A 115,343-nucleotide genomic window follows, 5' to 3' on the forward strand; every position below is an offset into this window, starting at 1 on the left:
CGCGCCAGCTGGCGGAACTTGTTGATGATGATGGTCCAACTCACGAGCGAGAAGATAAGCAACACCGCGATGGTGATCTTGCCTTCCAATGTCGCGTGGCTCAGCGCAAACGCCACGCCCCCTGAACTCATATCCATCTGCGGGACTCCTTTGGTTAGCTACCCTGCTTCACTTCCGGCTTCACATCGACCTGGATGACGACCCCGCGCTTGACACGAACCGACTTCGCCAACTGGCTCTTGCCATCTTTCTCGTCATTCTTCTTGGACGCCACCTGCTTAGCAGCGGCTTGTTGCGAGGAACTCTCATCGACTGATTCCTTGGCAGAGTCACTGGATTTTGCCGACGTACTGACTGCAGCCGATGTCGCCGAAACCGACGCGACGGCGCTACTGCCTGAGAAAGACGACACAGTCGCAGACTGTGCGGCAGAGGAGCCTGTCACAGTTCCGCTGATACTGACGTTTCCGCTGATAGCCGCTGAAGGGGGAACTTGGACATTGCCCGATATGGTTCCGCCCTGAAAATCAAGAAACGGCGAATTGAGCGTCACGATCCGTCCCCGGATCCCTGCTGGAGGGATAATGATGCGTCCCTGTTCTGCATTCAACGTGATATCCCCCAGCTTTAATGAATTAATGAAGGGGGTTTTGACCGTCTCATTGAATATCTGTTCTTTCTGAATGGTGAGTTGGTTGATTTGCGCGAGAAGCGCGGAGGCATCGCGTCCAAAAAATTGAAGCTTTTCCGCCTCGGCCTTCAGAGCATTGATTTGAGGATCGTTGAACACCGGAAAGATCAGTGGATTCGGATCATTCGGCGAGAACGTGAAGATTCCACTCCCGGGTACTGCGATCGGTGTTGTTTTGGTTACCGGATTGCCTGATGAGTCGAAAACAGGATTGCCAGCGCTATCCAGGACCGGAACCTGGAGAAGGACATTCGTCACGTTATTCGCCCCTCCGCTCCCAGCATTGATGTTGCCCTGGGTACTCGTCATGACAATATTGCCGCCGTTGAGCGTATCAACCCGCGCCTGATTGACGTCGATGTCACCGGTCGTCCTAATGCTAATCGCCGTGGGATCCCTCGCCACTGAGACCGTCACCGTTCCATCAGCATTCACCACAGCCGTCGTGGCCTTGACACCAACCGACCCTCCCTGCTGAACTTCAATTCCCGTGGTATCCTTCCCGATATCGGCTGCAGACGTCCCGCCACTGACCCCCACATTCAGCGTCCCGCCAAGCGGCGGCGGTGCATTCACCGGACTTTGCAGCGACGACGGCACGGACGACGGATGCAAGGCGCTGTTGTCGTATCCAAGCACGTATGAGGGACCGACGAGCCCGTGAATCGAAACTCCAGCTCCATCGTCGGTGTGAATTTGGGATTGCGCCATGAGCAGGTTGTTTCCCACGGCAACATCGAGCAACCCGCCTTTGTCCGCGGTCGCCCGAAGCATGTTGATTCCCTGACTGATGCCCAAATTGAGGTCGTGCCCCGCGATGATCTGGCCCGTTCCTGAACCGTAGAACTGGATCCCTACCGGCCCTGGTAACGCAGTGTTGTTCGGCGACCCCAAAACGATATCGTTGCCCGCCTTGATGATGGCCGCGACATTGGGCACGGGAACCTGCACCGTCACAGTCTCCACCGTCACGTCTTGCGCATTGACCGTTGCACCGTTCGCTGGAATGACTAAGAGGCCGGTGGTGGGATCACGGACGAACGGGATCTGCTCCACGACCGGTACGGTCTGCGTTCCCAGATTAGGCAACGAGATTGAGGCCTGGAATTGCGTAATGTCGTGTCCTGCCTCGATGGTTACTTGCTTGAGGAACGAGGGGCTGACTAGGTTAAAGCCCAGGTTCGTGATGTCCCCCGTGACCGCTTGAAAGCTCACGGGGGCCACCATGCCGGTCGGCGTGGTCGCGAATGAGGGAGACTGACCGAACAAAGAACTGAGGGACGCCAAGTTCGAGTTTCCCTCCAGCTGCTGGGGGTCCGCTTGGAGGAACTTGATCGTCTGGACATTATTGTTGACCAAAATCTGGGCCCCGGGAAAGCCGGTCATGGGTGCGGTTGGGCCTCCTTGAGGCGCCTGATTGGCGCTCAGCGGCAATGTACTGCTGAAAGGAACATTGCTAAGGAACGGCCACAGTTGAGGATTTTGCATGATCGTAGTCGTATTGATCGCTTCCCATTGGCCACCTAGAGGCCCTCCGTAGCCGACAAAGAGCCACTCATAGCTGGGGTTGTTCACCAAGTGCTGTGGTGACACTCCGACGATATTGTTTTGGGCAAAGAAATTCAGGCTGCCGGTCGGCGAGGGGAAAAATGTCAGATTGGAGTCTATATCGATCGACCCGTTCAGCGCCTTCGCGGTGAACGAAGCGGGCAGAACGCCCCGAAAAGGGGACAGCTGGGGAATGACAGGCGTTCCAACAGCATCGGACGCAGTGGTGTCTATCACGATATTTCCGTTCTGCGCCGTGAAGGACACGGAGCTGTGTTCCGCTCCGGCCAAAAATTGGGGGCCCAAAAAAGTTCCAGGGTTGCTCGGGTCTGTGTCGCAGGAGTTCGCGCTCCCGCACACCAATCCGGCGTCCTGAACACGCCTGAGATAGATGTTGCCGGCGGCGGTCATGGAGATGGACCCATTTGAGAGCGCCATATCCGCAAAACCCGCCGTTGTTCCCGGAAGGGTTTGTCCGACATCACCACCGACCGTCACGACCGCTTGTCCATTCCGCACCACGAACCCAGGTCCCGTCTGCACGCCGTTGGCCAATGCTCCGATGAAGTTACGCCCCGCGGTAATCGAGAGGGTCCCCGGTCCATCCAGCAAGATGCCTTGGATATAGGAGTCGAGGAACGTGAAGGTTTTGAAAAGGAATTGGTTTGCGACGGTGGCATCCTGCATATATCCGGTACTGGCGATGAGGTCCAGCCCGGCATTAAGCGTGATGTTGCCTCCGGCTTTTGTCCGAATGCTGGAGAGTGCCCCAGTCACAGGATCGATCAAGCTAAGACTCCCAGCCGTGGCGGTCAAGCTGATGTTCCCCCCAGCTCCCGCAACCAGCGTGGAATTGATCATGTTGATGTTATTGCCCGCAATCCCGACAAAATCCCACGGGCTTCCCTGGCCTGTGCTGAAGGCGTCGTTCGAAATGCTGGCGTTCTGGAACGTCAGATTTTGTCCGGCCTGAAACGTCAGGGTGCCTCGCTGCCCCGGCTGCAACACCCACCCCAAGGTGTAGAGCAAATCTTGATTCGCGGTGACCGTGAGATTGTTGGTCGCCTGAGCGATGATGTTGGTCATGCCTGACTGGACTTGGGGACTCAGCTGTGTCACAAAATAATTATCGTCCACGGTCAGGTTGGTCGGATCGATCAGGAGCGTACCGCCGCGAAAACCCGGCGCCGCGCGGCCTGAGATAGTTCCAAGCATGGAGACCTGCGCTCCGCTCAAGTCTACGTAGCCTGCGTTGCCCCCTTGAGGACCTCCCGATACGTCAATGGCCGCGCCCTGGTTCAAGGAGGTGGTTCCACTCGTTTTGCCAGCTTGAGCGATGATCGTTCCGCCGTCGGAGATCCCCTGCTGATCCCCTTTCGCGAGCGTTTTGCTTCCTGCCGCGAAGGTGATCGACTCGCTGGCATAAAGTTCGATCTTGCCGTTTTGCTGGCGCACGCTGTTCGCCTGAATCAGCCCCTGTTGATTGACGACACGCCCGGCCACGGTAATATCTCCTCCGTCAGCGATCAGATCCTTCAGATTGACTGCTTGCCCTGTCGGCGCCGTAATCTCAGCCAAAAACCCATGGCCATCGGGACGATTCGACAAATACGCTGTCGCTCCCGCACCTAGAACAATATTGCCTCCGGGGCTCGTGATGATGCCACTGTTCTCGACGTTTGGCGCTAGCAGGTAGACACCGGTCGCCCCTTGAATCGATCCTGCATTTTTCACCCAGCCTTCAGCACCCGTACCCTGGAACAGATAGTTCCCGCTCAGAAAATTCGCATTGGTCAGATTCAGCGAGGACGCGATCAGCCCTCCCACATTCACCTGGGCATTCGGACCAAACAGGATACCATTTGGATTCAACAAAATCACATTCCCGTTTGCTTGCAAGGACCCAAGAATCTGGCTGGGATTCTGATCGAAGATTCGATTCAATGCGACTGCACTGACGTTCGGCTGTATAAAGCGGGTGACTTCATTGGGCGCAATATTGAACTGTTGCCAATTGATGACGGCCTGCTGCGTCGCCTGATGGATCGTCACGGCAGACGTGCCGAGTCCGGAAATTTGGGCTTGTCCTGCCGCCACGGTGGGATTCGTTGGATTCGCCAACCCCAGCGACGCGATCGTCAGGGACGTCACAACACATCCGATACTCAGAACCATCTTGTGATGACGTATGATGACAGCCATGGCTTGCGACCCACCTGTTCAGTACGCGACTCCCACGGAGAAGTGAACAAACGTATCGCCTCGTTTTGTGGTGGGCGTATCGTGCAACGCCCATCCCTGGTCAACCTTGAGTATCCCTACGTCCTTCGGCAATGACACTCTTATGCCAAAGCCGGTCCCCTGTAAGTTGAAGTGATCGATCTGGCCTGGTTGAGGTTGTTCCACCCACAACTTGGCAATATCGTAAAACGCGAGCAGGCGCAATTTGAATGAATAGTCCGAACTGCGTTTGCGCTGCCAGATCCGATCGAGGGGAATCGTCAGCAATTCCGGCGTCAGCAGCTCGGCCCGCCCGCGCACCGCATTATCCCCCGCCGTTTCATAATTGATATATCCACGAACCGTATCCATGCCGCCCGCAAAATACTGCTCGGCCGGGACCAACGGCTGGGTGGCCCATTGGCCGTCGACATGCAGCGTCAGTAAAAATTCTTGGGGCAAGGATTGATACCGCTCCGCCCCGCCTTGAAGCACCGCAAACGTGCCGGTGGAACCGACGCGCACTGGAGGATTATTGGGGTCGTTTGGTGTTCCTTCAAAGTCTTGCTTGGTTCCGCCAGGAATCATACCGGCGATATAGCCTTTAACGGTCGCCGTGAGTCGGTTGACTCCAAACGTATCCGGAATCGACCCTGTATACGCCAACGACATGGGTGTGTACTGAATAGGCTTCACTACCGTGATCGTCCCAAGGCCGCCAGGAAAAGTTGCTTCTGTTCTATCCAAGTGCTTAAAATCCATCCCGATCGCCAATTGATGGGTATTCTGCCCTCCGGAAAATATTGGAAAATAATACCGGGTGCCTGCGATCGTGGCATTACCGGCGACACCCACATTCCCACCTCCGGTGGATATCGACCCGCCAGCCAGCGTCGAATTACTCTGAGAATGGGAGGCATACAGGGCGAAAAGATGATCGGGCCAGATGATCGGAGCAACAAAGCTCATGCTATAGCTCTGAACCGTTCCCCAATCCGTCGGAGTTTGCACGGTACTCGCGGTGAGTATTTCGTCCCCTCCCAAGAGATTCGTGTACTGAACCTCTGCGATCATGCGGTCTCTTGGTGTGGTGATGGGTCCTCGATTATCGGCTTCGAGCTTGGCATGGACCGGTAAACGGTCTTTGACCTTCAACTCCAGACTCACGGTTCCCGGTTCGCTTCCCGGCTTCAACACCGGAGCCACTTTCAGGTCTGGATTGGCATTCAGTGCGGCAAGCTCCTTCGCAAACGTCGGTTCATAGAGGACGGCTCCATATTGCACAGACGGTAATTTTTCGAGGATCTGATAGCGCTTGTAATATTGATTGCCTGTCACGGAAATTTCCACTAATGGTGCTTCAATGACCTGCAGCTTCACGACACCGCTTTCGACGGTTTGTTCTGGAAGATTGACGAGAACCGTTGGATAACCGGCATTATGATATGCGTTCTCGAGTTCCGCCCGTGCTTTCTCAAGGTTACTGAGCTGCATGTCGCTTCCCTTGTATTTGTCCAGGATTGCGTCGATCACGTTCTGCTTTAAAATCGTATTTCCGTCGACCACATAAGCCTTGACAGCGAAGCGAGTCGTCTGGGTTTCACCAGCTGGTGCGCTCTCTGCCTTTTCTGCTGAGTCGGTATCACGGGTCGGAGGGTCGCCGTTCGAATGGGACTTACCCGCCATAGGGTCCCGCTGTGCGCTCCCCGGTGAGTCTTGGAGTTGTGCCATCATCAGATCACCCTTCACAGCCCCGCGTGCTTCGCCCGCTCTACTTTCTTGACCAAGCGGAAAAACCAGACACCCCAATAATAGAATCCACGCTGCAGCCCGAGGAAATCTGCTCATGCGCCATCGCTTTCCTCGAGACATCTCCTTCCGGCTCTCGCGATAATCTCTTCATTCACATGCTTCACTTGGCTGTAAACGAACAAGACTAACCCCTCACCTCCACTGAGTCTCATAGCACCACAGGTACCGACAAGGTGTTACGGAATTGTTATCGAGGAATTGGTGCGCTGTTAATTTCGCGTGAGCCCCCTTCGCTCCTCTTGCGGACCGATTCGCGTGTCACTAGGATGCACGATATCGTTAGACGGGAGGAATGATCTCGCATGCTGAAGCGGTTTCTAACGCCCAAGCGCGTGATGATCGCTATATATCTGACATTGGGTGCGTTCCTGTTGGCCCACACGGTGAATGCTTTTGTCGCGGATGCCTTACGCCCTCCGCCTATGCCGGGTTCCGCCTTTGCTTCAATTATTCCATCGGAACCTCAAACCGAGACACCCATCGGGCTCGCAGACGCAATTAGGGCGAGAGGATTGTTTCCCCTTCCTCCAGATGCAGGTGATGCTCTTGACTCAGGTCAACAAAGCGGGCCGCCTGCTCCTCCGCTCAACGTCGGCAAGAAGATCGCGCTGCTCGGAACGGTGTTCGGACCCCAAGGAGGCATTATGGCCGTCTTCGAAGATCTGTCGACGAAAAAGCAGAGCATGTACCGCATGGGCGAGCAGGTCCCTTCGGTCGGTTTCTTGTCGGCAATTGAAAAAGACCGGGTCTTGTTCCGCGAGGGAAAACAGGAAGAATGGCTCGATCTCGCGCTCAGCCAATATCTGCGATCAAACGCACCTGGTGCAGCACTCCCCATACCGGTCTCACGACCCTCAGCTCCTCAGCGTCGCATCATGGACCGCCGTGAGATTGATGCCGCACTCGCAGATCCGACGCGCCTCCTTATGCAGGCTCAAGCTCTTCCTCATCTAGACAAAGGCAAACTGGATGGGTTTGTCCTCACGAGCGTGATGCCGTCTGGATTCTTCGAGAAGATTGGCCTCAAGACCAACGATGTGCTCCAGCGAATCAACGGCGTGGAGCTTCGCGATCCCGGCATGCTCTTTTCGGTCTTTCAACAACTCCGCAACGAACGGACTCTGCAAGTGGATCTTGTTCGGAGCGCTCAACCCCAGACTTTGGTTTACGAGATCCGTTAAGTCTCACCAGCGGCATGGATCACGCCGGGGAACACCCTCTCTACTCCACTCCTGAATCCCCAGGTATTCGCACATCTCCAGGCGCATGGCGTCCCGGTCAATTTAACGGGAACTTAATCTGAGCGTAATGGCGTCGTCATGACTTCAAGACTATTGTGCGCCGGCCTGTCTCACGGAGTAATTGATGCGCTCCTTTTCCAGCCAACACCGGTTCTGTGCGACGGCGACCAACACCGCTCTCGCGCTGTTGACGCTGTGCCTCGTCGTCTGCCCTGGCCCGGGGCTGGCCGAATGGTACCTCGCGGGTTATGGCGGGTATACGACACCTAGTTCGCTCTCAAACGTGACAATGGACAACTTCGGTGAACAATTAGGGCTACAACAGTTCCCGGGCGCAGCGTTTACATTTACACCTCCCCAAGGCACTCTCGCTCAAACATTCCATTCGTCAGACGTGAGCCTCAAGAACTCTCCTTTGTTTGGAGGCAAAGCCGGGTATTTTTTCAAGGATGAAGGATTCAGCTGGCTTGGGGTTGAGGTCGAGGCATTTACGTCGCAACCGACGATCAAGAGCCAAACCGTCACGACTACCCAAACTCTTACCTACGTACCATTTCACCCAAATAGCGTGAACAATCCTGCGGCCTGTGCGACGGCCCTGGCTGGCCCTCCACCGTTTCCTATTGATTGTCCCGCTCAGATCACGAAAAACGGCACGCTTCAGTTATCTGAGTCTTCGATGCGCCTCATCACGGTCGCCTTCAATGTCGTGGCGCGTTACCCGGGAAAAGTTCTCCAACCCTACGTCGGCGTCGGAGTGGGAGCGTTCTATTTCAACAGCTCAGACCAGATCAGCGGGCGACAGGTTGTGCCCGGACTCAACAGCCAGGTGGGACTCAAAGTATTGGCGACTGAGGAATGGGGATTCTTCATCGAAGGAAAATACAACTACGCCCAGATTACAACCCTTGACAATTTCTACGGATTGAGCGGCAATTACAGCGCGTTCAGCGCACTCGGCGGCATCGCCTACCACTTTTAACTCATCTTCTCTGAATCGCTCCCATCCTACTCCCTGGCAAACGATCGAACGTACAGTAACACGTGCCAGGCTTCCTCTTCGGTCAGGATGAGGGGAATGAAGGAGGCCATAGCCGTTCCGGGGCTGCCGTTTTTGAGGATCCAAAAGAGTTCCCCATCGGTCCGTGCCACCTGCCAACTCCCGTCGGTAAAGTTGCGGGGCAACTTTCCTCGAAGACCTTCGATACCGGTCAACCCTTTGCCGTCTCTTCCGTGGCAGGTCACACAGAAGGCTTTCCCGTGAAAGAGAGTCTTTCCTTTCTCAATATTGTCCGGAGTCGCTTCGAAGGGATTCTTCCAGGTCTTAGCCTCTTCGATCTGGTCTGGTGGCACGCGTTGTTTCAATACCTCGGCATCGGCCCCGAAAGTTGAGGCAACTCCCATCCACTGCAACGCGATCCACAGCACCGCTATGGCTCTCTGACAAGCCAAGGCTCCCTCCATCCTGTTAGCCTGTGAAGGGATCGGGACAAACCCCATGGGGTTTGTCCCGATCCAAATCATCCCTTGGCACGTAGGTGCCTTAATGTGTGACGTGTGCTGATGGCTGGGAATGTCCGGGGAATTCATGCCCCAGTGACTGAGGGAAACTGATCGAACCGTCGGGAAATTCCTGGCCCTTCTGCCAGAGATGATAAATCACTCCGTCCGTCTTCGATGCGGCTTCGGCAATCTCCTTCGCCTTATCGGCGGGCTCCAAGACCTGAACCCGGCCCGTGGCGATTTCGACTTTGTGGTCATGGAAGAAGCGATGCCAATGGATGGATGGAAGTTTGCTCGTCAGATCTTTCGCGACGAAATACTCAATTGCCACCAATGGTGCCTTCGGGTCCGTCGACTCAAACAGCAAGCACTGGAGAATCTTGTCTGAAATCCCCTTGCAGTAATGATGGAACGGCCCTCCCACCTCTCCATTCGGCATGAGGTGTGGTGCCTGCACATGGATGTCGTATCCCACGGCGGGCGATTTCGGTTCGCCGCTTAGCGCCTGTTGAGGGGCGAGTCCGGCACATCCAAAGACGGTTATCGCGACAACGGCGAATAGCTTTTTTCTTATCACAACAAACCTCCTGCGGTTAGAGTTTGGATGAATCGGTCCGGAGATCGAACTGGCGTGGACCGTGGCTCTTGTGTACATGAGAGCCACGGTCGCATCAAAGGATTCGGAGATGGATTTTCTGAAAACTTTCCCGTTCCGCCAATGGCCGTGTCACGCAGGCGACAGGCCCTTATTTCGGGAAAGAGGTCGGCGCCTTGACGTGCTGCCACCCTTCCCCATTGAGCGTGCGGAGGAACTCCACCAGGTCGTGCTTCTCCTGGTCCGTCAGCTCCAGCGGGATGATGAGATTGTCCTGGTGAGGATTCTTGACCCCTCCCTTGTTATAGAAATTCACGACTTCTTCGAGGGTCTTGAACCGTCCGTCATGCATATAGGGTGCACTGCGTGCGACCTCCCGGAGGGTCGGAGTCTTGAATGCACCGATCTCTTCAGCATTCCCGGTCACCATATACCGACCGAGGTCCACCCTGTTGTCGTCCCAGCCGATGCCGAGGTTATGAAATTTCTCGTCGGTGAAGTTGAACCCGGAATGGCACTTTGTGCAGCGGGCTTTCTCACGGAACAAGATAAGGCCGTTCTGCGCCGCCGGCGAAATCGCCTTCTCATCTTGTCCTTGATCAAACCGGTCCCCCGGGCTGTTGCCGGAGAGAATCGTACGCTGGAAACTGGCGATGGCTTTTCCGACATTGTTGATGGTGATGTCTGATCCGAACACCTCCTGGAACAGTTTTCGATAGCCGGGGATCTTCTTCATCTTGGCGATCATTTCGTCATGGTTCTTGAAGCCATGCTCGACAGGATTGATGAACGGCCCCACCGACTGGTCTTCCAGCGTCTCGGCCCGGCCGTCCCAGAACTGAGCCTTGCTGAATATGCGATTCAGCGACGCTGGGGCGCTGCGGCCTCCCTTGAGCCCATTGACACCCGTCGACACGGGATTTCCGTCCGTAAAGGCAAATTGCGGCAGATGGCAACTGGCACAGGCGATCGTGTTGTTTTTCGACAGTCGCTTGTCAAAGAACAGGAGGCGCCCGAGCTCCACCTTCTCCTTCGTCAGGGGATTGTCGGCAGGAATCACCACCGCGGTTTCTTCGAGGCCGAACGGAATCTTGAGTTTGTATTCCCCTTTCGCCGCGTCAGTTGGCTTGCCAGCCGTTGCTTGCTCTCCCCGCACCTCACTGAAAGGGAGTCCCGCGAGCAGCACGAACATCGTCACCGCGCACACAGACATCGACGCTCCCAACTTTCGTGTTTTCATCTTCATTTCCCCCCTTCTTTTAGGAATACACACGCCATTGTGCGTTAAATCCGTCGCCGACATCAATCTATTCTCGCTCCATTGATTAGTCTAATTGATTGTGTTATGCATGACGATTAAAAGAGCAAATCATTCAGTTCCTCCTCTTAACAGGCTGGCCATGACTCTGACCGAACTCCGCTACATCATAGCCGTGGCGCAGGAACGGCACTTCGGCCGCGCCTCCTCTCGTTGCTTCATTACGCAGCCGGCACTCAGTCTGGCCATTCAGAAGCTGGAGGACGAACTGGGAACGACGATTTTCGAACGTCGCAAAAACGACGTGGCGCTCACGCCGGCTGGAGCAAAGATCGTCGAACAGGCGCAGCGAGTGATAGAGGAAGCAGACCGCATCAAATTGATTGCGGCAGAGGGAAAGGATCAGCTCGTCGGCCCGCTGCGCTTAGGAGTCATCGCCACCGTCGGGCCCTATCTTCTGCCTGACTTAGTTCCTCTGTTGCATAAGCGGGCACCGGCCATGCCCTTGGAGATCGAAGAAAACCTGACGGCGAACCTCACCGCCATGCTGAAGAACGGAAAGCTGGATGCAATCATACTGGCTCTTCCATTCGATGAGCCTGGTATCGTCTCCCAACCGCTCTATGAGGAAGAATTTAAGCTCGTCGTCCCCGTCACCCATCCTTGGGCCCACCGGAAACTCATCGACTCTCGCGCCCTGGCTGGCGAGAAGGTGATTCTGCCACATGCAGGACACTGCTTCCGGCTTCAAGTGTTAGAAGCCTGTCCCGAACTCAGCCGATCGGATATGGACGTGATGCAAGGAAACTCGCTCGAAACGATTCGCCACATGGTGGCCTCGGGGCTCGGCATCACCGTGTTGCCTTCCAGTGCACTGACGCCCAAGTATCATAATAAGAGGCTCGCCGTCCTGCCCTTTGCGAAACCGGTCCCAGGAAGGCAGATCGGGTTGTCCTGGAGAAAAGGATTCGCTCGTCCTGATGCCTTGAAGGCGATCGCGGACTGCATCCGCACGTTGAAGATCCCCGGGCTGAAGATGCTACGACCCCTGGCTGAGAGCTGACAGCTGATAGCTGGATGCTGCCCGCCTTGATCTTTGCGTTCGCTTGTGTCCTGAATGTGACCAGGCGAATGACCGCGACGATAGCAACCATGTGGACCAGTCCGTCCGTCCCATATCTCGTCGTCATCGCTGGCAGTGCCGGAGCGCTGGCGGCCGGCAGCGCCATGCATGCCTGGTGGCCTGATTGGCGGTGGCACCATGAGGCGCTCCACTCGGCCATTGAGGCAGTGGGAGGCCTCGTCTCCATCGCGATGGCGATGGTGCTACTGCATACTCCTAGCGAGTCCGCTTCCAGAAAATACCGGGCGCTCGCCGCTGGATTCCTCGGCATGGGACTCCTCGAAGAGTTTCATGCGATCTCGCAACCGGGCAATGGCTTCGTGCTCTTTCGAAACCTGGCCAGCCTGGCGGGCGGCGTCGGCTTTCTGCTGGTGTGGAGGTCGCGTGTTCCCGATGGTGAATCGAGGCTGCGTCGAGTCCCCTTAATCGTCGCAACCGGAGCCTTGTCGTTGGGAACGTGGTTTCTGATCTTTCCCGAGCAGATTCCCGAGATGGTCCGAAATGGAGAATTTACGCCGACGGCGGTTGCGCCGCAAAGTCTGGCCTGCCTGTTTTTTCTGGCGGCGACGGCGCGCCTTCTGTGGGACTACCGGCGCTCTGGTCGATCCGAGGATGCGCTCTTCGCGAGCCTGGCTCTCCTGTTCGGTCTCGCTGAGTTCGTGTTCATGTACTCAATCCCCTGGGACAACCGCTGGTGGTTCTGGCATTCGCTACGTCTGATCGCCTCCCTCCTCGCATTGGGATACATTGGGCGCAATTATTTACAGGTCGCCTCCGACTTACAAACGTCTCTCGCGCGGACCATGGAAACCGAGGAGACTTTACGGCGGAGCGAGGGACAGCTCCGTCAGCTCCTCGATGAACGAGAGCGCATGGCCCAGGACCTGCACGACAGTACTATCCAGTCCCTCTTCGCCATCGGGCTCAATCTCGAACGATGCCAACGTCTCGCCTCAACAGTCCAACAGGGTCTCGGCGCACACTTGGGCGCGGCGGTAGCCGGCCTTAAGTCCGTCATACGAGACCTACGGGGGTATATTCTCGGCGTCGAGCCGACGATTTCGAACGGAAGGGCGCTCGAAGCGGCCCTGGGCTCACTGGTGCGCGAGTTCAACGATTCGCACCAACCTCAGTTTCGTATGGTGACGAGTTCCATCGCTGCGGACCGGTTGACCCCCGAACAGGCGACGCATCTGCTCGCCATCGCCCGAGAAGCCATGAGCAACAGCCGCCGGCACTCAGCGGCTCGCACAGGGACACTCTCACTCCAACTGGACGATGGATCGGTCCGTCTGACCGTGGAGGACGACGGAGTCGGGTTCGATGTCGGAACTGTCATGGGGCAGGGTCACGGGTTGATTAATATGGAGAGGCGTACCAGAAAGCTGGGAGGCCGGTTTGAGGTCGCGTCCGAGCCAGGTCACGGAACAAGGATTGTGTGCGACCTCCCTCAGGAGCGAACTGATGCCGCGACCTGAGACGAAACCGATCCGGCTCCTCTTGGTGGACGATCACGAGGTCCTCCGCATCGGTCTGCGAACATTGTTTGCCGAGGCCGGAGGATTTCAAGTCGTCGGCGAGGCCGGCACCATGGTCTCCGCCGTGGCAGACGCGTTAAGGCTCAAACCGAACGTCATATTGATGGACGTCCGGCTTCCGGATGGGAACGGGATCGAGGCCTGTCGCGCGATCCGTGCGACGCATCCTGAGACGAGGGTACTGTTCTTGACCTCCTTTGCGGACGATGACGCGGTGCTCGCCACCATCCTGGCCGGGGCCGATGGATTTCTCCTGAAGGAAGTGAGCAGCGAGCAGTTGATCGATGCGGTCAAGACGGTGGCATCGGGACAGTCGATCCTCGACCCTGCCGTCACGCAGCGCGTGCTCGCCAAAGTGAAATCTCTATCAGCGCCGGCGCAACAGGACAAACGTGAGCCCTTGTCGCCTCAGGAGGAACGGGTGCTGGCTTTGGTGGCGGAAGGGAAAACGAATAAAGAAATCGCCGTCTCGTTGAACCTGAGCGACAAAACCGTCGGCCACTACCTCGAAAATATTTTTCAGAAACTGCGCGTCACCCGCCGATCTCAGGCAGCTGTCTACTTCACCCAACAACATCCCAAACAGTAGTCCCCCTCCCATCCCTCCTCCATAATCTATGAGGGAGGACAAGGGTGGGGGCATTCCCCCCTATCGGATAGGGGAATAAATGTTCCTCTTTCGAAGCGATCTCCCCTACCGGCTCGCCGGCTCGGCACGTACGATGTGCGCATGAATTCCATTTCACTTCACGTTCACTACATCAAGGAGGATGCCATGATGAGCTTCGCGAGTCGCATGCAGGTGCTGTCCCTTGTTTTCGTAGTCGCGACCATGCTGGCGTGGCCTGTGAGTCAGGCTCAGGCGGCCGAAGGACAACAGAAAGTCAAGGTTCTCTATCACGTCGATGGAAAAGACCCGGAGGTGGCGAAATACGCGCTCGCCCTCATTAACAAGCACATCGATGCGGAAGGCGGGCCGGACAAGATCGATGTCGAGCTGGTCGTGCACGGACCAGCGCTTGAATTGTTCGAGAAGGACAAGATGGACCCGGAGATGACGAAGCGATTCGATCAGATCATCGAGAAAGGCGCCAAGGCGGAGATGTGTCAGGTGTCGATGAAGGCCTTCGGCAAGACCATCGACAATTTGGCGAAGGGATTTGTCGCCACGCTGCACCCGGTAGCTGTAAAGCGGATCGCGGATCTGCAGAAGGAAGGTTACCTCTATATTAAGCCATGAAACGGAGGGTCGTCATGCGTTGGTTCGGTACAAGCATTCTCGTATGCTTGATCGTTTTGTCTGGATCGCCGGAGCTGCTGGCGACACCGACCGGCTGGCCGGCGCCGGCGTTCGAGTTGGTCACGTTCACTGGCGAGTCCTACAGCAATGAATCGCTGAAGGGCCGGCCAACCTTGCTGGTCTTCTGGGCTCCCTGGTGCAAGGTCTGTCAGCGCGACCTGCCGCTCGTGGGAGAATTTTATCAGCGGGAAAGACCGGCGCAACTCCGGATCGTCTCGATCGGATTCGCAGACACCAGAACGAACGTCACACAATTCGTCAAAGAACGGTCCGGGACGTTCGTCTTCCCAACCGCCTATGACGAAGATCGCTGGGTCGCCCAGGCGTTCAAGGTCAACGCGACCCCGACGTACGTGTTGTTGGATGCTCAGGGAAGCATCGTGCTGGTCCATCGTGGAGGAGGCATCCTTCAGAACTTCCAGTTCCGGGAGTTTCTGTCCACACTGAAAGGATGATAATCGCAGGTAGGGAGAGGGTAACCGCCCTCTCCCCACTTTCGATTGCCGTCATAATTATGCTCGAATCTCTTCCACAGACTTCACTGATGGCCGCCTTTGTCGCTGGACTACTCTCGTTCATCTCTCCCTGTGTGTTGCCGCTGGTTCCTTCATATCTCATATACATCACCGGCCTCTCACTGGACCAACTATCCGATTCCGTCGAGCGGCGCCGTCAGCGCAAGACGATCCTGGTCAATGCACTCCTGTTCACTGTGGGCTTTTCACTTGTTTTCATCGGATTCGGAGCTTCGGCCAGTTTACTCGGTCAGTTCCTGACGGACCATCAGCAGCTCATCCGGAAAGTCGGCGGCGTCTGCATCATCCTGTTCGGGCTGTACCTCATGGGCATTTTGAAACTCACATTCCTCATGGCAGAGAGGCGCATTCATCTGCAAAACCGTCCGGCAGGCTATGCCGGTTCAGCACTGATCGGGGCAACCTTTGCCGCCGGCTGGACTCCCTGCGTGGGTCCGGTGCTCGGCACCATGCTGCTCTATGCGAGCACGACTGAGACCCTTATGGACGGGGTGATGCTGCTGACGTTCTATTCGGCCGGTTTGGGCTTACCGTTCTTTGGAGCAGCGCTGGGGATCGACCGATTCCTGGCTTCGTTCAAACGGGTCTGCGGGTACCTCGGCGTCGTTTCAGCGATGAGCGGGGTCTTGCTCGTCCTCTTCGGCTTCCTCGTCTACCATGATTCTCTGACAATGCTGACATCCGTCTTCGAACGATACGGCATCGGTATCTACCTGATAGCTGACGGCTGATAGCTGGAGGCTACTTTGAGACTGTTGCAAAATTACCGGTGCGCAAGACAAGCAAATCTTTCAGCCGGAGTGCGTGGGCGAAAATATCGTTCTCACTGAGAATGCTGAAAAAGCCTGCTCAGCAAGGCCGCAGCGAGCGAAAGGCTGAGGCGTACTCAGTTCTGTACGTCGAGGCCTTGAGCGAGGCGAGAACGCAGCTGGAAGGCTTTTACAACATTCTCACTTGATCGTGGACTTCATCAAACTATCGGCCTGTGGCGGGGAGAAACCTTGATAGCCGCGGTGCCGTTCGGCGAGTTCGAGCACCGAAAACGGCTGACCATCGACCATTTCAGGAGCAGTAAAGATTTGGCGTAATGGGCCGCCGCGCGCGCCCACGATCTGGCCTGCAAAGACGACGCCTTTCATCTTCAGCCGATCGATCGCCTTCTCGATATCGTCCACACGCGCAGCGACGTGATGGTAGACATGGTCTCCGAATTTTTTGACCCATCCGGGGATGATACTCGTTTTACCCCGTTCGTCAGGATAGGCCTGATCCACGAATAGTGCAGGATACCCGGCTTTTCGATAGACCTTGGCGTACCAATCGTCGTACTGCAACGTCTCACTGTAGGCGTAACCGAGCTTCGTGTATTCCTCGGCGCGCCGATCGACGTCCAGCGTCCGCAGGGTCAGATGGTCCGCCACCGGGTAGAAGCCGACGCCAGCCTCCTCCAGCAATTCCCGGAGGATTTTGGCCGCGTGGTTGCGCGCCACATACGCATCAATCATTCGGCTGATCAGCGCATCGAGTTGAGCCGCTTGGTCCATGGTGACGACTCCTTACCTCCCCTTGCCCCTCCTTAATAAGGAGGGGGTAGGGCAGGTCATTCCCCAAACTTGATTCCTTGAGCCAACGGTAACTCCGTGCCCCAGTTGATCGTATTCGTCTGGCGCCGCATGTAGGCTTTCCAGGCATCTGAGCCGGCTTCCCGCCCGCCACCGGTTTCCTTCTCTCCACCGAAGGCCCCGCCGATTTCCGCTCCGGAGGTGCCGATGTTCACGTTGGCAATCCCGCAATCGCTCCCGGCTGCCGACAGGAAGCGCTCGCTTCTGCGAATATCGGACGTAAAAATCGCGGAGGAAAGGCCCTGCGGGACATCGTTGTGTAGTGCGATGGCTTCCTCGATCGTATTGAACGTCATGATGTAGAGGATCGGCGCGAAGGTTTCTCGCTGAACGACGGGCCAGTGGTTCTGGGCCTGTACGAGCGTGGGCTCGACAAAATACCCCGACCGGTCCAAAACATGTCCGCCATACAAAATGGTACCGCCTTCTTTCGTGACTTCCTCGATGGCGGCACGGAAGGCCTCGACGGCGGCGTGATCGATCAGGGGCCCCATGAGCACGCCTGTCTCCAGCGGATTGCCAATGCGCACTTGCTTGTAGGCCGAAGCGAGTTTCGTCACCACCTCATCATATCGGGATTCATGGACCAACAGCCGCCTGGTCGTCGTGCAACGCTGGCCGGCCGTTCCCACCGCGCCGAAGACGATCGCGCGAATGGCTAGGTTCAAGTCGGCACTTTCGTCCACGATGATGGCATTGTTGGCGCTAAGTTCCAGCAATGTGCGGCCTAACCGTTGCCCCACGACCGAGGCAACCTTCCGACCGACGGGAACGGACCCGGTAAATGAGATCAGCGGCAGCCGGCGGTCGTGCACCATCGTCTCAGCGAGTGTGTTCTCCTCGGTGATCAAGAGCGAAAAGATGCCCCGGTAGCCCTGCTGCTCCATCACCTGGTTGCAGATGTGTTGGACCGCCACGGCACAGAGCGGCGCTTTCGGCGAGGGTTTCCAGACCACCGTATCGCCGGCAATCGCGGCGACGAAGGCATTCCAGGCCCAGACCGCCACAGGAAAATTGAACGCCGTGATCACCCCAATTGGTCCCAACGGATGCCACTGCTCATACATCCGATGCTGCGGCCGTTCCGATTGCATCGTCTGGCCATACAACATGCGGGCTTGTCCGACCGCGAAGTCCGCCATATCGATCATTTCCTGGACTTCGCCGTCGCCCTCCGCTTTGATCTTGCCGACTTCGAGGGAGACCAGCGACCCGAGCAGGTCCTTCTTATCGCGCAACGCGACCCCGATCTGCCGGACCAGCTCCCCGCGCTGCGGCGCCGGCACCAGTCGCCAGCGCTCGAACGACTCGATTGCTTGGCGAACGATGGACTCATAATCGTCGGACGAGCAGGGCTGCACCTGGGCAATCACGTCACCGGTCGCAGGATTCGCCGAGCCGAACGAGCGGCCGTCCCCCTTGGCCCACCACCCCACACCGGTGCTTCCGCCGGCGTTCACCGCACTCAAGCCCAATCCTTTCAGGATTTCCGACGTTCTATTCACCGGAAACAGGCTCCAAACCGGTTGGTCAGCACATCCTGCAGGGACAGCGATTCCTGGGTTACGAAGCCCTTGTAGCGCGACGGGGCGGCGAGCACGAGATCGACCACGGCACAGAGACTCGACGCGGTCGTCACTTGAATCGCCGACCAGAGCCTGCCCTTCAAACATTGCGGGTAGATCTTTTTGACATAGTTTTCTTCGAACAGGGCGCCTTCCCGCCTCCCGGCGACCGAGGCATAAATGAGGACCACGTCCTGCAACGTTTGGGGAACGGCATGTTCGAGAATTCGTTTGAGTGTCTCGCGATCCTCATTGAGCTTGAGGTCCTTCATGAGCAAGTGGATTTTTTCGCAATGACCCGGATACCGCAGAGTTTTATAGTTCATCGTCTGAACCTTCCCGGCATAGGTATCCGCCAACGTGCCGAGTCCTCCCGACGTATTGAAGGCTTCGTAGAGCAGCCCGTCCACTTCGATCGTCTCATATCCCTCAAGCGGTTGGAGCGGGACTTTTTCACCTTCCTCGATGCCGTAACAGACGTTGCCGTATTCGTTAATCAGTCCGTCCGTCGACCAGGTGAGCGAATACTTGAGTGCGTTGCTCGGATGAACCGGTAAGGCGCCGACGCGCATCTTCACCGTGTCGACGGTTTCGAAATGGGTCATCAGATCGTGCGTGACGATGCTGATGAAACCGGGAGCCAGACCGCATTGGGGCACGAACGCGTGAGACGAGCCGGCGCTCAGCACCTTGACTTGTTCGGTGACTTCAACATCTTCGGTGAGGTCGAAGTAGTGTAACTCATGTTTTAGGGCGAGTCCGGCAACCGTGGGATTGCAAAAATACGGGAGGCTTGAGAGAACCGCCTCAAACCGGTGGGCAGTCAGATAAGCGCTGACTGCGTCGGGATGCCGAACGTCGAGCAGGACCGGTGTGACGCGAGCGAGGCTCAGCTCTTCGATCAATCGCTTGGGGGCTTCAAGACTGACATCTCCGAGATGCACCTCATAGTCGCGGCTCTCATCCAGAAAGCACGCAGCCAGAGAACCGATTTTCCCAGCCCCAAGGACGAGAACCCGACGCATCGCTGACCTCGCTCAATCACTATTATACCCCTGCGTTCGGTTAGGCAAAGCATTGCGCTCACTTCCGTATAGAAGGGTCACTCCCCGATCCGCTCGGGCACTGTAGAATTCTGTCAGGAACACAACAGTCGCCTCTCACCACTCTGAGAGATCCCCCCACCACTTTTTCACGAGAGGGCCCTCAGAACGATGGTTGCAGTCGGATGCAGGAGAGCAAGTTCCACTTGTCCACCGCTTTCCAGAAAGGAAATTCTCCTCCTCGGGTCCCCACAGATTCCATGCGAATAAAACACATAAGCTGTTGATTCTTTAAGAGTATTTAGCTGTGAAGCGGAGCCGGCGTTTGTGTTAGGCTAACATCCAACGGAGTACTGATGGCGATGCGAATTCCCTCTCGAGTGGTTTTACCCTTCGGCTACCGGATCTCAGTCCGTCAACTGTCGGACACGGAGATGGATCGACGTGATTCAAACGCAGACGGCATCTGGGACGATGAGGCCAAAACGATCTATCTCCGCAAGCGTCTTCCCGTCACCAGACGCCGTTATCTCCTCGCCCACGAACTGGGCCACGCCTGGTTGGACTGGCAGCACAGCCATCTGTACAACGGGAAAGCCAAGACCTGAGTCAGACCGGGTGCCGACTTCGTGGCTGAGGCTCTCTCCTATAGCTCACATGGACCGGCAGGGTTATTCCTTCATTCACCAGCCAACTTGAGGATCACGGCCCACTCCGCCCCGGTCACGGGTTGAACTGACAGACGCGACCCCTTCTGCAAGAGCCCCATGCCTTTCAGTTTCGGTTCACGTTTCAATCGATCGAGCGAAACACCGGTTTTGAACGTTTGGCGATGCATGATGTCGACCATGTCCCAGCGCGGCTTGGCCGGATCGCTGCCCGGGTCAAAGTGACTACTTGATTTGTCGAATTGGGTATCATCCGGATAGGCCGCTCGTACGACTTCCGCGATTCCAACGACGGCAGGTGGATCAGCATTGCTATGGTAGAAGAGCACCTGGTCTCCTACGGCCATGGACCGCATAAAGTTTCTGGCCTGATAATTTCTGACTCCATCCCAACAGGTCGTCCGCTTCGGGGATTTCACGAGATCATCGATGGAAAACGCGTTTGGTTCGGATTTCATGAGCCAATACTGCCGGCCTTGTGCCATCGTGCGAACATGCCTCCTTGGTGACTCCGTGTATGTGATGTATCCTAGTGTTGCGTCCCATCTCCCCCTTTCCCCCCTTATTAAGGAGGGGTGAGGGGAGGTCGACTCTACCCCTCTCTGCCTCCCCTTACAAAGGGGAGGAAAATTTCGAGAGAGGCGGTGAGGGGGCGGGACGCCACACTGGCCGCTATTCCGCCACAAGCGATGAGGTACATTGATGGAACTTACGCCATTCTTGTTCGGCCTCTACAAATTCGTCAAGTACGGAGTGTACCCGCTCAGCTGGGTGGTCGTACTTCTGGGGGTAACCACGTTGTTGTCCCTCTTCCCTCCTCATCCCTCACGTCTCAAATGGATCCGGAGAAGCAGTGTGACTGCGTTCATGCTGCTCGTCACCGTCTCGAGCCCTTTGATTGCCAACCAGCTGATCGGCTCCTTGGAAACCTGGTACTCGCCGCCGGTGATCGGTTCTTCCGATCGCTATGACGCCGTCGTTGTGCTCGGGGGAGGGATCGATAAAAAAGGGACGCTACGTCCCACCGCTGAACTCACCTCTTATTCTCGCAATCGGACGACGTGTGGCGTGGATTTGTACATGAGAGGTTATGCTCCCAGGCTTGTCCTGACAGGAGGCGACGGATCAGTATTCGGATCAGGTCCGAAAGAGGCCCCGGAAATGAAACGGTGGGCGCATCGTCTCGGTGTTCCCGACGATGCGATCGTAACCGAAGAAGAGGCGAGAACCACGTATGAAAATGCCATCGGCACAAGACGGCTGCTGGGGCAAGCGTCGATTCTCCTCGTCAGCTCAGCCAGTCATCTTCCCCGCGCCACCGCCCTCTTTTCGAAGCAGGGATTCCGCGTCACTCCAGTACCCTGTACCTATGTCGCGCAGAACAAACCTCGAGATGACTGGAAGGATCTGAATCTGTTCGCCTTCCTTCCGAGCGATCGCGCGTTACAATACAGCCAGGATGCGATCGCAGAGGTGATCGGACTCGCGGTCTACTGGCTGACGGGAAAGATCTAATGACCTCCCCTCGCCCCTCCTTATTAAGGAGGGGTCAGGGATGATGACGAGCGGATTCATGACGTTTGGGAACGGGCGTGGATCAGTTCGATCAAAGTCTGATACGTCAATTCTCTCGTGCGGGCTTTCGAGGCAGGCTGATCACTGCTGTTTGTTTCCAACCAGACCTGCTCTCGTACTGTCGTTTGGACCTCGTTACACAAGGTCCACATCTCGTGGAGGAATCCTTCCGGCAGGCCGACCTGAACACTTCTGATTCGATGCGGTCATCGAGCAGTGCCAGTAAGTCCGAGAGGGCTTGATCTGCCCGATAGGGAGCGGAAGAAAACCCAAACGACGCATGGGCGACCGCTTCCTGCTCGGCCTGCGTCACCAGATCGCGCATGTACTCTTTGAGCAACCCAACCACATGGCCGGAGAGCGCCATAGCTGACTCCCTGAGCGCATTATGCGGCTTTACATATGGGGGGAGCAAGAACCGGTCAGCACGATCGGCGCCAGGCCATGTGGTTGACCCGTTGATCGATCGTTCTCTATGATGCCGATCGATGGCGGGCACGAAGTGCGAGGCGAGAGGCAAACCACGTCCCCTAGCCCCTCCTTAATAAGGAGGGGGAAGGGGAGGTCACGCACCCCTCGCCAAACCTTCTATGGCAGAACGGTTCGACATTGTGCTCAACACCCCGGCTGGACAGCTCTCGTCGGCACTCGACGTCCCGACCGGCTTCGTGCCGATCACGGCGATCGTTCCTGCCATGCGTCGGCTGGGAGAAGAAGCCGAGCGGCTCGAAGAGCACCGCGCCGCCGAGGCAGGCAAGGCCATTTCCTGTCGAATGGGATGCGCCGCCTGCTGCCGCATGCTGGTCCCTCTCTCGCCTCCTGAAGCGTTTGCGTTGAAGGAGTACGTCGACAATCTTCCCGTCGATCGTCGCAATCTCATCACCCGCCGCCTGACTGAGACGAAACAGCAGCTCCAGGAACATGGTCTATTGGATCAACTCTCCGCTGTGGCAGAGGGAACGGAGGCTCGCTCCGACGAAGATTTCGAGCCGTTGAATCGCGCCTATTACTCACTGCGGATGCCCTGTCCCTTTCTCGAACTGGAAATGTGTTCCATTTATGAGGCGAGGCCCGCCGCCTGCCGTGAGTTGCTCGTCACGTCGCCGGCAGAATGGTGCCAGGATCTGGTTCGTAATCCCGTTCAGCCGCTTCCGGTTCCCATCAGAATGGGATCAGTCTTGGGACTGCTTTGGGCAGAACTGACGGACTCCGTGCCGCGGCTCATTCCGCTCCCCGTCGCGATGGACTGGGCTGACCGGCATCAAGCGGAAAATCAACCGCGCTGGCAGGGCACGACGTTGCTCGATCGGGCACTGGATAAAGTCTGGCGGTTTTTGAGCCAGGCGTTTAACGTTGGGCAAGAGGTGCGAGGCGAGAGGCAAGGGGTGAAGAAAACATCTTCCCTCTAGCCCCTCGCCCCTAGCCTCGCGCCATTACTAATACTAACAGAAACGGGAGAGGAGCAACTGAATGCAAAAGCCCGTGATGGTCTGTCTTGACCTGGAAGGCGTCTTAGTCCCCGAGATCTGGATCGGGGTCGCGCGCAAAACCGGCATCGATGAGCTAAAAATCACGACCAGGGAGATGCCGGACTACGACGCCTTGATGAAACGGCGGCTGGCGATCCTTGATCAACACAAGCTGACCATCGCCGACATCCAATCCGTGATCGAAAAGATGGGCCCCTTGGAAGGTGCGATTGATTTCATCGCCTGGCTACGTGAACGGTGTCAGCTGGTGGTCCTCTCGGACACCTTTTATCAGTTTGCGTTGCCGCTGATGCGCCAACTCGGGTATCCGACGCTCTTCTGCAATCAGCTCGAAATCGACAGCCAGGGCCGCATTCTGGCTCATCACATGCGGATGCAGAACCAGAAGAAACATTCCGTTGCCGCCTTCAAATCGCTCAACTTCCACACGCTCGCCGCCGGCGACGCCTACAACGACACGGCCATGCTTGCCGAAGCCCACGCCGGCTTCTTCTTCCGCCCGCCAGCCCACCTGCCGAAAGAGTTTCCGCAATTCCCCGTCACGCAGACGTATGAGGAGCTGCAAGAGCAGTTTCGTCGCGCGGGGAATCTGAGGGCGTAAACAAGCCATCAGCCATCAGCATTCAGCTGTCAGCCCTCAGCGGTCAGCTTTCAGCTCCACCCCTCCTTAATAAGGAGGGGCTGGGGGGGTCGATCCTAACGTCAATCGCTTCTGCAGGTCTTCGAGTACACCGTCGAGATTCTTCATGATGTCATCGTTCCCATAACGAACGACACTCAGACCGATGGACTGAAGATACCGGTCACGACGTTGATCTTTCTGGCTCTGTTCGGCATCGGCGTGACTGTCGCCGTCGACTTCAATGACAAGCGACCGTTCCGGACAATAGAAGTCCACGATGTACGGACCAATGCCATGTTGCCGGCGGAACTTGACCCCCTGCAGTTGCCGCGCCCGCAATCTCGACCACAGTCGCTTCTCAGGACCAGTCATATCCGAACGAAGTCGGCGCTTGAGATCGAGATGGCCTGCTTGTCCTCGTGCGGCTCTGGGCATCTTGCGCTACCCCTCCTATCCTCCCCTTACAAACGGGAGGAAAATTGAGAACGCTGATCGCTGACCGCTACTTCACTCCAAACTTGTCCCCGCCTCAAAAATATGAAGCCCCGCGGGGGATCACCCCGCGGGGCTTCGGCTGCTCGGCTCAGGCGAGAGTTCCTCTCGCCTCTCGCCCCTTGCGTGCCTAGTTCTTAGAAATTCGTCCAGAGTGAGATGTACGCCCACTGCTGGTTCGAATTGTTCCCCAGGTTGTTCTTGATGTAGTCGCCGATCCACAGATAGCTGTAATCGACCTGAACCGCGACTTTGCCATCGGCGAACATATGGGTCAACGTGAAGTCCACTTCGTCGCCGATATGTTTGTTCGAGTTGGTTGCCTTCGAGAAGACATACACAGTCTGAGAACCCCGGTACCAGTTGTCTTTTGAATTGGCCAGGTTGAGGTTCGTGTACCAGATCTCGAAGTGGTCGTTCTTGGTCGGCCGGATCTGGAAATTGGCCGACGGGCTCAACATGTTCCTCCACGATTGCACGTCCATATAGCCCATATGGATGTGATTTGTGGGATAGAGGTTTTCAAAGGTGTTGGCTGTGGTGCAGACTTTGTTCGTCGCGGTTCCGGCTACGGGGGCGTTACAGTTTGCATTACCGTCGCCCGAGGCATAGTCGAAGTTGACCGCGATTCTCGGCTTGTATTCACTCTGGTAGAACGTATAGCCGAGCCAATTTCTGGTCGCCCAGGCATTGATGTGCATATTCATGGCGTTCGAGGCGAACTGACCGGACGCCATCCGGCCGAATTGGTACTCCAATTCGTCCTGGAAGTCGAAGTTGCCCTTCCGCATCTCGACCCGGTTGCCGACCGTGTTGCGAATCTGCGAGTTTGATTTCGCGATCCAGTCGCCGGAGGCTGATGAAGCACCGCAGCCGAGGGACCCGGCGCCAGCGGCAGTACAAGCCGATGCCCCGTTCGTCACATTCTCGCTGTTCATGTAGAGAAAATAGTGGGGCTCGATGATGAACCCTGGCACAGACTTGATCTGGGTATAGATGATACCCACGGTGGAATTGTTTTTGGATTGGCAGCCGGCGTTTGCGCCAGCAGCGCAGTTGTTGAAACTTCCGGTCGAGGCAGCCTGGGCGATATTCTGGTCCGACTCGCGGAACAAGCCTGCCCAGATGTCGACCGGCTTGGTGGAGTATTGGAACATCACTCCGTCATGGGAGAAGCCGGTGTTGGCCCAGTCGAAGTGACCGAACAGGGATTGGGCGCCGAAGACCAGATATTGGCGGCCCGCCTTCATGCTCAAACCCTGGACGTCCGCCAGGTTCCGGACCAACATATAGGCGGCCCTGACACCCAAGGAGCACCCAGCTGAGCCGTTCGCTTGAGCCTGCCCGCAGTTGTTGTTCAGCGCGGGACCCCCAGACTGACCAGGAACTGCCGGATTGGCGCTCGTACCCCAATCGTTGGAGTAGATCAATTCGGTGTAGAAGTTGACATCTGGCGAGAGGTCATAGCCGACACCCAGACGGACCCACTGTTGGACGAAGGAGTTGTTCGCTCCAATCCCGTTGCCGGCAGCTGCATTACTGCCCGGCCTGGGCGCTGTCCCGTTGGCGGTGCTTCCCACGGCGGCGTTACAAGCCCCGTACGCTGTTTGCCCGGATCCGCCGAAGCAGACGCCGTTTCTCCATTCCGGTCTCACGCGAAGGTCCGCGCGCAGCCAGAATTTGCTGAGATCAAAGTTCTTGCCGATTCGCGGATCGTACAGTTCATAGGCTTCTTTCTGAGGGATGTTCCGAGGGATCGCCGGCACGTTGGTGATCTTCTCACCTTCCGGCAATTCGAAGGCCGCTTGGGCCGGAGCGCTCACGAATGACATGCCCGCTGCCATCATGGCCGCGCTGAAGAAGGTGGCCAGGCTGGTGGCCCACCCTGTCCGTCGTAGAATACGTCTCATAGCGTTCCTCCTGTGAATTGGATGATGGCCTTGCGGCGGGCGTGAGGTTCGGGGCGAGAGGCGAGAGGATCGACCCTCTTGCCTCGTGTCTCTGGCCTCTTGCCTGTGCTTAGCCACCGACTTGACATCCAACTGCATTGACGCTGACGTTGCCTTGATTCGAATCTGGAAGACCGTTGTGCCCACGTCCCCCATCACTCTCTCAGACGACAGATTCTGACAAATGCTTTTTGCTTCTTCGACTCGGGCTTCCTTCACCGCCGGACGATCTCATCACCGGATCAGTTGAGAAGCAGTCACCTCCTTCCATCATCTCGCTGGTCGCGCGCGACCAGCGAAAGGCTAGAGGTTAGGGGCAAGAGGCTAGAGGAAAGATGTTTTCTCTGCCCCTTGCCTCTAGCCACTCGCCTCTGGCCTTTCATACCTGCTTCGTCTCTCCTGTCGAGCCGCCGGTCTTCTCCTCCAGCGATGTGGACGCGGCAATCTGTTCTTCCGCTTCCTTCATCGACGCTTGGAAGTCCTGCTCGACCATTTTGACTTCCTGCTCGAGCATGTTCAGCTCCGGCTCCACCGATTTCCGCAGGTCCTCCGCCGTTTCCTTAAATCCCTTGACCGCTTTGCCGACCTGGCGGCCGACTTCAGGCAACTGCTTGGGGCCGAACAGTAAAAAGGCGATCACTAAGATGATGAGAATCTCGCCGGCACCCAATCCAAACATGGTTCCGTCCTTGGTTCGAGGCACAGAGAAAGGAGCGAGAGAGCTGCAAGCCGCCGTTCATGCCACTTGCCTCGTGCCTCGTGCCTTATGCCTATCCATCGATTATCCCTGCTTGGTCTGCTGTCCTTGTTCCACTGGAGCCGCGGGAGGTGGAGCTGTGTGAGTCTGTGCGATCTGCGCCGTCTGTTGTTCCGCAGCGGGAGGCGTGACGTCGATGGCGTCCGGTTCGTTGACACTCTTTTTGAAGCCCTTGATGGCTTTCCCCAGCCCTTCGCCCAACTGTGGGATTTTCCCCGCCCCGAAAATGATCAAGACGATGATCAAGATCAGGAGCAGCTCCATCCACCCGAATGAGCCAAACATCTGCGAGACTCACCTTCTCCGGTTGCTCAAGTTCCCCAGTCCTCACGCACCTTGATGGGGACACGCAAACAGCCTCTTCTTCTCAGAAAGGTGGGGGCCTTCCTCAATCGCGGGGAAGGCTATAGAAGAACAAAAGAATAGTCAAGGGAAATTTCCTGGGAGAGGCCGTTCGGCCCTAGTCGGAGGGACGAGACTGAATAAAACAGTGACAGTAATCCACAGGGCCTGGTGGAGCCGTGAGCGCCACTAAAAATGTCTGTGGATCGTACCCGATGTCTTCGAGGTCGTGTGACGCGCGCGTGAGTTCCTCTTCCGTCAGGTAGGCAACGGTGTCCGGCACGCCGGTCGGCTTCAACGATCCGACGAGGGCCCGGAGCGTGTTGCGTTCTTCGCTCGGCATGTCTTCTCGAATCGGGAAATCCAATTTGCGCTCGTAGGGGCTTTCGTACGTTTGGTTCAAGGCTTGAATCGTGTTGAGGATCAAGCGGTCCTGTTCCCAGGGCTCCAGCTTGGATCCGGCCGACGGATGGGTCGCCAATAAATCCATCAGGGTAACGACGTTGGTGTTCAGGCTGCGCCCGATGAACTCGCGCTGACTCTCGACCGTCACTGCTCCTGTGCCCAGCTGCCTCGCCGCGGATTCAATGAGGGCGAAGTTCACCATGAAACTATACTGCCCGCCGAACTGGCCGTAACAGGGCTTTTCCGGGTCGTTGAGGACTTTCATGTCCGCTGTGCCGGCGTCGAAACTGCTCAGCCCCACTGCGTCCGGCGCCAGGATCCGTTTCGCTTCTTTGACTGTGGCACAGGCCCCGATATTCACCGGCACGAGGACTTGCTCGTCGATCTTCTTCAGAAATTCCGTGATGGTCTTCCGGAACGGCACGTCCTTCCACTCGACCGTCCGATGTTCCTTTTCCCACACGAGGTCGTCGAAAAACGGCGGGAAGGCCTTGAGTGTCTCCGCATCCCTGGCGTCAAAGGCACGCACGAAGGCCGACCAGTCATGAATCTTCGGGAGGAGCTTCTCGCTGATGTTGGGCCGGAGGAATTCCTCCTCGATCTCGCTGCCGTGGCGTGACATCAATTTTGTCGGCAGATCGTTCCAGAGTTCGTTGCAGATGATCCGGTCGACGGTCCCGTCGGCCACCGTCTCCAACCGATCGACATGGGCCTGCAGAGTTTGGATGTGGTCACGATGGGAAGCCAGGTCCGGGCGGGACAGGATTGCTTCCAGCACCGCCGGCTCCCAATCGACCAACACGTATTGAAGGCGTGGGTAGATCGTTCCGTCTTTATCCAGCGTTTTGAGGTGACTCAGAAAGCAGGCCGCCAGGTTGCCGTTGCCGGGTCCCCACTCGTGTACCACTAGGCTAGAGGCGAGGGGCGAGGGGCGAGGGGTTGATTCTTGTGTGTTGCCTCTAGCCTCTCGCCTCGTGCCTCGTGCCCGATCGCGTTTGCCAACGCGATCGTAGTAATCCGCCGCGAGAGCGTGGGCGAGTCGATAGTCGGCCGAGGCAAACGTTTGATAAAATTTTCGGACTTGGTCGCCGCGGAATCGATAAAAGAGCCAATTGATATGGACTTGCCACTGATCGACCGGCTTATAGTCGCCGATGAGCTGGGGTAACGCGTCTGCGTCTTGCAACATCATCAAATCCTGGCGAAAGGCTAGGGGCAAGGGGCTAGGGGGTGAAGAATCCGTTGCTTTCCCACTTGCCTCTAGCCTCGCGCCTCTTGCCTAATCCTTAAGGTTGCAAATTCTAACAGATGGCTCAAAACAGTCGCAATGGGAGAAGAGCCGTCAGAGATTGGCCGTCAGCCTTCTTAGTACCTCCCCTTTGTAAGGGGAGGTAAAGGAGGGGTAGCGCAACATGCCCAGAGGCAATCGAATACAAGTTAGCCGCTCCGATCTCAAACAGCCGCTGAAAAATTCCATCCAGTACTTGAATTTCGGCAGACACGAATCTCGGCGAAGACGACCTCCCCTAACCCCTCCTTACCAAGGAGGGGTGAAGAGAATGCTGACCGCTGACGGCTTCTTCTCTTCCTTGACAGGCCGTCACAGGCGGTGTACGAGACAGTTATGGTTTTCCCCCACACCATGCTCGGTCTGCGTCCCATTCTGCCCCATGCACTCCTCATCTGTGCGATGGCGGCGACCCAGGCCCTAGCGGAAGACCTCCCGATTGTTCCCAATGCTTCTATCAACGACTTCCAACTCCGTCAGGAGGACGTCAAGCAGTACGACTTCAACGCCCCACCGCAAGGGATGTTCCGGTCGATCACGATGTCGGAAGGGTTTGAAGAGGAATTGGGATTTCGCCGCACCCATGAAATTGTGCCGGTCAAACCGACCCAGCGATTCCGACCTGATGCTCCGGCCGTCTACATCGTGTTTGAGCTTCACCAACACTACCAGGCCTTTAAGGTCTTCGGCCGCTGCTTTTCCGAGGAGGTCGCGGGGCTCGAGCCCGGAACACCCGTTGGCGAAGATTCGATGTATATCGCGCTCGAAGATGAGACCGGCTATCTCAAACTCTTTCCGCCCCAGGGCGGCTGGAAGCCCGGCCGGTACAAAGTCGAGATCCACGCGGGCGAGCAGGTCAACGACATGAGCTTGATGGGGACGATGCGCTTCACGATCGCGGCTGGGGAGGCCGCGATGGCGAAGTAGGCGCACGCAGGCCCGTGGCAAGGGGCGAGGGGCTAGTGGGCGGAGCACCGGATGTTTTCTCCCTCGCCTCTTGCCTGTTCACTCTGACCCCTTGCCTCGTGCCTCTCGCCACGAGCCCGCGCTGGTGTCGCGTGGTTTGACGGTTTTCCTGACGTTCGGTAGAATGCGTCCGTGACGTTTCGGCTTGCCTGCTCGTTCAGGAACCTCTGTTCTCCATGACCGTGCCATCCCGTCCATGGGCTTCCGTCGTCATCCCCATCAAGGATGAACGAGACAACCTGGTGCCGCTGACCGAACAACTGCTGAAGGTCATGGGTGCTCGTGAAGAATCGCGCGCAGCGGCGTTCGAAATTCTCTATGTGGACGATGGGAGCTCCGATGGCAGCAGCGACGTGCTGGACCGGCTCGCCGCTCAAAATCCCGAAGTCAAAGTCCTCCACTTCGATCGGAACTACGGCCAATCCGCTGCCTTCGACGCGGGTTTCCGGCACTCCACTGGGGCTGCCGTGATCACGATGGACGGAGATTTGCAGAACGACCCGGCTGACATCGCGACATTGTTGCCTCTGCTCCAAACACATGACCTGGTTTGTGGTTGGCGCATTAATCGACATGACAACCTGGTCCGGAAAATCTCTTCGCGCGTGGCCAACGCCGTGCGAAGCGCTGTCACGGGTGATCGCGTCCGTGACACTGGGTGCTCGTTGAAAATCTTCCGCCGGGCGGTCGTGGATCGACTCCAATTGTTCAACGGGATGCACCGATTTTTCCCCGCGCTCGCGCTCATGCACGGATTCACTGTGACGGAAGTTCCGGTACGCCACTATCCACGGGCGCACGGTGTGTCGAAGTACGGTGTGGGCAATCGGTTGTTCAAGGGAATTTACGATTTGATTGCAGTCCGGTGGATGCAGGCGAGAGTATTGCGGTATGGTATTAGAAATGGCGAGGGGCGAGGGGCGAGGGGCTAGAGGGTGGGACACAAGGGCTTCCAGGATCTCACTGTCTGGCGGAAAGCGAAGGATCTTGCTGTGATGATTTACAGAATGTCCAACGGTGATCTGGAAGGGTTGGATTTCGGACTTAAAAACCAAATGCGGCGCAGTACGGTCAGCGTTGCGAGCAACTTAGCCGAAGGAGATGAACGAGATACCGACAGGGAATCGATCAGGTATTTCTATATCGCAAAAGGTTCGGTCGCGGAATTGCGCACACAGCTTCAAATCGCCCATGAATCAGGTTATCTGAATAAGACAATCTATGAGACGTTCGAAAAAGAATACGACACTCTGGGGAAAAGAATTGGCAAGCTCATTCAGGCGAGGCGTAAATCCACGCGCCACTAGCCCCTCGCCTCGCGCCTATCTATGACAACAACAGAAATCATCTGGGTGGGCATCGGTTTTCTGGGGCAAGGCCTCTTCTTTGGCCGGTGGATCATCCAGTGGGTCGCATCGGAGCGGAAGGCTGAAAGCCGCGTGCCGGTGGCGTTTTGGTACATGAGTCTGATCGGCGGACTCATTACGCTCGCCTATGCGATCTACCGGCGAGACCCTGTGTTCATCGCGGGTCAGAGCATCGGCGCGATCGTTTACATCCGCAATCTCATCCTTATTGCTCGAACAAGTCAGGCCAAAAACATGGCGAGCCCTTCGTCTCTCCGGGCATGACGTTCGACAGATGGGCAAACAGGTTTGATCCTTCCATTCGCACCTAACCGTCTCGTATGACTCTGGCTCGCACCCCAAACCAGGCTCTGCTCATCCTTGCACTCCTCGCGCTGTCGGGATTGTTGTTTTTCGTGGGACTCGGCGACATGGGCTTGACGGATCGGGACGAAGGTCGAAACGCCGAAGCTGGTCGAGAAATGTTTGAGAGTGGAGACCGCCTGACCCCCACATTCAACTACGAACTACGCGTCGCGAAGCCCGTGTTTCTCTATTGGTTGATGGATGTGTCTTATCGGCTGTTCGGCGTTGATGAATTCGCCGCCCGATTTCCTTCGGCGTTGTTTGGAGTTGGTCTGATCCTCCTGCAGTATTGCTTTCTGGCGTATGTGCAGGACCGAACGGTCGCTCTCTTCGGCGCGCTGATGCTCCTGCTCAACATCGAGATTCTCGGGCTCGGACGCATGGCGTTGACCGACAGTGTCCTGATCTTCTTCACCACCGCCTCGCTCTACGGTTTTTGGCTGGGTCTTCACGGAGAGGGGTCGGCGCGCCGATGGATCTGGGTCTTTTACATCGGGATGGCACTGGCGACGCTGACGAAGGGACCGGTCGGATTTGTCGTGCCCTTGATCGCTACCTCGCTTTATCTCATCTGGACCCGCCGCTGGCAGGAGTATTGGCGGAACGGCGTCCCTCTCGCAGGCACACTCGTGTTCCTCTTGCTCGCCCTGCCCTGGTATGTCGCGATGTTCATGGTTCACGGGGATGCCTACGCGTCCGGCGCGAGAGCCAACACGATCGGCCGGTTCTTGAGCCCGATGGAAGGGCACCACTTCACGATCTTCTTTTATATCCCGGTCCTGCTCTTTGGTTTCTTCCCCTGGAGTGGATTGCTGCCGGTCGCTATGTTTCACGCGTGGAAGACCTGGCGCGAGGCGAGAGGTACCAAACAAGATCTTACCCCTCGCCTCTCGCCCCTCGCCTCTCGCCTTCCGGCTTCACGGGAATTGGAATGGTTTGCCGCCTTGTGGGTTGTCGGGATCTTTATCTTTTTTACAGCGTCTTCGACCAGGCTTCCCCACTATATCGGCCCGTTGTTTCCCGCCGCCGCCATCCTCACGGCCTGCTTCTGGTCGCGATGCCTTCGTGATCCGACCACACCAGGAATTCGCGCCTCCATTCACATCACCACCGGGCTTGGGTATCTCCTTGCCATCAGCTTCGCGAGCCTTCCGACGCTGTATGCGAAGTTCTCCTCAAAACTGGTCAAGGAGTTTCCCCTGGCCGGACAGATCGACGTCGGCAGTGTCCCCTATGTGATCGCCGTGGTGTTGCTCATCGGAATGGCGTTCGTGAGTTATTTAGGCGTGAATGAGGAACGTCGAGGCGGAGCCTTCTGGGCTGCGGGCGCGTCGTTTGCCTGTATGGCCCTGATCGTCATCGTGATAGCGATTCCAGGGCTCAATCAATATTTCATTGCCCCGCCGCAGGTCCTCGCCTACGCGGCCGGCGTGAACCTTGGTCCATCGGACCGTCTGATCGCCTTCGGCATGACAAGGCCGTCCACCGCGTTTTATGCCCAGCGCAAGGTGGTGTATTTTGAACAGAATGAACAAGCGGCCCTCGGCACCTCGCTCGCGCAACCGGGGCGCACGATGATTCTTCTTCCCGAATCGTTTTTGTCGAGTCTCCCCCGTGAGGCACAAAGTTATCAACCGATTCTGAAGCGATTCGGCTACGTCCTGTTGTCCAATGAAGGGATGGTAAAGATTCCCGAAGGGAGTATGCCGCCCCTACCGCCGCCCATTCCTGGGCATGGGCGGTGAGTGATTTGGCTCGGTCTTTCACTGTAAGTGAATCGGAAAAGCGCCAGGGCCTTGCCACAGAACAAACAGCGCCAGCAATATCCCGACTACCCCCACACCTTCGCGCATCAATCGCTGCATACGTGGAATTTCTCGTGCTGACTCGAGAGCATCCTGTGACCGGACCCAGAAGGCCGTGCCGACACAAGCAACCGCGGCCGTGACTAGCCATGATCGGCTCATTAGGGCGAGACCGAGCGTAAGGACGATGAGTGCCGCGCGGCTGACGTTCGTTTCCGATTCCTCCACTCGGCTTATCCACCAACTCACGCGAAACCATGTACCGAGGAGAACGAGCAACAATCCAGCACCCACCATCGCAATCGTCTCCCATCCGATCACAAGAGGATGTGAAACGATCCACACAAGAGCAAAGACATAGACCATTCCGATCGCGGACGTGAAGCAGCCGTCAGCCAATGATTGACGCCATTCCCGCAATGGCCTGGCGAACAGCGACCCGCTCAACACCCCGAAGACAATTCCACCAGCGACATCCGTAGGGAAGTGAGCCCCGCGCAGCACCCGGCTCAGTCCGACAAATCCTGCAATCGCAAAGAACAACACTGCGCCTGCGGGGAATCGCCTGGCTAAGACGGTCGCAACGGCAAATGAAGCGGTTGCATGGCCGGACGGGAAGGAATCGAGCCCTGCTTCCATGGAAGGCATCGAGAACCAGCCGCCGCTATGGACGAGTCTCGGACGAGGCCGCCCGATGAGATGTTTGAACACATTGGTGAGAAGTCCCGCCAACCCGTGGGCCAGTAAGGTCTGCCAGCCAGCTGCGATGAGCAGTGGCCGTCCCGCTCCCCATCCGATTGCCAACAACAAGACGCTCAAGAGGACGAGTTGCTCTCCGTCTCCGATCCAATCGCCGGCCCAGCTGGTCGTCGCCATCCAGGGAATGAGAATTTGATCTCGAGCCCAGACATAATCGACCGTCACGGACCGCATGTACCGAGCGATCGGTAGGTCGAGCTGAAACAGCCCCCAGAAGACGAACACGAGAGCGATGGAAGAACAGGCTAGGGGTATGCGGCTCGAGGCTAGAGGAAAGACAACAGATTCTTCACCGTCATGCCTCTTGCCCCATGCCTCTCGCCCCTTGCCCGACTCCGTCATGGCACCCAATTGGCGATGAACACATTGAACTCCCTCGGCTGCTTGGCCTTTCGATCCGACACCCAGACCAACCGTTTCCCATCGGGTGAAAACATGGGGAAGCTGTTGAACTGTCCTTCGAATGTCAGACGTTCGAGACCGGTCCCGTCCTCTCCGATCAGATAGAGATGGAAGCTGGGCCTGCCACCATCGCCCCTGGTTTCAACGTTCGAAGAAAAGATGATGCGCCGGCCGTCGGGATGGAAGTAGGGCGCGAAGTTGGACGCTCCGTTTGCTGTCACTTGATGCTGACCGCTTCCGTCGGCGTTCATCACAAAGATTTCGAGCTGGCCCGGCTCGACGAGGTGTTGTGCCAGCAATTCCTTGTACCGCGCGACATCGGCAGGATCGGTCGGATGCGAGGCCCGATACACGATCCGCTTGCTGTCGGGGGAAAAAAACGCGCCACCGTCGTAACCGATATCGGTCGTGAGTCGTCGTATTTTTGTTCCGTCGAGATTCATCGCATAGAGATCGAGATCGCCATCTCTCATCGATGTCCAGACGATCGTCTTGCCGTCCGGCGACACCGTCGCCTCGGCATCGTATCCGGGCGTCGTCGTCAATCGCTGCATCTCCTGCCCATCGATCCGCACGGCAAAGAGATCATAGTCATCCAACGCCCAGCGATAGGCTCCGTCACGCTTTGGTTCTGGCGGACAGTTCGGTCCCTTCAAATGTGTCGAGGAGTAGAGCACCCTGCGGTCTCCCGGGAAGAAATACCCACACGTCGTGGCTCCTGTGCCGGTGCTGACGAGACGTATGGTATTGCTCTCCAAATCCATCACGTAGATCTGATAACAGTCGAGTCCCGCGTCAGCAGGCTTGAGCGTCGCCGCGAACGAATCCTTCATCCAATTGTTGGTCGATTGAAAGATCAGTTTGTTGCCATCGAACGAGAAATACGCTTCGGCATTTTTGCGGCCGAAGGTCAGCTGTTGACTATTGGTCAGGTGTCGCTCTATGCCCTCGACCTTTGACCCCTGGCTCTTTCTGCTCAACTCTTCAGCCTGGATAAGGGGCCAACTCCAGAAGAGTCCTGCCAGCAACAGTATCCACCACACAGGGAACCACTTACGGTACTTCACGACGGACCTCCCTCAACGCTCGTTCGCTTTGCCATTCCAGGCGTGACACAACCGACCCATCTTTAAACACGACGGCGCTGTTCCACCCATAAAAAAACAGCAACCGCGCCACCCGTGTAATTGCCTGTGGGCTCGTGGAGTAGAACAGCGCCACGACGCTCCCAGGCACATCTCTTCGGTGACAGGTCAGGAGTACCGCCGCACTGGGACCTTCATAGCTCGTCCCATCGATCGCAAAACCCGAGTCATTCAGACTCACGTGGGTGCCGCAGTGTGGAACGATCGTAGCCTGGATGGTAGCTCGTTGCCCGGAATCAGCTAATACTAACACTGAACCAGCTTGAGGTAACAGCTGCTGCGAGCCCAGCGACAGAATCGTGGCCCGCTCTCCTTCAGGTTTTTGGCTGTCTTGCGCTTGGATCCGCGTCAGCACCTCACGGAACGGAGACGGGCTCTGTGGCGGATCCGCAAAAGCCGTCACCACGGTCCGACGAGCGTCGGTCACATAGTGGTTGAGCACCGGCGGGAGCATGTCTCGCTCGATCCGACGGAACACGGTGTAATCAGGATCGATCTCGACTTCCGTTGGGCGAGCCGGCAGAGGCACGACCACTTTTTCCATTGATGCGCGGACCGGCACAGTGACGGTTTCCTCACGACGATCATCGAGTCGAATTCGAATCGGAGTGGACACTCGCATCAGAGGCGCCGCTTGAGCAATCGACACTTCGAGCGCAAATGAATCGCGGCCTGCAGCCCCTGTTCGGCTTGTCGCGTCCGCAGTCGACAGAGTCGGCGCGCCAGCCTGGTCAACCCATTGACGAAAGAACCATCGGAGTTCCTGGCCGCTTTCCTCGGTAAAGACCCGCTCGATGTCGTTCCAACCTGCACGGTGCCCTCGATACTGCATGATGAATTTCTTCAGGCCTCGCCAAAAGATTTGATCACCCACTTCTCCGCGAAGATGATGGAAGACCATGGCGGATTTTTGGTAGCCGATCGCATTGTCTCGTTCATCGTGTTTCTGTCTAAACTGCGCGACGGGATAATCTTGCTGAGGGGTTACATACAGGTTGTAGCCCTCCACCATCTGCCGGCGCTGATCGCGGGCTTGCTGGCGGTCACCCGCAAATTCGTGCCAGTAATAGTTGGCAAGGTATGTTGTTAGTCCTTCGACCCAGTTGCCGCTGTCGGTCCGATTAAAGACGGCGTTCCCGATCCAGGAATGGACGACCTCATGGCCCAGTGCGTAGGGTTGCACATAGTGGCGTTTAATGCTGCCGCTCCCGAGCAAGGTGAACGAGGGCATACCGAGGCCGCTGGCAAAGAAATTCTCGACCACGGCAAATTTCTCGAACGGATAAGGGCCCAAGAGAGGGATATAGGCGTGAAGATACTTCTGTGTCGCCTCAAGATATTCGTCGGCCAACGGCGCATTGTCCGGCAAAAGATATGTCGAAAGCTGGATCATCGTTCCATCCGGACTTTTCCAGGCTCGGCTCGTTGCAACGAACCGATTGGCGACCAAGCTGAGCGCTTCGGACGGTTCTCGAATAAGCCACTCCTCCTGGCTTTTCCCCATTTCTATACGTGAGGACTCCTTCTCTCCCTGAGTTACAAGTACCCAGCCAGCAGGAACGGCCGCATTCAAGCGAAACCTGCTCATGGATCCGTCAATATCCGGATACCACTGGCTTTCGCTGCTCAGATACACGCCTTCGGGACCAATATGGCCAGAGGTCTCACTTGGCGTGACGAACCGTAGGTGTCGAGGTTCGCGCGGCGGATCGTTGATAGTGCCGCGATAAGTCCACAAGAAGCTGAGGCTCTCTGGATGGCCTGGGGGAATCGTGACCGTAATGCTTTGAGTCATCGGTTGAGAAAGGATATCGGACGTAAATGCCACCGGGTGGCCGTCCTGCGCGGCTTGCCCGGAAGCTGCCTGAGCCAGCAGCACGATGGAATCAATTCGCAACGTAGGCGCAAGTGTAAAACTCACGGTCTTGGCCTGGCCATCCGTCTGCAGTTGGACCAGATCCCGAGCGATCAACTCATGCGTATCGGGGATTAGCTCGATGGTCAGATCATGAGCGGTGATGGTGGCGCTACTCGGGAGATTTGCCCCGTTGCCAGGGGAAGCGTAGTACAGGTGCAGTAAACAGATCAGAAGAACGCGGAGCGCAGCTTTTCCGAACAGCATCGGAAAAGTTTTAGCATTCGCGGCAGACGAGCACAAGCTGGATCGCCGTCAACAAACGCTCCAGGTCGATGGGTTTTGAGAGAACCTCCTGCGGTTGCAGGGCCCAGGCTTCCTCGAGGACCTCCTCGTCGTGAGTGCCGGTCAAAATGATCACCGCCCCTGCATAATCTTTCTCCTTCAGCGCCTTGAGCACCTCAACCCCGTTCATCCCCGGCATGATGAGATCAAGCAGAATCAGATCCGGCGGCCCCTGCTCCACCATCGAAAGGGCTTCGGGGCCTTCCTTTACTCCAAACGCCCGATAGCCGCGAAGGCTCAGAAACTGTACCAGCAGATCTCGCACTAAGGGTTCATCATCGACCACTAAGACGGTCTCCCCTGTGTCAGCAGGCGGCCCCGCCAGGGAAACGGGTGATAGGCCTCCTGACTCTGTCTTGACAGGCTGTTGAGCCACACGATTCACACATTCCACAAGTACGTCGAGCGAGAGACCTTTTCGAATGAAGTCCGTGACTCGCAGCGCCCTGGCCTGATTTTCCTGCACCTCGGTGGCCCCGCCTCCGAGAATAATAACCGGCGCGTGGGGGTCGACCGCGCGGATTTCCTTCAGCACCGTGAGGCCATCCATTTCGGGCATGCGAAGGTCCAGAATGGTGATCCTGGGAGTGTGTTTGCGGAAGATGGTCAGGCCTTCTACCCCGCTGGTCGAAGACATGACGTGATAGCCATGACGAGTCAAGACAGCCTGTAAGAGGTCGCAGTTCATGCGGTCGTCATCGATGACCAGAATTTTAATCATAAAGAATCCTTGAAGGGCCGCGTGCGTCGTGCCTCTCGACACACGAGGAAAGCATAGCATGGGAGCGCATTGGTGAGAAGGAAATGCCGGGTTCTACGCAGTGTCAGTATCAGGCTGGTATTCCGAGCAACGCATCGACGAACGCGTCGCCTTGAAAATTCTGGAGGTCTTCGACCGACTCTCCGATCCCGATCAACCGGACGGGAATCTTCAGCTCATCGGCAATGGCCAGGACGATCCCCCCGCGAGCGGTCCCATCGAGCTTCGTAAGCACTAGCCCAGTCACGCCCACAGCTTGGTGGAACTGGCGGGCTTGGGACAGGGCATTCTGACCTACTGTCGCATCGAGTACTAGCAGTACCTCATGCGGAGCACCAGGGAGCGCCTGCTCGAGCACTCGCTTAATTTTCCGAAGCTCGTCCATAAGGTTCGACTTAGTGTGAAGCCGTCCTGCCGTATCGATGAGCACAACATCAACGTTTCGCGCCTTCGCTGCCGCGATCCCATCGAACGCGACGGCCGCTGGGTCAGATCCGTGTCGGTGACGAATCAACCCGACACTGATCCGATCGGCCCATACCTGGAGTTGTTCGCCCGCCGCAGCACGATATGTATCGCCCGCCACGAGCAGCGGTACCTTGCCGGATTGAGCCAGCCGTTGGGCTATTTTGGCGAGCGTCGTGGTTTTTCCCACGCCGTTGACACCTACAGCCAGGATCACGAAGGGCTTGGGCCCTTTCTCGATCAGATCATCCAGCGGCATGGACGGCAGGGGTGTGAAAACCTCCAGCAGGGTCTGCCGCAGCAGGCCCTGCAACCGGTCCGGCTCTTTGGCATCTACGCCCTGTACCTGTCTTTTTAATTGCTCCATGACACGTTCAACGACGCGCGCGCCAAGGTCCGCCCCGATCAGCGCGGCCTCGAATTCTTCCAACATCGCAGGATCTGGGGTCCGTCCAAGAAGCCGATCGAGCGATCCGCGTATGGCACCGCGTGATTTCGTCAAACCGTCGTTGAGCCGTTGAAACCATCCCATGCTTACCTTCCAGTACGCTGCAACCAAATCCGTGAGACCCTATCATCCTTTTCTGTGTATCAAACGCGGGATCCGACCCAGCCGGCGCAAGACCCACTGCTCTCTCCGTTGCATGTGTCGCGCATCCCGTTCGCTCCGCTCGTGGTCATAGCCACAGAGATGCAGAATACCATGAACCAACAAGAGGATGAGTTCCTCGTCCAATGACCGGCCGAGTCGATTCGCCTGTTTCGACGCGGTAGGGACAGAAATCACGATGTCTCCAAGTAACGTTGACGGAAGGCCAGGCCCTTCGCGCATCGAAAAAGCCAGCACGTCGGTCGTGCGGTCCTTTTTTCGGAATTGTCGATTGAGGCGACGCATTGACCGATCACCGGTCAGCAGCACACCAAGGTCCGCTGTTCTTTTACCAACCAGCGACAGCGCCGCCTGAGCCAAGCGCGCGAGACGCGACTGGTCGATCCTCACACGCCGGAGCTGGCTCCGCACAAGGACCGGCATTAATGCGGCTGGCTCCCGGAATCTTTCGATGATGTTGACGACGAGGAGGACTTTCCCGAACGACCGGTGGCTCCGGGAGATGAGCGCGGCGCGGTTGAGCCATTGGCAACGGGTGGAGCAGAACCCTGGTGCTGTTCGTAGGCCTTGACGATATCCTGCACAAGCTTGTGCCGAACGACATCGCGCTCATCAAAATAGACGAACTGAATACCGTCAATGTTGCGAAGAATCTCTCGGACTTCGATGAGCCCGGATACACGATCTGGGGGGAGATCGACCTGTGTGATGTCGCCCGTGACCACGACTTTCGAGTGAAATCCCAGTCGAGTCAGAAACATCTTCATCTGTTCCGCCGTGGCGTTTTGTGCTTCATCGAGGATGATGAATGAATCGTTCAAGGTCCGGCCTCGCATGAAAGCCAAAGGTGCGATTTCGATATCGCCTCGTTCAATAAGCCGTGTCGCCCGCTCCATGTCCATCATGTCGAACAACGCATCGTACAGCGGTCGCAGATAGGGATTGACTTTCGCGTACATGTCCCCCGGCAGGAATCCGAGTTTCTCACCTGCCTCCACTGCGGGCCGGGCGAGGATGATCCGGCTGACTTCTTTCTTCATCAGCGCGCTCACGGCCATTGCCATGGCCAGGTACGTCTTGCCGGTTCCTGCTGGACCAATGCCGATGACGATGTCATGCTGCTCGATAGCTTCGATATAGGTTTTTTGCGTGGGGGTCTTCGGTGCTACGAAACGCTTCTTCGTGACGATCGTCGTAGCAGTCGACAGTAGCTCTTTGATCGGCGTGTCGGGGCTATGTCGAAGAGCGGTTAACGCGTGGGCGATGTCGTCGGGCTGCAGGACCATGCCCTCGTTGGCAAGCGCGGCCAATTCCGTCAGAACACGTTCGGCATGGCGAGTGGCGTCAGGCTGCCCATCTAGCGTGAGTTCTTCACCCCGGGCCGAGAGCCGCACACCGAGTTCTTCTTCGATGAGCTTGAGGTGTCGGTCGTGATGACCGAACAGGACCGCAGTATTGGTACCTTCTCGTAGTTTAAGTTTACGCACGCCTGCTTTGCGTTAGACCTCCAATCAATCCTACTTGAAATTGTAGCAGAGCCTTGATTGAGGTGACAAGGATCGGTCTGAAACATGACTCGAGACGCTGCGAACCAGGCGATACTGACGTGGGAGAACAGTGCGGTGCGTGAGTTATGAAGATGCTGGCGATTGAGGAAGGGTTAACTCAAATTCCTGTGAAGAAGAGCCTCCCTGGCCGTCGTCGGCCACGATACGAACCCGGTAGGCACCACTCAATTCAGGCGGTATGTTCCAAGAAATCAGACCAGCATTTTTGTCAATCCTCATTCCGGGTGGCGCTGTTTGCAATTCAAACGAAATAGGATCTCCCTCGGCATCCACTGCGGTCACATGATATTGATAAACTCCCCTTTGCGTGACCGGAGCAGGTGTCGATGTGAACCGTGGCGGGCTATCGCCAATTACGATAGGAGGGGGGGATACTTCCTTCCCTTCTCCACTGGCATCGCGTGGAGTGACACTAACTCTTAGCACATCTCCTCGAACAAACCCCGTGGTTTCTAGAGTTGGGACCTCCGTCTCGGCGACAACGTCCTGATTTTTCCACCATCGGTAGCGAACATGCAGGTCATCATTGTCCGGGTCTTTGATCTCTGTTTCGATTTTTACCGTGTCGCCAGGTCTGATTTGTTCTGGAGATTTGACAGTGGCAACAAATGGAAGAGTGTTCGCTACTAGTACCGATTCAGTCTTGTACGGGGCGCCGGTAGACCGCCCGTCTGAGGGAGTGATTTCGACACTCACCCAATCGCCGCGCTGCAGCTTTTCCGGCGGGAATTGGGAACCTGTTTCTCCCTGAACAAGACTTTCGTTGACATACCAACGATACTGATATGTCACTGGGTCTTGTTCGGGATCTTCGACGCTGAGGGCTACCGTGACAGGTCCTGAACGGGTAATTGGATCGGGGAGATGAGCTGCCACTATCCTCGGGGGGTGATTGCCGCCCTCCTGGCCGAGACCGCCTGGCCCTGTTTCTGTTACTTGGCTGTTACAGCCTAACAGGACTGTGCAACTGAAGAGCGCTATAACAATGTTCGTCACGCTGTCCACAACTCGTTCCATGCCGATCAGCAATGCGAGGATGGTAACGTCCGTTGTCCTCTTCGAAAGGAAGACAACGGACGCAGTCCCTCCCGGAAATCTCCGGTTAATATCGCTGGTTGATCCACGAGACGTACCGGCTCGCAATAGCCCCCGCTGTATTCACCTTACCGCAGTTCAAGGCGCCGGTGCTCGCCTGCGAACATTCTTTTATTAAGGGATTACCTCCAGGTGTATTATGAATGACCTGAAGGGCCGCTCCTGTTCCCACACCCTGCGTCCCCCCGCTCTTATCAGCGATATTTTGATTCAAGCCGGCCGCGTTCGTCCCGATAACCGGCTCTGAATAGGGACCGCCGGTCTTGTAGTACAAGGCATAGAAGTACCCGTTTCCGCCAGCGACGCAGATGTCGGTATTGGGTACGAAGGTCGGGTAGAACGCGAGCCCGCCGAAGACCGAAGGCCCAGCCGAGAGCCGTTCCCCTGTTGGCAAGATCCGAACGAAGCCGTCCTTGCTTTGCACCAGTGCGATCAGGCTCGGATAGGTGGACACGCCTGTAACTCCGCTGACCTGGTTGGCAGTGGTACAGGTACCAACACCTGCGACGCACACCGTAATACCTGTCAGATCGACGAGATTGTTGTCCCAGCAACTCGTCGATGAGGTTTGGGTGCAACTAAACGTCATCACGGAATCTTTAATACCGACCAGATATTGAGAAGATGTGTCTGTCTTGTCGGCTGTGCTGAAATAGCGACCGGTTCCCGCGAAAACCCAGAGTTTGTAACTGTCATCGACCACCGCCACCGGAGCATACACCACAGGCCCCAGGTTTCTGGTTGTTGAACTGGCGTCGGTGAACGTGTCAATGATCTCGGTCGGAATCTGGTTGGAGCCAGAGGTAATTCCCCACTGAGCAGGATTGGTGGGACAGGGTTGTGTTGTGTCGAGGCAATTCGTGGTGAGTCGATAGAGTTTTCCCCGCCAGGTCCCGGATCCGTCGTTGATGGTTCGACCAGCGTAGAGCACATCGACACGGAAGTCCAAATTGTAATCCACCGTAATCAGATCACTCATGAACGCGTTCCACGATCCCGTGGGGTAGACTGTCGGCGCAGTGACGGTCGTCCCCGTCTTGAGATCAACTGCCCAGATCTGTGACGATTGACCCGCAGCGGCAGTATAGTCCGTGGGACCTGAACCAAAGAGGGCGACCCACTTTTCGTTCGTGGCCAAGGTTGTCGGATCGGTAGAGGGATTGACCCGAGCCACGGTGGGACTGCTGGTCGTAAAGCCAAGATTCGGATCGCTGAACGACCACAGAAGCGTCGGGTTGGCTTCCGGATTGGTGATGTCCAAGACGAAATAGGCGCTATAGAACGTCCGCGTCGTATTAGGAGTTCCGGCATTATTGTCGAAATCCCCGGCATACGACATGGGCGTCCCTTGGGTAGTGCAATTCCCGCAACTACCTCCCATACGGAATCCGCCGATCAGAATCGTTCCCCACCCTCCCGGGTGGACGCAGCCTACAGTCGTCACCCCGGAGGCGCACGCCGGCTCTTCCGTAAAGATCCGAGCATCGGTTATCTTCGGCTTCAGGTCCACATAATACACATGGGTATACCCGGGATCAGCCAGGAACCGCAGCTGAGGCAGCAATTCCTGCGGGATGAAGGCCCATTTTTCATCACCGAGCGACACGGTCGTCTGGGTGCTGCAATTATCGGTCGAATTCATCGTAAAGCAGCCATGATGCGTACCATCAGAGGGTGTGTAGAACCCGACATCAAAGGCATGGAGCATGCCGTCGTTGGCCCCGACGTAAGCTACTTGCCTGCGCTGACGGTATTTGACATAGAAATTCAGATAGCCTGGGTCTCCGTACAAGATGTCATACCGCTCAGCAGGCGCCCCGACGACGACCGGCGTCGAATAGATCGGGTCTCCGTATTTCCAGACTTGCAGCGTGCCATTGACCGTCAGGCGACGATCCCGAAGCCCGTTGATATAGTTCCCCTGGACGAAACTGATGATGTTCGAGGCTGTATAGGGCGCGACAGCGTCCGCTCGCAAGTACGCGCTCAAGGGTGCGGCATTCGCCGTCGTAAATGGGATGAACTCGCTTGCATCCACCACACCGTTGCCATTCAAGTCGACCCAGGTCAGGATGTTTCTCGACGCTGGAGCCGTTTGCGCCAGCACATTCCCTGCCTCCCAGATCGGCTTGATTTCGGTAAGGGTGACCGTGATGTAAGGCTGGGTTGTATCGGCAACACCGTCCCCATTCAGATCCTGGTACTTGTCGACCAGCACCTGGCCACTCGCCGGGTCATACCTGGTCACAATAATATTGTCTTGGCTATAGATGAGTTTTCCGTCGTTGACCGTATCTTCACGGAGATTTCCAAACGAATCGACAAAGAGACCTTGAGTATACCCGGTCCACGTGACCTGGCGAGTTCCTTCAATCTGTGACGGGAAAAAGAAGGCTTGATACAAGGCTCCGTCACCGGTGGTCGATGAAGCAAGGACCGACGCCGCCGTCCCGGAGGACGACCTATTCAAGATCGCCGCAAAGGCGTTCGCCAGCTGCTGCTCTAGATACAGCGGACTCACCGCATAGAAGTAGTTGTCAGGTACTCCGTCGCCGTTCACATCCCATTCGTTCTGGAGATCCGGGATGTTATTGCCATTCTTGTCGATGAATCCCCCGTACTTCGCGGCGTACCAGAGGGGATCTTTCAGAATCTGGGTCGTCGTGCCACTGACGGTAAATGTCCGTTGATTGACTGAATTGCCCATTCCGTCCGCAGCACCAGTAATTGCAGTATACACGTCGCAATCGGCGAAGGATGCGACACCTCCGCAGACGACATCGAGATATGAACCGGAGTTCGTCACCCCATTGATGAAGTAGCCGGCATAGTCGGTGTGGCCTGCACCGGCATAGAGCCCTTTCGTTTTGAGGGTGATCGTTCCCGCACCTGCGTTGGTTTGGACATAGATGCGATAGAGCACATCAAGATCATAATCCCAGCCGAACTCCGCATCATCCCACTCGATTTCGTAGCAGGAAGTAAATCCGTTCCCCTGCTCGGTCGTCCAATCTGCATCATTGGGGCAGAGCTTGAAGTACACAATCTCTCCCTTGGAACTGTCTCCATTGGTACCCACAGCAGTGCAGCCTGCATAACCAGGACTGCCCCAGTTGACCTTAGGACATCCATCCATAAAATCAGGCACGACCTGCACCGTGTTCGCCCCAACGGTGAACGTGAGAGTCGGGAACGGACTATTGGTGACCACCGAATAGGTGGTGAGACTTTGTTTCACGCTGTTACTGGTGTCATTGCCAAGAGCCCCACGGAGATCCGTAACGTTGGCATAGTTCGCCAGGCCGGCAATATAAAATGCGCCTTGTTTGGTCGGCTCCTCCGTGCAGAGTCCTCGGATCTGGGTAAAGTCACCTGTTTTTGGCGTGCAGGCACGATCGAAGGTTGTACCGGACTGGCCGATGAAGACGTTGCCGATCCCTTCGAGGGTATTCATGTTGGCGTTCCCAACTAAAGTCGTGACGCTTGGTGTATCACTGTTGCTGATTGGGTCGGTCGGTGCGGCCCAGCTGGAGTAATAACCCGGGAGATGGTCAGAGTCGTAGGACGGAGACGCATCGCTGAACAACAGCACAAAGGGTTTGGCGCAGTAGGGACAGCTCGCGTAGGGATCGGTCCAGGCGGAGACAACTGACAAACCAGAGACACCGGAGTCGGGAGTAGCTACCTGGAACTGCGGCGTCGCTCCGCTCAAACCTTTAAAAAACCTGATCGTCTCATACATCATCTCGCCCATGGGGTTGCCCCAGCTCTTGCAGTACCCGGTCGTATCCTGAAGCACGAGGGGCTCGCCTTGGTTACAATTGTTATTCGCCTGGTTCGATGTTGCCGTGTCGGTGCCGTAATACCATCCTCCGCTGAAGCTGTATTGGACGATCTTAAAATTATTGATGTTGTTGATGATCTGCGAGGTGGCCTTCACGATGCCGGTCGATGGGTCGATCTCTGAACTCATGTCCACGATGTTGCTTCGCACCACCCCTCCGCCCACGTGGGCTCCATAGCTGCCGCTGATCAGACCAAATGTCATCTGGATGGTATCGTCAGCCGCGTTGTTATAGGTGCCCTGGCGGTTCACGCCCATTCTCTGCATGAGGCCTGTCGGCTTGTACCAGGTATTGGGGGTCGGGGTGACATTGTCCTGGTAGGTATCGCAGTTCGTTTCCAACATCCCAGGGACGCAGACGAGCACATCCGCATTCAACGTCGCTTTGACCGTGATCGCAGTCGTGGAATTGGTTTGCGTTCTGGTACATTGTCCGATTATTCCTCCCGCTGAACTTTCCGTGCTCGCCGCATAGGGAAAGTTGCCATCAACAACCTTGATTCTGCCGCCTGGTTGGGAGGAAATGCCCGCCGTATTGGTATTGCACAAGGTGATGCTGCCCGATGTGATAGTAAAGGCCGGGGAAGCGGAGTTTGTCGGCACCAGCGACGCGAGGTCGGCTCCGCTATAGACTTTGGCGAATGAATGGGCGTCTTGGGGCAGCCACGTCCTGCGGAGGACCGTCTGACCAGAGGCGCCGCTCGTATCCGTGCTTCGGGCGCCTCCATACAAGACCTTCCGAACCACATCGATCCGCACCATCGTCGCCCAGTTGAGAAAGTTCCCGCTCCACTGATTCGAACAATAGTGCAAATTGGCTCCGGTTGCCGCTGCGGACGGCTCGAAGCGGCTATTCGCCGTGCTGTAGGTGTAGCACTTGTTCGAGTCGAAATAGCCGTAATAGTTGATAATGTCCGTGTAGGTCGTTTCAACCGTTCCGTCTCCGTTCAGGTCCATGATGTCGTTATAGGCAGTGATGAACATCCGATGGTCCTTCGACATGGCGATCATGACCAGAGGTGGAACCGACTGATTGATGAATGGGGGATAGGCCTGATAGGCACTCATCGGCGGCCCCACGAGGGCTGCCGCATGCTGACCCGAGACGAGCAGAATCCCTGCCAATAAGAGCCCCCCGAGGATCTGTTTCATGGTATTCCTCCTCACGTTAGCCCTCATGTGTGAAATGTTTCGTTATCGCATTCGATCCTTCGAAGCCGTAGAGCCTGATTTCGATCTCATATCTTTTTTGATCCAATGTCATCTTTACGTCACCCTACTTATTCGCGCGCCCTCTGTTTGACGAGCAACTCGTGCTCATCAGTTTCTTCTTATAAGCAAATCCATTCTGTTGCCTGTCTGACCTCTCATACAATCATGATCAGAAGCTCTTCTTCTGACAGCCTCCAGCCATGCGCAGGCAGGCGTAAACAGCTTGAACTTCATTCGTGGTCCCAGTCGCAACATTGGTCGCCACACAGTCGATTCGATAGATCGACTGAGTGTCTCCTCCACCGCCCTGTCCAATTCCGTTATATCCTCCAGAAAATTGAAGACCGGCCCCAGACTGTTGCGTGTTGTACATGTGGTCAATATCACCAGCGACTGTGTAGGGCCCCACAGCAAAGGAGAGGTCCGGTTTCGCTGATGGTCCCGTCGGCACATCTCCGTTATTGTCGGCCTGGGAAAAGATTTCCTGGGTGAGAGAGGGCGGATTCGTCCCGGCATTCTCTGCGTTGGCTGGGACGACCGGACTCGTCGCTCCTGCTCCTCCCACCACATACTGAGTTGGTACGGCCCCAAGATTCAGAGTTTGTGCGATGATGTTCACTCCAGTTCCCGTACAGGATTCAGCAGCTGCTGCGGCACCCTCCGTCGAACTGGAATATTGGGCCATTCGAATCTCCAAGCTGGTCGTCGTAATCGCCGCCACGCCGAGTACGGTCAGGATCAGCAGCAGAAGCATCACTGTCAGGAGAGCGATCCCCTGTTCGTTTCCTGAATACTGACTTCCCGATTTCATCTCAGGCTGTTTCATCACAGTTGCACTCCCTAATGAGCCAGATTCCTAGCTTCGATCGTTCTTGTCAGAACTCGTCGCCGAAATTGGTGGTACGGTGGATACATCGCAGCGTAGTCGCCCGCCGCAAAGACACCCTGCGCATGGTTATGATCACTGACCTGTAGGGGAGCAGCAGTGAGGGCAGCAGATCCGCTGCCCTCCCCCACTCCAGTATCGGCAAGCGTTTGTCTTGCCACAATGTAGACCTTAACCATTCGAATGCTATCCGGTGTCATGGGAGACGCAGTCCATGCATTGTTCGAAACAAAGTCCTCACTGCCGTAGCCATTGCCAATAGTCGGCGGCTGATCATCGATAATTCCGTCGGCAGTTCCTGGAGGGACCGATGGGTTACAACCATCGCAGGCATACTCAAACTGGATATCTTCAATGCCATCGGCAATGACCGCTCCGTTTCGAAGCAAACAAGGACTACTTCCATTTCCGCAGGCCACCGACGTTGTCCCAATGGAGTACGTCACACACTGCAGCAGATAGACTTGGGCACCGGCACCGAAGGCGAGGGGTGCCGGCACATTGACGAGGTTAATCCTCTCTCCGGCCACGGCCGTCACAGTACTCGTCGCTGCTCCGGCGATCGAAAGATATGCGGGCGGTGCGATGAGGCTGCCTCCTGCTTGGCTCGCCATGCTGGCCGCTGCTCCAGTTTGAGAAAGTGTGATTTGGTTAAATCCAGTCGGACCTCCAACAGGGCCGTTGAGTGTCCAGGCTGGGACTCCCGTGCTTGCCAACGGCACGACCATCGAAATCTGATCTGGTCCCGTATCAGGTCCGACGGGAGTTTGATCCCACGGTACGAGTGCTGCAGCGGCTCCCGAAACTGATCGCCCTACCTTGCAATTGTTGTCAGCGAGCGCGCCTATCATCCCAAACCCTGCGTCTTTAATATCGCGGGTGAGTAAGTCCATCGCGAGTCTGGCGTTTTGCTGTGTCTCGACCACCTGCTCATTCGTTCGTGTGGATTTATCAGTCGACGTAAGAATGGCAAACCCTGCACCCGTGATGATCAGGGCCACAAAGACGGCGATCAGGAGTTCGATGAGCGTTGCACCCCGCTGACATCTCCATGGGCCCATTACCTTCACCTTTTCGATCATTGCTGTTGCCTCTTACTCAGGATCGATAGTCGTGTTGATCACCACATTCCGTGTTCGCTGAAGCTTGTTCACCCCTGCAAGCGTCGTCCAGGTAACCTGAACTTTAACCAAACTTTGGTTCAAAGGAGGGTTTATAGGACCAGTCGGTGAGACACTGACCGTTCCGACCAATGCGCTGAGTCCAGCCCCATACGGACCGTTGAGAAGCGCTACCCACTGCTTGCAGTCGCCACTGGCCATGGGATCATTTATCGCATTGATGGTCGCGGCACAATTACCTGCCCCGGCAGTATTGATTCCGTTATAGGAGAGGACCCGTGAGCGATTGAATTGGATTCGTTCGACCATCTCCGCGGCGAGACTCGTGGCTCGGCTTAACTCGCTCGAATCTACGTTTCGACTCAGTGTTGTTGCTTGCATAAACGACAACGCGAGGAGTCCCACGGCGAGAATGACTGATGCCATCATCGCTTCAATGAGCGTAAAGCCTGTCTCGCTACGAACACGCATGTCTTGTCGTTCCTCGCACGGTTACGGACAGGTGGCCTGCGAACACCACCTGGCCTTCCCGCCCTGGGTCAATCGCACCGAATAGGTTGTCCCGTTGACGTTCGTTAATTGAATTAGCTGGTCAACACCGGGTGTGCCGCTCGCTCGAAGACCCGACGAACTGAACTGGATGTTTCCTCCCCCCACCAGAACCACGCTGGTTAGCCTGGGCATATTCGTAGTCTGGGTGAACACTTGGTTGCCGCTTGAATCACTTGAGGTGGTCGTGAGCTGCCCGCCTACGATCGCGAAGGTTGTCGTGAGCGGAATATTGCGATTCATCGCCATGAATCGGGAAGTCGCCAGCCCGCTGGTGACTTCCATGGCTGCTTGCTTCAATTGATAACGAGCATGCCATTGGACATAGTTCGGTACAGCTATCGCGCTCAGAATGCCGATGATCGCCGTCGTGATCATCACTTCCATCAAGGAGAATCCGCTGATTGACCTCAATGTTTCTGTCCGATGAGAATATCGTCGCATAGTTACACCAGTGGTCCCGCCCACATGGAGCAAGGGACGTGCCGATAGGCCGGCTATCTGCCCTGAGCCGAACCCATTGAAAGCATAGCAGCAAGTCTCCGTTCTGCAAGCCAATCCGGGCCCCCTTCTCGCCACAGAAAGGACAAATCTCGTCATTCAGCACACACAATTTCCGTCCCTCACGGTCCCTCTCTGAACACCTTGGCAGGCCTGCTCACAAGCCGGTTCGTTCCGCTTGCTATTGCTATGAAAGATCGAAAATCTTCGTGGGAGGAAGACCACTTGGCGATGTCTGATCAATGGTGGGGAAGGCAGTAACTAGAGGAGGAAATTCCGGGGCACCAATTATATATACCGATAGGCAGGTGTTTAGAACGCTAGGGAAGAATGCCAGGCTGAAAGGGCTTGAATATCACCGGCAAGAGGACTTGGGAATGAACCTACTTCATGGCAACGGCCCGAACTTGACGATAAGTGGTCAGCCCTTGAAGAGTTTTGGATGCCATCCTGTATCAGCGTTACCATTCCCTCCTTCATCGCTAGCTCCCGTAATCCAGCCAGTCTTGCCTTCGACTGGATAAGGGTTTTTACATCTTCCGAGCCTCGCAGCAATTCATGCAAGAGCACACGCCCTTTGAACCCTGTCCCATTGCATGCTTCACAGCCTTTCTCTCTATGGAGGGTTGAGTTCTTAGCATAAGTCACGTCCAGTCGGTCCCACCCTGAAACTCCATATCCTTGAACCAACTCGTCATATTCTTGCGGTGCTGGCTGATACGCCTCTTTGCAATGGATGCAGAGGCGTTTGCAGAGCCGTTGAGCCAGAACACCCAAGATCGCATCGGCGAAATTGAATGAGTCGCACCCCAGGTCAAAAAGCCGTACGACTGTTTCGACAGCGCTGTTGGTGTGAAGCGTGCTCAGTACCAAATGGCCTGTCAGTGAGGCTTCGATCGCAATATCGGCAGTCTCCTTGTCTCGCATCTCGCCGATCATAATGACGTCTGGGTCTGCTCGTAAGAAGGCTCTCAGTGCCGCTGCGAACGTGAGCCCGATTTTGGGGTGAACTTGAACTTGCCGTAAGCCATCTTGCGTGATTTCGATCGGGTCTTCGGCAGTCCAAATCTTGCGTTCGTCTGAATTGATATGTTTCAGAATGGCATGAAGCGTCGTGGTCTTCCCAGAGCCGGTTGGTCCGACACACAGGATCATTCCATGTGGTTTCTCCGCCATGCATTTAATGGCATGCAATGTTTCTGGCGCAATCTCCATCGACTCCAATACCATCGGTTCTTTAGCCGTCAACAACCGTAGGACAGCATCTTCGTCAGACCCTGTTGTTGGGAGTGTCGCGACGCGCAGCTCGATCTCTTGCTCTTTCGACAATCTGTATCGAATTTTGCCGTCTTGTGGTTTGCGACGTTCAGCAATGTCTAGGTTGGCCATGATCTTAAGGCGAGATATCACCGCGCGACGATAGGCAGCCGGTATTTGCATATAAGCAAAGCACGTCCCATCGACGCGGAAACGAACCGCGGTTTCCTTTCGATCGGCGTACGGCTCAATGTGAATATCCGATGCACCGACCCGATCTGCTTCCATGATCACATGATTGACCAGACGAACTATCGCCGAATCGTTCTCGTCAATCGCACTGAAGCCTCCTTCGCTCCGGTGCTCGACGCGAATCTCGTTGACCAATTCTCCAAGAATTGCACCGATGGAGGAAGAAGCCGTCTGCCCCATCGCCATATGAAGAAACTGTTCGACATCTCGGCGTAACCCGACGGCATAGCGGATCGTCATTCCGGGAAACGCACGACGAACATCCCACCCCTTGTCGAGATCGTGAGGATCGTTCGTGAGAACATCGACAAGACATCCTCGACGGGCGATCGGAATCCAAGCGTTCTTTCGCAAATAATCTACATTGAGCGGCTTCAACAAATCCGCATCAATGATGGTTCGTTCGTCGAACGGCAAGTACGGACATTGATAGAAATCGCTCAGGGCCGTACCGAGGGCATCCTTGGGCACACAATACCGGTCCAAAAGGACGGCCTCGAGATCGAGCCCTTCCTCATGTGCTTCCTCGACTGCTGCCGCCATATCGGCCTGTGTGACAATTCCGCGATAGACCAGCGTATCGAGCACATTTTGTTCGATTTTTTGCTGGATTGCCTTTGCCGGCAAGAGTCTGGCCTTTCGCCTCAGTTATTCGAAAACAACCTTAGTATTTCATCTGCCAGGTACTTGGTGCGCGATACACGACCGGTAGTCCTTTATGGAGCCCTTGTGCCAAGTCCGCGTTGTACCAGACCTCAACCTTCAGATTTGTTCCACTTGCCCGCACTGTGTCATTAGTCATCAGTCCTCCAAAAATCCTCACCGAATGCTCGACGGTGATCACACCTGCAGCGATCAATACACCATTGAGATTGACTTCGGTCAATTGGACTGGGATCCGTGTCCCCAGCGAGGTACGACCCTCTTCAGGCGGGCTGAGGGCCGGCACCGACTGACCTGCCTCGCGTGGCCTGACTATTACGTGGCCTTGTACAACGAGGAGTCCTTCAACATACCCAGGTTCGAGCACAAGGGTGCCGAGGTTGTCGGCTCGAGGCAGTTGCCCATCGATGGTATCGATGAATACGAGGCCTCGATGGTCTCCGACCGACTCCGACGTCAGAAGGTCCGAAGGAAGAAACCCCACATCCGACGCGTCAGTGCTATCGAGATGAAGTCGACCCTGTCGGTCAAGCCGATAGTAGGTTCCAATCTGTCGGGCGATGTTCTATATCTGTTCATAATCCCACCGATCGAGCCGGACACCAGGTGATGGATGTTGTCGTATATGCACGTTAGGGGAGGGAGGGGGATTCATACCCTGACCCGGCGGTGGATTCGTTACCACCACATTTCCCCCGATTCGATACTCCGCCCATCGATCCTCCTCCTGTCGGAGCGAGTCGTACGGTAGGCCGGTCACTGACGCAGTTGTAGTCTTGAGTACCAAGTCCTCGACCCGACGGACTGTCAGGTCTCCTACAACTCGATGATCTCCCCAATGCACAAGGATCGGGGATTCACTTCCTGATTGGGTGGTTCCCAATGCATGTCCCACCTGAACAGCTGCTCGTACTGGAGGAATATTGATGGCGCCTAATTGGACCTGAACTGTTCGTGCAATCGACGGCTGATCTGTTGTTGTTGCCGTTACATCCATAGTACACAGCAGGCCCGGGCGCATCGGTCCATAGACTTTCAGTTTGAGAATTCGGCCTAGGCCGCGCATTGAAGGAGCAGACCCCGGTCGAGGCTCATTGAGAGCCCGGTCATCCGCCGAATTGGACGAGTCAAGGAGAAGATCAGGGTGATCGACCGTTCCCTTGAATTGAGACCGCCCAGCCAAATCGAAAAACGACGGTCCGCTGACATCGTCGCCCTGTTGTTTTCTCAGTAGCGCGGCGACGGCCTGTGGAGCAGCTGCGGGATCGTGGAACCAACTGACAACCACTTCTGCTGCGGCATCTGCAACTCGTTGTGCTTTTTTTTCGGCCCTCACCGCGCCGACCCCCATTGCGTCTTGGCTTGCAAGGTAGAGCGACGTCATCCCCAAGAGTGAGAGGATCAATACAAGCGCGAGGGCGGCTAGCAGAATATGACCTCTCTCATCAACGTGGCATGGCTTAGTTGCCTTCCTCATAGTCTCTCCCCCGACGATTCTCAATGTCGTTATGTTCGCACGCTGATGTCTCGAACAAACCGGATCGATTCGTGTCGAACCCCCACATCAACTACTACACGTGTGATTTGTTGCAGACTGGCCGTCGTCTGGCCTCGTTCATCCCAGTAAGAAAACTGCACGGTTTGGATATCATCAGAGAGAACACTGGTTCCACCATCAACCATCCGCATCAATTGTCTGAAGCCTTGTTCGTTTCGACGCGTGTAGTACCGCACCAGATTGATCATTGAGACAGACGATCCGACGGGAACCGCACGTGCCAGGGGATCGGTAATGGTGAGAAGAAATCGCTGCCCATCTCGCGCGAGTATATGAGTTTCGCATGGATCGACAACGCAGAGCAGCACGGTTTTGCCGGCTCCCCAGCTGCGTCCGTCTTCAACCGAGAGTGTGGTCTGAGAAACGGTTGCGGTCGCCGTCACGGTTGTGACAAGACCATGGATGTTCCCCTGGAACTGTAATTCGTCTGGACCAGCGATTGAAATCGATCCTAAACCACCAGTGCGAAGCTCTTGCTCCAAAAGATCGAGTGCCAGGCGAAGATCTTGATGCCGTGCAACACTCTCCTGCTGCTCAGAATAGTGTCGTTGGAAATACGTCACGACTTGAAGTGTCGCGCCGAGGACAATCAGTCCAGCCCCCATTGCCATCATGAGTTCGGTCATGGTGGTGCCGAGCTCGTTACGCACTTCGGGTTTTGTGAATGATCTTCGACCGCTCATGCACCCGCCTCCGCTCAGATATTGCTGTCTATCAGTTGAATCCGACGAAGGTCGGATTTGCCCGGAGCGTGCTCATTCGAACTTCGCGCGGCCCTCGGTCAGTCATGTACGAAGCTATCGCTTCGAGCAGAACCGATCCTGATGTGGACAGCGCACCTGGTCGACTCAACGTCACAGTCCACCTCAAATGAATCCCGTGGTCATCCCAACTGCCTGAGTACACACCATCGCCAGCGAGAGCATCGTCTCCTTCGCCCTCATCCCGCATGATCAGATTCGATTGACCATCGTGATTGAGATCATCGATGAGAAGTCGATCCCATCGAGCCGATTGTTTCGCTTCTATTCTCGATTCCACCAGTGCCAAGGCTCGGCTCGCTACAGTTCCCTCACGAAGGTGCTGTTCTGCAACGTGAAAGGTCGCTACGGTTCCCACGAGCGTGACCGAGGTGATCGCCATTGCCACCATCACCTCAGCGAAGGTGAATCCCTCTTGAGACCGTCGCCCGTGGTCGGTTATCACGAGAGCGCCACTCTTCCCGTGAGACTTACCGTTAATTTCATGACGCGCCCCTGCTTATCCCGTATAACAATCGTCGTCGCTGTCGCCGACCGCCCTGTAGGATGGAAGAGCAGATTAGGGCCGGCACTTGGTTCATCAACTATGATTCCATTATCGCTGTAGCGATACACATCCAGCACGCCCTCCGCATCGGCACGCTGTAGCGTTATGGTCCGCGACAATCCATCGAAGACGACACGGAGACGCTCACGCCGTGCCATCGCCAGTTGCCTGACCAGTCTCAATTCAGAAGCGATTTCAGATGCTGCACTCCGCGCCTCAATCCGAGTGATCATCCCAATAAAGCTCGGACCGGCAAGGCCCGCTACAAGGCCGATCACCGCCAAGACGACGAGCACTTCTGACAAACTCTTTCCTTGCTCATCTTTAAATACTTCCATTTTTGATACGTTCAAGGCTCCAAGCATCACGTCATGGCCGATGATCTAGGCAAATCCAAGAGCTGTGCCTCACAGGTTGAATTCCTGGTTTATGCTGATTCGACACGAACGTGAGCAAACATTCGCGAAAGATTATCGACACTTTGCTCAGGAGAGACCGGGTTTATGCGAAATGGGTCTATTTTAGGAGTTCACCGGGAGACAGGAGAGCATGCGATTTCTTTTCCCAATAGGATACAGAAAGCCTTCAAAAGAAATACAGAGACCGCGCGATAGGTGGCACTGTCTAGTAACCCTAGTAACCAGTGTTGAAAAGCCCCTGGTACCAGTCCAAGAGGGGTTGAGCGAAGAACAGGGAAAGTACGGCACCTACTACGAGGAACGGTCCAAATGGAATGTATTCGTCCCGCTTGATAAGGCGGGCAGCCATCAAGCCAATACCGATAACGGATCCGACCAGCGAGCCGATCATGATAGTCAGGAGCGCGGGCTTCCATCCCAGAAAGGCTCCGATCATCGCGAGTAACTTAATATCACCCCCTCCCATCCCCTCCTTTCCGAACAAATACGGGCTCGCCCAGGCCAAGAACCATAGCAGGCCGCCGCCCACTGCAATACCAAGCAACGAATTCACGATCCCTACAGGAAGAACCGTAACAGCTCCGATTAATCCAATGATAATCCCAGGGTACGTAATCGTGTTGGGAATGATCTTATGGGAGAGATCGGTCCCCGTCACGATGATCAGTCCTGAGTAAAGTCCGGCATAAAGGAGCGATGTTTCATTGAGGCCAAAGCGCCAGAGAATGGCGAGGTATCCCGCCGCATTGGCCGCTTCTACAATCGGATAACGAGGGGAAATTGGAACATGACAAGTCCGACAGCGCCCGAGGAGAAGGAGATAGCTGAGGAGAGGAATATTGTCGTACCATGCAATGGGCCTTCTGCAGGAAGGGCAATGAGAACCGGGCCAGAAAACCCATTCATGGCGGGGGACGCGGTAAATGCAGACGTTGAGAAAGCTGCCCACGATGAGGCCGATTAGCCCCGCCAGCACGTAGTCCAAAGGTTCTCTCATGATTGACACACCGACAGACGACCTCGCGCACAAGGATAAAATACACAATTCAACAAAGACACCTTACGTAGTGCACCTAGAGCCAAAATGCTTCCATTTACATGCGGTAGAAACATTCCCTATAATCCTTCCCGATTTGGCCAGGCATTCATTCTCTAGTTTCTCTTATATGCGAGACCACTATATCTCATTTTTCTATCTAATGAAGGAGAAGTTGAATCATGGCACGAAGCGCGAAAGCGATCACCAGGCTTTCTCTCGCCGATCTCACGCCACCTCCTCGGAAGAAGCGACCAGAGGCGCTGACCAGCCGGGAATTGGAAATTCTTGAACTGATCTGGGCGGGATTCAAGAATAAGGAAATCGGTCAGCGGTTGAAGATCAGCGTCAAAACCGTTGAGGCGCATCGGGCTAACATGATGAAAAAAATGCGGGTCTCGAACACTGCCCAGCTGCTAAAAACCGCGATCCAAGGTGGAATGATCAGGATTCGCTAGGTTGCGTTGTTCGTGACTCAGATTCTCCGCGCTGTCTCACCACTTCGAACAGCGTCACAGCGGCTGCAGCTGACACATTCAAGGACTCGACCTTCCCCTTCATCGGAATGCTGACTCGATCATCGCAGTGTTGAAGGACACCTGGGCGAACGCCTTGTCCTTCGCCCCCGAAGACCAGGGCAACCGGCCCGGAGAAATCAAGCTGCGTGACCTGTTTCTGCGCTGACGGCTCGACCGCGTAGACCCACACTCCGACCTTCTTCAGATCCTCGATCAATCGGGCGAGATTCCCGACCCGACTCACCAGAATATGATCGAGCGCGCCGGCAGATACCTTTGCGACAACTGAAGTGAGGCCGACAGTTCGACGCTCCGGTATGAATACACCATGGACCCCAGCCGCTTCAGCAGTACGTAACACTGCGCCAAGGTTATGAGGATCCCCCACCCCATCCAGAAGCACGAGAAAGGGCGGCTCGCCTCGTTCCTTCGCCCGTTGGAGAATGTCCTCCGTGCTGCTGTAGGCCTTCGCCGCCACGAACGCGATGACGCCTTGATGCTTTCCGCCCGGCACCAATCGATCGAATGCCGCTTGAGGTTCGATGTGAACCGGAACGTGTCGGACCCTCGCGAGTTGAACAAGATCTGCAAATTGTCGATCGGAGCGAAGGACGAGCAACCGTTGCAAAGGGCGAGCATTCGCGCGGAGGGCTTCCCGGACGGCATGCAATCCATACAACAGGTCCGGCGAACTATCGCTTCCACCGGCTGGTGCCGTCGGGCTTGTCCTCGATGATGATGCCGTGGGACTCGAGGAGCCGGCGAATCTCATCGGCTTTCTTGAAATCTTTCCGCTGCCGGGCGTCATTTCGCTCTCTTATTTTCGACTCGATACCTTCATCAGTGAGACTGCGCACGCCAATGTCGGAGAGGTCCACGTTAAATTGCCACTTCTCCATCTGGAAAAGCCCCAGGACGGAACCAAGAAAGCGAAACAGTTCACGAGCATTCTGCCTAGCTTTGGTCGAGAGACCGGTTCTTACCAACTTATTCACCTCGCTGCGAAATCCCTGTAACTCAGCAATCACCGCTGGGGTACTGAAGTCGTCGTCCATGGCCTTCCTAAAGGCAACGCGGGTATGTTGAACCAGGTTTAAAAGCTTCTCGTTAGCCGAGCCTGCCGTCTCATCCCTTTCCTTTAGACGATTGAACAAATCATAAAATCCGTCTAATGCATACTTGGCCTCTCTCAACGCCTGATCGGAGAAATCCAGCGGGCCGCGATAGTGATTCGTCAACAGAAAGTAACGAAGTATCTCGGCGGTAATCTCTTCAGCCCATTCCGACTTCCCAAATATCTCGCGAATCGTGAAGAAATTCCCCAACGATTTCGACATCTTCTCTTGATTGATTTGCACAAAACCATTGTGAATCCAGTAACGCGCGAATTCCTTCTCCGTCGCGCCACACGATTGTGCGATTTCGTTTTCGTGGTGCGGGAAGATCAAATCCATGCCCCCGCCGTGGATGTCAAACGTCTCACCCAAATAACGCATCGACATCGCCGAGCACTCGATATGCCAGCCTGGTCGGCCAGGACCCCAGGGGCTGTCCCATGAAGGTTCCCCTGGCTTGCTACTCTTCCAGAGCGCGAAATCCATCGGATGACGCTTGCGCTCATCGACTTCAACACGTGCGCCGGCCTGGAGATCTTCGAGTTTACGTTTGGAGAGGCGGCCATAGGCCGAATACTTCTCCACCTGAAAATACACATCACCGTCGACTTGATAGGCGATGCCTTTTTTCATCAATTTATCGATCAGCGCAACGATGTCGGCCATGGACTCCGTTGCCTTTGGTTCTCTCCAAGCTGGGCGAACACTCAATTTGCCCATATCTTCGTAATAGGCTTCAATGTACTTGCTAGTAATCGCCTCGCAGGAGACACCTTCCTCATTGGCCCGCTTGATGATCTTGTCATCGACGTCGGTAAAGTTCTTCACGAACTCGACTGAATATCCCACATATTCGAGATATCGGCGGATCATGTCGAAAACGAGCGCGCTGCGGGCATGGCCCAAGTGACAATAGTCGTAGACCGTCACCCCGCACACATACATGCGGACAGTCTTCGGAACCAATGGCTCAAACGGCTCCTTCCTACCGGTCAACGTGTTGTAGATCGTTAACATCTGTCGATTACGACTCTAACTTCGGCTGGCGTCTGGGCCAATGCGACCACAAAAAGTAGCCGAGGGCCAAGGCGAGCCCCAGGCCGATTACAATGTCGAATTGGTGAAAATATTCCCGTAACTGATCCCACCGCTCGCCCATCTTCAGGCCGATATAGGCCAAGAGGTAACACCAGGGTAACGCCCCGATAAACGTAAACAGCACGAACCGCGGAAAATTCATCCGTGCCACCCCCGCCGGAAGCGAGATGAAGGTGCGGACCACCGGCAGCATCCGGCTAAAGAAGACGGCAGCTTCTCCATACTTCTGAAACCAACGATCGGCCAGGTCGAGATCTTTCCTTGATACGAGAAAATACGGCCCGTACCGCTCGACAAACGGCCGCCCACCCCAGATCCCGGCATAGTAGGCCGCCACCGATCCCACCACGTTGCCGAGCGCGCCGGCGAGCGTCACGCCCAGCATCGTAAATTGTCCGGTCGTCACCAGGTAGCCGGAGAACGGCATGATGATCTCACTGGGCAGCGGAATGCAGGCACTCTCGATTGCCATCGTCAGGACAATCCCAACATAGCCGAACATCGAAATCGCCGCGATGATGAACCGACTCAGTTCGGTGACGATGGTTTCGATCAGTGCACCCACGAGCTTTCAGCGACCTTTCTTCGACGATTGTCGACGGCTTCTACTGAGACCAGTTCTCTTTCGCTGAAGGAGCGGCTCCCACGATCGAAACTGATCCAACGCACCATAGTGTGTGGTATCGAGATGCATCGGCGTGAGCGAGACGAGACCCTCTGCAATAGCTTCATGATCCGCATCCTTGCTCCGACTCCACGAGACTCGTGTTCCGGCAATCCAAAAGTAGCTCCGTCCGTGAGGATCCACCTTCTCGATAATGGGGTTGTCGAAGCGGCGGCGGCTTAAGCAGGTGACACGAACGCCGCAAACGGATGACAACGCACGATCTGGAACATTCACATTCACTAGCGTTTCATCCGGCAGACCACGTTCGAGGACCAGGCGGGCGATACGGACGGCATAGTGTGCTCCTACCTCGAAACGAAACCGTTCCTGTCCCTCTTGCGAGACGGCGATCGAGGGAATCCCCAGGATCGTCCCTTCCAGCGCGGCGGAGACTGTTCCCGAATACATCACATCGTCACCGAGGTTGACTCCTTTATTGATACCCGACGCGACCAGGGCGGGCGGCTTCGGCATGATCTTCAGCACGGCTAGATTCACACAATCGACGGGTGTCCCGTTCACGGCATAGATGCGCGTGCCCATGTGCTGTACTCGAAGCGGTTTATGCAATGTGACCGCGTGTGCCGCTGCCGTCCGTTCTCGATCGGGCGCCACCACCCACACCTCACCGATTGTCTTCAAGGCCTCGGCCAGTGTGGTCAGACCGGGCGACTGGATTCCGTCATCATTGGTAATCAAAATGCGCATGGCCGGCTCGAACACAAAAAAAGCTGCCCGTGGCAGCTTTTCCCTTCAGGACTAATATCTGAGCACCGAGTGGCAGTGCATCCCTTCCTTCCCAACACTCAGCACTCAGCACTTTATTTATTGGTCGGGGCGAGCCGATTTGAACGGCCGACCACTCGCACCCCAAGCGAGTACGCTACCGGGCTGCGCCACGCCCCGACTCTGTTTCCAACGCTTCGTTGTTGAATGCATTGTCCTCTCGCATGGTAGTGAAATGCAACTTGTGAAATGGGGATACACTGGAGTGCCGCTCACTCAGAATGGGACTCCAACACCTTGAGCATGGCCTGCAAATGACCGCGAAGCCGCTGGGCTACTTCCTTCGGTCTGACTCGTTGTCCAGCAGTCCGGCCGCGTCTTGCCCAATACCGCTTCACCCCTGCGAGCGTGTGGCCCTCATCGTAGAGCATTCGTTTGATTTCCAAGACCGTCTCGACATCACGCCGGACGTACAATCGCTGATTGCCTCGACTTTTCTTTGGTTTCAGGAACGGAAACTCGGATTCCCAGAACCGGAGGACATAGGCTGGAAGCTTGGTGATGTGACTCACCTCACCGATCTTGTAAAAGACCTTACTCCCCAGCCGGGGTTCATTCCCCATGACCGGTCCTCGTGGTGAGAATCACCCCTGCAGACGACGAAGCTATGAATTGACGTACTTCTTGAACACCTGGCTTGGGCGGAAGGTGACCACACGGCGGGGAGTAATGCCGATCTCTTCACCGGTCCGAGGATTTCTGCCTTTTCTTGCACCTTTGCTGCGCACCACAAAATTGCCGAACCCCGCGATCTTCACCGATTCCCCCTTTTTTAACACTGCCTTGAGCATGTTCAGGACGAGCTCGACTATGTCTGCCGCTTCGTTCTTTGAGATGCCGACATGCTTGTAAATTTCGTTTGCGATATCCGCCTTTCTCATGCTCCCTCCCCTACGTCACCCAACTCGAAGCATTCGGCAACCTGATTTCGCATGGCCCGAAAGGGGCCGGTTTCGCTATAAGTTACGTAAGGTTATGTGGTCTGTCAAGGAGAAAGATCAGCTGGGGCGATTCCTTTAAGACCGGTCTCTCGACAGAAGTTTGTATTCAATGCTGTCGGCTAAGGCCTGCCAACTTGCTTCAATGATGTTTCCCGAGACTCCAACAGTCCCCCATTTATCCTTGTGGTCACCCGACTCGATCAACACCCGGACTTTGGATTCAGTTCCCCGATTGGCGGAGAGCACGCGGACTTTATAATCCAACAACTTAACTTCTTTGAGCTCAGGATAAAACTTCTCAAGCGCCTTCCGGAGCGCGTGATCCAAAGCATTGACAGGCCCAGCCCCGACCGCTGCTGCATGCTCCACGACATCGCCGACTTTTACCATCACCGTGGCCTCGGAGAATGACGCCCCGTGGTCTTGTTTTTTCTCTACAATCACGCGGAACCCCAACAAATGAAACGAGGGGATATGGGTTCCCATCGCCTTCCGCATGAGCAGCTCGAATGATCCTTCGGCCCCTTCGAACTGATAGCCTTCGCTCTCACGTTCTTTTAGAGTGTTGATCAGTTCCTGGACTTTCGCATCCTCTTTATTCAGCTTGATCCCGAAGGCTTCCACCTTTTCGAGCAACCCACTGCGACCGGCATAGTCAGATACCAGCACGCGTTGGCGATTGCCTACCATGGTCGGGATCACATGTTCATACGTTGCCGGATTCTTCAACACCGCATGAATATGAACGCCGCCCTTGTGAGCAAACGCAGAGTCTCCCACATAAGGTTGGTGCTTGTTCGGCATGAGATTCGCGATTTCCGTGACGAAACCGGACACCTCTTTCAAGTGATTCAATCGTTCGCCCAAAGCCCGACGCTTCATCTTCAGTTGAAGATTCGGAATGATGGAACAGAGATTCGCATTCCCACAGCGTTCACCGATACCGTTGATAGTGCCTTGCACCTGGACAACACCGGTCTCGATCGCCACTAATGAGTTGGCCACGGCCATTTCGCAGTCATTGTGTGCATGAATCCCGAGCGGCACTGAACATTCTTTCCGAACCTCGTCACAAATCTTTTTCACTTCCCACGGCATCGTTCCACCGTTGGTGTCGCAAAGGATCACGCGCTCGGCTCCCGCTGAGACTGCCTTCCGAATCGTGTTGAGCGCATACCCCGGGTTGGTCTTGTAGCCGTCGAAAAAATGTTCGGCATCATAGAACACACGCCGATTCTTGGATCGCACGTAGGCGATCGAATCGCCGATGAGTTCGAGATTCTTCGCTAACGAAATCCCCAACGCGTCGGTGACGTGCAGTGACCAGGTCTTTCCAAAGAGGGTGATGATCTTGGTTTCGGCATCCAGCAACGCTTGGAGATTGGGATCATGGTGGACAGAGTGGCTGGCTTTTCTTGTCGAACCAAATGCGATCACGGTCGCCTGATGCAATGGAACTGCCTTGATCATCCTGAAGAATTCGATGTCCTTGGGGTTGGCTCCCGGCCATCCGCCTTCGATGAACTGGACGCCGAGATCATCCAGCCGCTGCGCGACTCGCACCTTGTCTTCCGCGGAGAAGGACACATCTTCAGCCTGCGCGCCGTCACGCAACGTTGTGTCATAGATTTCCAACGACGTGGGTCCAACAGGCCGAACCTGGACCTCCGTAGCCGCAGAACGTGGTTGCCGAGCCGATCGTTGTTTGGCGCTTTTCTTGGCCATAAAGAAATCAGGGTAACAGGAGAGGGGAGGGCCTGTCGAGCCTCTCCGGCAAGGGGGCTAACGTTTCCCGGATAAGTCCCGGTCAAGCCCAAACGCCGAATGGAGTGAGCGCATGGCCAACTCCAAATATTTCTCGTCGATCACGCAGGAAATTTTGATCTCCGACGTACTGATCATCATGATATTGACCCCCTCCCGCGACAGGACCTCAAACATCTTAGCCGCAACGCCGGAATGCGACCGCATGCCAACCCCCACCAAGGACACTTTGGCAATGGCTTCGGTCACCGAGACGGATTTAGCATCGATATCCTTGGCCATAGACTGGATCAGCGGTACCGCTTTCTTCAGGTCAGCCCGCGGGATCGTAAATGAGATGTCTGTCAATCCAGCTTGGCTGACGTTCTGAATGATCATATCAACCAGAATGTTCGCCTGTGCGACTGGTCCAAATATTCGGGCGGCGATCCCTGGTTTGTCCGGAACTCCAACGATCGTTACCTTAGCCTGGTTTCGGTCACCGGTCACACCGGAAACGGCGACATCTTCCATCCCTACATCTTCGCGTGTCACGAGCGTCCCCTTTCCTTCCTTAAAGCTCGAGTTGACCTCGACCGGCACGTTGAACTTCGCCGCAAATTCCACCGATCGACTCTGTAGCACCTTCGCACCCAAACTCGCCATCTCGAGCATCTCTTCATAGGAGATTTTATCGATTCGGCCGGCCGCCGGGACGATATTCGGGTCAGAGGTATAGACCCCGTCCACGTCGGTGTAAATGATGCATCGATCGGCCTTGAGTGCAGCAGCCAGTGCGACGGCGGTAAGGTCTGACCCGCCTCTTCCCAGCGTCGTCACATCCGACTCTTCATTGATCCCCTGAAAACCTGCCACGATCGGGATGGTGCCTTTGGTCAATGCTTCGCGAATCCGGTCTGCTTTGACGCGTGTGATGCGCGCCTTGGTATGGGCACTGTCAGTCATGATCCCAACCTGACGTCCGGTATAAGAACGGGCGTGCAGCCCTCGCCCCCGCAACTCCATCGCCAACAAGGCAATCGTGACCCGTTCGCCCGTTGAGAGCAACATGTCGAGCTCTCGATCATCGGGCATCGATGTCACCTCGTTGGCCAATCTAAGCAGTCGATCTGTTTCGCCGCTCATGGCAGAGAGGACAACAACCACGAGATGCCCGTCTTTGTGCGCCTTCTCTACGCAATCAGCCACGCGGCGAATGCGTTCGATAGTTCCCACCGATGTCCCGCCATATTTTTGAACAATCAACGCCATGACGATCAGGACCCTTTGGCAAAGAGTCGAGCAATAAACTTCGTGGCATCCTTGGGGGAAGTTCCTAGCGCTTGGACATGAACCTCGGTCAATCGCTTCCTCCCTCCTGATGTCCCTTTCAGCGTCGAATCCCAATAGACAAACGGGCCAGGTTCGTTCTCTACCTGGCCCGCGTGAACACTTCCATGATCACAGAATACGAGAAGACGAATAGGGCCGAGCTTCTCCAGCCCTCCAACCAGGGGTCCGATGAGATCACGATCGATCGCTTCAATGCCTTGGACCTTCGCTTTGAGATCCGATCCATAGACAACTTCGTCCGACAGTTCGACGTGGACATAGGCGAAGTCGTTCTTGGCCAGCTCTTCCAGGGCCACGGTAGCCTGCGTCCTGAGATCAACCTGAGTCAACCGCGCTGGATCAACCGCGGTCAGCCCTGCGCAGAGCCCAAGCCCCCGGTGGACGTCGCTCGTCGAGACGACAACGCCGGAAATCTGAAATCGCTCTGCGAGGGTCGGCCAGGAAACGGCACGGCCTTCTCCCCAGAGCCACAGACAGTTTGCCGGCTTCCGCCCCGCCTGCCGACGTTCGTCATTGACCGGGTGGTCACGGAAGATGTGTAGGGAGGCCTCCATGAGTTTCCGCAAAATATCGGACCCGTCCCCAGACGGAAGCGCCCCGGCAATCGGATGACCCACCAGCGTCTGAGGGTCGGCACAGACCGCCCTCGGTTTACCATTGACCCAGACCATAACATGCCGATGCCCGGACCCTGGATAGAACTGGATTGTTTCAGACCCCAATTGCTCATTGGCGGCATCGATCAGCTCCCGCGCTTCCTCCGTGCTAATGAGTCCGGCGGTCGCATCATCCATGACCACCTGGGGTCCGAGTTTTTTGATATCGGTCCAGGTTCCCTTGGTTCCCGGCTCCCCCTTGAGCGTGACCATCGTGCAACGATACACCACGTCGTGCTCGGTGACGTTCACCTCCAGACTGACTGCTTCAAAGGGTCCGGGACCCTGATAATATTTCTTGGGGTCATACCCGAGAATGGCTGTGCCTGTGAGCCCGGAGCCATGACGGCCCCCGCCATTGGGAAAAGACAGGAGCCCCAGTTCTCCACTTTGAACCACACGATCGAGATGGGGAGTCGCCGCAACTTGGAGAGGAGTCTTCCCACCCAGTTCCTGCCGAGGGCGGTCGGCAAGCCCGTCGGCATGCAGGATCACATACTTCATCGACAGAGCGCTCGCATCAATCTCTACACATTTAGCAGTCGGGCGACATCCTCCCGCGTCGCCTTCACGGTTTTCGGTTGAACGGACACGCTGATAGCGGTATCGGCATCCTTCAACCCATGGCCGGTCAACGTACACACGACCGTCTCTCCTTCCCGAAGAGCGCCAGCTCGATTCAACTTAGTCACGCCCGCCACCGATGCAGCCGATGCCGGTTCGCAGAAGACCCCTTCGGTCGCTGCCACGGCGGCGTAGGCCTGCAAAATTTCTTCGTCCGTGACCATGTCGATGGCGCCGGACGACTCTTTCACCGCATTCAGCGCCAATTGCCAACTGGCTGGATTGCCGATCCGGATGGCCGTCGCCACGGTTTGCGGATTGTCCACCACATGTCCAAGCACGATCGGTGCGGCTCCAGCCGCTTGAAACCCCATCATCCTCGGCACCTTGGTGACCTGATTCGCGGCTCGATACTCCTGATACCCCTTCCAATAGGCCGTGATGTTTCCGGCATTCCCAACGGGGAGCACGTGGAGGCTCGGCGCGTCTCCAAGTTGATCGCAGACCTCCATGGCCGCGGTCTTCTGGCCTTCGATTCGGAAAGGATTAATGGAATTCACCAGCTCGATGTGCTGCGTCACAGAGAGATCTTTGACGATCGAAAGCGCTTGATCGAAATTGCCTTCGATTTGGATCACTGTCGCGCGGTGCATCATCGCTTGGGAGAGCTTCCCCATCGCGATCTTGCCCGCGGGAATCAAGACATACACGGCCAGCCCGGCTCGAGCTCCGTAGGCGGCAGCAGACGCCGATGTATTCCCCGTCGACGCACACATCACAGCCCGCGCGCCGCTTTCCACCGCTTTCGAGATCGCCATCGTCATGCCGCGGTCCTTGAAAGACCCGGTTGGATTTGCGCCCTCGAATTTCAGATAGAGATCGATGCCTGGAGCAATTTTCTTCGCTAACCGCGTGGCTCTGATGAGGGGGGTGTTGCCTTCGCCTAACGTAGTGATGGGTGTACGTTCCGAAACCGGCAGAAACTTCCGATACTCTTCGATCACCCCACGCCAACGATTCATCGCGTTATTCGTCCTTGCCTTCAACCCGGATCAGGATGGCAGGTGCAGAGATACAGGTCATGCGATTGAATTCCCGTAATGCGGCCTGGACATCCCGTTCCTTGGCCAGGTGGGTTTTGATGACAATCGAGACCGTCTGTCCCGCGCTTCTCCCCTGTTGTAGCATCGACGAAATGCTGATGCTGAACTGGCCGAGCACACCCGCAATCTGCGCCAAGACCCCTGGACGATCCACCACCATGAACCGCAGATAGTAGAGGGAGCTGATCTCGTCCATGGGACGCATTCTCAGTGGACGCCGCTGATTCTGCTGGAATGACGCAGGTGGAATACGCCCGACAGCACCCTTTAGGAGGTTGCGCGCGAGGCTGATGACATCGCTCACGACGGCACTTCCGGCTGGCAAATCACCGGCGCCCCTGCCGTACAACATCACGTCGCCGACCGCATCGCCAACAAGCTGAATCGCGTTGTAGACCCCTTCCACTTTGGCGATCGGCAAGGACGATGCGATCATGGTCGGATGGACGCGTGCCTCGACCTCGCCATCGACGAGCTTTGCGATGCCTAGGAGCTTAATCGTGTACCCGAGTTCCCAGGCGTAGGCGATGTCATGTTGCGTGATGTGCGTGATCCCTTCGGTATAGAGATCCTTGAAGTTGATCGGCGTACCAAAGGCCAGGTTGGCGAGGATAGACAGCTTATGCGCCGAATCGATACCTGCGACATCGAAGGTCGGATCGGCTTCTGCATAACCGGCCCGTTGGGCTTCTGCTAAGACAGCCTCGAATCCCTGCTTCTCATTGGTCATACGAGAAAGAATGTAGTTCGATGTCCCGTTGATGATTCCGTAAATAGACTGGATCGCGTTGGCCGCCAGTCCCTCTGTCAACGCGTGGATGACGGGAATTCCTCCCCCGACGCTGGCTTCAAAGCCGAGATCCACTCCGTGGCGCACCGCTGCCGCGAAGATGTCTTCACCATGGAGCGCCAGCAATGCCTTGTTCGCTGTCACCACCTGTTTCCCCGCAGCCATGGCATCCAGGATCAGCCGTTTGGCCGTATCACAGCCTCCGATTAATTCGATCACGATATCGACGGCAGGGTCGGTGAGGACCTGTTTCGCATCGGTGGTCAACATTTCAGCGGGTACATGAACACCTCGATCACGAGTGATATCGAGATCGGCAATCCGGATGAGTTTGACTGGTACACCAACGCGACGTTGGATCAATCCGGCATTCTCCAACAGAATCTTGGCGACGCCGCTTCCGACCGTACCGAACCCAATGAGCCCAACACCGATGCTCGACTTCATTCTTCGGCTCCCTCCAGCTTGAGGGCTTTACGAATTCCACGGACTGCCTGTCTAGTACGGTGCTCGTTCTCGACCAGTGCGAACCGCACGTACTCATCGCCCCCTTCTCCAAACCCGATTCCGGGAGAGACAGCCACTTTCGCCTCGCGCAGCAGGAGCTTAGAAAACTCCAGCGATCCCATGTGGCGATAGGGAAGCGGAATCCTGGCCCATACGAACATTGTCGCCAGCGGTTTTGCGACATGCCAGCCAATTCGGTTCAAGCCGCTGACCAACACATCCCGTCGTTTTTGATACCGGAGAACGGTTTCTTTGACACAATCCTGAGGCCCGTTTAGCGCAATGACGCTGGCGATCTGCAGCGGTTGAAAAATGCCGTAATCCAGGTAGCTCTTGATCTTGGCCAGCGCGCCGACCACTTCGCGATTGCCGACACAGAATCCCACGCGCCATCCAGGCATATTGTACGCCTTCGAGAGGGTATAGAACTCGACGCCGACATCCTTTGCGCCAGGGATTTGGAGAAAACTTGGCGCCCTGTACCCATCAAACACGATATCCGCATAAGCGAGATCGTGGATGACGATTACCTGGTGTTCTTTTGCAAAGGCGACAATCTTCTTGAAAAATTCCAGATCGACTACCGCCGTGGTCGGATTGTGCGGGAAATTGATGACCAGAATCTTGGGTCTAGGGAATGTCTGCCGATAGACACGCTGGAGATCATCGAAGAAGTCACTATCCGGGCGCAGCTCGATGCCGCGGACTTCCCCACCCGCGATGATAAAACTATACATGTGGATGGGATAGGTGGGCGTAGGAGTCAGGACGACATCGCCTGGTCCGATCATTGCCAACGATAAGTGCGCCAGCCCTTCCTTGGAGCCAATGGTCACGATGGCTTCGCTCTCGGGATCGAGATCAACGTCGTAGTTCCGTTTGTACCAGGCCGCGATTGCGTGCCGAAGCTTCGTGATCCCACGGGACGCCGAGTAACGGTGATTCTTGCCCTTTCGCGCCGCCTCGATCATCTTGTCGACGATGTGAGGGGGCGTCGGTTGATCGGGATTACCCATCCCGAAGTCGATGATGTCTTCGCCACGATGCCGGGCATCAAGCTTCAGGCTCTGGACCTGAGCAAAAACATACGGCGGCAGCCGTTTAATTCGGTAAAACCCGTCTCCGATTCCCATCTTTGTCTCGTACCTCTACCCGATCGGGACCTGACAGCAAAAATCCCCCCTCCTTCTACAGCGCCATATTCTAATTGTGCAGAACGAGTCGAGTCAAATTATGTTGTGATTCTGTGGGGTTCCGCGTGCAGTCCAACCAATAGTCCTTCCCCCAATTTGGCGACCGTGGCGTGTCTTCTCCGGTCCTTGCCGACCCAGTCTATTTCTGTTACAACAGCAACGCCTTTCACGTTTTTCCTTCACGTTAGGATCTCCTGGGTTCGCACTCCTCAGAGGGGAGGCTTCGTGCCACGGCTTGGGGTCAATATCGATCATGTCGCGACCTTGCGGCAGGCCCGAGGGGGAAACGACCCGGACCCCTTGGCGGCAGCGGTGCTCGTGGAGTTGGCCGGCGCTGACGGGATTGTAGTCCATCTTCGCGAAGACCGTCGTCACATCCAGGACAAAGATCTCCAACTCCTTCGAGAGTTGATTCGAACCAAGCTCGATCTGGAAATGGCTGCAGACGAAGCCATGGCGAAAATCGCGCTGATGATTAAACCAGACATGGTTACGCTGGTCCCTGAACATCGTCAGGAACTCACCACCGAAGGCGGGCTGGACGTGGCCAGTCACAAGGACCGCATCAACCAAGTCGTGAAGATGCTTCACGACGGCGGCATTCCCGTCAGTCTTTTCATCGAACCAGATCTTGCGCAGATCAAGGCGGCTCATAAGATCTCCACCGATTTCGTTGAGTTGCACACCGGTCGATATGCCAACGCGAAACGGTCTAAAGAAGCTGACGCTGAATTCGAGGCCATCAGCCAATCGGCGAAGTTGGCTTACAAACTGGGCATTGGAGTAAATGCAGGACATGGCTTGAATTACCGTAATGTCAAGCGGTTAACGATGATCCCCGAAATCGTCGAGTACAACATAGGCCACAGCATCATCGCGAGAGCCGTACTCGTCGGCTTAGATCAAGCCGTCCGTGAAATGAAAGTGCTGATCGGCTGAGTTTCGCAACAACGAAGCGCCGCCGTCCGCACAAAACACCGGTCAGTTGTCCTGCCATGACACGACTGTGGATGAAAGACTTCCTCCTCCACTCCTCGGCAACTCAATACATGAGGCCCTTCTCACACGGATGATGAGCCTTTCATGAAACTCGTCACTGCGGCACAGATGCAGACCCTTGATCGTCGAACCATCACGGAGGCGCATGTGCCAAGTTCTACTCTGATGGAGCGGGCCGGCCAAGGAGTCGTATCCCAACTCGAAGAACAGTACGGACCCATTCGCGGGAAAACCGTCACAATCTTTTGTGGCAAGGGCAACAATGGAGGTGACGGACTCGTGGTTGCGCGGCTGCTCCGCCGACGGCATGCGTTGGTGCATGTGTTCATGCTGGCTCCTCTTACCGATCTGAGTCGCGACGCGGCAGTCATGTACCGTCGACTCGTTCGACTTGCAGGGCGTTCTTCTATTAAGCCCTGGCGCTCTGGAGATCAGGCCCGCAGCTTGCTGGCCTCCAGCGACTTTGTCATCGACGCCCTTCTCGGAACCGGAATATCCTCAGAGGTCAGTGGGCCCTATCGCGAAGCGATCGACCTCATCAACGAGGTCCATCAACCAATCATCGCTGTTGATATTCCATCCGGCATCCATGCAGACAGCGGAGCGATCATGGGACGAGCCGTGCGTGCCGCTATGACCGTCACATTCGGCTTGCCAAAGCTCGGACTAGTTGTCGGTTCCGGAATCGACCATGCTGGGACCGTTCGGATCGTCGACATTGGCATTCCCCCGGCCTATGCGGAAGCGAGTGACAGCAGGATTGTGTTAATGACTCAGAAGATGGTGATGGCCACCCTTCCGCCGCGTAGACTGTCCTCGAACAAGGGCACATACGGGCATGCCGGAATTATCGCTGGATCCGTCGGCAAGACTGGTGCAGCGGCGCTCGCCGCACAAGCAGCCTTGCGCGCCGGCGCCGGTCTCGTCACGGTGGCGACGCCAAGCAGTGTCAACGACGTGCTTGAGGCCAAGCTCCTGGAAGCGATGACAATGTCGCTCCCGGAAACCAAAGCGCGCACGCTGGCTCGCGCGAGCCTGGATCAGATTGTCGCCTTCATGCACGCTCGAACGGCGGTGGCCATTGGCCCTGGTCTTTCGACACATCCAGAAACTATCGAATTGGTCCAATCCCTGATGAAACATCTTGAGAGACCAACCGTCCTGGATGCCGATGCATTGAATGCCTTGGCCGGCCGAGCCGCACTTCTTACGGAATGTAAGATTCCGCCGATCATCACCCCACACCCGGGTGAAATGGCCCGGCTCGAAGTCGAAGCGACAACACAAACAGTGAACGCGGATCGAATCGGTACGGCGCAACGGTTCTCTCGTGAACGGGGGGTGTTCGTTGTGCTAAAAGGAGCTCGAACGGTCATCGCCCGACCGGACGGACTCGTGGCCGTGTGTCCTACCGGAAATCCAGGAATGGCCACAGCAGGAACCGGCGACGCCTTAACCGGGATACTCGTCGGGTTGCTCGCACAGGGGCTATCCTCCTGGGATGCAGCCTGTGCAGCCACCTACATCCATGGATACGCGGGCGACCTCGCCATGAATAGGCTTGGACAGGCCGGCATGTTGGCAAGCGATCTTATCGCTCAGATTCCTTATGCGCTCCGACAGCTCCAGACGGCATGAAACCAAAAGAAGGGCTTATAGTTCTCGATCGGCGATTCGGCCAATCCGTGGACCAGCACCATGGCAAATCATCTCTTCGTCACAGCAACACACAGATCGATTAGGCCAGGCCATTGGCCAAAATCTTCAAGGGGGAGAAACCATCGCACTCTACGGTCCCCTTGGGGCAGGAAAGACAGCGCTGGTGCGAGGCATCGTCCAAGGTTTGGGTGTAGAAACGACCGCCGTCAGCAGCCCGACGTTCGTCATGATCCATGAGTATCAAGGACGCCTCCCCCTTGCCCACGTCGATCTCTACCGGGTGCGTTCCCAGCGAGACCTGGACTCGACCGGACTGCTCGATTATCTTTCCGGGGCAACCGTGACCGCAGTTGAGTGGGCGGACAAAGGCGCCTCTGTCCTTCCTTCGGATCGTCTCGAGATCGACTTGAGTCACAGAGCCGCTCGAGTCCGAGCAATCCGACTTCGAGCGACGGGACCAATGTCTGCCAGGCTCTTAGCGCAGGCCAAGAGGTGCTTGGGGAATGGGCGTGCGAAGAAGGCATCAGCGCGGCAACCCGCTCCAGCGAGAAAGGGACCAGCTCGGTTATGATCAGGCTCATTCTGGTCGGCACGCTACTACTACTGTGCTTGGCTTTCTTTCTTCAGAACCAGGAACAGGAAGTCACGCTCCGCTATTTCTTCGGGTTGTTTGAAGCCACGACACCGATCTACAAACCGATTCTTGCAGGATTCGCCGTTGGACTGCTTGTCTCTGGCATCTTGCTCTTTCCACCATGGATCAGAGGACGAATTGAGCTGAGACGTAAGACCAAAGCTCTGCAAGAAGCAGATGTCGACTTGGAACGGCTTCGCCAGTCGCTCGAAAAGGTGACCGGCCGTTCCCCTGCATCCGTTCCGCGTGACCCACGCCAAGATTCTCACGATGAGTGACACCGATACCTCGCCGCTCATGCGGCAATATCGCGAGATTAAGCGCGGCTATCCCGATGCCATTCTGTTTTTCCGCGTCGGCGACTTTTATGAAATGTTCTATGAGGATGCCCGGGAAGCGTCTGCGCTTCTTGCCATTGCTCTGACTTCTCGTGACAAATCGAGTACCGATCCCATACCGCTGTGTGGTGTGCCATATCACGCCGCGCAGGGGTATATTGCCAAGCTTCTCAAGTCCGGACGTACCGTGGCCCTGTGCGAGCAAATCGAAGACCCGAAGCTCGCGAAAGGGCTCGTCCGCCGCGAGGTGGTCCGTCTTTTCACGCCCGGTACGCTGGTTGACACGGAGCTTCTGTCACCTGGGGAATCGAACTTCCTTGCTGCGGTCTCAGTCGGCATAGTACCAAGCAGGCCAGGCCGACCGACGATCGGCCTGGCCTGCCTGGATGTGTCAACGGGAGAATTTTGGGTGATAGAGTTCGACGGTGAGCAGGCTCCGGCTCAGTTGCAGGATGAGCTCGCCCGACTGGAGCCGCGTGAAATCCTCTACGAAGCCGGCTCGGAGACGAATGTGAAGGCCTGGCTCTCCCAGTTGAATGGACCTCGCCTATGCGAGCAACCGTCTGTTTCTTTCGATCAGCGAGACGCGACCCTGACCCTGCAACAACATTTCGGCGTCCATTCCCTTGACGGCTACGGTTGTCGTGGTCTGACCAGCAGCATCGGAGCAGCCGGAGCGGTCCTGCAATATTTCCGCACAACGCAGCCGACTGCCTCACTCGCCCACATCCGCCGACTCCACACTCGTCGAGGCGGCGATGCAATGCACCTCGACAGCGCTACCATCCGTAATCTCGAGCTCGTTCGACCACTGGCCGTCGGAGAAAACCGATCGCCACGGGACCCAGCGACCGTCTTCTCCGTCTTAGACCGGACAGTCACAGCGATGGGCAGTCGCCTCTTGCGCGAATGGCTCATCAGACCTCTGGTGAACCGATTGGCGATCGAAGGTCGCCTCGAGGCGGTTGGTGAACTAAAAGACCGCCTCCAGCAACGGGTCCCGCTCCGAGCCACACTCAGACATATCCAAGACATCGCTCGACTGAGCAGTCGCATCGCGCTCGGCGTGGCGACCCCGCGGGAGTTGGTGGCCCTGAAGCAGTCCTTGAGTGCCTTGCCTGAACTGGCGTCGCATCTCCAGCCATTCCACGCTTCCATGCTGACCGCTCTAAATGAATCATGGGACGACTGCCGTGATGTGCAGGATCTCATCGAGCAGGCCATCAATCACGATGCACCGATGTCCGCGCGAGATGGCGGGATCATTCGAACAGGCTACCATGCAGGCGTCGATGAACTGCGGAAAGCGAGCACGGAGGGCAAGGGCTGGATCGCCTCACTTGAGGCGAAGGAACGAGAACGAACCGGGATCGAGTCACTGAAGGTTCGTTACAATCAAGTCTTCGGCTACTATATCGAGATCACCAAGGTCAATCTCTCGCGAGTCCCCGTCGACTATATCCGCAAACAAACGCTAGTCAATGCCGAACGATTCATGACCTCGGAGCTGAAGGAATTGGAAGAGCGCGTAAGCGGCGCCGAAACCAAATTGCTCGCTCTCGAACAAGAACTCTTCGACCAGCTCCGTAGTCGGCTGGCCAAAGAAGTCCCTCGTCTTCAGGCTATCGCTCAGGCTATCGCTCTGTTGGACGTGTTAGCCGGTCTGGCTGAGACTGCCGCCTTATATCGATATGTCAAACCGGTACTCGACGACTCCGGCACCTTGATGATTCGGGAGGGCCGACATCCTGTCATCGAACAGCTCAGCAGCGATCTGAGTTTCGTGCCCAACGATACGTTGCTGGACCGAGACCGAAATCGGCTCATAATTTTGACTGGACCCAACATGGCCGGGAAGAGCACCTACCTCCGCCAAGTCGGCCTCATCACGCTCCTTGCACAGATCGGCAGTTTCGTTCCAGCCACGGAGGCACGGATCGGTTTGGTCGATCGGATTTTCACCCGCGTCGGAGCCTCCGACAACCTCGCAGCCGGACAGAGTACCTTCATGGTCGAGATGGTTGAAGCTGCCCAGATTCTGAATGGCGCGACCGCTCGGAGCCTGATCCTGCTTGATGAGATCGGGCGGGGGACCAGCACCTACGATGGACTCAGTATTGCGTGGGCGATCGCTGAATACATTCAAGACCCCAACCATCTTGGCGCACGGACGCTCTTCGCGACCCATTATCACGAAATGACGCAATTGGAGGGGTTGCGAGAGGGAATCAGAAACTATCGTGTGGCGGTCCAGGAACGGGATGGCGACGTGGTCTTCTTGAGGAAAATCGTGCCGGGAGGGGCGGATCGGAGTTATGGCATCCATGTCGCCAAGCTGGCTGGACTGCCGGCTTCGGTGATCGATCGGGCCCAAGACGTCCTTGCTCGGCTGGAACAACCAGAATCGTCAACTCTTGATCTCGTTTCTCGTTCATCGGCGGAAGAAACCATTAGAACGTCTCTCCCTCATCCACATCCGATCATCGAAGAGGTCAAGCAAATCGATCTCTTCTCGATGACTCCCCTAGATGCTCTCAACCGTCTGGCCGAGCTGCAGCGTCGCGCTGCTGATGAGACCCAGAATCCCCGGCAATAAAAAAGGCGGTAGCCTTTTTCGGGGCTACCGCCTCTTACAAAAACCCGACAGGACTAAAATTACCTACCGCCGTTGTACTTCGCAGTCCAGGGAATCAAACCGCCGACAGGTTGGCCACCTGGCAGCAATACATCGTACTGCATCGGCAATTGGGCTCCGTCCGGCGTCTTTGGTGATGTATTAAGCTTTTGGATTCCTGCATAGCAGTCAGCATCCGTCACCTGATTCTTCCCCTGACATTCCTTTAATCGGAGAGCAGAGATACTGACGGTCTTGCTTGGAGTGCCGGCAGTTTCCGCAAGCTTCTTGACGGCGGTGATGACGCGATGGTTCTGCTCTGTCTCAACCACCGTAAATTCCACCAAATCCGTCGTGCTGCCGGGTGGCACTTCCTTGGCAGCAGCTGGTCCAGCATGGGGGCGGCCCATCTTCTTCAGCTCTTCCCACGGACCCTTGTCTGCATAGAACTTCACCGTCTTACCTGGATGAATCCTCTGCCAGAAGAGCCCGCTTTCGGCATTGCCGCCGAACACAGCAATATTGATCCAGACTGCCTCATCGTAGGGATCCAGAACGATCACCCGACCCTGTAACGTCGTCGGCTTGCTCATGTCTCCCCATTCAAACCGCTCCTGGAACGCCTCAATAGCCAGTGCGGTGGAGGCCACACAGACCACCAGCGCAACAGCGGCCATCACAGCCCAGCCTTGCTTATGAAACTTCATCATGAGGTCCCTCCTTCACACGTAAAGAAAGAATGATCGCTCAACAACGTCGATTACTTGAGCACCTTGAAGCCGGTGATGGTCCGACCATCCAGACTGACTTCCATGGCGACGAGTTCTTGTGACGCCTTGATGATCTGGTCCATGAGAGCCTTGTCCTTCACAGCCAGCCGCACGGTCGTCGCAGCATGGTACCACCCAGCATAGGGATTATTCTTCTCAGTTCCCCCGGTAAAGCCCCAGGCGCAGCATACGAACAAAGGATCTGGCGGCTTTACATCGAGATCAGAAGAGGAACGACCGGTCGGAGTCCCCGACGCTGGATCACCGGTATTCCAATATTGAATCCCGAACAGCAATTCACCATCTGGATTGTCTGCCCATTGGGACCAGACCCGACCCTTCAAGGTCTTGGTCACTTCAGCCTTCATAGGCCCGCCACCGACAATCTTTGAACCAGGACCAGTTGGACCAGCATCGTCGGCTGCAACAGCGAATTCGGCCGTCAGCAAGCCGAGCACAGAAAACACGGCAACGGCAGCTAGTATTACGACCCTTTTCATACCAAATCCCTCCTTCATGAAAGTAGCAACCACAAGATCTCTTATGAACACCTGTTTAAGTACGATGAAAAATCGAAACCAACTTCCCGGATCACGCAACCACGAGCGAAGGATTCCAGCCACCTCCTTTTGCTCTTCTTCGCAGCGCGTTCCTTTGGATGAGATTCGTTATCAAAAAAGCGAGCCAATCGTACTGAAATCACTAATACGTGTCAAGGAAATGTTTTCCCTGTGGATAGTTTGAAGTAAAAGCAATATCTATGTTTTAATTCAACTACTTATGAAGATATTGCGATTCTGCGTCTGGACGGGGTTTCAGTGGCAAATGAATCTTCTATTAGAGAATTCTCATCTATGCTCTTTGAGACTATGAGCAGGAAGTGGTCCGAGTCCTGTGATCGCTAAGCAATCCAATTTGAAGAGTTGACGCCCGACATTGAACATTTGCTCCTCATTCACACGATCGATGTGGGTCAACATTTCTTCCAGTGATGTCCGCTTGCCATGTGTGAGTTCATCCTTTGCGAGCTTGCTCATCCGACTATGGGAACTCTCCAAACTGAGCATCAAGCTCCCTTTCATTTGATTCTTCGCTCGCTCAAGTTCTTTCCTTTCGATGCCGTTGGCTCGCATTCGTCTGATCTCGCGGCAGATCAAATCGACGACCCGATCCACTTCCTTCTGTCTTGTGGCCGCATACACGGTGATCGTTCCACTGTCCGAGTAACCAGAGAGAAAGGAATAGATGGAGTACGCCAGGCCTCGTTTTTCTCGTACTTCCTGGAACAGTCGAGAACTCACGCTCCCGCCCAGGACACTGTTGAGCGCATAGGCTGCGTATCGGTCCTTATGGCCCGCCGGAATGCCCTTCAACCCAAGGCAAAGATGAACCTGTTCCAATGGTTTTTTCTTCAGAAGCACACCACCGTGCAGCTCCGGAGGACGTCGGCCATTTACGTAACTTCTTTTGGCTCTCCGGCTGTTACCGAAAAAGTGCACCACCATCGAATGGAGTTTGGCCTGTTCGAAGTTCCCTGCGACCGCAATGACGATCTGCGCCGGATCATAGTGCACGTCGACGTACGCCATCAAATCCTGTCGGCGCAGGCTTCGAATCGTCTCTTCCCGACCTAGGATCGATCGGCCCAGCGGGTGACGTCCCAGTACCTGACCCGTGTGGAGCTCCTGTACGAGATCTTCTGGATCGTCCTGGACCATCCGAATTTCCTCCAGCACAACTTGCTTTTCTTTCTCGACTTCTTTCGCGTCAAAGCGTGAGCGATAGAACAGATCGGAGAGCAATTCCAAGGCCCGATGGAGGTCCTGATCCAGAACCTTCACGTAAAAGGTGGTCGTCTCCCTGGTGGTAAAGGCGTTCATCTCGCCGCCGAGTGCGTCAATTTCCCGCGAAATCTCAGTAGCGGAACGAGACTCCGTACCTTTAAAAAACATATGTTCGATGAAATGAGAGAACCCTGATTGGGAAGGCTGCTCGTCCCGGGATCCGGTATTCACCCAAATCCCGACGGTCACCGATTTGAGTGTTGGTATCCTCTCGGTGACAACCCGAATGCCATTCTCAAGGACGAACTTGTGGTACAAGGCGCTCACCCGGCGGATGAGTCCTTGGCTCCGGCTCCGGTGGGGGCCGGCATGGTTTCCTTGCGACTCAGCCGGATCTTTCCCTGCCTGTCTACTTCCAGCACTTTGACAAGGATTTGATCGCCCTCCGCGACTTCATCGGAGACAGATTTCACCCGATGATGGGCGAGCTGTGAGATATGCACGAGTCCGTCGGTTCCTGGAAGCACCTCAACGAAGGCGCCGAAGTCCATGATCTTGCGAACCGTGCCCAGGTAGGTTTTTCCGACTTCGACCTCTTCCACGATCCGGTTGACCATTTCCTTGGCCTTCATGGCTGAGGCTTCGTCGATCGACGCAATTGTTACGACGCCGCTGTCCTCGACATTCATCTTCACGCCGCACTCCGCGATGATTCCGCGAATCGTCTTTCCGCCCGGACCGATGATTTCGCGGATTTTGTCCTGTTTCACCTTCATCGTGAAGATGCGCGGAGCAAAAGCCGACAGGTTCGGTCTTGGTGCATCGAGGGCCTTCTGCATGCAGCTCAGGATATGCAATCTACCTGCCTTGGCCTGTTCCAAGGCCTGATGCATGAGAGCCGGTGTAATTCCTCCGATCTTGATGTCCATTTGCAGCGCGGTCACTCCGTCCTTTGTTCCACAGACCTTGAAATCCATGTCGCCCAAATGGTCTTCCAGCCCAAGGATATCGGACAGAATCATTACCCGTTCCCCCTCCTTGATCAATCCCATCGCAATCCCTGCGACCGGTTCTTTGATCGGGACACCCGCATCCATCATCCCCAACGTCCCACCGCAGACCGTTGCCATCGAGGACGATCCGTTCGATTCGAGAATGTCGGACACGATCCGCAGGGTGTAGGGGAACTCCTCTTTGCTCGGAATCACCGGCTTCAGCGCTCGCTCGGCCAAGGCGCCGTGGCCGACCTCTCGACGTCCTGGCGATCTAAGCGGCCTCGCCTCCCCGACGCTGAAAGGAGGAAAGTTGTAATGGAGCATGAAGGTCCTGGTGTATTCCCCTTCGAGTGCGTCGATCCGCTGCTCGTCTTCGGTCGTTCCCAGAGTAATGACGGCTAGGCTCTGAGTTTCGCCACGGGTAAAGAGGGCAGATCCGTGTGCTCGAGGCAGTATGCCGACCTCACAGGTGATCGGACGAATGTCCGCGGGCCCACGCCCGTCCGCACGTGATCGTTTTTCAAGAATCATATTTCGGACTTCTGTATATTCCAGTCCGTGGAAAACCAGCTTCACATGTCGCTCGCGGTTGGGATCGTCGGGGTGCTTCAGTTTCTCGACCGCGTCGCTCATTAACTGATCCAACCGTTCCTGCCGCGCGGTCTTATTCGGAATCATGATGGCATCTCTGATCCCCTGGGCAACGAGTGTCTTGACCTGGCTCGCAAGCGCCGGATCAATCTGCTCCGTCATGACAATCCGCTTGGGCTTGTTGCCAGCCAAGACACGCAATTCATTGATCTTGGCGACGATCTTCTTGATTTCGGCATGAGCCAACTCGATGGCTTGCAGCATCGTGGCTTCCGGCAATCCGTTGGCGCCGGCTTCCACCATCATCACCGCATCGGCGGTCCCTGCCACCACGAGGTGGAGGTCGCTCTTCTCCAATGTCTCAAGATCAGGGTTGACGATGAACTGGCCGGCAACGCGACCGATCTTGACACCTGCAACAGGGCCATTGAATGGAATGTCTGAGACCGCCAGGGCGGCCGACGCCGCCGTAATCCCGATGACATCGGAAGATCCGGTCTTGTCGGCCGAGAGCACGGAGGCGATGACCTGAGTTTCGAAGTAGTACCCGTCGGGAAACAGTGGACGGATGGGACGATCGATCAACCGGCTGGTGAGGACCTCCTTTTCTGACGGACGGCCCTCACGTTTAAAATATCCGCCCGGAATCTTCCCGGCGGCATAGGCTTTTTCCTGGTAGTCAACAGTAAGGGGGAGAAAGTCAACGCCCGGCTTGGCTGTCTGGGATGCCACTGCCGTCGCGAGGACAATCGTGTCTCCGTACGTGGCCCAGATCGAGCCATCCGCTTGCTTGGCGACTCGGCCGGTTTCAAGTCGCAGGGTTCGTCCGGCGACATCGAGTTCAACTGTGTGTGCCATCGAGGGCCTCCTCTAGTTATGCCCCACAGATGCCCACGGAGAGAAACTTGAACGATAGAAGATTCCAGTTTCTGTCAGTGTTCACCTGTGCGACTGGTTCCTCTCGCCGTCGCGTATCAACGCGACAGCGAGACGCGCTTCTACTTCCTGATGCCCAAACGATCGATCACGGCGCGATAGCGGGCATCGTCGACATCGCGGAGATAGTCCAGCAGCCGACGACGGCGCCCCACAAGCGTCAGTAGCCCACGTCGCGAGTGATGATCCTTCTTATGCAGCTTGAAATGTTCCGTCAAGTATGTGATCCGGTTGGTTAAGACCGCGATCTGGACCTCGGGAGAGCCAGAGTCCGTACCATGTTGCCGATACTGTTTAATCACATCGGACTTTCCTTCTTTCAGCAATGCCATAACCTGCCTCCTCCTTGTCAGTAAACTTCGTGTTACGACTTCTGACTCATCAACACTTTTTCGATGCGTATCGGTTGAGACCGGCTTTCTCCAGACCGTCCAATCGCCACTAGCTGCCCTTGGCTATCATGGATACGGATCGGCATTCCTGGTTTCGCCTGGGCAACAGCTTCATGTCGGGCTACAATGTTCTCCGGAGACACCGGTATCCCATGCTTCACGCGGGCAACCGCCTGATCGTCCACCTCCACAGAAGGCAGCCGGTCCAGAACCTGATCCAGCGAGTGAAGATGCTGCTTGAGATGCCCTAGCGCGTGATGGGTCGCAACATCGTCAACTGTCAAGGTCTGATCAAGGCTAAATGGACCAACACGCGTCCGGACGAGCGATTGCAGATGTCCACCGACTCCCAAGACTTCGCCGATGTCCGCACAGAGAGTGCGCACATAGGTTCCCTTTGAACAGACAACCCGAATGGTGACGTCACGTTCGTGAATCGCCACCACCTCAAGAAGGTGGAGCATGACGGTTCGCGGTTCGCGCGCAATCGTTTTCCCAGCGCGCGCCGCCCTATACAGGGGAACGCCGCCGACTTTAACGGCGGAATACATCGGGGGGACCTGTTCGAGTGGTCCGCGAAATTGCGCTACAGCTGCGTATATCGCCGCCCGTGTTAGGGCCTCGATCGTCCGGCGTTCCAACACAGCTCCGGTCGCGTCCTGCGTATCGGTTGTCTCACCGAGTCGAAGCACGGCCTCATATTCTTTGTCCCATTCGACGAGATATTCAGAGAGACGCGTGGCTCGGCCGACAAGAACAGGCAACACGCCTGTTGCCATCGGATCGAGTGTGCCGGCATGTCCTACCTTCACCCCTCCCAGAAGATGACGCACCTTGGCGACGACATCGTGAGAGGTCCATCCTCCCTCTTTGTTGATATTCAGCACCCCGTCGAGGACCGCACAGTGTGGTTCTACATGTATCATCGATAGACTTAATGCGGGCACTACGTCGATCCGGTATGTCCGGTTGACGACCCGATTGCCCCTTCATCTTTACTCTGCAACTCGTCCAAGAGCCGCAAAACTCGATCGCCTCGCGGCCCACTCACGTCCTTCACGAAGACGATTTCTGGCAGATAACGGAGCGTCAGCCGCCGACCCAGTTCGCTACGGACAAACCCGCTTGCCTTAGCAAGTCCGGAAAAGATCTCACGCTCTTCAGATTTAGTCCCCATCGCGGTTACAAACACGCGGGCGATGCGTAAATTGTTCGTTAACTCGACGTCGGTGACCGTGACCGACCGGACTCGCGGGTCCTTGATCTTCCGCATGAGGATGTCTGCCACCTCCATGCGAATTTGATCCGCCACACGATCGGCCCGCTTGTAGCCTGCCTTCGTCATCGCCCCCATGCTCGAGCGGTTTCTGTACCGCCGCTCGCCGCCATGGACTTCATCACAACACATCAATCCGGGACTGGACAATCTCCACCGCCGGGGTCGCGCGAATTACGTTCAACGCTTGCTCCAATACTTGATGAACGTGCCGTGTTTCGTTCGCGACACACGCAAGTCCGAGTACTACCTTCTGCCACAAATCCTGTTCGCCGACCTCGGCAACCGACAGATTGAACCTGTCGCGTAGTCGATCTTTGAGACTCAAAAGTACTTGGCGCTTGTTCTTCAAAGACTGACTGCTCGGGATGAACAACTCAACCGTACAGAGTCCGACGATGATACTCACAGTCCAGCAGGCTCACGCCTCAGAGCTTCGCGGCGATCTTATCAATCGCGTACACTTCGAGAATATCGCCTGTTTTGATGTCGTTGAAATTCTCAATCCCGATTCCACATTCATAGCCCTGTTGCACTTCGCGAACGTCGTCCTTGAACCGCCGCAAGGACGACAACCTCCCCTGATACACGACGACATTATCGCGAATGACCCGGACCCCCGCGCTTTGTCGCGTGATGGTCCCTTCCAATACGTAAGAGCCAGCTACAGTGCCTGCCTTAGAGACGGTGAACACTTGGCGTACTTCGGCCCGACCGACCGTCCGCTCCTTCAGCGTCGGCTCAAGCAGTCCCTCCATCGCCGCCTTAATGTCGGCCATCGCATCGTAGATGATGGTGTACAGGCGGATATCCACACCTTCCTGTTCGGCGAGTGCCGCGGCTTTGGGCTCAGGCCTGATATTGAACCCAATGATGATCGCGTTGGACGCGGCGGCAAGAAGCACGTCAGACTCCGTGATGCCGCCGACACCGCTGTGAATGACACGGAGTTTCACCACATCCGTCGGCAGTTTCTCGACGCCTGCAGACAGGGCTTCCGCGGATCCTTGCACATCCGCCTTGATCACCAAGGCCAATTCCTTGACCGACCCCTCCTGGATCTTCGCGAAGAGATCGTCCAGTGACACCTTCCCCTGCCCTGCGAGTTCAGCCGCCCGTTGCTTCCGTGCCCGGTCTTCTGCAATCTCACGGGCGACACGTTCATCCTTGACCACCTGGAAGACATCGCCAGCCGCAGGCACACCCGGCAACCCGACAACCCCCACAGGAATCGAAGGGCCGGCTTCCTGTACCTTCGCCCCCATGTGTGACAGCAACGCCCGTACTCGTCCGCTGAAGGCCCCGACGACGAATGCGTCGCCGACATGAAGCGTGCCACCCTGGACCAACACCGTCGCGAGGGGTCCCCGCCCCCGCTCAAGCTTCGCCTCGACCACCGTTCCCTTGGCTAGTCGATGAGGATCGGCTTTCAATTCCAGTATCTCGGCTTGAAGTAAGATCATTTCCAAGAGTTGGTCTAAGCCGGTTTTCTGCTTGGCAGACACCTCCACCATAATAGTCTCACCGCCCCAGGCTTCCGAAATGAGCCCATGCTCTGAGAGCGCGTTTCTCACCCGATCCGGATTGGCTCCAGGCTTGTCGATCTTGTTGATGGCGACGATGAGCGGGACGGAGGCGGCCTTCGCATGATGGATGGCCTCGATCGTCTGTGGCATCACGCCGTCATCCGCCGCGACGACGAGGACGACGATGTCAGTGACCTTCGCCCCCCGAGCCCGCATGGCCGTGAACGCCTCATGGCCGGGGGTGTCCAGAAACGTGACATGCTTGCCGCGCACAGTGACGGTATAGGCGCCGATGTGTTGGGTGATGCCACCCGCTTCTCCCTCCGCCACCTTCGTTTCACGAATCGCATCCAGCAGCGACGTCTTACCGTGATCCACATGGCCCATGATCGTCACGACTGGCGGCCTGGGTTCAAGCTGCCCTTCACCCTCGGTCTGAACCAAGGCTTCCAGCAACTCTTCGCCGGCCTTCTCAACCGTCACATCGAGTTTCACTCCGCTCTCTTCGGCAATGATCCCGGCAGCATCCGTGTTCATCGGCTGGTTAAACGTCAACATCTGCCCCATGTCCATTAACTTCCGGACGATGTCGGCAGGTCTCTGACCGATCATCTCAGCAAACTCTTTGACCGTCATGCCCGGCGTGAGCTTGATGCTCTTCTTCCGTGGCTTGGTAATCTCCGCCAGAGTACTGTGGTGTGCGTGCTTCGCACGATCATCGCGACGTGGCTGAACAGGAATCGCGCGAAGGTCTTGCCAGCGCGCGGCATCTTCGCGAACAGCCACTTGATCGTCATCCCGTTGTCTGGCTATTTTGCGGCTCTTTTTCAGCTTGTCCTTGAGCCCCTCCGCCTCGATCGCTTCGAAGGCGACGCTCTTCTTCTTGCCGAGAACCGATTCGACGGTCGGTACCACCGCGGACGTGCTAGGAGATGCCTGTGTAGGAGACTGAACCGCGGCTGCGGGCCTGGTCATCGGCTCCAGATGAGGAACAATGGGCGTCTCGACGGGATGTGTGATCGTGAGAGAGCTGGGGGATTCTGCAGATGGAGCGATGAGACTCGATGACTCGCTTCCGACGAGCGCCGCTGCTCCCTCTTCAGCAGCACCCTCCTCTACTTTCTTTCGCTTAATGAGGATGCGTCGTTTGTCTGGTTTTGATTCCTCGGCGGCCGGAGCAACGTGCCCACCTCCCGCTTTTGCGATCGTCCCGTGGCCGGTGTCCTTTCCACGTTCAGCACGAACATCACCAGCCTCAGCCACGTGGCCACTCGTCTTGACCGAGGTCTTTGATTTGTGGCCCAGCTTCGCGAGCACTTTGTGGACCGTCTCCTCCTCGAGCGCACTGCTGTGGGAGGCAACGGGAATCCCCATCCGCTTCAACTCAGGGATGAGATCACGATTCTCCATCCCAAGCTGTTTGGCCAATTCATACACACGCATAAGTAGTCAACACCTTTTCGGCGTTACCCAGCATCCGACGCCTGAGATTCTTCTTCGGCTTCCCGCTCCTGCTTTCTGGCTTCTTCCTGCTGACGCTGGGCTTCGGCCTCCTCTGCCAATGCGGCCTTGATTTCCTTGTCTCGCTCCGCTTTTTCCTTTTCGTACTCCGTGGCACTGATGATGTCGATCTTCCATCCCGTTAGCCGTGCGGCCAAACGAACGTTCTGTCCGTTTTTCCCGATCGCGAGCGACAGCTGAGAATCCGCTACCACGACGAGCGCCGACTTTTTCTCTTCATCGATCCCGACTTTTTCGATCGTGGCTGGGTTCAACGCCTCGGCGATAAAGACGCGCGGATCGGACGTCCAGGTAATGATATCGATCTTTTCTCCCCGCAGTTCGCGGACCACCGCCTGCACCCGAGAGCCCTTGATGCCGACACAGGCTCCGACGGGATCGACCGCCTTTTCGCGGGACGTTACGGCGATCTTGGTCCGGTCGCCCGGCTCTCGCACAACGGACTTGATTTCCACGATTTTTTCCGTGACTTCCGGAACTTCCAATTCGAAAAGCTTCGCCACGAATTGCGGATGACTTCGAGAGAGAATGACCTGCACATCTTTTGGCGTCCGTCGGACCTCCAAGAGCATGGCCTTCACTCGATCGCCGCGACGATAGGTTTCTCGCGGGATCTGTTCTTGGATCGGGAGGATGGCTTCGGTCTTGCCCAAGTCCACCAGGTAGTTCCGGCGTTCCATGCCGAGAATAATGCCGTTCACCAAATCGCCCTGGCGGGTAGAGTATTCCTTCTGCACTGCCTCCCATTCCGCCTCACGGACCTTCTGGAAGATCACCTGCTTCGCCGTTTGTGCCGCGATTCGGCCCAATTCATCCATTTCGATTAAGGACCCGATCTCATCTCCCACTTCGGCTTCGCTGTCATACTGACGCGCTTCCTTCAGAGAAATCTCGGCTTTGGGATTGGTGACGGCATCGACGATAATTTTCTTCGACACCACCGAGATTTCTCCGGTCTTCGGGTCGATTTCAACTTGAATGTTTTCAGCTTGCCCGAACCGTTTCTTCGCCGCGGTCTGGAGCGCTGCCTCGATCGCCCCGATCACCCGGGACTTCTCGATGCCCTTTTGCCGTCCGATCTCATCGATCACTGCAATGAGTTCTCGATTCATAGATTACTCTCCACCATGCTCTCGTCGTCTCAACACTCCGCCTATCCGCGATTTAAAACGTCACCACCCGTCGTGTTTCGGCAATCTCGCCGAAGTCGAGGGTGATTGATCGCGGAGGCGGCGGCTCACTGATCGTCACTGTCACAGCTTGTTCGTTGACCTCCCCCAACACGCCAACGATCCGCCACTGCCCGTCAATCGGCTGCTTCAGCTTGACGCTGACTCGCATGCCCACCGCCCGGCGATAATCTTGGAATCGTTTGAATGGCCGATCCAGCCCCGGCGAGGACACTTCAAGCGTATAGGGATGGGGAAATGGGTCGCTGACGTCCAAGGCTGGACTCAACGCCACATGCGCCCGTTCACAATCACTGACGGTGACGCCACCCGGTTTATCGATATAAACCCGCACCACCGTTCGTGAACCCTGCCCCACACACTCGACGTCGACGAGTTCCAGACCCATCGTCCAGAGGATAGGGGACACGATGTCTTGCAGATGATCAACGACCGGTCGGGAGTCCTTCACCGACACCCCTAGCCTCGGCGCTCCGGATCGCAACTTCCAAGGTTCCAAGAGGCCAAACAAAAAAGTGGGCCAGAGCCCACTTTCGGTGCAGCACCATAGCATTTCACTCCGGTCAAAGCAAGGGGGCTACCCAGTCACACGCCTCAGGAGGGTCGCCAGTCGTTGAGTGATCGGACCGGGACGGCCTGTTCCAATCGCTTTGCCGTCCATCTTGACCACCCCGACCACCTCGACCGTAGTCCCCGTCAGGAGCACCTCGTCGACAGAGAAGAGATCCGCTTGAGGGATTGCACGTTCCTGGACCGGTATCCCGTCTTTTCGGGCAAGCTCGAGCACCACCGCTCTTGTGACTCCGGAGAGAATCAGAGGCCCTTCGGGAGCAGTAACGACAGCTCCTCCCTTGACCGCCATCACGTTGCTGACCGCGCCTTCGGTCACGTGTCCATCTTTGACGAGAATGGTCTCAAAGACCTCGGCTTGTTTGGCTTGCTGGCGGGCGAGGACATTGGCGAGCAGATTCACGCTTTTGATATCGCAGCGACCCCACCTGATGTCGTTGATGACGATCGCCGACACACCGGTACCCTTGATTTCTTCGCTCAGCGCGTGAAACTCGCGTATGGTCATGACAACAGTGGCCGTGGCATTCTCGGGAAAGGCATGATCTCGAGGTGCCGGGCCGCGAGTAATCTGCAGGTAAATCTTGGCCTCGGGATAGGCCGCCCGTTTGATTCCCTCAAGCACGTAGTGAGTCCACTGACTGTGAGAGTACGGTTGCGGAAGGTCGAGCGCTTTCGCGCTCCGTTCGAGACGGGCCAGATGGGCCTCTAGTTCGAACGGCTGCCCCCGGTATGTACGAATGACTTCGTAGACCCCGTCGCCGAACTGAAATCCCCGATCTTCGACCGAGACGGTGGCCTCGGCCAGGGGCATGAACCGTCCATTGAGATAAGCGACGTCCGGCATTGTCACTTTCCCTGGTTCGGCGACCGGTCGGACACGACGACTTCGAAAACGCGCCGATCTTCAGCGGTGAATTTCCATCCCATCCGCTTTTCGAACAGCACCGAGTGAGTCCCTGGTCGAACCGCCTGAAACTCGAACGTTCGCTCTCCATTATCGACGGCATTATTTCCCGCTACGCGGAAGTAGTCGTCCGCCACTAACGCAAGCGCCGTCGGATCATAGGTCGGAACCCAAAGCTCTCCCCGAGTTCGGTCTTCCCAGAGATGAATGTAGATAGGGCAGTCCAGTACGGTTTTGATGATCCTCGCATCATGCGGCGGTGTGGTTCCATCCATGTCGCGACTCGCGCTCACGTTCATCGCACTCTTGAACGCGACGGAACTTCGTGCACGCTACACCTTGCGGCGTGGACCGATAAAAATCTCTGCGCCTTCGACTCGAACCTCGTAACTCCCGATACAATACCCGCCGCCATCGATTCCTCGACCGTTCCGAACGTCGAAGGCCAAATCGTGCCAGGGGCATGAGACAATGAACCCTTTCAGTCGCCCCTCATTCAATGGGCCTCCTTCGTGCGGACACACATTGTAGATTGCGTGGTACTGCCCGTCGACATTGAACACGGCAATCGCTCGATTATTCACCGTCACGACCTTCGACTGCCCGGGAGGAATATCCTCCACCCGCGCGACTGCCTGAAATCCATCTGTCACGAAGTACACGCTCCCTTTTCGTCTGCTTGGCACAGTCCTGGCTACATTCGAAGGGTGTATTTCAACTCCATTCCGGTCGTAATACCGGCCTGTTTAATGAAACCCGCTTCGGTTTGGAGAACGTAGCGGACCGGATCCGGCGAGTCTCCATACCAGGGGCACGGATCACGTTCACAGGGAGGAACCGTCTCCATCATCCGCACAATCTGATGACTCTCATCAACCCACATAACGTCGACGGGAAATCGGTACCCCTTCGTCGTGATTCGATGGGGGCCGGTTGACTCGAAGATATAAAGCATTCCGCTGTTAGGTGGCAATGTCTCTCGAAAAGCGAGACCGAACAGCAGCTTCTCCGGTGTATCCGCCACTTCCGTTTCCAGTTCCTTGCCGTTCGGGAACGTGACGATGATAACACTCGACTCCTTCCGGTCGACCAGGAAGAGGGAGACACTCATGAGGAGGATCGCGAGTAAAATGAGTGTGACGATCCGCTTCTTTTTCTGTTCACGATCCCCTGTTTGCATGGCTACCACTATATTATAAAAACTGCCCCGCCTCTCAGTGCATTTCTGGGCCCAAAGGCCCATGATATCAGGGGATCTAGGCCTTCTGTGCGAGGCCAGTTCTGTTGACTTAGAAAAGAACGGCGGACTAGAATGACGCCTGCGTCGAGTCACGCACTATGGTCGTGGCGAGGCGGTCTTGTCAACCGTGTTCGTCCCATTGTGGTGAGAAGGAGGCGAGGGTCATGGCACTGCTGATTACCGATGAATGCATTTCCTGTGGAGCCTGCCTACCCGAATGTCCGAACGAGGCAATCTTCGAAACTCGCAGCGATGCAGAGGGAAAGGGGAACCACGTCGGCGATGGCCAGGGAGTTGGCGACAATATTTATGTTATTACCCACGACCGCTGCACCGAATGCGTCGGTCACTTTGACGAACCGCAATGCGCTGCCGTCTGCCCAGTCGACAATTGTTGCATTTCAGACCCCGCATACGCGGAAACAACGGATGTCCTGCTCGAGAAAGCAAAGAAGCTCAATCCGGACAAGAATATTGATCCTGCGAAGGTCTGGAGCGGAGTGCGGAACTAACTCTGTCATAGATCAGCGATGAGAGCCCTGCTTCTTTGGTGAGAGGCAGGGCTCTCGTATTTTGATCTCCCTACCATCCAATTCGGTCTTTTGGTAGCTTTCTCGTCGTCCTCCCTGTAAGATTGAATTGGAGGTTATTTCTGCTGAACCACCCGGCTCCCGTTTTCTTCGGGGCCTTCACGCATTGCTCACCGCTCGTATGGAGGTGACACCATGCGGCATCGATGGATCCTCGTTGGAGCCCTTGCTTGGCTCCTCACCCTCCCAGCGCTGGCTTCGGCCAGTACCGGCGACATCGGGACCATCATCGAAAAGTTCGTCGTCCGGCAGTTCCCTGATGCGGCCAGCCATTATTGGGTGATCAACGAAACCCAGTGGGACGGAGATGAGATGATCGTTGACGTGCACACGATCGTGAAAGAGCGGCGAAACACAGAACCGACGTTAAGCCGTTTCTTACTCCTGATTGTCGCGGGAGAGATCAAAGGCAGTCAAAATGTTCCGCTTGAGCCAGGGGCCGACTGTCGAACTGACGAAGAGGCCTGAGTCTCTCCCCTCTCGCTCTCATATTTGCTCCCGAAATGACACCGCCCCCTCCGCTGGACAGCGGAGGGGGCGGTCTTCATTTTCGCCGGTCGCGAATGCCTACTTCAGCATGAGTAACTTGCCACCAACGTGAGCGGGATGCAGGTGGCAGCGATATCTCAACGTGTTGCCCTGCGTGGCATAGAACAAGTCGCTGGTCGGAATACCAACATACTTGGTCTCCCCCGGCTTCAACACGAGTTGGGCCTTCAGTACGGTAGGAGCTGCTTGCGTCTCATCGGCTGTCAACAGGAAGCCGTGCTCACCAGTTGAGTTATTGGTGACCTTGATGACAACAGGACGACCTGGACGGACTTTGAAGTCAATCGTTGTCATAGGCGGGTACCATGTTTTCATATTGCCGATCTCGATCGCATACAACTCAGCATCCACATCCAATTCTTTGAACGGTTGGCCGACGACCGAACCGGTTTCCAGATCGCCAACCTCCACACCGCCCGCCTGGTGGGCATACGCCCCCGAGGCTGCAGCGAGAACCATAACCAGGCCGAAGAAGACCAATGCTATCGTCTTGCCCATGACCTACCTCCTTAAGAAGAAGAAGAGATGTGATTAGGTTGGTGAATGACTACCGCCACGCTTGAGTGACCATGACCGTCTTGCTGACTTCTCTGCCTCATGAACTCGTACAAATCCTTCTACAAAGAGGGGACTCTTATAGCACAGCGATCAAAATGGAAGCAAGACGGTTATTCGAGATAGTAGCCCGAATGAGGATCTGCTACCGTCCCTGAATTATCAACAAGTCCCACTATGCATTTTCAATAACTTACCTGACTAGCGTCGGTTCGGGCTGGGGATCGAGAGTCCCAGACCCCATTAATAGATCGAAAGGCGCATAGTCGTCGGTGAGTACCACGCCAGAAGGCCACGGGTGCGTACGGTGAGTGTTCAAGAGCGCGAGAGCTTCTGGTGGGAGTCGATCCTGCTCGACGAACGCCCCCACTTTGTTCGCGAGTTCGGCGAAGTCTTGTCTCTCGAGGGGCGCACCAGCAAAAAAGATCAGATTCTCTGCCCGAGTCTGCGCCGACTTCCAGGGTCCCTTGACGGCATACGATTCGATCTGAGCGAAGGACCGACTCATCGTCTGTACGACCGCGCTGGCTCGTAAGAGATCTCCGCCTTCCCCCAACGAGGCAAGATTCACCGCCACGATTCCATCCGGCGCGAGATGGCTTCGCAGCTCGGCAAAAAATTCCACGGTTGTGAGATGGAACGGAACCATGTGGCGTGCAAAGGCGTCCACCCAGATCAGGTCGTAAGTTCGGTCGGTAGCCTGTAAGAACGCTCTCGCATCCTTCACGTAGACGTGGTGCTCCGGCGGAGCCTGGTACGAAAAAAACGTCTCGGCCATGCGCACCACAGTGGGATCAAACTCCACCACGTCCAATTCAAGCTGGGGCCATTTGTGCGCGAGCCATTTCGCCAAGGATCCGCCACCATGACCAAGGATAAGCCCCCGTTTCGCATCAGGGACCCAGGCCAATGAGGCTACCATCAGTTGACTGTAGGGAAGAAACAAGGTAACCGGATCCGCCTTCCACATGACCGCGTGGAAAGTCCGGTCCAGCACCAGATAGCGAAACAGGTCGTCGTCGCGAATCCGAACCTGCTGATAAGGACTGTCTTCTTGGTAGAGGGGGGTCTTCAACACCTGCATGGGATGCAGCGCACCAGCCACCAGGCCTGTCGCGCATGCAACCAGGGTCAGTCTCATCCGGGGTCGAGCCGATGTCGTTTTCAAAAGCCACGAGAGACCGAGCCCGAATTGGACCGCTCCAAGCCAAGCCACCAGCGCGTGGCTGCCGATCCATGAAAGCAGATAGAACGCAGTTCCCCACGTGCCGAGAAGACTTCCCACTGTGGAGAGAGCAATCATACGACCCGTGTGACGGCCGAGATAATTGAGATCGGAGATGGCAATCCTCAACATGGCCGGCAGCACCCCGCTCAATCCAAATGCCGGTGGCGCCAATAGAACAGAGGCTGCGACACAGGGTCCCCATCGCGGATCGTCAATTGCCCCTGCCACTTTGAACAATACCGGCTGACCGACCCACGCAATAAGAAAGGTCCACGTTCCCGAGAACAGCAATAACCAGGCGAGAACTTGGCCCCCGGGATGACGGTCTGACATCCAACCGCCGAACGCATACCCGCTGCTCATCGCCGCAAGGATGACCCCGATGAGGGCTCCCCACACAAACAGCGAGTTTCCAAAGACGGGTGCCAAGAGTCGGCTGCCCAATATCTCCAATGCCATAACAACCGCGCCGGTCATCAACGCGGTCGCCAGAAGGAACCAGCGGGGGATAGGAGCAGAAGCTGTTTGGGCAGTCATAGAGCAGGAACAAAAGGCGAGACGACCACAGGCACTCGAGCACGCGGGAATTCGGACTGCTCGATCACAGGCCGCCCCAATTCTTGAAATAGCGAAGGAGATCCCGCACGGAGAGAATGCCGCTCACTTGACCGTCCTCTGTGATGGCAAGATGGCGAATCCCATGTTCCGCCATCAGATCACTGGCATCATGTGCGGATCGAGCAATGTCGATCGTGATGAGGGGTCGGCTCATAACCATGTGAACCAATGTCTCATGCGCAAGTTTCGATTCCGCCATACACCGGCGGACCAAATCCGATTCACTCACGATCCCGCAATAGTCTCCATGGTCCTGTACCAGCAGGGCCCCGACTTTGGCTTCGCGCATGAGCTGCGCCGCCTCCAACAGACTGGCGTCTGGACTGATCGTCTGCAACACTCGCTGCATCAACATTGCGAGGGGCCGTTGGATGGTTCCACTGTGGATGGGCATGACACTCTTCTCGAATGAATGAGGAAGGCATAGTACTCAAGCATTCTTCATCCTGTCAACGAAACACCGGCCCCTACGGTTGGCTTGAGCGCTTCGATAACTTCATTGCCGGATCGGTGGGCGGTTGCTATACTGCCGCCAAGTTGGTCAAGGCCCGATAGGAATTTCATTTGTATGCATATTAGCGTCATCGGAACGGGATACGTAGGGCTCGTCACAGGGGCCTGTTTTGCCGAGTTTGGTGTCAATGCCACCTGCATGGACACCAATGCCAAACGGATCGGCAAACTCGAAAAAGGGCATGTTCCATTTTATGAGCCCGGGTTGACGGACTTGGTCGCGAAAGGCATCAAGGAAGGACGACTGAGCTTTACCACAGACGTCGCAAAAGCTGTCGAAAAGGCGCTCGTCATTTTCATCGCAGTCGGCACTCCCCCGCGAGGCGACGGATCGGCCGATCTCTCCTATGTGGAAGAAGTGGGCCGCGGCATTGCCAAGAACATGACGGGATATAAGGTCATCGTGACCAAATCGACCGTACCGGTCGGTACGGGAGAGACCTTGCGGAAGGTCATTACCGCAAGTCAGTCTGGCAAATTTCAATTCGATATCGTGTCAAATCCCGAATTCCTCCGTGAAGGGTCGGCTATTGAAGACTTCATGCGACCGAATCGGGTGGTCATTGGGGCAGAGAGCGAGCAGGCCGTGGCCATTTTAAAGGACCTCTACCGGCCCCTCTATTTGATCGAGACCCCATTCGTCGTCACGGACATTCCGACCGCAGAAATCATTAAGTATGCGTCAAACGCCTTCCTGGCGACGAAGATTTCGTTCATCAATGAAATTGCGACGCTGTGCGAACGGGTCGGGGCAGATGTGCAGATGGTCGCCAAGGGGATGGGGCTGGACCACCGCATCGGATCCAAATTTCTGCATGCCGGTCCCGGCTTCGGTGGATCGTGCTTCCCGAAAGATCTCGCCGCTCTGATCCAAACTGGAGAACGGCTCGGCTACTCCGCGCTGATCGCGAAAGCTGCGTCGCAGGTCAATAACGAGCAGCGGCAGCGGATGGTGGAGAAAATCCGGGAAACGGTCGGGACCCTGAAAGGAAAGACCTTTGCCCTCCTGGGTCTGTCCTTTAAACCAAACACGAATGACCTGCGCGAAGCCCCCGCGCTCGCGATCGCACAGATCCTCATAAAGCAAGGAGCTGCGATTCGCGCCTATGACCCGGTCGCCCTCGAGGAGGCGACTCGTACCGTGAACGGTCTCGTGCCCTGTCGGGACGCGTACCACGCAGCTGAAGGAAGCGATGCGTTGATTCTGATGACGGAATGGAACCAGTTCAGAAACTTGGATTTCGAGCGACTGAAGGCTCTCGTGAGGAAGCCGGTACTGTTCGATCTTCGGAATGTGTACGAACCAACCAAAGTTGCAGCCTTTGGGTTCCTCCACGTCTCGGTAGGACGACCCAGCAAGAATCCTTCGACGCCTCCCTCACCTCTTTGACCGAGCATTAGGTCAGTCTCGGAATTTCCGCCTTTACCTCATCCTTCGGCTTTGGTTTGTACCCCATTCGATCCAATACTTTCATGATCCGCGTTTTCAGCCGATCGTCGGCTTCGGCAAGAGCGGTGGCGAGGGGTTCGACCGCGGGCTTTCCGATTTTCCGGATAATTTCGGTGACAGATTGTCGCAGTTCATCTTCCTCTGACACCAACAGTGGTACGAGAGACGGGACTGCTGAACCACCGATCTTGATCAAGGAATCGTAGGCCCGCTGCCGGACGTCGCCCACATCATCCGTCAACGCCTCGACCAACGGTTCTACGGCGCGCGTTTCTTTGAGTTCACCAAGGATTTCCGCCGCATATTTCCGATTGAGCCAATGGGGATCCTTGAGATCCAACAGCATGGCGTCGGCCTTGGCGGCGTTGGGGTCCTTCGCACGGATCTTGAAGCTTTTTGCAATCCGGCGCCCGCCTTCCTCCACGACGCGGATCGTCGCACCATCTCCCACTTTGATCTGTTTCAGATCTTCAAGCGCTTCTTCAGCGACATCCAACAGAACGGTTTTCCCGTCGTAGGCCAACAGTTCGACCTCGAGTTGCTTCGCCTCAGGATTGACGGCCACAACCCGTTCCGTCACCAAGTTGAATCCGTCCTTCTTGAGGCCCCCCTTGGGACCAATTTGAATGAGTTTCGCTGGAGCTTCGTCCGCCATGATGTGGTTCCTTTACGTCCAAAAAGAGATGATTACTTTGCTTTCCACCCCAAACTTGCCAACACCCCTTCGACCGTCTCCTGCACCATCGTGTTTTCGTCTTCTAGCAACGGAAGCAATGGATCGATCGCCTGCTTCGCGCCCAATCGCGCAAGCGACTCCGCCGCGTTTCGACGCACCAGCCAGTCCTCGTCCTTGAGCGATTCGATCAACGGCGGGATCCCCCGTTGATCGCCAATCTTACCCAATGCCTCTGCTGCATGCCGCCGCACCATCCAATTGTTACCCATCAAGCCGTCGATTAACGCGTCCACCGCCCTCGTGTCACCGATTTTTTTCAGCACCCTCGCGACATCCTCACGTAATGTACTGTCGGTCAGGGCCTCGATCAACCCCGGTACGGCACGGGAGTCGCCGATCCGCTCGAGCGCCCACACAGCGGCGGTCCTCACCGCTCCGTCTTTATCCCTCAGCGCCACAACCAACGGATCCACCCCACGCGGGTCCTTGAGCTTTCCTAGTCCCGATGCCGCTTGTTCACGAACGGCCCATTCGTCATCTGTGAGGGCCTCGATCAATGGATCGACTACCGAAGGCCCGATTCGGACGACGGCACTCGTCGCCGCTTCTCGAATCAACATATCCTCGTCCGCCATCAGGCCGATGAGCTGAGGCACAGCTTCCTCACCGATTTGTCCGAGACTGGCAATGGCATGGTCGCGGAGTGCCTCGTTGTCGTCGCGCAAGGCCGAAATCAACTGTTCGATGCGATCCGCCCGGGTCTCGTCATTCATCGTGGTGCGATCCTTCCTGACTCGCCGTCTGCTCTCCGTCGAGGGCTGCGAGTTTATCGGCAATCAAGCCGGCATTATACGCCACCAAACCGTCACGGTCGGTCCTCAGCCGTTCGAAGAGGTCCCGATGCGGGCGGAGAACATCCACATCCTTCACCTTCGCGAGCGCCTCCATGGCATAGACCCGGAGCGGACGGATGGGAATCGCCTCAATGTATAATTCAGCCGGCCGAGCATCCCCGATCAGTCCCAGCGACTTTAAGGCTAATTCTTTAACCCCGGTATCCTTGTCGACTTCCAGCCGTTTCATCAGAGGACCGACGGCGCGGACGTCGCCGATTTTCCCCAGCAAATCAGCCGCCGCTTCGCGCACCAGCCAATCGTCGTCTTCAAGATACTCGATCAAAATTTCGACGCTGGGCCGACCGATGTTGAGGAGCTCGATCACCGTCGCCATGCGGGCTTCCTCCCGTTCGCTGGCTCCTTCGACATCGCGCAGAGCGTTGAACCGTTGATCGATACATTCGCGAATGGCTCCCAATTTCTTGAGCGTGCGCACGGCCGTCTCGCGCACCGCCAGCTGTCCCATCGCGTCGATGAACGCATCCGCGGAACGGGGATCGAGGAGTTGTTCGAGCATCGTGGCCGCCAAGACCTGCGCCTCCGGGTCGTGGTGTTTCAGCATCTCACACAGTGAGGGGACCGCATTGGGAATCGCTCCTAATAACTGTGAGGTCACCGTCCGCACCCGCTCGTCCTTTGCTTCATACAACAAGGACACCAGTGCCGACGCAGTGTCTCGGTCCAACACTCCCGCCATTTGCTCCAATGCCGACGCACCGGCTCGCTGAACCTGTTCGTCGGTTTCGCGGAGTAACTTGACCAACGGCACCCCGGCCTGCGGATCCTTCACGCGCGCCAACATGGCGGCCGCCTCTACCTTCAGGGCTGGAACACCTGTTTCCACCGCATGCACGAGAGCGTGGACCGCCCGCGGCCCACCAGACAAGCAGGCAGCTGTGGCCCGCATCCGCCGCCAGTCTTCTTCATGGACCAACTCGCCGACCAGCGTCTCGATGCTTTCTTTCGACATAGCATTCGCTCCGGCGCGAAGCACAGGGCGAGGGAACAAGAGCGAAAATCAGTTTTCTCACCTGGACCTTTTCGCTTCGTCCCTCTGGCCGATCCAGCTCAGACACGACCAGGCCGCCAGCCCACCTTTGTCAACGTGTCCTTGACGTGGTACCGAAGATTGTCATCCGCTTCCTGCGCTAACATCGTCAGCAACGGTGCGATCACGACATTGCCGAATCGCACCAGTGCCGCAGCCGCATCCGCGCGAGTGACCGTATGACGCATGGCATCGAGCAGTGTCGGCACTGCTGCTTCATCCCCTATCACGCCTAATGCTCGGGCTGCTGCACCCTTGGCGACCATTTCTTCATCCCAATGATCTCCACAGCCATCGACTGCCCGGGAAACTTCCGGTCGATCGACGCCGTTCAGCACATTGATCAGGACCGGAACTGCGCGTCGATCGCCGATCTGCCCGAGAGATTCCACGGCGAGCGGCCGCAAGCCCGGCTCTTTGATGACCACAAACAAAAAATCGACAGCTCTGGCATCCCCGATCTGACCAAGCGCGCGGACTGCGTCTTCGCGGATAGCTGCATCGCGATCGTTGAAAAGTGCCGATAATAACGGTTCGACTGCCGACGCTGATCGTGTCTTCCCCAAGGCTTCCACGGCATGGAGCCGCACAAGCCACTCGGAATGAGTCAGCGCATTCAAGAGAGAGGGGATCGCAGCATCGCCGATCGCCGCCAGCGCTGCAGACGCCTCCTCGCGAACCGCCTTGACCTTATCTTGGAGTAACGGAATCAATGGTTCAATAGATTCGAGGGGTTTGATGCGTCCCAGGGCCTTCGCCGCATGCATGCGAACGATCCAGTCAGGGCTGTTGAGTGCCGTGATTAACGGAGCCGCCACGCGCGCATCGGCAATGACAGCCAAGGCCGCTGATGCCGCTTCCTGGATAGACAGGTCACGATCGTTGAGACAGTTCGCCAGGGCTGTCACCGCCGACTCGCCCAGAACTGTTAGAGCGCCGATTGCCGCCTCGCGTACTGCCCGGTCGGAATCGCGCAGGAGCGTGACCAGCGGTCCCACGGCCCGGGGATCGCGAAGGGCACCGAGTGCGGTCGCGGCATCCTCCCGGATCGCCCAGTCCTCATCCTGGAGCGCCGCAATCTGTTCGGCAACCGCGTCTCCCATGGTCCTCCAAATGTCGGATCGAGTACCCTAACACAGCCATTTTCCAGGGGTCAACGGAAGGGCTGTCGATGACTCATCGCGGAGATTTTGAGCCATTCATTCAATTGACAGCCCCTGTACCCCCTCGCTACCATCACGTTCCCAATTCACTGGCTCCCTGATGATAACCCGCTGTCAGATAACGCAACCCCTACAAACTTTCTTGTAATGGAGGTCCCGATGATTACGACGAATTTCGTTCTGAATAGAAATGTCCTGACGATCGTGCTCCTCCTAATCGGGTGCCTCGTCCCGTTCGGGACTTCAGCAGGGGCCTATGAGGTCTGGCTAACAGATCAATCAGACACGGGGAAAGAAATCGGAGGCTTACTGTATGTCTATGACGGGGCCCAACTGGCGGCCAATCCGACAACGGCAAAACCGACCGTGACGATCGATTTAGCCGGGGACGTCAACAAGCTTTGTGAAGAGGCAACCAAGAAAGCCGTCCGTCGTCCCCACATGCTGTTCTTCACCAAGGATCAGTCCCATGCCATCGTCTCGTTCCTCAGCGGGCACGTGCTCTTCATGGACGCAGCCACCAAGAAGCCTGAAGCCTGCCTCTCCATGGGAAAGAACGTCCATGCGGCCTGGCCGACGCCCGATCAGAAGATGACCATCGCAGCCAACATCGCTGAAAAAAAGTTCATCCGCATCTGGACAGACTATGCAGCACATAAGTTTACCTTCGATGCTGAGAAGGATGTGATGAATCTGGCCTTGTTGGAAAGCGGTGAGCGACCGGATACCGCGCCCATTTGTCCGATCACCGAGGCATCCAGCAAGTATGCGTTCATCACGCTTCGGGGCGGCGGCTTGCTCGTCGTGGACGTCACGAGCACGCCCATGAAGGTGGTCGCAACCTTGGACAATAACCAGATCCATCCAGCCGGATGCGGCGGAGTCCAAGTCGATAGCACGATGTACATCAACTCCGGCGGAGGCTGGCCGATTGCACCGCTCTCCTACGACGTCTATGCGTTGGATCTGTCGGACTTGCCGAAGTCTGTCTCAGCAAAATTGGTGTCGCAGCGCGATCAGAAGTTCGCCGATTCCCATGGCATGGTTGCGGTCGGCAGGTATGTGTGGAGCGCGGATCGCGCGGGAAACGATATCGAGATTATCGACACGCTTACCAACTTGAGTGTCAACTCCGTCGATTTGGTAACGGATGCCAACAAGGACCCGGCGCCTGATTTGATGGATGTGTCACCCGACGGCCAGTATGTCTTCGTCGGCTTCCGTGGTCCCACCCCGTTGACCGGTAATGACAAGACCGTTAACAACGCAAAAGGAACTATCCCGGGGATTGGCGTCGTGCATGTGGATGCCGGCGGAAAAGTCGGTTATTACAAAGGGCAGGCGGCGATCACCAACATGAAGGACGGGAAAGAAACGGCGGACAATCACGGCGTCGCGGTCCGAAAGTAGTCGTTGGCTTTCAGCCGTCAGCCGCGGACAAGGAAAAGATCACAGCCGTCACGAGATGATTCTTGCCGACAGGTGATGGCTGACTGCTTCCCGGCGAGAGTATCATCGAGCCAAATCGCCTGACGGACCAAAGCGACCGGTCTCGCCCAGCGGGCGATCGACACGGAGATTGTCGGCCTGGCTGGAGTCTGCCGTGTAATCCTCCGGCGGCAGAGTCCACCCGAGTTTCTCCAGTGTTTCAAGGACCAACTGTCTCAACGCATCCTTGGCCGTTAAACGGACCGAGGCATAGGAGAGGACTCGCTCACCTTCCGCACCGATCTCCGAGGCTTTGGGATCGTAGAGAAACGAGATCAACGGCTCAATCGCCGCATCACCGATGACTGCCAGAGCCGCCGCCGCTTTTTCTCGCAAGACACCATCTTTCAACAGCATGATCAAGTCGGGAATCACTCGCGGATCGCGGAATTGACCGAGCGCCGTCGCCGCCGCTTCCTTGATGAACGCATCCTCGCTGACGATGCACCCGGGCGTCGGCGTGCCATCCTGCCTGATCCCCTTCCCTTTTAACGCATTGAGCACGGGCGGCAACGCACGAGCATCGCCGATCATGCCCAGCGAGGCGATCGCATGCCGTTTGACCGCGCCGTCTTTCATGGCTTCGATGAGCGCATCAATCGCTCGCGGATCGCCGATTTGCCCCAACGCAATCGTCGCGTCTTCCCGAACAGCACGATCCGGATCTTTGAGCATCGCAATGAGCGCATCGACCACCCTCGGTTCGCGCACCCATGTGCGGCCGATTTGATAGTCAGTCGTCATCCCGCCAAGGGCTCGCGCCGCGTGACATCGCACGACGAAGTCTTTGTCTTTCAATGTCTCGATCAGCGGATCCACCGACGCCTGGCCGATATAGACGAGGGCCGTGCCGGCCGTCTCGCGCACAATCTTGGATGAATCACGGAAGAGTTTGATCAAGGCCGGCACAGCGGCGGAATCACCGATCTTGCCTAGGGCCTCAGCCGCCGCGCTCTTCACCGCTCCATCACGATCACGGCAGGCGACGATTAATGCCTCAACGGCCTTCCGGTCCTTGAGTTCGCCGCACGTCTTTGCCGCATGTTCCCGGACTCGCCACCGGTCGTCTTTCATCACTGCGATCATGCGATCGAGGACCGCAGGCTCCATCCTGACGGCGGCGTCGACGGCTTGGTTGCGAACTTCCATGATCGGATCGTTGAACAACGCGATCACGGCCTCCAAGGCCTTGGGTCCACCGATCTTGGCCACACCTAATCCGGCATGGGCCCGCACCGACCAATAGTCATCGCTACAGGCGCTGACCAGTGCCTCGAGACTCTTCGGATCGCCGAGCTCAGCCAACGTCTTTGCTGCTTCCTCGCGGGTGGCATCATCGACGTCTTCCAACGCTTCCAGTAAATCGTCGAGCGTGTGTGTCATCGTCACGTTCTCCACTCAGTATTGATAGTCTCGTTGCCCGCCATGCGGGTAGGTCCGCGAGCAGCGAATCGTCAACGTCTGTGTTCCGCGTCCACCGACACATTGGTCGAGGGAGGCGGCATACTCTACTTTCCCCTCCAAATTCACTCCGAATGGAAAATCAAACGTAAAGCTGACGAACTTGTATTTCCCCGGTTTGAGCTTGAGGGCACGGGCTTCCGTCGTCTTGTAGGCATCCAACGATTCAGGATCCGAGGCGTAAATGGAGGGAGTGACGCCGGGAACCTGCCACCACGTGGGTGGCTCCAGAACTGTCGCATCGATTGTGATGACATGTTCCTGCAGGTAGGCTGCCGGCGGACCGGCAATCGCCGAAGGACCCATCATTGTAGTCAGGAGAAGTCCGATTCCCGGTACGACCCATCGCATCACATGCTCGTCAATAAGGCATTGCATGACGCATTACTGTTTTGTAGATGGCGAGATTGGAGCCGCAGAGGCTGTTTGAAAGATTTCTTCAATGGCATGACTTTCCCACTCCGTATGGGTCTCCAGCCCCAACGTCCGCATCACCGTAGCCCCTGTATCCAAAATCGAAACCGGTTGGTGAATCGCATACCCATGCTTGATCCCTATGCCTGAAGCAATCCAGGGAAGCAGTGGAACCGTGCCGTCAGCCTGTTCTCCGCCGGCGTCTTTGCCTTCCGCGCTCAAGGAGGTCACAAACACCGTCGTGCGTTTCAGCATGCCCTGTTCTTTGTAAATATCCAACACCGACGCCATGGCATTGTCCACGGTCTTCAAGGCTTGTCGGTATTCCTTGGATCCCCACCCATGGGCAACACCCACTCGTCCCGCCTCGGGCAGATGCACGATGAGAAAGTGCGGGAGCGATTGGATCGCGTGACCGTATCCTTCGCCGCTCGCGGCTTTCTTGAAATAGGCTCGGATGTAGGAGACGATCCGGTCCGGATTGCACTCCGGCTTCAAGGGGCCACACATTTGATAATCGGTGTAGGGTTCCGGTCGGGCGATCTGATACAGAGATTCGTCCATCAAAAAGATGGCGCTGTCGCGCCCGCCGCTCAAATCGAGGTAATCAAAGACGCTGGGAGCCCGTGGATAGCCTCGGCTGAAGTCGAAGGTGTTCCAGGAAACTCCGTGCTTATCGACCGGCATTCCGGTGATCAACGACACCATGGTCGGGAGTCGCAACGCCGGTTTGACTCCCGTGGCCGACCATGTCACAGCCCCCTGCTTGATCAGACGACTCATCGTCGGCATGGTGCCGCCCTTGAGAGAATCCTGTCCGAACCCTTCGAGCACGAACAGCATGACGTAGTCGGCCGGGCTCGTCGTGGAGGTCTCATGAGAGGCCGGGGCAACTGCGAGGGCGACATTGAGCGAGGTGCCTGGGCACAAAAAGACAAGCAACACCGGGAGGATAGCCGCCATTCGCCACTGAGCATATCGTGATGGAGGATTCACAACGATGTCCTGGCCCCAGAAAAGAATTTGTACCTTAACACGCTATTTTCCGCCAAGGCAAGGCGACCCAGGCCCGCCAGCAGGCCCTGGCGCCCGGACAACGCTGATGCTATGCTGAGATTATTCGTGTCCTTGGAAGTCAACGAAAGACGCTCTGGTGCGTCAGTTCTATCATGGAAGGAACTGGTGATGCCTCGTTCCCCGATAGATCTGATACCCGTCCCCGCCTATCGGCCCATCGTGACATGTGGGGTCTTCGCTGTATTGACCATGGCCCCCTTTCTCCCTGCTCTCTCATCCCCGGCGGTCGCGGAAGTCCGGGTCGTCAACGCTCAGGGCGAACACCGCATGGGCGACCGGGATACGAGAGAAGACGCGATCCGACTGGCCACTGAAGCGGCGAAGCGGAATGCACTGGAGCAGGTTGCCACCTACCTGGAAAGTGTTACGGTGGTGGAGGGAATGGATGTAACGAAAGATGAAATCCGCACTTACACAGCTGGGCTCGTGCTCGTCCTGGATCAACGAGTGAACACCACGCTTGATGGAGACACGATCGTGATCAAGGTCGATCTTGTGACACAGGTTGATACGGAAGAAGTGGCCCAGGCCATCGTCGCACTGCGGGAAAACGAAGATGCACGCCATCAGCTTGTGGCTCTTCGGCAGGAGATGGACCAACTGCAGGGTCAGCTGGCCGCCGCCAATCAAGCACTGGAGCGGGCCACCTCGGCTGAACAGGTTCAGCAGGCTTCCCAAGAACGCCAAGACCTGCTGAATCGTGCACAATCAGACGCCATGGTTGCCCAAGCCTGGACGGACTGGGTGGTCGTGTCACCGGTTGTGTATCCCTACCCGGGGATGGGTTTAGCACAGACGCAGGCGCTGTTGAATGTCGCGCGCACCCTGTACCCGACGAGTCCGCATGTTCCGGTCGCTCAGCAAGTTATCACTGCGCAACAACCATCATCAGTGATTGCGCCGGCTCCGGTCTTGACTCCACCGCCCACAACGGGACCAGTGCCGCATACGTTGAATGAAATCTCGCACACGACTCAGACGACTCCCCCGCACATCGGGAACCAACCAATCACGAGTCAGCTACCCACTGCTCCGATCCCGTCAGGTCCGCGTAACCTCACCGATGTGCGTCAGTTAAATCCATTGGTGCCACCGTCACAAAACGGGGCTCCGTCGACACCGCAGCAGACTGTCCCACCAAGCTCTCGCTCGGGGCAGGCATTGCAGCAGTTTCTGCAACCACCGTCCACATCCGGAGGGCAGGCACAGGCCGGGCTGCCTCCAATTGCCCGACGGTTGCCTCCGACGATCAACCAACTTCATCCACCCTTGCTGCATCAGGCACCCCGCATGCCCTACCATGTCGGCCCTCGATCCTTCGGTGGCGGCAGAGGCTTTGGAGGAGGACGAGGTTGGGGAGGCGGTCGAGGTGGCGGCGGGCATGGAGGGGGGAGGAGGTAATCGATGAACCGGGTGATCCGACTGGTGAGCATCTGCTGCAGCATGACAGGAATACTTGGTGTGATGCCGGCCACGACATCAGCTGAGGACGGAGCCCCGGCCGTTCGCCAACATGCCGAACAGCCGTTTCAGGAGATGAAACAGAGCGAGCGAGGCGGGAAGGCGCCTGTCGGTGCAAAGGGGGGGGCGACCATCGCCGAGACCAGCAGCCACTACTCCCCCGACCAATACTTGATCGGCAAGGGTCAGGGAGATCTCTCAAAGGGCAAGAACGTCTGCCAGCGGGTGTCGGAGTTGTCAGCTCGGACGGATCTGGCAAAGCAGATCCGCGTGATGGTGAAGGAACATATGGTCGATCGTGTGCGGCAGCAGGCCGATGGGAAAGAATCCGAACAGGACATCGAACTCACTCGCGAAGAAATCGTCCAGGAATATCTGCAGGGCGTCAAGATCGTCGATCGCCAGGTCGATGAAGCAAACAACACCTGCAGCGCCTCGGCTGTCATGCCGAAGAGTCAAATCCAGCCGAAGCCGGCCCCGGACCAGCCCGAACCGATTTCTACAATCCTCCACTAAGAGCCCTCTGCACTACTTCCCATAGGTTGCACTCCCCACTCCCTTTCGGGTAAGTACCTGCTCCCATGCCGAACGAGAACAACTTTCAACACGATGAGCTCTCACGGAAGAGTCCTGGTGACCGGCTCGCTACAGCCGAGCTGGCGACGGGGATGCAGCCCGACTCTCCTGCCTGGGCCGAGGCGATGGCGCAGTGCGGCATGCAGTTGTCGCAGGCTGGTGTTAAAGCGATCGTCTTCCTGCACGGGTCCATCATCGGCACCGACGTCTTCGGGATGCAGCGGCTCGACGAAGCCGGCGGACTCAAGCGCGGCTACTCGCGTGGCGTGTCTGGCGTCGATGCCCTGCTCGCCGCAATGCGCGAAGGCAGTAATGGTATCCCTCCACTCCCCGGCGGAATAAAACCTCCGCTGACCAACGATGACGCGACCAAGAAGCTGCTCGACGATCAACTCGGCGACGCGGGCAATTTCACAAACGCCGCTGTCTTGCAGTTTCAGAAAGCAATCAACAGGAGCGCGGCGAAGCCCCTCACCTGTATCCGATACCTCTGGTCGTCTGAACACCATCATCTCGGACGCGCATTGGCGGCTGTCCGGTTCTTGGACGACCTGCGGCAACTTTGCGAGAGTCAAAAATTCTCGACTGGAGACAGACTTCTCGTTGAAGCTCACGGACAAGCGGGCTTGGTCATAGCGCTCGCGTCTAATCTGCTTTGTCCCAGCCCTATCGTGGGCCGGCCGAAGCTCTTTGCACTTCTTTCAGGCTATGCCAAGCAGATCGGACTAACAGACGTCACGACCTCTCTGACGAAAATCGAGTCGTCGTTGGCGTCGGGGTCTTTGCTGAACGGTGCCGTACTCGATGCAGTCACATTCGGTACTCCGGTCCGCTACGGCTGGGATCCGTTGGGGCTCGGGAAACTGCTGCATGTCGTGAATCACCGCAACCTACGCACCGACGGCAAGATCTGGCTCTCAAAGATGGAACTTCCTCAAATCACAATGGAGATGCCGATCGCCTGGGGCGGCGACTACGTGCAGGAACTGGCCGTAGCGGGAAGCGATGCCATGCCGATGACCGAAGCGGCGAAAGCCGCGAGCAAAGCCGTGTGGGAACTGGTTGAACCCTATGACGGGTTCGAGCGTTGGCTGGAATGCGCGAGACGCGCCGTGCGATTCCCCAGTGAAGGTCGTTGTTTGTTAGTTGATTATAAGGATTCGACCGGCTCCACCAATCCGCGTGACCATTACTACGGCCATGCAGCGTATACCCGCCTGAATGCGATGCTCTTCAACACGACGGAGATCGTCCGCGCGCTTTACAAAGCCTAGCGGCGAGGCGCTTTGGTCAATTTCGTCTTGCCTTTTCTCGCCAATTCGAGAAGCACGCGCAAACCGTAATAGAAACATTCCTTGTTGTAGCGCCGCTCCCATTCCTTGAGGATGCGCTGCCCTGCTTTGCTCTTGCGCCGAAGCGCCTGTGCCACATCCTTGTGCAGCAGACAGCGTGACTCGGACGCCCGCTGAATCCACATGGGCGGAATATTCGCCCCGCCTCGCTGAAGAAGCCGGTAGCCCCTCAAAACACTCCCGTCTGCACTCTCATACAACGACGCTTCTCTTGGCATCACATCACCTCCGTGAAGGGTTCATGACAAAGCAATGTCTTACGCAAATTTGACACCAAAACAGGCTGCACTCAACAGCGCAGAGAAAATACGCTAGACTAACACCCTTCCCGCTGATTAAGGGTCCAGCCAAAGACCTACGTCAAGACACCCAGAGCGAGCAATCATCAACAAAGGGGAGGTTTCATGACGGTTCAGATCTTCATGGGTCATGGCCTGTCAGAGTGTTTTGGCACCACGTTGGTACCAATAAGGGCTCAAACATACGACATTTCGGAAACTCAAACGAATCAGATTGTAACCTTTCTGGCCGCATCACCGACATCGTATGGTGGAGCGAACTGCGAGACTAGCTATGAGCTAGGCTACTGCCAATGTCTTCTACGCGTTCACGTCGCTTCGGTCAGGTCCGTGAAGGCTGCGCATCCGACCACGCTGCCGACTTCAATACCTGCTGGATGTCCTGACTTCAATCCTAAGGAATATCACCTCGGAAGGCCTCGGCCTTTTTATCGTGCTCTTAGTGCTGGTTATCCTGCTGCTGTTTCTGCTGCTGCCCGTGATGCGTTCGTAAAGATGGAGGGGAGGTCAATCAGCAAACGGCCTCATGTACAGGACAAAGTCTGGACGATGAAGTCGATGCGAGGGGTGACACAAAGTCAGCGTCAAGGAGCTTTTGGCACGCTACATCGCTTTGATTTTTCCGTCCCTGCTAGATCAAAAGAGAACAACCATGAGGAAGGTTCTCATTACGCCGCGCCGTACTGTTTAAACCAAGCCTGCAGGCGGTTCCATCCGTCCTGCGCCTGCTCTTTTCGATAGCTCGGTCGGTAATCGGCGTGGAAGGCGTGCGGCGTGTCCGGATAGACGATGATTTGAGACGGACTATCGGCTGCTTTCAGCGCCTGCTGCATTTGCTCTACCGTATCAAGCGGAATGCCTTGATCGTTTCCGCCGTAAAGACCGAGGACTGGTGTTTTCAGGCTGGCGGCTACGTCTATCGGGTGCTTGGGTTGGAGCTCGCTCGCCTTGCCGACCAGCAGTCCATACCAGGCGACGCCGGCCTTCAGTTGGGCACTGTGAGCGGCATAGAGCCAGACAATCCGCCCACCCCAGCAAAATCCCGTGATACCGAGCTTCTCGATATTGCCCTCCCCGGATGTCTTGACCCATGCCACAGTTGCATCGAGATCTGCCATCACTTGCGCATCTGATACCTTGGCGACGACTTTGCGGATTTCGTCGATATCAGACAGCTTCGAGACATCGCCCTGCCGCGCATAGAGCTCCGGTGCGACGGCCAAGTACCCCAACCTGGCGAACCGGCGACACACGTCTTTGATGTGCTCGTGGACGCCGAAGATTTCCTGAACGACCAGCACGACCGGAAACGAACGTCCTTGCGATGGCATGGCCCGGTAGGCTGGAATACTGTCGTCATCGGTTGGGATCATCACTTCACCGGCCGTCAGGCCTGTCGAATCCGTGACGATCGTCTCGGCCCAGACCGGTCGTACAGCCAGAGCGAAGCCGGCTGCCAGCGTCGAGACCACGAACCCGCGCCTTGTCAGTCCAATCGCCTGAATCGAGCCAGGCACATGCCCGCTATCTTGTCCGTTATCCCTCATATTTTTCTCCCAATGAACTGGCCGCCGCACCCAAGCTAATTATTTCTTAAAGATCAACCTTGGCTCCGTCATGTCCCCCATCGACACCACCACCAACTCCCATCCACTCGCTCCATATTCGTTTAAGATCGTCTGCATGTTCTGCGTGTCCCGTAATACTTCCACGATCTTGTACTGAAACCGTTTCGGTTCTTGGGCCTTGGCCGGGATGGGAGGCCATTGCATAAAGAGAGTTGTTATAGCCACTAGTAGGCTTACTCCAGCCGTAGTCCAAACTGCGTATAGACGTACGTTCCTCATATATTCCTCCTTTCCTCTCACCCTTTCCCTCTCCCCGATGGGACGAGGGAGGTTCAATTTATGGATGAGCCACTCTCCAATTTGTCCCGACGCCGAGATCGACCTTCAGCGGCACCGAGAGCCCCAGTTTTTTGCCTGTTGCCTCCATCTCATTCTTCACCAACTGCTTCGCTTCCTCCACTTCCTTCTCCGGCACTTCGAAAATCAATTCGTCATGGACCTGGAGAATCATCTTCGTGTGCGGCAGTTCGTGGTGCAATCGCTGATTCACGTTGATCATCGACACCTTGATCAAATCCGCTGCGGAGCCCTGGATCGGGCTGTTGACCGCCATCCGCTCGCCGAACCCGCGCTGCACCGGATCGCCGCTCTGTAATTCCGGAATCGGACGGCGGCGGCCGAGAATCGTCGTCGTGTAGCCCTTCGTCTTTCCCTCGGCGATGTTCCGATCCATGAGTGCGCGGACCGAGGCAAATCGTTCGAAGAACGTATCGATGTACTTCTTGGCTTCCGCCTGGGACACGCCGATGTTTTGCGAGAGTCCGAACGGGCTGATCCCGTAGACGATTCCGAAGACCACCGTTTTGGCCGCGCGCCGCATTTCTTTGGTAACCTGCCTCGACGGAACACTGAAGATCTCCATTGCGGTGGCCATGTGGATGTCTTCGCCTTTTTCGAAGACGTCAATCAGGCGCGGATCCTGCGACAGGTGCGCCAGGATGCGCGGCTCGATCTGACTGTAGTCCGCGCAGAGCAATGTATGGCCCTTCGGTGCGATGAAGGCCTCGCGGATGCGCAGGCCATAATCTCCCTTCACCGGGATGTTTTGCAGATTGGGCTCGGTCGACGAGAGCCGGCCGGTTGCCGCGACGGTTTGGTTGAGCGAAGTGTGCAGTCGCTTCGTTTCAGGGTTGACCAACTCAGGCAGCGCATCCACATAGGTAGACTTGAGCTTGCTGAGGCTCCGGTAATTCAGAATCTGCGCCGGCAGGTCGTGCTGGGTCGCCAGTTGTGTGAGCGTGTCTTCATCCGTCGAGTAGCCGGTCTTGGTTTTGCGCAGCGGCTTGAGCCCCAGCATCTCGAATAACACCGTTGCGAGTTGCTTGGGTGAGTTGATGTTGAACTCGCCTCCCGCCAACCCCGCGATCGACTCCATGATCCGGTCGAGTTCCCGCTCCAATTCCTTGCTGAGAGCGTGTAAGACTTCCACGTCGAGCAGGAACCCATTCCGCTCGATCTCAGCCAGGACCAGTATCAACGGCATCTCAACCTCGGTAAAGAGTTTTAGGCTGCCTTGCTCCGAGAGTCGCTCCGTCATGGCCGGGGCGAGCCTGGCCAGCACCGATGCAGCTTCCGCCGCCTGCTCACGCGAGCCACGATCTTCTTCGAAGAGGGATTGCGGCGTAGCTCGTTCCTGTTTCCCCGCGCTCAAGCGATGACCCAGTACTTCCATCGCGATTGTTTCGAGCTGATGGTCGCGACGATTGGGATTGAGCAGATAGTCCGCCACCATCGTATCCAGGTAGGGACCAGCGAGCGTCAGCCCGATCCGGTGAAAGGCCAGCAACGTCGCTTTGAGGTCATGCACCACCTTGGTTCTCGATGTCTCGTGGAGGAGCGCCGTAATGGGCCTCATCAATGTCTGGACGTCGAGCGGAACGAACGCAGTCTTTTCCCCTCCCGAAAGCGCGATGCCTTGCACGGTCGCCTGTGCGCCAGGTCCGCCGGAGCAGAGGCAGCACAGACCCAAGGCCCCGTCTTGCGGCAACCCCTGCACGAATTGTTTGGCGGACGGTTCATCCTGAATCAGTTCCGTCTTGAGGCCTTGTTGCTGAGCTGGTTCAGAGGCGGACTGAAACGACTTGAGGAGCGTCGTGAACTCCAACTCGCGCAGGAGGTCCGTGAGTTGCTCCGTATGCGGCGGTTTGACGTGGAGTGCCGCTGCATCGAATTCCACGGGGCTGTCGACATCGATCGTGGCGAGCCTGCGGCTGAGCCGCGCGTTGTCCGCCTGTTCCCTCAACATCGTTTTCGTCCGTGACGGCGTCACTTCGTCCACGCGGCGCAGGAGTTCGTCGATCGTGCCGAACTGCGCGATGAGTTTCATTGCCGTCTTTTCACCGATTCCCTTCACCCCGGGAATGTTGTCGGTGCTGTCGCCCATCAAGCCCATGACTTCCACCACCCGCGCCGGCTCGACGCCGAATCGCTCTTGGCATTCGGCTTCACTGACCCACTTGTCTTTTACGGGATCGTAGATACGAACGTGATTTGTGAGGAGCTGAAACATGTCTTTGTCGCCGGTCACGATGACGACGTCGTACCCGGCCTGCTCCGCCTTGCGTGCCAGCGTGCCGATGAGATCATCCGCTTCATACCCCGCTTGGCGAACCGCGGGAATATTCAACGCTTCGACCACACGGTGGATATAGGGGATTTGGGCGCTCATCCCCTCCGGCATAGGCGGCCGCTGGGCTTTGTACTCTTTGAATTCCTGGTGGCGGAGCGTCGGCCCTTTCTCATCAAACGCGACGACGAGACTGTCCGGTTGCCGTTCGCGAAGAATCTTGAGCAGCATCGTAGTGAACCCGTACACCGCGTTGGTCTGGAGGCCTTTGGAATTGTTCAGAGCCGGCAGGGCAAAAAAGGCACGGTAGATGTAGGCGCTCCCGTCGATCAGGTAGAGCGTCTTGGGTTTTGAGGAAGCGGACATAGATGCAGCCTACAGTGATGAGCTATCAGCAGTCAGCACCTGATTTCTCACGCCCCGACAGTTGTGCGATCATTCGAGGGATCCGGTGACATGATGAGCGGTGGCTTATTGAACTTGTTTCGCATCGCGTTGATCGCGCTCAAGACACTCGGTTGGCCGATTAATTTTGCCTCCAGCCGTTGTTTTCCAGGAAAATTCATGAGCGAAATGCCGATCAGCATGGTCAGGATGCCTTGGCCCGGCAGAAACAGCATGGCAAAACCCGCCAGGAAAAAGATGGCGCCGACGGCGTTTTTTACGACCAGCCCGATCATGCGCAGCACAGGATGGTGATCTTTCATCCAATGACGCGGCACGCGGGTATCAAAATAATCAGGAGGAAGACGGACGAGAATGAGAGGGATGGCAATAAGGGTGCCGATGAATCCGATCACGGACGCGACCGTCAGCCCGACCAATACCTTGACCGGAATGATCGCTTGCAGCTTCTCGATGAGACCGTCCATCATGGGGTCGGCATCCTAACATGCGACCTAGGGGCACTCAAGCGAACAGCCGTGTGACAGCACGGTTTACGGCCCATTTCTCGACGGGCTATAATTACCGAACGATGTTGCTCTCTTCGCCTGTCATTCGTCTTGCCAGCGCCGTCCTTTGGATGACGCTCCTCGCAACCTGCCCTGCACTCGCCGGTGAGCTTGAGATTGCGATCACCAAAAAGGGCCTGGGCAAGGAAGTCTTGATTACACAGGGCGCGAAGGAATGGTACATGCTTGTCGAGGTGACCCCGGAGAACACGGTTGTCGTCCGTCAGGAGAAAGAAGGAGAGACCTATCTGGTTGACGAAAGCGAAACACACGATCGCCAGCTCACTTCTGGAGAAGTCGATCAGGCCATCAATGACTATGTGAATAGCGTGAAGACCCGCGCGCAGAAGAAATAGCCGATGCCGTCACTCCCCAAGTTCGTGCTCTTCGCCCACAACGCGACCTATGACAAGCTGCACCAAGTCGCCACACTCGGCTTGACAGCGGCTGCAATGGGCAAAGACGTCATCGTCGTGCTGCTGTTCTGGACGATCAAGAAGTTTGCGGAAGGCAAGGTCGATGTGATCGATTTTCCGCCCGAGTACGCAGTATCGGCGGACGAAGTCGCGCGGCTGTTGAAAGAGAAAAAGGTCCCGACAATTTCCGAGATGTTTCGGGACGCGAAACACGTGGGAAAGTTTCGCTTGATCGCCTGCAGCGCCGGTTTGGAATATATGGGGGTTGACAGCAAGGCGGTCGAAAAGAACGTCGACGAAGTGATGGGCCTGCCCGCCATTATTTCCCTCACGGCAGACGCTGAGACGAAACTGTTCATCTGATTCGCGGCCAGAGGCTAGAGGCGAGAGGTAAGATAGCTTCTCCAATGCACTCCTAGCCACTCGCCTCTAGCCTCTTGCCTATCTCGATTTCATCACCCCGACTCGATCGCAATATTCGACGAGCTTGCACTGGCTGCAGAAGGGCGAGACAGGCTGGCAGAGGTTCTGTCCGTATGGCACCAGCAGATCGTTGAACGTGATCCAATATTGCTTTGGAAGTTTCTTGCGCAACGCCTGTTCGGTCTCCTCCGGTGTCTTCGTCTTCACATATCCCCACCGATTACAGATCCGATGGACGTGAATATCCACGCAGATACCGGGTTTGCCGTAGCCGACGGTCACCACCAGATTGGCCGTTTTCCGACCGACTCCCGAGAGTGTGACTAACTCGTCGATGGAGTCGGGCACGACTCCGCCGTACACATCCAGGAGACGACGGCAAATTTGGCGAATCGACTTGGCCTTCGTTCGATAAAATCCGACTGGAAAGATCGCGCGTTCGATCCGGCGGAGAGGCACGTTGACTAGCGTCGTTGGTGTGTCAGCCAATGTGAAGAGCCGGCCGCTGGCCTCACTGGTCGTCTTGTCTTTGGTCCGCAGACTCAGGAGGCAGGAGATAAGAATGCGAAAGGGATCGCGATTCGACTCGCGGGCGACGACACCGACGACTGGTTCCTGCCATCGCCGGATCTCACGACTCACGATCCGCAGCGCGGCATGGATGTCTTTTTGACGCATGGACCTGAACGGAGAGCGAACGGATGAGCGGAGATGAATCGAACGAGCCTGCTAGGCGGGGATCACTCGGGTTTACGCTTGGACAACCACTTCTGACGACGCCGTTGCGCTTCCCGCTGCTTGGCCTTTTTCCTGACGCTCGGCTTCTCGTAGTAACGCCGTCGCTTCAGTTCGCGGAAGAGCCCTTCCCCCGCGAGCTTTTTCTTCGCAACTTTGAGCGCTTTTTCGACGTTGTTATTGAAGACCTTAATTTCCATGCTTGTCGTCTATGTGCTTTCTCAGGCGATGCCTGTCTAGATTTTCCCGGACTGACCGACCGACCCGGGAGCGGAGTGTAACATAGCCTCTTGAGTTCCTCAAGGCGGCGTGTCACCCGCGTCACGCGAGTCTGGAGTGAGGATTTAAGGCGCTGATTTGTCTGAGCTTTCAAGTTTTCCGTCACTGTGTGGAGTCCCGCTTGAGTCGCGGCAATCGCCATGATAATCCCGACCATGATATCGGACTGAACATTCTGCTTTGCGTGCTTTCGGCAGGCATGGAGCAAGACCCCGGCTTCGGTCGTCAACTCCGCATTCTCCAGCGGAATCTCCGTCGCCATGTGCAGCCCAGTGGACATGGCGGTCTGGCGGGTCGGGTCCTGCGCCGGCAGCTTCATCGCCCGCATGAATTGTCGATAGGCTTCGCCGTCCGCCTGGACGAGATGCAGTAAGCGTTGGCTGATCGCGAGCAACCGGTGCTCGGCTCCAGACTGTTGGCTCAGCTTGGCGCCCATGACGCCGAGGGACGCAGCCAATGCGCCGACTGCGGCTGCCACGCTGCCTCCGGCCGGAACCGGCGTCGCGGCAGCCACCGATTGGGCAAACGAAGCAATCGATCGAGTCGAACCGTCGAGTTCGGCGGACACCGGTGATTCCGTCTGCCCTAAGCCCTTGCCCGACAGGACGAGAGCCAATCGAGTCTCCAGCACTTGGCTCGGATCAAACCATTCGATCCGGAGCGACTGACTGGCGGTT

112 protein-coding genes and 1 tRNA gene (1 of these 113 running past the window's edge) are annotated in these 115,343 nt (G+C 56.5%); 32 read left to right on the forward strand and 81 right to left on the reverse strand.

Going from position 1 to position 115,343, the window contains the following annotated elements; all coding sequences use genetic code 11:
• Positions 1 to 154: 154 nt before the first annotated feature.
• The gene (locus tag VEI50_06620; protein ID HXX74784.1) at positions 155 to 4,441 is read right to left on the reverse strand and encodes a filamentous hemagglutinin N-terminal domain-containing protein; all 4,287 of its coding nucleotides are present in this window, start codon (positions 4,439 to 4,441) and stop codon (positions 155 to 157) included.
• Between the two features lie 18 nt (positions 4,442 to 4,459).
• Positions 4,460 to 6,307: a POTRA domain-containing protein gene (locus VEI50_06625; GenBank protein HXX74785.1), complete on the reverse strand. Its 1,848-nt coding sequence runs from the start codon at positions 6,305 to 6,307 to the stop codon at positions 4,460 to 4,462.
• A gap of 266 nt (positions 6,308 to 6,573) precedes the next feature.
• On the opposite strand from VEI50_06625, the gene VEI50_06630 reads away from it, so the two are divergent.
• Together VEI50_06630 and VEI50_06635 are read left to right on the forward strand one after the other, a co-directional pair.
• The gene (locus VEI50_06630) at positions 6,574 to 7,452 is read left to right on the forward strand and encodes a hypothetical protein (protein HXX74786.1); all 879 of its coding nucleotides are present in this window, start codon (positions 6,574 to 6,576) and stop codon (positions 7,450 to 7,452) included.
• Positions 7,453 to 7,636: 184 nt separating this feature from the next.
• Positions 7,637 to 8,494 carry a hypothetical protein gene (locus VEI50_06635; GenBank protein ID HXX74787.1) on the forward strand — a complete coding sequence of 286 codons (858 nt, stop codon included), beginning with the start codon at positions 7,637 to 7,639 and terminating at the stop codon, positions 8,492 to 8,494.
• A gap of 26 nt (positions 8,495 to 8,520) precedes the next feature.
• Here the strand turns inward: VEI50_06635 and VEI50_06640 are convergent, their stop codons facing one another.
• From VEI50_06640 to VEI50_06650, 3 genes are all read right to left on the reverse strand, one after another.
• Entirely contained in the window at positions 8,521 to 8,964 is a 444-nt protein-coding gene (locus VEI50_06640) for a cytochrome c (protein ID HXX74788.1), read from the reverse strand.
• Between the two features lie 91 nt (positions 8,965 to 9,055).
• Positions 9,056 to 9,592, reverse strand: coding sequence for a DUF1264 domain-containing protein (locus VEI50_06645; protein HXX74789.1), 537 nt, complete (start codon positions 9,590 to 9,592; stop codon positions 9,056 to 9,058).
• A 169-nt stretch (positions 9,593 to 9,761) separates the two neighbouring features.
• Positions 9,762 to 10,856 (reverse strand): cytochrome c peroxidase, encoded by a 1,095-nt coding sequence (locus VEI50_06650; protein ID HXX74790.1) that lies wholly within the window; start codon positions 10,854 to 10,856, stop codon positions 9,762 to 9,764.
• 154 nt (positions 10,857 to 11,010) lie between these two features.
• Here VEI50_06650 and VEI50_06655 point away from each other — a divergent pair, with 154 nt between their 5' ends.
• From VEI50_06655 to VEI50_06680, 6 genes are all read left to right on the forward strand, one after another.
• Positions 11,011 to 11,931, forward strand: a complete 921-nt coding sequence (locus tag VEI50_06655) for a hydrogen peroxide-inducible genes activator (protein ID HXX74791.1) — start codon at positions 11,011 to 11,013, stop codon at positions 11,929 to 11,931.
• Positions 11,932 to 11,999: 68 nt separating this feature from the next.
• Positions 12,000 to 13,469, forward strand: coding sequence for a sensor histidine kinase (locus VEI50_06660; protein ID HXX74792.1), 1,470 nt, complete (start codon positions 12,000 to 12,002; stop codon positions 13,467 to 13,469).
• The gene (locus VEI50_06665; protein HXX74793.1) at positions 13,456 to 14,118 is read left to right on the forward strand and encodes a response regulator transcription factor; all 663 of its coding nucleotides are present in this window, start codon (positions 13,456 to 13,458) and stop codon (positions 14,116 to 14,118) included. The genes VEI50_06660 and VEI50_06665 overlap by 14 nt, the downstream gene beginning before the upstream one ends.
• A gap of 141 nt (positions 14,119 to 14,259) precedes the next feature.
• Entirely contained in the window at positions 14,260 to 14,769 is a 510-nt protein-coding gene (locus VEI50_06670; protein ID HXX74794.1) for a DsrE family protein, read from the forward strand.
• A 14-nt stretch (positions 14,770 to 14,783) separates the two neighbouring features.
• Positions 14,784 to 15,284, forward strand: coding sequence for a TlpA disulfide reductase family protein (locus tag VEI50_06675; protein HXX74795.1), 501 nt, complete (start codon positions 14,784 to 14,786; stop codon positions 15,282 to 15,284).
• An 89-nt stretch (positions 15,285 to 15,373) separates the two neighbouring features.
• Positions 15,374 to 16,096, forward strand: a complete 723-nt coding sequence (locus tag VEI50_06680) for a cytochrome c biogenesis protein CcdA (GenBank protein ID HXX74796.1) — start codon at positions 15,374 to 15,376, stop codon at positions 16,094 to 16,096.
• A gap of 219 nt (positions 16,097 to 16,315) precedes the next feature.
• Here VEI50_06680 and VEI50_06685 read toward each other — a convergent pair whose 3' ends face one another.
• Genes VEI50_06685 through VEI50_06695 form a run of 3 tightly spaced genes read right to left on the reverse strand, consistent with a single transcriptional unit; the run spans position 16,316 to position 19,577 of the window.
• Entirely contained in the window at positions 16,316 to 16,909 is a 594-nt protein-coding gene (locus tag VEI50_06685; GenBank protein ID HXX74797.1) for a VOC family protein, read from the reverse strand.
• 56 nt (positions 16,910 to 16,965) lie between these two features.
• A complete protein-coding gene (locus tag VEI50_06690) occupies positions 16,966 to 18,492 on the reverse strand; it encodes an aldehyde dehydrogenase family protein (GenBank protein ID HXX74798.1) in 1,527 nt (508 codons plus the stop codon).
• A complete protein-coding gene (locus VEI50_06695) occupies positions 18,489 to 19,577 on the reverse strand; it encodes a saccharopine dehydrogenase C-terminal domain-containing protein (protein ID HXX74799.1) in 1,089 nt (362 codons plus the stop codon). The genes VEI50_06690 and VEI50_06695 overlap by 4 nt, the downstream gene beginning before the upstream one ends.
• A 374-nt stretch (positions 19,578 to 19,951) precedes the next feature.
• On the opposite strand from VEI50_06695, the gene VEI50_06700 reads away from it, so the two are divergent.
• Complete coding sequence (locus tag VEI50_06700; GenBank protein HXX74800.1) at positions 19,952 to 20,203, forward strand: ImmA/IrrE family metallo-endopeptidase; 252 nt, start codon at positions 19,952 to 19,954, stop codon at positions 20,201 to 20,203.
• 71 nt (positions 20,204 to 20,274) lie between these two features.
• On the opposite strand, the gene VEI50_06705 is transcribed toward VEI50_06700, so the two are convergent.
• Complete coding sequence (locus VEI50_06705) at positions 20,275 to 20,748, reverse strand: EVE domain-containing protein (GenBank protein HXX74801.1); 474 nt, start codon at positions 20,746 to 20,748, stop codon at positions 20,275 to 20,277.
• Positions 20,749 to 20,965: 217 nt separating this feature from the next.
• Here VEI50_06705 and VEI50_06710 point away from each other — a divergent pair, with 217 nt between their 5' ends.
• On the forward strand, positions 20,966 to 21,778 hold the full coding sequence (locus VEI50_06710; protein HXX74802.1) for a YdcF family protein: 813 nt from the start codon (positions 20,966 to 20,968) through the stop codon (positions 21,776 to 21,778).
• Positions 21,779 to 21,884: 106 nt separating this feature from the next.
• Here VEI50_06710 and VEI50_06715 read toward each other — a convergent pair whose 3' ends face one another.
• On the reverse strand, positions 21,885 to 22,205 hold the full coding sequence (locus VEI50_06715; protein ID HXX74803.1) for a hypothetical protein: 321 nt from the start codon (positions 22,203 to 22,205) through the stop codon (positions 21,885 to 21,887).
• A 223-nt stretch (positions 22,206 to 22,428) separates the two neighbouring features.
• Here VEI50_06715 and VEI50_06720 point away from each other — a divergent pair, with 223 nt between their 5' ends.
• Entirely contained in the window at positions 22,429 to 23,247 is an 819-nt protein-coding gene (locus VEI50_06720; protein HXX74804.1) for a YkgJ family cysteine cluster protein, read from the forward strand.
• A gap of 61 nt (positions 23,248 to 23,308) precedes the next feature.
• A complete protein-coding gene (gene thrH, locus VEI50_06725) occupies positions 23,309 to 23,929 on the forward strand; it encodes a bifunctional phosphoserine phosphatase/homoserine phosphotransferase ThrH (protein HXX74805.1) in 621 nt (206 codons plus the stop codon).
• A 66-nt stretch (positions 23,930 to 23,995) separates the two neighbouring features.
• Here thrH and VEI50_06730 read toward each other — a convergent pair whose 3' ends face one another.
• The 5 genes from VEI50_06730 to VEI50_06750 form a co-directional block, all read right to left on the reverse strand.
• Positions 23,996 to 24,385, reverse strand: coding sequence for an endonuclease domain-containing protein (locus VEI50_06730; GenBank protein HXX74806.1), 390 nt, complete (start codon positions 24,383 to 24,385; stop codon positions 23,996 to 23,998).
• Positions 24,386 to 24,579: 194 nt separating this feature from the next.
• Complete coding sequence (locus VEI50_06735) at positions 24,580 to 26,352, reverse strand: alginate export family protein (GenBank protein ID HXX74807.1); 1,773 nt, start codon at positions 26,350 to 26,352, stop codon at positions 24,580 to 24,582.
• Positions 26,353 to 26,770: 418 nt separating this feature from the next.
• On the reverse strand, positions 26,771 to 27,070 hold the full coding sequence (locus VEI50_06740) for a twin-arginine translocase TatA/TatE family subunit (protein HXX74808.1): 300 nt from the start codon (positions 27,068 to 27,070) through the stop codon (positions 26,771 to 26,773).
• Between the two features lie 102 nt (positions 27,071 to 27,172).
• Entirely contained in the window at positions 27,173 to 27,433 is a 261-nt protein-coding gene (gene tatA / locus VEI50_06745; protein HXX74809.1) for a twin-arginine translocase TatA/TatE family subunit, read from the reverse strand.
• 175 nt (positions 27,434 to 27,608) lie between these two features.
• Positions 27,609 to 29,087 carry an SAM-dependent methyltransferase gene (locus VEI50_06750; GenBank protein HXX74810.1) on the reverse strand — a complete coding sequence of 493 codons (1,479 nt, stop codon included), beginning with the start codon at positions 29,085 to 29,087 and terminating at the stop codon, positions 27,609 to 27,611.
• Positions 29,088 to 29,519: 432 nt separating this feature from the next.
• Here VEI50_06750 and VEI50_06755 point away from each other — a divergent pair, with 432 nt between their 5' ends.
• The 5 genes from VEI50_06755 (at position 29,520) to VEI50_06775 (ending at position 33,606) form a co-directional block, all read left to right on the forward strand.
• Positions 29,520 to 30,110, forward strand: a complete 591-nt coding sequence (locus tag VEI50_06755; GenBank protein HXX74811.1) for a hypothetical protein — start codon at positions 29,520 to 29,522, stop codon at positions 30,108 to 30,110.
• 215 nt (positions 30,111 to 30,325) lie between these two features.
• Entirely contained in the window at positions 30,326 to 31,081 is a 756-nt protein-coding gene (locus VEI50_06760; GenBank protein ID HXX74812.1) for a glycosyltransferase family 2 protein, read from the forward strand.
• A gap of 3 nt (positions 31,082 to 31,084) precedes the next feature.
• Positions 31,085 to 31,456, forward strand: coding sequence for a four helix bundle protein (locus VEI50_06765; GenBank protein HXX74813.1), 372 nt, complete (start codon positions 31,085 to 31,087; stop codon positions 31,454 to 31,456).
• Positions 31,457 to 31,477: 21 nt separating this feature from the next.
• Entirely contained in the window at positions 31,478 to 31,780 is a 303-nt protein-coding gene (locus tag VEI50_06770; protein HXX74814.1) for a lipid-A-disaccharide synthase N-terminal domain-containing protein, read from the forward strand.
• A 56-nt stretch (positions 31,781 to 31,836) separates the two neighbouring features.
• Complete coding sequence (locus VEI50_06775) at positions 31,837 to 33,606, forward strand: glycosyltransferase family 39 protein (protein HXX74815.1); 1,770 nt, start codon at positions 31,837 to 31,839, stop codon at positions 33,604 to 33,606.
• A gap of 18 nt (positions 33,607 to 33,624) precedes the next feature.
• Here VEI50_06775 and VEI50_06780 read toward each other — a convergent pair whose 3' ends face one another.
• From VEI50_06780 to VEI50_06875, 20 genes are all read right to left on the reverse strand, one after another.
• Positions 33,625 to 34,650, reverse strand: coding sequence for a phosphatase PAP2 family protein (locus VEI50_06780; protein HXX74816.1), 1,026 nt, complete (start codon positions 34,648 to 34,650; stop codon positions 33,625 to 33,627).
• A 113-nt stretch (positions 34,651 to 34,763) separates the two neighbouring features.
• The gene (locus VEI50_06785) at positions 34,764 to 35,894 is read right to left on the reverse strand and encodes a hypothetical protein (protein ID HXX74817.1); all 1,131 of its coding nucleotides are present in this window, start codon (positions 35,892 to 35,894) and stop codon (positions 34,764 to 34,766) included.
• Entirely contained in the window at positions 35,881 to 38,094 is a 2,214-nt protein-coding gene (locus tag VEI50_06790) for a M1 family aminopeptidase (protein HXX74818.1), read from the reverse strand. The genes VEI50_06785 and VEI50_06790 overlap by 14 nt, the downstream gene beginning before the upstream one ends.
• A 10-nt stretch (positions 38,095 to 38,104) precedes the next feature.
• Entirely contained in the window at positions 38,105 to 38,953 is an 849-nt protein-coding gene (locus VEI50_06795; GenBank protein ID HXX74819.1) for a response regulator, read from the reverse strand.
• A 49-nt stretch (positions 38,954 to 39,002) separates the two neighbouring features.
• Complete coding sequence (gene ftsY / locus VEI50_06800; protein ID HXX74820.1) at positions 39,003 to 39,929, reverse strand: signal recognition particle-docking protein FtsY; 927 nt, start codon at positions 39,927 to 39,929, stop codon at positions 39,003 to 39,005.
• 42 nt (positions 39,930 to 39,971) lie between these two features.
• On the reverse strand, positions 39,972 to 40,430 hold the full coding sequence (ybeY, locus tag VEI50_06805; GenBank protein ID HXX74821.1) for an rRNA maturation RNase YbeY: 459 nt from the start codon (positions 40,428 to 40,430) through the stop codon (positions 39,972 to 39,974).
• Positions 40,430 to 41,494 (reverse strand): PhoH family protein, encoded by a 1,065-nt coding sequence (locus VEI50_06810; GenBank protein HXX74822.1) that lies wholly within the window; start codon positions 41,492 to 41,494, stop codon positions 40,430 to 40,432. The genes ybeY and VEI50_06810 overlap by 1 nt, the downstream gene beginning before the upstream one ends.
• Before the next feature lie 144 nt (positions 41,495 to 41,638).
• Positions 41,639 to 42,604 (reverse strand): putative Ig domain-containing protein, encoded by a 966-nt coding sequence (locus VEI50_06815; protein ID HXX74823.1) that lies wholly within the window; start codon positions 42,602 to 42,604, stop codon positions 41,639 to 41,641.
• 73 nt (positions 42,605 to 42,677) lie between these two features.
• The gene (locus tag VEI50_06820) at positions 42,678 to 47,666 is read right to left on the reverse strand and encodes a PilC/PilY family type IV pilus protein (GenBank protein HXX74824.1); all 4,989 of its coding nucleotides are present in this window, start codon (positions 47,664 to 47,666) and stop codon (positions 42,678 to 42,680) included.
• Positions 47,667 to 47,895: 229 nt separating this feature from the next.
• A complete protein-coding gene (locus VEI50_06825; protein HXX74825.1) occupies positions 47,896 to 48,552 on the reverse strand; it encodes a PilX N-terminal domain-containing pilus assembly protein in 657 nt (218 codons plus the stop codon).
• 14 nt (positions 48,553 to 48,566) lie between these two features.
• Positions 48,567 to 49,694, reverse strand: coding sequence for a PilW family protein (locus VEI50_06830; GenBank protein HXX74826.1), 1,128 nt, complete (start codon positions 49,692 to 49,694; stop codon positions 48,567 to 48,569).
• Positions 49,695 to 49,706: 12 nt separating this feature from the next.
• The gene (locus tag VEI50_06835; GenBank protein HXX74827.1) at positions 49,707 to 50,204 is read right to left on the reverse strand and encodes a prepilin-type N-terminal cleavage/methylation domain-containing protein; all 498 of its coding nucleotides are present in this window, start codon (positions 50,202 to 50,204) and stop codon (positions 49,707 to 49,709) included.
• A 21-nt stretch (positions 50,205 to 50,225) separates the two neighbouring features.
• The gene (locus VEI50_06840; GenBank protein HXX74828.1) at positions 50,226 to 50,669 is read right to left on the reverse strand and encodes a hypothetical protein; all 444 of its coding nucleotides are present in this window, start codon (positions 50,667 to 50,669) and stop codon (positions 50,226 to 50,228) included.
• Positions 50,670 to 51,095: 426 nt separating this feature from the next.
• On the reverse strand, positions 51,096 to 52,919 hold the full coding sequence (locus VEI50_06845) for a GspE/PulE family protein (GenBank protein ID HXX74829.1): 1,824 nt from the start codon (positions 52,917 to 52,919) through the stop codon (positions 51,096 to 51,098).
• Between the two features lie 37 nt (positions 52,920 to 52,956).
• Complete coding sequence (locus tag VEI50_06850; GenBank protein HXX74830.1) at positions 52,957 to 53,439, reverse strand: hypothetical protein; 483 nt, start codon at positions 53,437 to 53,439, stop codon at positions 52,957 to 52,959.
• A gap of 81 nt (positions 53,440 to 53,520) precedes the next feature.
• On the reverse strand, positions 53,521 to 54,432 hold the full coding sequence (locus VEI50_06855) for a hypothetical protein (protein ID HXX74831.1): 912 nt from the start codon (positions 54,430 to 54,432) through the stop codon (positions 53,521 to 53,523).
• A gap of 29 nt (positions 54,433 to 54,461) precedes the next feature.
• The gene (locus VEI50_06860; GenBank protein HXX74832.1) at positions 54,462 to 55,196 is read right to left on the reverse strand and encodes a hypothetical protein; all 735 of its coding nucleotides are present in this window, start codon (positions 55,194 to 55,196) and stop codon (positions 54,462 to 54,464) included.
• Positions 55,197 to 55,227: 31 nt separating this feature from the next.
• A complete protein-coding gene (locus tag VEI50_06865; protein HXX74833.1) occupies positions 55,228 to 55,719 on the reverse strand; it encodes a choice-of-anchor X domain-containing protein in 492 nt (163 codons plus the stop codon).
• Complete coding sequence (locus tag VEI50_06870; GenBank protein HXX74834.1) at positions 55,716 to 56,159, reverse strand: GspH/FimT family pseudopilin; 444 nt, start codon at positions 56,157 to 56,159, stop codon at positions 55,716 to 55,718. The genes VEI50_06865 and VEI50_06870 overlap by 4 nt, the downstream gene beginning before the upstream one ends.
• Positions 56,160 to 56,454: 295 nt before the next feature.
• Entirely contained in the window at positions 56,455 to 57,237 is a 783-nt protein-coding gene (locus VEI50_06875) for an A24 family peptidase (protein ID HXX74835.1), read from the reverse strand.
• A 221-nt stretch (positions 57,238 to 57,458) separates the two neighbouring features.
• Here VEI50_06875 and VEI50_06880 point away from each other — a divergent pair, with 221 nt between their 5' ends.
• The gene (locus tag VEI50_06880; GenBank protein HXX74836.1) at positions 57,459 to 57,734 is read left to right on the forward strand and encodes a LuxR C-terminal-related transcriptional regulator; all 276 of its coding nucleotides are present in this window, start codon (positions 57,459 to 57,461) and stop codon (positions 57,732 to 57,734) included.
• On the opposite strand, the gene rlmB is transcribed toward VEI50_06880, so the two are convergent.
• The 13 genes from rlmB to alaC all read right to left on the reverse strand — a co-directional run bounded on the left by rlmB (position 57,721) and on the right by alaC (position 70,250).
• Positions 57,721 to 58,566, reverse strand: a complete 846-nt coding sequence (rlmB, locus tag VEI50_06885) for a 23S rRNA (guanosine(2251)-2'-O)-methyltransferase RlmB (protein HXX74837.1) — start codon at positions 58,564 to 58,566, stop codon at positions 57,721 to 57,723. The two genes, VEI50_06880 and rlmB, sit on opposite strands and share 14 nt — an antisense overlap.
• Positions 58,487 to 59,926, reverse strand: a complete 1,440-nt coding sequence (gene cysS, locus VEI50_06890; GenBank protein HXX74838.1) for a cysteine--tRNA ligase — start codon at positions 59,924 to 59,926, stop codon at positions 58,487 to 58,489. The genes rlmB and cysS overlap by 80 nt, the downstream gene beginning before the upstream one ends.
• A 7-nt stretch (positions 59,927 to 59,933) precedes the next feature.
• Positions 59,934 to 60,572, reverse strand: coding sequence for a DedA family protein (locus VEI50_06895; protein ID HXX74839.1), 639 nt, complete (start codon positions 60,570 to 60,572; stop codon positions 59,934 to 59,936).
• Positions 60,573 to 60,578: 6 nt separating this feature from the next.
• Positions 60,579 to 61,382 carry a 5'/3'-nucleotidase SurE gene (surE, locus tag VEI50_06900; protein HXX74840.1) on the reverse strand — a complete coding sequence of 268 codons (804 nt, stop codon included), beginning with the start codon at positions 61,380 to 61,382 and terminating at the stop codon, positions 60,579 to 60,581.
• Between the two features lie 121 nt (positions 61,383 to 61,503).
• A tRNA-Pro gene (locus tag VEI50_06905) sits at positions 61,504 to 61,580 on the reverse strand.
• A gap of 92 nt (positions 61,581 to 61,672) precedes the next feature.
• Positions 61,673 to 62,023, reverse strand: coding sequence for a MerR family transcriptional regulator (locus VEI50_06910; GenBank protein HXX74841.1), 351 nt, complete (start codon positions 62,021 to 62,023; stop codon positions 61,673 to 61,675).
• 42 nt (positions 62,024 to 62,065) lie between these two features.
• Complete coding sequence (locus tag VEI50_06915) at positions 62,066 to 62,341, reverse strand: integration host factor subunit alpha (GenBank protein ID HXX74842.1); 276 nt, start codon at positions 62,339 to 62,341, stop codon at positions 62,066 to 62,068.
• Positions 62,342 to 62,476: 135 nt separating this feature from the next.
• The gene (cimA, locus tag VEI50_06920) at positions 62,477 to 64,126 is read right to left on the reverse strand and encodes a citramalate synthase (GenBank protein HXX74843.1); all 1,650 of its coding nucleotides are present in this window, start codon (positions 64,124 to 64,126) and stop codon (positions 62,477 to 62,479) included.
• A 57-nt stretch (positions 64,127 to 64,183) separates the two neighbouring features.
• On the reverse strand, positions 64,184 to 65,416 hold the full coding sequence (locus tag VEI50_06925) for an aspartate kinase (GenBank protein HXX74844.1): 1,233 nt from the start codon (positions 65,414 to 65,416) through the stop codon (positions 64,184 to 64,186).
• Between the two features lie 5 nt (positions 65,417 to 65,421).
• Positions 65,422 to 66,657: a 2,3-bisphosphoglycerate-independent phosphoglycerate mutase gene (apgM, locus tag VEI50_06930; GenBank protein HXX74845.1), complete on the reverse strand. Its 1,236-nt coding sequence runs from the start codon at positions 66,655 to 66,657 to the stop codon at positions 65,422 to 65,424.
• A gap of 23 nt (positions 66,658 to 66,680) precedes the next feature.
• The gene (gene thrC, locus VEI50_06935; protein HXX74846.1) at positions 66,681 to 67,739 is read right to left on the reverse strand and encodes a threonine synthase; all 1,059 of its coding nucleotides are present in this window, start codon (positions 67,737 to 67,739) and stop codon (positions 66,681 to 66,683) included.
• Between the two features lie 4 nt (positions 67,740 to 67,743).
• Positions 67,744 to 69,057: a homoserine dehydrogenase gene (locus VEI50_06940; protein ID HXX74847.1), complete on the reverse strand. Its 1,314-nt coding sequence runs from the start codon at positions 69,055 to 69,057 to the stop codon at positions 67,744 to 67,746.
• The gene (gene alaC, locus VEI50_06945; GenBank protein HXX74848.1) at positions 69,054 to 70,250 is read right to left on the reverse strand and encodes an alanine transaminase; all 1,197 of its coding nucleotides are present in this window, start codon (positions 70,248 to 70,250) and stop codon (positions 69,054 to 69,056) included. The genes VEI50_06940 and alaC overlap by 4 nt, the downstream gene beginning before the upstream one ends.
• Positions 70,251 to 70,535: 285 nt before the next feature.
• Between alaC and VEI50_06950 the strand changes: the two genes are divergently transcribed.
• The 5 genes from VEI50_06950 (at position 70,536) to mutS (ending at position 76,536) form a co-directional block, all read left to right on the forward strand.
• Entirely contained in the window at positions 70,536 to 71,249 is a 714-nt protein-coding gene (locus tag VEI50_06950) for a pyridoxine 5'-phosphate synthase (protein HXX74849.1), read from the forward strand.
• A gap of 144 nt (positions 71,250 to 71,393) precedes the next feature.
• Positions 71,394 to 72,947, forward strand: coding sequence for an NAD(P)H-hydrate dehydratase (locus tag VEI50_06955; protein HXX74850.1), 1,554 nt, complete (start codon positions 71,394 to 71,396; stop codon positions 72,945 to 72,947).
• A complete protein-coding gene (gene tsaE, locus VEI50_06960) occupies positions 72,919 to 73,539 on the forward strand; it encodes a tRNA (adenosine(37)-N6)-threonylcarbamoyltransferase complex ATPase subunit type 1 TsaE (GenBank protein ID HXX74851.1) in 621 nt (206 codons plus the stop codon). The genes VEI50_06955 and tsaE overlap by 29 nt, the downstream gene beginning before the upstream one ends.
• Complete coding sequence (locus tag VEI50_06965; GenBank protein HXX74852.1) at positions 73,536 to 73,880, forward strand: LapA family protein; 345 nt, start codon at positions 73,536 to 73,538, stop codon at positions 73,878 to 73,880. Before tsaE ends, VEI50_06965 begins: the two co-directional genes overlap by 4 nt.
• The gene (gene mutS, locus VEI50_06970; protein ID HXX74853.1) at positions 73,873 to 76,536 is read left to right on the forward strand and encodes a DNA mismatch repair protein MutS; all 2,664 of its coding nucleotides are present in this window, start codon (positions 73,873 to 73,875) and stop codon (positions 76,534 to 76,536) included. Before VEI50_06965 ends, mutS begins: the two co-directional genes overlap by 8 nt.
• 59 nt (positions 76,537 to 76,595) lie before the next feature.
• Here mutS and VEI50_06975 read toward each other — a convergent pair whose 3' ends face one another.
• The 15 genes from VEI50_06975 to VEI50_07045 all read right to left on the reverse strand — a co-directional run bounded on the left by VEI50_06975 (position 76,596) and on the right by VEI50_07045 (position 90,192).
• Positions 76,596 to 77,264, reverse strand: coding sequence for a hypothetical protein (locus tag VEI50_06975; GenBank protein ID HXX74854.1), 669 nt, complete (start codon positions 77,262 to 77,264; stop codon positions 76,596 to 76,598).
• Between the two features lie 50 nt (positions 77,265 to 77,314).
• Complete coding sequence (locus tag VEI50_06980) at positions 77,315 to 77,824, reverse strand: hypothetical protein (GenBank protein ID HXX74855.1); 510 nt, start codon at positions 77,822 to 77,824, stop codon at positions 77,315 to 77,317.
• A gap of 348 nt (positions 77,825 to 78,172) precedes the next feature.
• A complete protein-coding gene (locus VEI50_06985) occupies positions 78,173 to 79,435 on the reverse strand; it encodes a pitrilysin family protein (GenBank protein HXX74856.1) in 1,263 nt (420 codons plus the stop codon).
• Positions 79,432 to 81,552 carry a polyribonucleotide nucleotidyltransferase gene (pnp, locus tag VEI50_06990; protein ID HXX74857.1) on the reverse strand — a complete coding sequence of 707 codons (2,121 nt, stop codon included), beginning with the start codon at positions 81,550 to 81,552 and terminating at the stop codon, positions 79,432 to 79,434. The genes VEI50_06985 and pnp overlap by 4 nt, the downstream gene beginning before the upstream one ends.
• A 140-nt stretch (positions 81,553 to 81,692) precedes the next feature.
• Positions 81,693 to 81,962 carry a 30S ribosomal protein S15 gene (gene rpsO, locus VEI50_06995; GenBank protein HXX74858.1) on the reverse strand — a complete coding sequence of 90 codons (270 nt, stop codon included), beginning with the start codon at positions 81,960 to 81,962 and terminating at the stop codon, positions 81,693 to 81,695.
• Between the two features lie 32 nt (positions 81,963 to 81,994).
• Positions 81,995 to 82,948 (reverse strand): tRNA pseudouridine(55) synthase TruB, encoded by a 954-nt coding sequence (truB, locus tag VEI50_07000; protein ID HXX74859.1) that lies wholly within the window; start codon positions 82,946 to 82,948, stop codon positions 81,995 to 81,997.
• Between the two features lie 20 nt (positions 82,949 to 82,968).
• Positions 82,969 to 83,367 carry a 30S ribosome-binding factor RbfA gene (rbfA, locus tag VEI50_07005; GenBank protein HXX74860.1) on the reverse strand — a complete coding sequence of 133 codons (399 nt, stop codon included), beginning with the start codon at positions 83,365 to 83,367 and terminating at the stop codon, positions 82,969 to 82,971.
• Between the two features lie 52 nt (positions 83,368 to 83,419).
• Positions 83,420 to 83,707 (reverse strand): DUF503 domain-containing protein, encoded by a 288-nt coding sequence (locus VEI50_07010; GenBank protein ID HXX74861.1) that lies wholly within the window; start codon positions 83,705 to 83,707, stop codon positions 83,420 to 83,422.
• A gap of 19 nt (positions 83,708 to 83,726) precedes the next feature.
• Positions 83,727 to 86,267, reverse strand: a complete 2,541-nt coding sequence (gene infB / locus VEI50_07015; GenBank protein HXX74862.1) for a translation initiation factor IF-2 — start codon at positions 86,265 to 86,267, stop codon at positions 83,727 to 83,729.
• 23 nt (positions 86,268 to 86,290) lie between these two features.
• Positions 86,291 to 87,457: a transcription termination factor NusA gene (gene nusA, locus VEI50_07020; protein ID HXX74863.1), complete on the reverse strand. Its 1,167-nt coding sequence runs from the start codon at positions 87,455 to 87,457 to the stop codon at positions 86,291 to 86,293.
• Between the two features lie 52 nt (positions 87,458 to 87,509).
• A complete protein-coding gene (gene rimP / locus VEI50_07025; protein ID HXX74864.1) occupies positions 87,510 to 87,986 on the reverse strand; it encodes a ribosome maturation factor RimP in 477 nt (158 codons plus the stop codon).
• A 126-nt stretch (positions 87,987 to 88,112) separates the two neighbouring features.
• Positions 88,113 to 88,952, reverse strand: a complete 840-nt coding sequence (gene dat / locus VEI50_07030; GenBank protein HXX74865.1) for a D-amino-acid transaminase — start codon at positions 88,950 to 88,952, stop codon at positions 88,113 to 88,115.
• Between the two features lie 2 nt (positions 88,953 to 88,954).
• Positions 88,955 to 89,305, reverse strand: a complete 351-nt coding sequence (locus VEI50_07035) for a protease inhibitor I42 family protein (GenBank protein ID HXX74866.1) — start codon at positions 89,303 to 89,305, stop codon at positions 88,955 to 88,957.
• A 39-nt stretch (positions 89,306 to 89,344) separates the two neighbouring features.
• On the reverse strand, positions 89,345 to 89,698 hold the full coding sequence (locus VEI50_07040; GenBank protein ID HXX74867.1) for a Rieske 2Fe-2S domain-containing protein: 354 nt from the start codon (positions 89,696 to 89,698) through the stop codon (positions 89,345 to 89,347).
• Between the two features lie 8 nt (positions 89,699 to 89,706).
• Positions 89,707 to 90,192 (reverse strand): DUF192 domain-containing protein, encoded by a 486-nt coding sequence (locus tag VEI50_07045; protein ID HXX74868.1) that lies wholly within the window; start codon positions 90,190 to 90,192, stop codon positions 89,707 to 89,709.
• Between the two features lie 224 nt (positions 90,193 to 90,416).
• On the opposite strand from VEI50_07045, the gene VEI50_07050 reads away from it, so the two are divergent.
• Positions 90,417 to 90,764 (forward strand): 4Fe-4S dicluster domain-containing protein, encoded by a 348-nt coding sequence (locus VEI50_07050; GenBank protein HXX74869.1) that lies wholly within the window; start codon positions 90,417 to 90,419, stop codon positions 90,762 to 90,764.
• Between the two features lie 213 nt (positions 90,765 to 90,977).
• The gene (locus tag VEI50_07055; GenBank protein HXX74870.1) at positions 90,978 to 91,310 is read left to right on the forward strand and encodes a hypothetical protein; all 333 of its coding nucleotides are present in this window, start codon (positions 90,978 to 90,980) and stop codon (positions 91,308 to 91,310) included.
• Between the two features lie 99 nt (positions 91,311 to 91,409).
• On the opposite strand, the gene VEI50_07060 is transcribed toward VEI50_07055, so the two are convergent.
• From VEI50_07060 to VEI50_07070, 3 genes are all read right to left on the reverse strand, one after another.
• Complete coding sequence (locus VEI50_07060; GenBank protein HXX74871.1) at positions 91,410 to 91,889, reverse strand: hypothetical protein; 480 nt, start codon at positions 91,887 to 91,889, stop codon at positions 91,410 to 91,412.
• A 250-nt stretch (positions 91,890 to 92,139) separates the two neighbouring features.
• Positions 92,140 to 93,711 (reverse strand): fused MFS/spermidine synthase, encoded by a 1,572-nt coding sequence (locus VEI50_07065; GenBank protein HXX74872.1) that lies wholly within the window; start codon positions 93,709 to 93,711, stop codon positions 92,140 to 92,142.
• Positions 93,712 to 93,775: 64 nt separating this feature from the next.
• Positions 93,776 to 94,186, reverse strand: coding sequence for a CBS domain-containing protein (locus tag VEI50_07070; protein HXX74873.1), 411 nt, complete (start codon positions 94,184 to 94,186; stop codon positions 93,776 to 93,778).
• Positions 94,187 to 94,360: 174 nt separating this feature from the next.
• Between VEI50_07070 and VEI50_07075 the strand changes: the two genes are divergently transcribed.
• Positions 94,361 to 95,695 carry a UDP-glucose/GDP-mannose dehydrogenase family protein gene (locus VEI50_07075; protein HXX74874.1) on the forward strand — a complete coding sequence of 445 codons (1,335 nt, stop codon included), beginning with the start codon at positions 94,361 to 94,363 and terminating at the stop codon, positions 95,693 to 95,695.
• Positions 95,696 to 95,702: 7 nt separating this feature from the next.
• Here VEI50_07075 and VEI50_07080 read toward each other — a convergent pair whose 3' ends face one another.
• The 4 genes from VEI50_07080 to VEI50_07095 form a co-directional block, all read right to left on the reverse strand.
• Positions 95,703 to 96,410, reverse strand: a complete 708-nt coding sequence (locus VEI50_07080) for a HEAT repeat domain-containing protein (protein ID HXX74875.1) — start codon at positions 96,408 to 96,410, stop codon at positions 95,703 to 95,705.
• A 32-nt stretch (positions 96,411 to 96,442) separates the two neighbouring features.
• Entirely contained in the window at positions 96,443 to 97,204 is a 762-nt protein-coding gene (locus VEI50_07085; protein HXX74876.1) for a HEAT repeat domain-containing protein, read from the reverse strand.
• Positions 97,197 to 98,297, reverse strand: a complete 1,101-nt coding sequence (locus VEI50_07090; protein HXX74877.1) for a HEAT repeat domain-containing protein — start codon at positions 98,295 to 98,297, stop codon at positions 97,197 to 97,199. The genes VEI50_07085 and VEI50_07090 overlap by 8 nt, the downstream gene beginning before the upstream one ends.
• Positions 98,298 to 98,395: 98 nt before the next feature.
• Positions 98,396 to 99,478 (reverse strand): HEAT repeat domain-containing protein, encoded by a 1,083-nt coding sequence (locus tag VEI50_07095; GenBank protein HXX74878.1) that lies wholly within the window; start codon positions 99,476 to 99,478, stop codon positions 98,396 to 98,398.
• A gap of 219 nt (positions 99,479 to 99,697) precedes the next feature.
• Here VEI50_07095 and VEI50_07100 point away from each other — a divergent pair, with 219 nt between their 5' ends.
• Entirely contained in the window at positions 99,698 to 100,948 is a 1,251-nt protein-coding gene (locus VEI50_07100; GenBank protein HXX74879.1) for a hypothetical protein, read from the forward strand.
• A gap of 102 nt (positions 100,949 to 101,050) precedes the next feature.
• Here the strand turns inward: VEI50_07100 and VEI50_07105 are convergent, their stop codons facing one another.
• The 3 genes from VEI50_07105 to VEI50_07115 are packed head-to-tail and all read right to left on the reverse strand — an operon-like array spanning position 101,051 to position 103,864.
• On the reverse strand, positions 101,051 to 102,409 hold the full coding sequence (locus VEI50_07105) for a HEAT repeat domain-containing protein (GenBank protein HXX74880.1): 1,359 nt from the start codon (positions 102,407 to 102,409) through the stop codon (positions 101,051 to 101,053).
• Between the two features lie 15 nt (positions 102,410 to 102,424).
• A complete protein-coding gene (locus VEI50_07110; GenBank protein HXX74881.1) occupies positions 102,425 to 102,865 on the reverse strand; it encodes a hypothetical protein in 441 nt (146 codons plus the stop codon).
• A 6-nt stretch (positions 102,866 to 102,871) separates the two neighbouring features.
• On the reverse strand, positions 102,872 to 103,864 hold the full coding sequence (locus tag VEI50_07115) for an alkaline phosphatase family protein (GenBank protein ID HXX74882.1): 993 nt from the start codon (positions 103,862 to 103,864) through the stop codon (positions 102,872 to 102,874).
• A gap of 222 nt (positions 103,865 to 104,086) precedes the next feature.
• Between VEI50_07115 and VEI50_07120 the strand changes: the two genes are divergently transcribed.
• The 3 genes from VEI50_07120 (at position 104,087) to VEI50_07130 (ending at position 107,289) form a co-directional block, all read left to right on the forward strand.
• Complete coding sequence (locus VEI50_07120; GenBank protein HXX74883.1) at positions 104,087 to 105,379, forward strand: hypothetical protein; 1,293 nt, start codon at positions 104,087 to 104,089, stop codon at positions 105,377 to 105,379.
• 3 nt (positions 105,380 to 105,382) lie between these two features.
• Positions 105,383 to 105,955: an LPP20 family lipoprotein gene (locus VEI50_07125; GenBank protein HXX74884.1), complete on the forward strand. Its 573-nt coding sequence runs from the start codon at positions 105,383 to 105,385 to the stop codon at positions 105,953 to 105,955.
• A gap of 65 nt (positions 105,956 to 106,020) precedes the next feature.
• Positions 106,021 to 107,289 carry a hypothetical protein gene (locus VEI50_07130; GenBank protein HXX74885.1) on the forward strand — a complete coding sequence of 423 codons (1,269 nt, stop codon included), beginning with the start codon at positions 106,021 to 106,023 and terminating at the stop codon, positions 107,287 to 107,289.
• Here the strand turns inward: VEI50_07130 and VEI50_07135 are convergent.
• From VEI50_07135 to VEI50_07155, 5 genes are all read right to left on the reverse strand, one after another.
• The gene (locus tag VEI50_07135) at positions 107,286 to 107,585 is read right to left on the reverse strand and encodes a hypothetical protein (GenBank protein ID HXX74886.1); all 300 of its coding nucleotides are present in this window, start codon (positions 107,583 to 107,585) and stop codon (positions 107,286 to 107,288) included. The genes VEI50_07130 and VEI50_07135 overlap by 4 nt on opposite strands.
• A gap of 749 nt (positions 107,586 to 108,334) precedes the next feature.
• Positions 108,335 to 109,213 (reverse strand): dienelactone hydrolase family protein, encoded by an 879-nt coding sequence (locus tag VEI50_07140; protein ID HXX74887.1) that lies wholly within the window; start codon positions 109,211 to 109,213, stop codon positions 108,335 to 108,337.
• A gap of 39 nt (positions 109,214 to 109,252) precedes the next feature.
• Entirely contained in the window at positions 109,253 to 109,459 is a 207-nt protein-coding gene (locus VEI50_07145) for a DUF4177 domain-containing protein (GenBank protein HXX74888.1), read from the reverse strand.
• A gap of 112 nt (positions 109,460 to 109,571) precedes the next feature.
• Positions 109,572 to 112,226: a DNA polymerase I gene (polA, locus tag VEI50_07150; GenBank protein HXX74889.1), complete on the reverse strand. Its 2,655-nt coding sequence runs from the start codon at positions 112,224 to 112,226 to the stop codon at positions 109,572 to 109,574.
• A 47-nt stretch (positions 112,227 to 112,273) separates the two neighbouring features.
• Positions 112,274 to 112,735, reverse strand: a complete 462-nt coding sequence (locus tag VEI50_07155) for a PGPGW domain-containing protein (protein ID HXX74890.1) — start codon at positions 112,733 to 112,735, stop codon at positions 112,274 to 112,276.
• A gap of 17 nt (positions 112,736 to 112,752) precedes the next feature.
• Here VEI50_07155 and VEI50_07160 point away from each other — a divergent pair, with 17 nt between their 5' ends.
• Both VEI50_07160 and VEI50_07165 read left to right on the forward strand, forming a co-directional pair.
• Complete coding sequence (locus VEI50_07160) at positions 112,753 to 113,169, forward strand: hypothetical protein (protein HXX74891.1); 417 nt, start codon at positions 112,753 to 112,755, stop codon at positions 113,167 to 113,169.
• A gap of 3 nt (positions 113,170 to 113,172) precedes the next feature.
• Positions 113,173 to 113,592, forward strand: coding sequence for a hypothetical protein (locus VEI50_07165; GenBank protein ID HXX74892.1), 420 nt, complete (start codon positions 113,173 to 113,175; stop codon positions 113,590 to 113,592).
• 78 nt (positions 113,593 to 113,670) lie between these two features.
• On the opposite strand, the gene nth is transcribed toward VEI50_07165, so the two are convergent.
• From nth to ftcD, 3 genes are all read right to left on the reverse strand, one after another.
• A complete protein-coding gene (gene nth / locus VEI50_07170) occupies positions 113,671 to 114,330 on the reverse strand; it encodes an endonuclease III (protein HXX74893.1) in 660 nt (219 codons plus the stop codon).
• Positions 114,331 to 114,392: 62 nt separating this feature from the next.
• Positions 114,393 to 114,587: a 30S ribosomal protein S21 gene (gene rpsU / locus VEI50_07175; protein ID HXX74894.1), complete on the reverse strand. Its 195-nt coding sequence runs from the start codon at positions 114,585 to 114,587 to the stop codon at positions 114,393 to 114,395.
• Positions 114,497 to 115,343, reverse strand: partial view of a glutamate formimidoyltransferase gene (gene ftcD / locus VEI50_07180; protein HXX74895.1) — the 3' portion only. It continues 827 nt past the right edge of the window; the window shows 847 of its 1,674 coding nt (coding positions 828-1,674); its start codon lies off the right edge, out of view — the gene reads right to left on this strand; its stop codon occupies positions 114,497 to 114,499. Before ftcD ends, rpsU begins: the two co-directional genes overlap by 91 nt.

The sequence above is a fragment of the Nitrospiraceae bacterium genome, assembly GCA_035623075.1.
In the GTDB taxonomy this organism is placed as follows: domain Bacteria; phylum Nitrospirota; class Nitrospiria; order Nitrospirales; family Nitrospiraceae; genus DASPUC01.

What these genes read in the sequence shown, in the direction of transcription:
- VEI50_06630 (HXX74786.1), top strand. Translation starts at nt 6,574, where the DNA reads ATGCTGAAGCGGTTTCTAACGCCCAAGCGCGTGATGATCGCTATATAT.
- rpsO (HXX74858.1), bottom strand. Translation starts at nt 81,962, where the DNA reads ATGGCATTGCTGAAAGAAGGAAAGTCCGATGTGATTAAACAGTATCGG.
- VEI50_07090 (HXX74877.1), bottom strand. Translation starts at nt 98,297, where the DNA reads ATGTCGAAAGAAAGCATCGAGACGCTGGTCGGCGAGTTGGTCCATGAA.
- VEI50_06820 (HXX74824.1), bottom strand. Translation starts at nt 47,666, where the DNA reads ATGAAACAGATCCTCGGGGGGCTCTTATTGGCAGGGATTCTGCTCGTC.
- VEI50_07075 (HXX74874.1), top strand. Translation starts at nt 94,361, where the DNA reads ATGCATATTAGCGTCATCGGAACGGGATACGTAGGGCTCGTCACAGGG.
- VEI50_06770 (HXX74814.1), top strand. Translation starts at nt 31,478, where the DNA reads ATGACAACAACAGAAATCATCTGGGTGGGCATCGGTTTTCTGGGGCAA.
- VEI50_06790 (HXX74818.1), bottom strand. Translation starts at nt 38,094, where the DNA reads ATGCTGTTCGGAAAAGCTGCGCTCCGCGTTCTTCTGATCTGTTTACTG.
- tsaE (HXX74851.1), top strand. Translation starts at nt 72,919, where the DNA reads ATGCGCTCCGACAGCTCCAGACGGCATGAAACCAAAAGAAGGGCTTAT.
- nth (HXX74893.1), bottom strand. Translation starts at nt 114,330, where the DNA reads ATGCGTCAAAAAGACATCCATGCCGCGCTGCGGATCGTGAGTCGTGAG.
- rpsU (HXX74894.1), bottom strand. Translation starts at nt 114,587, where the DNA reads ATGGAAATTAAGGTCTTCAATAACAACGTCGAAAAAGCGCTCAAAGTT.
- VEI50_07050 (HXX74869.1), top strand. Translation starts at nt 90,417, where the DNA reads ATGGCACTGCTGATTACCGATGAATGCATTTCCTGTGGAGCCTGCCTA.
- VEI50_07085 (HXX74876.1), bottom strand. Translation starts at nt 97,204, where the DNA reads ATGAATGACGAGACCCGGGCGGATCGCATCGAACAGTTGATTTCGGCC.
- VEI50_06965 (HXX74852.1), top strand. Translation starts at nt 73,536, where the DNA reads ATGATCAGGCTCATTCTGGTCGGCACGCTACTACTACTGTGCTTGGCT.
- VEI50_06910 (HXX74841.1), bottom strand. Translation starts at nt 62,023, where the DNA reads ATGGGGAATGAACCCCGGCTGGGGAGTAAGGTCTTTTACAAGATCGGT.
- VEI50_06980 (HXX74855.1), bottom strand. Translation starts at nt 77,824, where the DNA reads ATGAAAAGGGTCGTAATACTAGCTGCCGTTGCCGTGTTTTCTGTGCTC.
- pnp (HXX74857.1), bottom strand. Translation starts at nt 81,552, where the DNA reads ATGGCACACACAGTTGAACTCGATGTCGCCGGACGAACCCTGCGACTT.
- infB (HXX74862.1), bottom strand. Translation starts at nt 86,267, where the DNA reads ATGCGTGTGTATGAATTGGCCAAACAGCTTGGGATGGAGAATCGTGAT.
- cimA (HXX74843.1), bottom strand. Translation starts at nt 64,126, where the DNA reads ATGGCCAAGAAAAGCGCCAAACAACGATCGGCTCGGCAACCACGTTCT.
- VEI50_06680 (HXX74796.1), top strand. Translation starts at nt 15,374, where the DNA reads ATGGCCGCCTTTGTCGCTGGACTACTCTCGTTCATCTCTCCCTGTGTG.
- VEI50_06685 (HXX74797.1), bottom strand. Translation starts at nt 16,909, where the DNA reads ATGGACCAAGCGGCTCAACTCGATGCGCTGATCAGCCGAATGATTGAT.
- VEI50_06775 (HXX74815.1), top strand. Translation starts at nt 31,837, where the DNA reads ATGACTCTGGCTCGCACCCCAAACCAGGCTCTGCTCATCCTTGCACTC.
- VEI50_07110 (HXX74881.1), bottom strand. Translation starts at nt 102,865, where the DNA reads ATGCAATGCCTTATTGACGAGCATGTGATGCGATGGGTCGTACCGGGA.
- alaC (HXX74848.1), bottom strand. Translation starts at nt 70,250, where the DNA reads ATGGGAATCGGAGACGGGTTTTACCGAATTAAACGGCTGCCGCCGTAT.
- VEI50_07055 (HXX74870.1), top strand. Translation starts at nt 90,978, where the DNA reads ATGCGGCATCGATGGATCCTCGTTGGAGCCCTTGCTTGGCTCCTCACC.
- VEI50_07105 (HXX74880.1), bottom strand. Translation starts at nt 102,409, where the DNA reads ATGACACACACGCTCGACGATTTACTGGAAGCGTTGGAAGACGTCGAT.
- VEI50_07095 (HXX74878.1), bottom strand. Translation starts at nt 99,478, where the DNA reads ATGGGAGACGCGGTTGCCGAACAGATTGCGGCGCTCCAGGATGAGGAC.
- nusA (HXX74863.1), bottom strand. Translation starts at nt 87,457, where the DNA reads ATGAATCGAGAACTCATTGCAGTGATCGATGAGATCGGACGGCAAAAG.
- mutS (HXX74853.1), top strand. Translation starts at nt 73,873, where the DNA reads ATGAGTGACACCGATACCTCGCCGCTCATGCGGCAATATCGCGAGATT.
- VEI50_06660 (HXX74792.1), top strand. Translation starts at nt 12,000, where the DNA reads ATGACCGCGACGATAGCAACCATGTGGACCAGTCCGTCCGTCCCATAT.
- VEI50_06830 (HXX74826.1), bottom strand. Translation starts at nt 49,694, where the DNA reads ATGATCGAAAAGGTGAAGGTAATGGGCCCATGGAGATGTCAGCGGGGT.
- apgM (HXX74845.1), bottom strand. Translation starts at nt 66,657, where the DNA reads ATGAAGTATGTGATCCTGCATGCCGACGGGCTTGCCGACCGCCCTCGG.
- cysS (HXX74838.1), bottom strand. Translation starts at nt 59,926, where the DNA reads ATGTTAACGATCTACAACACGTTGACCGGTAGGAAGGAGCCGTTTGAG.
- VEI50_06880 (HXX74836.1), top strand. Translation starts at nt 57,459, where the DNA reads ATGGCACGAAGCGCGAAAGCGATCACCAGGCTTTCTCTCGCCGATCTC.
- VEI50_06855 (HXX74831.1), bottom strand. Translation starts at nt 54,432, where the DNA reads ATGAGGAAGGCAACTAAGCCATGCCACGTTGATGAGAGAGGTCATATT.
- thrC (HXX74846.1), bottom strand. Translation starts at nt 67,739, where the DNA reads ATGAATCGTTGGCGTGGGGTGATCGAAGAGTATCGGAAGTTTCTGCCG.
- rbfA (HXX74860.1), bottom strand. Translation starts at nt 83,367, where the DNA reads ATGACGAAGGCAGGCTACAAGCGGGCCGATCGTGTGGCGGATCAAATT.
- VEI50_07140 (HXX74887.1), bottom strand. Translation starts at nt 109,213, where the DNA reads ATGAGGGATAACGGACAAGATAGCGGGCATGTGCCTGGCTCGATTCAG.
- VEI50_06730 (HXX74806.1), bottom strand. Translation starts at nt 24,385, where the DNA reads ATGCCCAGAGCCGCACGAGGACAAGCAGGCCATCTCGATCTCAAGCGC.
- VEI50_06755 (HXX74811.1), top strand. Translation starts at nt 29,520, where the DNA reads ATGGTTTTCCCCCACACCATGCTCGGTCTGCGTCCCATTCTGCCCCAT.
- VEI50_07165 (HXX74892.1), top strand. Translation starts at nt 113,173, where the DNA reads ATGCCGTCACTCCCCAAGTTCGTGCTCTTCGCCCACAACGCGACCTAT.
- VEI50_06760 (HXX74812.1), top strand. Translation starts at nt 30,326, where the DNA reads ATGACCGTGCCATCCCGTCCATGGGCTTCCGTCGTCATCCCCATCAAG.
- VEI50_07065 (HXX74872.1), bottom strand. Translation starts at nt 93,711, where the DNA reads ATGACTGCCCAAACAGCTTCTGCTCCTATCCCCCGCTGGTTCCTTCTG.
- VEI50_06695 (HXX74799.1), bottom strand. Translation starts at nt 19,577, where the DNA reads ATGCGTCGGGTTCTCGTCCTTGGGGCTGGGAAAATCGGTTCTCTGGCT.
- VEI50_07070 (HXX74873.1), bottom strand. Translation starts at nt 94,186, where the DNA reads ATGCCCATCCACAGTGGAACCATCCAACGGCCCCTCGCAATGTTGATG.
- VEI50_06860 (HXX74832.1), bottom strand. Translation starts at nt 55,196, where the DNA reads ATGAGCGGTCGAAGATCATTCACAAAACCCGAAGTGCGTAACGAGCTC.
- dat (HXX74865.1), bottom strand. Translation starts at nt 88,952, where the DNA reads ATGCCGGACGTCGCTTATCTCAATGGACGGTTCATGCCCCTGGCCGAG.
- VEI50_06870 (HXX74834.1), bottom strand. Translation starts at nt 56,159, where the DNA reads ATGGAAGTATTTAAAGATGAGCAAGGAAAGAGTTTGTCAGAAGTGCTC.
- VEI50_06750 (HXX74810.1), bottom strand. Translation starts at nt 29,087, where the DNA reads ATGATGTTGCAAGACGCAGACGCGTTACCCCAGCTCATCGGCGACTAT.
- VEI50_06665 (HXX74793.1), top strand. Translation starts at nt 13,456, where the DNA reads ATGCCGCGACCTGAGACGAAACCGATCCGGCTCCTCTTGGTGGACGAT.
- VEI50_06620 (HXX74784.1), bottom strand. Translation starts at nt 4,441, where the DNA reads ATGGCTGTCATCATACGTCATCACAAGATGGTTCTGAGTATCGGATGT.
- VEI50_07045 (HXX74868.1), bottom strand. Translation starts at nt 90,192, where the DNA reads ATGCAAACAGGGGATCGTGAACAGAAAAAGAAGCGGATCGTCACACTC.
- VEI50_06840 (HXX74828.1), bottom strand. Translation starts at nt 50,669, where the DNA reads ATGGAAGTGATGATCACGACGGCGATCATCGGCATTCTGAGCGCGATA.
- VEI50_07120 (HXX74883.1), top strand. Translation starts at nt 104,087, where the DNA reads ATGCCTCGTTCCCCGATAGATCTGATACCCGTCCCCGCCTATCGGCCC.
- thrH (HXX74805.1), top strand. Translation starts at nt 23,309, where the DNA reads ATGCAAAAGCCCGTGATGGTCTGTCTTGACCTGGAAGGCGTCTTAGTC.
- VEI50_07060 (HXX74871.1), bottom strand. Translation starts at nt 91,889, where the DNA reads ATGGGCAAGACGATAGCATTGGTCTTCTTCGGCCTGGTTATGGTTCTC.
- VEI50_07155 (HXX74890.1), bottom strand. Translation starts at nt 112,735, where the DNA reads ATGATGGACGGTCTCATCGAGAAGCTGCAAGCGATCATTCCGGTCAAG.
- VEI50_06675 (HXX74795.1), top strand. Translation starts at nt 14,784, where the DNA reads ATGCGTTGGTTCGGTACAAGCATTCTCGTATGCTTGATCGTTTTGTCT.
- VEI50_07115 (HXX74882.1), bottom strand. Translation starts at nt 103,864, where the DNA reads ATGGCGGCTATCCTCCCGGTGTTGCTTGTCTTTTTGTGCCCAGGCACC.
- VEI50_06915 (HXX74842.1), bottom strand. Translation starts at nt 62,341, where the DNA reads ATGAGAAAGGCGGATATCGCAAACGAAATTTACAAGCATGTCGGCATC.
- VEI50_06715 (HXX74803.1), bottom strand. Translation starts at nt 22,205, where the DNA reads ATGGCGCTCTCCGGCCATGTGGTTGGGTTGCTCAAAGAGTACATGCGC.
- VEI50_06635 (HXX74787.1), top strand. Translation starts at nt 7,637, where the DNA reads ATGCGCTCCTTTTCCAGCCAACACCGGTTCTGTGCGACGGCGACCAAC.
- VEI50_06710 (HXX74802.1), top strand. Translation starts at nt 20,966, where the DNA reads ATGGAACTTACGCCATTCTTGTTCGGCCTCTACAAATTCGTCAAGTAC.
- VEI50_06650 (HXX74790.1), bottom strand. Translation starts at nt 10,856, where the DNA reads ATGAAGATGAAAACACGAAAGTTGGGAGCGTCGATGTCTGTGTGCGCG.
- VEI50_06670 (HXX74794.1), top strand. Translation starts at nt 14,260, where the DNA reads ATGAATTCCATTTCACTTCACGTTCACTACATCAAGGAGGATGCCATG.
- tatA (HXX74809.1), bottom strand. Translation starts at nt 27,433, where the DNA reads ATGTTTGGCTCATTCGGGTGGATGGAGCTGCTCCTGATCTTGATCATC.
- VEI50_07135 (HXX74886.1), bottom strand. Translation starts at nt 107,585, where the DNA reads ATGCCAAGAGAAGCGTCGTTGTATGAGAGTGCAGACGGGAGTGTTTTG.
- VEI50_07160 (HXX74891.1), top strand. Translation starts at nt 112,753, where the DNA reads ATGCGACCTAGGGGCACTCAAGCGAACAGCCGTGTGACAGCACGGTTT.
- rlmB (HXX74837.1), bottom strand. Translation starts at nt 58,566, where the DNA reads ATGAGATTCGCCGGCTCCTCGAGTCCCACGGCATCATCATCGAGGACA.
- VEI50_06835 (HXX74827.1), bottom strand. Translation starts at nt 50,204, where the DNA reads ATGCGTGTTCGTAGCGAGACAGGCTTTACGCTCATTGAAGCGATGATG.
- VEI50_07100 (HXX74879.1), top strand. Translation starts at nt 99,698, where the DNA reads ATGATTACGACGAATTTCGTTCTGAATAGAAATGTCCTGACGATCGTG.
- VEI50_07125 (HXX74884.1), top strand. Translation starts at nt 105,383, where the DNA reads ATGAACCGGGTGATCCGACTGGTGAGCATCTGCTGCAGCATGACAGGA.
- VEI50_06705 (HXX74801.1), bottom strand. Translation starts at nt 20,748, where the DNA reads ATGGCACAAGGCCGGCAGTATTGGCTCATGAAATCCGAACCAAACGCG.
- VEI50_06655 (HXX74791.1), top strand. Translation starts at nt 11,011, where the DNA reads ATGACTCTGACCGAACTCCGCTACATCATAGCCGTGGCGCAGGAACGG.
- surE (HXX74840.1), bottom strand. Translation starts at nt 61,382, where the DNA reads ATGCGCATTTTGATTACCAATGATGACGGAATCCAGTCGCCCGGTCTG.
- polA (HXX74889.1), bottom strand. Translation starts at nt 112,226, where the DNA reads ATGTCCGCTTCCTCAAAACCCAAGACGCTCTACCTGATCGACGGGAGC.
- VEI50_06700 (HXX74800.1), top strand. Translation starts at nt 19,952, where the DNA reads ATGGCGATGCGAATTCCCTCTCGAGTGGTTTTACCCTTCGGCTACCGG.
- VEI50_06940 (HXX74847.1), bottom strand. Translation starts at nt 69,057, where the DNA reads ATGAAGTCGAGCATCGGTGTTGGGCTCATTGGGTTCGGTACGGTCGGA.
- ybeY (HXX74821.1), bottom strand. Translation starts at nt 40,430, where the DNA reads ATGCCGGTCCTTGTGCGGAGCCAGCTCCGGCGTGTGAGGATCGACCAG.
- VEI50_07130 (HXX74885.1), top strand. Translation starts at nt 106,021, where the DNA reads ATGCCGAACGAGAACAACTTTCAACACGATGAGCTCTCACGGAAGAGT.
- VEI50_07080 (HXX74875.1), bottom strand. Translation starts at nt 96,410, where the DNA reads ATGGCGGACGAAGCTCCAGCGAAACTCATTCAAATTGGTCCCAAGGGG.
- VEI50_06720 (HXX74804.1), top strand. Translation starts at nt 22,429, where the DNA reads ATGGCAGAACGGTTCGACATTGTGCTCAACACCCCGGCTGGACAGCTC.
- VEI50_06925 (HXX74844.1), bottom strand. Translation starts at nt 65,416, where the DNA reads ATGGCGTTGATTGTTCAAAAATATGGCGGGACATCGGTGGGAACTATC.
- VEI50_06955 (HXX74850.1), top strand. Translation starts at nt 71,394, where the DNA reads ATGAAACTCGTCACTGCGGCACAGATGCAGACCCTTGATCGTCGAACC.
- VEI50_06875 (HXX74835.1), bottom strand. Translation starts at nt 57,237, where the DNA reads ATGAGAGAACCTTTGGACTACGTGCTGGCGGGGCTAATCGGCCTCATC.
- VEI50_06975 (HXX74854.1), bottom strand. Translation starts at nt 77,264, where the DNA reads ATGATGAAGTTTCATAAGCAAGGCTGGGCTGTGATGGCCGCTGTTGCG.
- truB (HXX74859.1), bottom strand. Translation starts at nt 82,948, where the DNA reads ATGATACATGTAGAACCACACTGTGCGGTCCTCGACGGGGTGCTGAAT.
- VEI50_06795 (HXX74819.1), bottom strand. Translation starts at nt 38,953, where the DNA reads ATGCTATGCTTTCCTCGTGTGTCGAGAGGCACGACGCACGCGGCCCTT.
- VEI50_06825 (HXX74825.1), bottom strand. Translation starts at nt 48,552, where the DNA reads ATGAAACAGCCTGAGATGAAATCGGGAAGTCAGTATTCAGGAAACGAA.
- ftsY (HXX74820.1), bottom strand. Translation starts at nt 39,929, where the DNA reads ATGGGATGGTTTCAACGGCTCAACGACGGTTTGACGAAATCACGCGGT.
- VEI50_06740 (HXX74808.1), bottom strand. Translation starts at nt 27,070, where the DNA reads ATGTTTGGATTGGGTGCCGGCGAGATTCTCATCATCTTAGTGATCGCC.
- VEI50_06735 (HXX74807.1), bottom strand. Translation starts at nt 26,352, where the DNA reads ATGAGACGTATTCTACGACGGACAGGGTGGGCCACCAGCCTGGCCACC.
- VEI50_06625 (HXX74785.1), bottom strand. Translation starts at nt 6,307, where the DNA reads ATGAGCAGATTTCCTCGGGCTGCAGCGTGGATTCTATTATTGGGGTGT.